This window comes from Streptomyces sp. DvalAA-43, from assembly GCF_900091725.1.
Classification (GTDB): Bacteria; Actinomycetota; Actinomycetes; order Streptomycetales; family Streptomycetaceae; genus Streptomyces; species Streptomyces pulveraceus.
On sequence record NZ_FMBW01000012.1, the window covers coordinates 1 to 115343 of the forward strand.

Sequence of the window (115343 nt, forward strand, 5' to 3'; positions counted from 1 at the left end):
CATGGCAGAGGCGGGGACGCCGTCGGGGGTACCCGCCGTCACCGTGAGCTGAAACAGAACCAGAGAGGGGGCCCGAGCGTGACGATTCTGGAGAGCATCCGGGGGCCGCACGATCTCAAGGCGCTGAACGAAGCACAGCTCGGCGAACTCGCCGAGGACATCAGGCAGTTCCTCATCCGCGCGGTGGCCAGGACCGGCGGCCATCTGGGACCCAACCTCGGAGTGGTGGAGCTCTCCATCGCCCTGCACCGGACCTTCGACTCGCCCGTCGACCGCATCCTCTGGGACACCGGCCACCAGAGCTATGTGCACAAACTGCTCACCGGTCGGCAGGACTTCTCCAAGCTGCGCGGCAAAGGGGGCCTGTCGGGCTACCCGTCCCGGGAGGAGTCCGCGCACGACGTCATCGAGAACTCGCACGCCTCGACCGTCCTCGGCTGGGCCGACGGCATCGCCAAGGCGCATCAGGTACGGGGACGGAGCGACCACGTCGTGGCCGTCATCGGCGACGGCGCCCTCACCGGCGGGATGGCCTGGGAGGCGCTGAACAACATCGCGGCCGCCCGCGACCGGCCGCTGATCATCGTGGTGAACGACAACGAGCGCTCCTACGGCCCCACGATCGGAGGCCTCGCCGACCACCTCGCCACCCTCCGCACCACCGACGGATACGAACGCTTCCTCTCCTGGGGCAAGGACGTGCTCCGGCAGACGCCGGTCATCGGACAGCCGCTGTACGAGTCGCTGCACGGCGCGAAGAAGGGGTTCAAGGACGCCTTCGCCCCGCAGGGCTTGTTCGAGGACCTCGGGCTCAAGTACCTGGGGCCGATCGACGGCCACGACATCGCGGCCGTCGAATCCGCCCTGCACCGGGCGAAACGCTTCCACGGCCCGGTGCTGGTGCACTGCCTCACCGAGAAGGGCCGCGGCTACCCTCCCGCGCTCCTGGACGAGGCCGACCGCTTCCACACCGTCGGGGCGATGGACCCGCTGACCTGCGCCCCGCTCGTCCCGGCCGGCGGGCCCTCCTGGACCTCGGTGTTCGGGGACGAGATCGCCATGATCGGCGCGGAGCGGCCGGACGTCGTGGCCATCACGGCGGCGATGCTGCACCCCGTCGGGCTGACGAAGTTCGCCGAGGCCTTCCCCGACCGGGTCTGGGACGTCGGCATCGCCGAGCAGCACGCCGCCGTCTCCGCGGCCGGACTGGCCACCGGCGGCCTGCACCCGGTCGTCGCCGTCTACGCCACCTTCCTCAACCGGGCCTTCGACCAACTGCTGATGGATGTCGCGCTGCACCGGTGCGGGGTGACCTTCGTCCTCGACCGGGCCGGGGTCACCGGACCCGACGGGGCCTCGCACAACGGCATGTGGGACATGTCCGTGCTCCAGGTCGTCCCCGGGCTGCGGCTGGCCGCCCCGCGGGACGCCGACGAACTCCGGGCCCAGCTCCGGGAGGCCGTCGCCGTCGACGACGCGCCCACCGTGATCCGGTTCCCCAAGGAGTCGGTGGGGGAGCCGGTCCCGGCGGTCGGCCGGATAGGTGGCATGGACGTGCTGCACCGGGCGGACGAACCCGATGTGCTGCTCGTGGCCGTCGGCGTGCTCGCCCCGGTCTGTCTGAGCGCCGCCGATCTGCTGGCCGGGGCCGGAATCCGCTGCACGGTGGTCGACCCGCGCTGGGTCAAGCCGGTCGACGAGGAACTGCCCCCGCTCGCCGCACGGCACCGGCTGGTCGCCGTCGTGGAGGACAACAGCCGGGCGGGAGGCGTCGGTTCGGCGGTCGGACAGGCGCTGCGGGACGCCTCGGTCGACGTACCGCTGCGGACGTTCGGCATCCCCGAGCAGTTCCTCGCGCACGGCAAGCGCGCCGAGGTGCTGGCCGACATCGGGCTCACCCCGGTCGAGATCGCCGGCCGGATCAGCGCCGCACTGGCCGCCAGGGCGGCGACGAGGACCGAGGAGAGCGGGGCATGAACGACGACCGGCCCAAGGGCTTCGACCTGGCGCGGCTCCTCGCGGAGCGCGGCGCCGAACGCTACGAGCTGCACACGAAACACCTCAACCACCAACTGCCCCGGATGCTCCACACGATCGGTTTCGACAAGGTCTACGAACGGGCCGAGGGCGCGCACTTCTGGGACGCCGACGGCAACGACTACCTCGACATGCTCGCCGGATTCGGCGTGATGGGCCTCGGCCGGCACCACCCCGTCGTACGCAAGGCCCTGCACGACGTCCTGGACGCCTCGCTCGCCGACCTCACCCGCTTCGACTGCCAGCCGCTGCCCGGACTGCTGGCCGAGAAGCTGCTCGCGCACAGCCCGCACCTGGACCGGGTGTTCTTCGGCAACAGCGGCACGGAGGCGGTCGAGACGGCCCTGAAGTTCGCCCGCTACGCCACCGGCAGGCCCAGGATCCTCTACTGCACCCACGCCTTCCACGGGCTGACGACCGGCTCCCTGTCGGTCAACGGGGAGGACGGTTTCCGGGACGGCTTCGCACCCTTGCTGCCGGACACCGCCATCGGGCTCGGCGATCTCGACGCCCTGCGGCGCGAGCTGAAACGCGGCGATGTGGCGGCACTGGTCGTCGAACCGATCCAGGGCAAGGGCGTCCACGCGGCGCCCCCCGGCTTCCTGCGCGCGGCGCAGGAGCTGCTGCACCGGCACAAGGCCCTGCTCATCGCCGACGAGGTGCAGACCGGCCTCGGCCGGACCGGCGACTTCTACGCGTACCAGCACGAGGAGGGTGTCGAGCCCGATCTGGTCTGTGTCGCCAAGGCGCTCTCCGGCGGCTATGTGCCGGTCGGGGCGACCCTGGGCAAGGACTGGATCTTCCGGCGTGTCTACTCGTCGATGGACCGGGTCCTGGTCCACTCCGCGAGCTTCGGCTCCAATGCCCAGGCGATGGCGGCCGGGCTCGCGGTCCTCGCGGTGATGGAGGACGAGGAGACCGTCGCCCATGCGCGCCGGACCGGTGAGCTGCTGCGGGAGCGGCTGACCGCACTGGTCGACCGCTATGAGCTGCTGCACGAGGTGCGTGGACGCGGACTGATGATCGGCATCGAGTTCGGCAGGCCCTCGTCGCTCAAGCTGCGCAGCCGCTGGACCATGTTGCAGGCGGCCCGCAAGGGACTCTTCGCGCAGATGGTGGTGGTGCCACTGCTCCAGAAGCACCGCATCCTCACCCAGGTCTCGGGCGACCATCTGGAAGTGATCAAGCTGATTCCGCCCCTGGTGATCGATGAGGCGGACGTCGACCGGTTCGTCACGGCGTTCACCGCTGTGATGGATGACGCACACAGCGGTGGTGGGCTGATGTGGGACTTCGGCAGGACACTGGTGAAGCAGGCCGTGGCCAACCGCTGAGCCTTTTTGCCTGAGAGGCAAGATATTTGCCTCTCAGGCAGGATCCTGGCCCAATGGGTACATGAATCCTCCCGACGGAGGGGCGGCCGACGAGCTGCCCGGAGTCGCGCCACGCCTGCGCGATCTGCGCCGGAGCCGTGGTCTCACCCTGGAGACCGCCGCTCAGCGGGCGGGGCTCTCGCCCGCCCATCTCTCCCGGCTCGAAACGGGACGTCGCCAGCCCTCGCTGCCGATGCTCCTCGGTCTTGCCAGGATCTACGGTACGACGGTCTCCGAGCTGCTCGGCGAGACGCCCCCGGAACGTGACGCGATCATCCGCGGCGGGACGTTCGAGGGGGCCGAGGCGGACGGCTGGATGTACCGGCAGGCCGGCGGCTCCGGCCGGGCCATGCAGGCGCTCCGCGTCCGCGTTCCGCACGGCGCGCAGGGCGATCTCGTGCGCGTCCATCCCGGCGAGGAATGGCTCTATGTGCTGGCCGGGCACCTCCGGGTCTGGCTCGGGGAGACCGTGCACGACCTCGCCCCCGGCGACAGCGCGCACTTCGACTCGCTCACCCCGCACCGGATCACGGCCGTCGACCGCGACGGCGCCGAGCTGCTCTTCGTCCACACCCTGCTGCAGAGCCCCGCCGCCGAGCTGTGCCTCGGCAGCGGGATCCACCGTCGCTGAGACCGGTTGCCCCGGTCGCCAGAGAGGACCGTCATGTCCGATTCAGAGAACTTCGACCCGCTCGGATCCAGGAAGAACTACGAGGCCCAGGAGCGGAAGTTCCCGCGCGGCGTCGTGATCAGGCTGTTCGCCTACCTCATCGCCGGACACATCTTCGCGGCCTTCCTCTACCTGCTCTTCGCGGTGGCCGGCAAGGGCTGACCACCACCGCCGGGCGGCCCCGGCTACGCCTCGTCGATGAGCCGGCCGCGCAGCCGCTCGCGGGTCTCGGGGGCGAGCCCCAGGCCCTCGGAGAAGTAGCGCTCCGCACTGCCCCAGATCTCGTCGATGGTGGCGAACGCCGCGGTCAGATACTCGGCATGGGCGCCGAAGAGCGGGTTCAGCAGTGCCATCACCTCGGGCGACAGGCCCTCCTCCGAGGAGTCGCCGCGGCGCACCTTGTAACGGCGGTGCGCGTCGTTGGACTTCAGGTAGTCGGCCTCGATGGCATCGCGCTCGACGCCCACGGCGAGCAGTGACACCGCGATCGACAGGCCGGCCCGGTCCTTGCCCGCCGCGCAGTGCATCAGGGCGGGCACGCTGTCCTCGGCCAGGGCGTGCAGGACCCGGCTGTGCTCGGCGGTGCGGTCCCGGATGATCGAGCGGTACGAGGCGATCATCCGGTTCGCCCCCTTGCCGTCGCCCAGGACCGCGTGCAGCTGCTCGACGTCGCCGTGGCGGACCATGTGCCAGAACTCCGCGCCGTCGGCCGGGTCGGAGAGCGGGATGTTGATGTTGCGTACGCCGGGCAGCTCCACGTCCAGGCCGTCGAGCCGGCGGTCGGCGGCGCTGCGGAAGTCGAAGACCGTGTGCAGACCGAGGCCGCCGAGGAACGAGGCGTCCTCGGCCGTGGCACGCGCGAGGTGGCCGCTGCGGAAGAGCCGCCCGTACCGCACCCGCCGACCGTCCACGGTGGGCAGCCCGCCCACGTCGCGGAAGTTGAGGACACCCGCCAGCGCGGGTTCCGTCGACGGGACCTGCGGCACGTGCTGCGTCACGGTGACTCCTGGAGTGTCTGGTGCCGGCGTGAGCCGCCGGCGAGGGCACTCCGGCGACGATACGACATTGATTCCTCAGGCAATCATCTCGGTTCCGCCCTGTCGATACCCCTGCGAACTCCGGTTCTCCCGCCGCGAATCCACCTGGTGAATTCCGTCCGGGCCCGTTGCCCACGCCCCACATATGGTCGATGATGTGCGGAACTGTTGGAATGTGGGGATGCGATGATCGAGACGGGCACCACCGGCCGTAACTGGCTGCTCACCGGGGCGAGCAGTAGCTACGCACTGCGACTCACCGACCAGGACGAACTGGTCCATCTGCACTGGGGGCCGAGGATCTCCCTGGCGGCGGCCGAGGCTCTGGCCGCGGCACCGGAGCTGCCCTTCCGGGCCTTCGAGTCCCACCTCGACGGCCGGGAGGAGTATCCGGTGGAGGGCGGCCCCCGGTTCGTCCGCCCGGCACTCTCGGTACGCACCCCGCAGGTCCGCGGCACCGAGTGGGCCTTCGGCGCCGCCGTGGTGGACGGGGACGAGCTGCGGCTCGGCTTCACCGACTCCGTGCACCGGCTCGCCCTCACCCTGCACTACCGGATGCGGGACGACTCCGATGTCGTGGAGCGCTGGGCCACCGTCGCCCACGCCGGGCCGGACGGCCCGCCGCTGGAGCTGCTGCGCGCCGACGCGGCCGCCTGGTCGCTGCCCGCCCGCGACGGCTGGCGGCTCAGCCGGCTGCACGGACGCTGGGCGGCGGAGTCGCGGCTGGAGCGGGCGGAGCTGATGCATGGCGAGAGCGTCATCTCCAGCCGGCGCGGCCACACCGGGCACCAGTACCTGCCGTGGGTCGCGCTGGACGCCGACGGCGCGGCGACCGAGGAGAGCGGCGAGGTGTACGGCTGTGCCCTGGGCTGGTCCGGGTCGTGGCGGATCTCCGTGCAACGGCTGCCCGACGGGCTCGTACAGATCACCGGCGGCGCCGGATACGACGACTCCGGGCTGATGCGGCTCGCGCCGGGGGAGTCGTACACCACACCCGTGTTCGCCGGGCTGTGGAGCGGCCAGGGGTTCGGCGGGGCGAGCCGCGCCTGGCACGCCTGGCAGCTGGCCCATGTGATCCCCGACGCCGACGAGCCGCGGCCGGTGCTCTACAACTCCTGGGAGGCGACGGGCTTCGACATCTCGCTGGACCAGCAGCGCGTCCTGGCCCGGCACGCCGCGGCGATGGGTGTCGAGCTGTTCGTCGTGGACGACGCGTGGTTCGGGCAGCGGACCAGCGATCACGCCGGTCTGGGCGACTGGACGCCCAATCCGGACCGGTTCCCCGGCGGGCTGAAGCCGCTCGCCGACGAGGTGCACGGGCTCGGGATGCAGTTCGGTATCTGGGTCGAACCGGAAATGGTCAATGCCGACAGCGATCTCTATCGGGCGCACCCCGACTGGGTGCAGCACTTCCCCGGGCGGGCGCGCACCGAGTACCGCAACCAGCTGGTGCTCAATCTGGCCCGCCCCGATGTGCAGGCATATCTCTGGGAGCAGCTGGACACACTGCTCTCCGGCACGCCCGTCGACTATGTGAAATGGGATTTCAACCGCTGCTTCACCGACGCGGGCTGGCCGGGCGAGGAGTACCCGCAGAAGCTCTGGATCGAGCACGTGAACGGCCTGTACGCGCTGATCGACCGGCTCAGGGCCGCGCATCCCACGGTCGCGTTCGAGTCCTGCTCGGGCGGCGGCGGCCGGGTCGACCTGGGGATCCTGTCCCGTACGGACCAGGTGTGGACCTCCGACAACACCGATCCGCTCGACCGTCTCGCCATCCAGGAGGGCTTCGGGCACATCCATCCGGCGAGGGTGATGGCCGCCTGGGTCACCGACAGCCCGAACCACCAGCTCAACGGGAGGGCCAGCTCGCTGCGCTTCCGCTTCGTGAGCGCCATGGCCGGTGTGCTCGGGGTCGGCGGGGACCTCACCGAATGGAGCGGGGAGGAGCTGGCCGAGGCGCGGACCTGGGTGGAGCTCTACAAGGAGATCCGGCCGGTCGTGCAGTACGGCGCGCTGTACCGGCTGCGCGAGCCGCGCGGCGGCCTCAGCGCGGTCCAGTACGTCCACGGGGAGGAGACCGTGGTCCTGATGTGGCTGGAGGCGCAGCGCTACGGGGAGCGGCCCCCGGCCCTGCGGCTGCGCGGGCTCGACCCCGGGGCGACGTACACCTGCCTGGACTCGGGGGCGGTGCACCACGGTTCGGCACTGCTGCACCAAGGGCTGCACACCGGACTCCGGGGAGATCTCGACGCGCGGGTGCTGAGGCTCCGGCGGGCGTGAGGGACGCGGGGTGTCCGTAATGCAGGCTTTTGCCTGAACATAGCCTGATTATGCGGGAGATGATCACCGCCTCGTGAGCGGGATCATATCCGTGACGGTGTGTGGTGACGGGCGAGTTGGGCGTTCCGTGCGCGGCGCGGAATGCCAAGATCCTTAATCCACGGAGTGTGACCGGAATTCCGCGCCGATTTCCCGGCGCGGAATCCGGCGTGGAACCGGTGGCTTGTTCTCGTCGTCCCGACTCGCTTACGGTCACCGTCAATCCGGACGGACCGCCTAATCCTGCCGCCGTCCGGAATTCACATCCACTCATCGCGTGGCAGGAGCGGGGGAACCAGGTAAGCCGCCGACCGGAGAATTCCGGTCGGCTAGGGGTGAAGTCGCGCTCAGCGCGGCAGGGCATCTCCAGCCCGAACCCGACAGCTCACCTCGCAGGCGCCGGAGAGGAAAAACGCCATGCCCATATCGGGTAAGCACCGCCGTCCGAAGTTCGGCCCCATCGCCCGTGGCGTCGCCGCGGCAGGCGCCGGTGGCGCCGTCCTCGCGCTGCCGCTGCTCGGTGCCACGGGCGCCCACGCCGCGGAGCAGGCCGCCCCGGCCGTCGCGCCGCAGTCGGCCGCCGCCACGCACGCCGAGCCGGTCGCCCAGAAGCAGGCCGCCCCCACGACGTACTCCGTCGTCTCCGGCGACTACCTGTCCAAGATCGCCGCCGAGCACAAGATCAAGGGCGGCTGGCAGCAGCTCTACCAGGACAACCGCAAGGTCGTCGGCGAGAACCCCAGCCTGATCCTCCCGGGCATGAAGCTGACCCTCGGTGCCGAGGCGACCGCCGCCGCGCCCACCGGCGCCGGCACCGGCTCCGCCCTCCCGTCGAAGGCGCCCTCGGTCACCGCCGAGAAGTCCGCCCCGGCCCAGTCCGCGCCCGCCGCGGAGTCCAAGGCCCCCGCCGCCGCCCCGGCCACCCAGAGCACCGGCTCCGGCTACGTCCACCCGGTCCCCGGCAACCACACCACCAACTACCGCGCCTCCGGCTCCAACTGGTCCAGCGGCAGCCACACCGGGATCGACTTCCCCGTCTCCACGGGCACCAGCGTGAAGTCCATCACCTCCGGCACAGTCGTCGCGGCCGGCTGGGGCGGCGCGTACGGCAACCAGGTCGTCGTCAAGCACGCCGACGGCCACTACTCGCAGTACGGCCACCTGTCCTCCGTCTCCGTCTCGACGGGCCAGACCGTGGGCGCCGGCCAGCAGATCGGCCTCTCCGGCGCCACCGGCAACGCCACCGGCCCGCACCTGCACTTCGAGGTCCGCACGGGCCCGGCGTACGGCTCGGACATCGACCCGATCGCCTTCCTGGCCTCGCACGGCATCTACGTCTGAGCCCAAGGGCCGGGCAGCTGAACGACAGAGCATGACCTGAGTGACATGGAAGGGGCGGTGCGCGGCGGCGCACCGCCCCTTCTACTTATTCCCCCTTTACCAAAAACTGACCGGGTGGTCTATCTCACCACCCGTCAACCCCATATTACGGTCGCGTAGGTCACATTCGGCGGTGCAGGATAAGCGTTTGTGGCAGACGATTCGAGAAAAAACCAACGTGGCGTCATCAACCGACAGGGCGTCATCGGGTCGTACGCGGCGATTGGCGACAGCTTCACCGAGGGGGTCGGTGACCCCGGCCCGGACGGGACCTTCGTCGGCTGGGCCGACCGATTCGCAGTACTCCTCGCGGACCAGCTCCCGGACCCCGACGCGGCGACGGGCGCCGAAGGTTCGGCGCACGGGAATTTCAGGTACGCCAATCTCGCCGTACGCGGACGCCTCCTCGACCAGATCGTCGAGGAGCAGGTGCCGCGCGCCAAGGAGCTCGCACCCGACCTGGTGAGCTTCTGCGCGGGCGGCAATGACATCATCCGGCCGGGCACCGACCCCGACGACGTGGCCGAGCGCTTCGAGCGCGCGGTCGCGGAACTGACCGAAGCGGTCGGCACGGTCATGGTCACCACCGGCTTCGACACCCGTGGCATTCCCGTGCTGCGCCATCTGCGCGGCAAGATCGCCACGTACACCGCCCATGTACGGGCCATCGCCGACCGCTACGACTGCCCGGTCCTGGACCTGTGGTCGCTGCGGTCCGTCCAGGACCGGCGTGCCTGGGACGACGACCGGCTCCACCTTTCGCCCGAGGGACACACCAGGGTCGCGCTCCGCGCCGCCCAGGTCCTCGGCCTCGACGTGCCGGCCGACCCCGACCAGGAGTGGCCCCCGCAGGCACAGCGCGGCACCCTCGAAGTGCGGCGCGACGACATCCACTGGGCCCGGGAGTACCTGGTGCCGTGGATCGGCCGACGGCTGCGCGGCGAATCCTCCGGCGACCACGTCGAGGCGAAGCGGCCGGACCTCCTGCCGCTGTGACGTGCGAAGCCCCGCCGGACGTGTCCGAACCTCAGGCACGTCCGGCGGGCAGCGGCGGCGACGCCGGTATCCGCTCCAGCACACCGCCCGCGAAGACGTCGTACAGCGGCAGCGTCTCCAGATGCACATAGCCGATGTGGCAGTCGCAGACCGCCAGCGGACAGGCGCGCGGACCGAGAGCCAGCCGATAGCTCCCGTCGTAGAGATTGCCCAGCTCCGCCGGTACGAAATGACAGCGCCGCACGGTGCCGTCGCCGTCCACCGAGATGACCGACTCACCGGTCCGGCAGGGCAGCCCGGCCGACCGGTGCGGATGCCGGCTGTACGGGAAGAGCGGGTCGACGGCCGTCCAGCGGTCCGCCTCCTCGTCCGTGTAGGTGTGGCCCTCCGCCGCGTTCACCCAGAGATAGACCTCCCCCGGGAGCGCGGCGCGCAGCCGCCGTGCCTCGTCGAGGTGGTCGTCGAGCCCGACGACACCGACACTGTGCCGGATGCCGAGTGCGGTCAGCTCCCGGCACTTGGCGAGGAACCGCTCGTACGGCGTCTGCCCCGGGTGGTACGTGCACCACAGCGCGATCTTCTCGCGGCCCGCCGCACCGGCCTCGGCCAGCCAGCCCGTACGGCTGCTGATGTTGGTCTGGATCGCGACCCGGCGGATGTGCGGCAGCTGCGCCAGCTCGACCAGCGCACGGCGGTACCAGGAGCGGACCAGACCCTCGCCCCAGGGCGTGAACAGGACCGAGATCCGGTCCCCGGTCTGCGCCGCGGCCCACGCCGTGAACCGCTCCAGCGCGGCCCGGTCCGCACGCAACTGCTCCCGGCTGTCGCGCCGCTTGGCGAACGGGCAGTACGGACAGTCGTAGTCGCACGACGCGAGCGGGCCCCGGTAGAGGATCGTCAGCTCCATGGGCGCGCTCACTTCAGCTCGTACGCGGCCATCGCGGCGCGCACACCGGGGGAGAAGAGCTCCGGGCCCAGGGCGTCGGAGTGGGCCAGGCCCTCCGGGGAGAGCCGCAGCAGCCCGGAGGTCCCGGCCGGCGCGTCGAGCCAGCCGCGCTCCTCGAACCGGGCCAGCTCACCGGGGAAGTCGTCGGCCGGGGAGGTGCCGAACCGCTCCCGGTAATCGGCCAGACGCAGCCCCTCGGCCTGGAGGACCGACTGCAGGAGGTGGCGCCGGCGCGCCTCGTCGCCGTCGACGTACCGTCCGACCTGCGCGCGGGAGAAGTCCTCGGTGGCCGCGTAGCCGTCGATGATCGCCCGCACCTCCCGCATCTCCACCGCGTAGTCGAAGGAGTAGTGCAGCCGGGTGGTGTACGAGCGGGCGCCGCACCCCAGGCCGATCATGCCGTCGGTCTGGCAGGCGTAGTCGTCGGGGCCGTCCGTGCGCGGGGCGTCGGCGCGGCGGAACATCCGCATCGAGACCTGCTCGTAGCCGTGGGTCAGAAGGTGGTCCCGGCCCGCGCGGTACAGCCGCAGCCGCTGTTCGTCCCAGGCCGCGTCCGCCGCCGCCCCGGCCTCCGTATCGAGCCGCCCCAGACCGGTCAGCGGGCGCACGTACAACGGGTAGAGGTACAGCTCCTCCGGCCGCCAGCCCAGCGCCGCGTCCAGCGAGGCGCGCCAGCTGTCCTCGGTCTGCCCGTCGATGCCGTAGATCAGGTCGATGTTGAGGACCGGGATCCGGGCGTCACGTATCCGGTCCAGCGCCGCCTCCACATCCGCACGCCGCTGCGGGCGCGCGGCGGCCCGCGCCTCCGCCTCCACGAAGCTCTGCACCCCGATGCTGATCCTGGTCGTACCGCGCTCGGCGAGGACGGCCAGCCGGTCGGCCGTGGCGGTCGACGGCGAGGTCTCGACCGACAGCGGGACGGACCGCAGATCGGCGCCCATCCGCTTCTCCGCGATGTCGCAGAGCCGCTCCAGCTCCGCCGCGGTCAGGAAGGTGGGGGTGCCCCCGCCGAACGCGGCCGCGGCGAAACGCACCGGCCCGTCGTCGCCCAGCGCCTCCCGGACCGCGGTGGCCTGCCGGTCCAGCGCGTCGAGATACCGGGTCGTCAGCTCGTCCGGAGCACCGATCCGGGTGAAGAGATTGCAGAAGCCGCAGCGGACCTCGCAGAACGGTATGTGGAGGTAGAGCGAGAGCGCGTCCTTGCGCTCGGCCGCCCACAGCTCGCGCAGCCCCGGCCGGTCGGCGAGCGGCCGGTAGGCGGTCTTGTGCGGGTAGGCGTAGACATAGCTCTGGTACGGCCGGACGGCCGGCGCGGCGGTCGTGGTAAGGCTCATGGTGCGGTGGCCCCCGGCTCCAGGAAGAAGTGCGCGTACGGAACGGTCCAGACGGACTCGTGACCGAGCCGGTGACCGGTGTAGCCGTCGTCCCCGTACGCCGTGCCGTGGTCCGAGCAGACGATGGCGAAACAGCGGCGGCGGCTGCTCGCGGCGGCGAAGAGCCTGCCGATATGGGCGTCGACGTACTCCAGGGCCGCGGCATGGGTGGCGCGGGAGTCGCCCGCCTCGCGGGTGGCCCCCGGGGTGTGGAACCAGTTGGGCTGGTGCAGGGCGGACACATTGACGAAGAGGAACAGCCGCTGCTCCGCGGGGAGTTTGGCCACGACCTGCTCGGCACGGGCCACCTGCGCCTCGAAGGAGGTGGGCGACGCCACGCCGAACTCCGGCTCCCAGTGGCTCTCCTGGAACATGCCGGGCAGCACGGAGCCGAGCGGCGCCCGCTTGTTGAAGAACCCGACACCGCCGATGCACACCGTGCGGTAGCCCACGCCCTCCAGGCCGGAGAGCAGATCCGGTGTGTCGAAGACGAAGGTGCCCGGGGCGGTGGACTCACTGCCCGCGAACCGGGCCGCGAACAGCCGGGGGTGCGGACCCTGACCGGCCGGTGTCGGCAGGAACCCCGCGAAGATCGCCTGGTGGGAGGCGTAGGTGAAGCTTCCCGGCGCGTGCCGCTTCTCCCAGACACCGCCCGGCAGATGGCGGGCCAGATGCGGAATGCGCCCCGCGGCGGCGAGCTCCGCCGCCACGTCGTGGCGCAGCGTGTCGAGGGTGACGAGCAGCAGGTCATGGCTGCCCACGACCTCGCTCATGTCCGGGGTGCGAGCGCCCTCGGGGGCGCCCGTGGTGTCAGGCGGTGGCGGTTGCACGGTGGTTCCTTGCTCTGTTCATGGTGGCGGCGACCTGCGCCGCATAGGTGTCCAGGCCCTCGGCGCCGCTGCCCGGAAGGCCGGTCAGCCGTGGCAGGAGATCGCCGAAGGCATTGACCTCGCCGACGGCGAAGCGCCGCCAGCCGGTCGAGGGCAGCAGATCGACGCCCACACACAGGGTGTCCGGGAAGCACCCCGCGGCCCGCTCGCACACGGCCAGGGCCTCGTCCCAGCCGCTGCCCGCCGCCTCGACGGCCGCGCGGACGTCGTCGAGATCGCCGCGCTCCCCGCCGAGGTGAAGGTTGGTCATGGGGGAGTGGCTGGTGCGCACGACGGCATGGGTGGCCCGGCCCGCCACCACCACGACCCGCAGATCCGTCGCCCGGCCGCGGTGGGTGGCCTTGGGCAGCCAGCGTTCGATGTGCAGCCCGTCCGGTGCGAGCGCGTCGACGATCGCCGCGACCTCCCGCTCCGTCGTGACCCGGCGCACCCGCAGGGAGTTGAAGAGCCGGCCCGACGCGTCGCGCTCCACCGAGGTGGTGGCCCTGACCCGGCCGGGCCCGGCGGTCTCCACGGCCAGGACCCCCGAGGCGGACGAGCCGTGCGCGGGCTTCACGAAGACCCTGGGCATGCCGTGGTCCGCCATCCGCTCCCGCACATCCGCCCAGTCCCGGACCTCGGGCGCCACGGCCCCCGAGGTCGGTGACGCAGGGACCGGCACCCCGGCGCCTTCCAGCACGGCATGGCAGAGCCGCTTGTCGAACAGCACCGCGATGTCCCCGGGATCGTCGAGCAGCACGGCACCGGCTGCGGCAGCCGCCCGTGCCACCGTCCGCACGGCCGAGGTGAACCCGGCGTACCAGACGGCGCTCCCCTCGACCCTGGTCGGATCGTCGACCCTCCGCAGCAGCCGTTCGACCTCGGCGTCCTCACCGGGGGAGTCCATCCGTACGGTCTCGCCGGGCAGGAACTCGGCCCCGCCGCGCAGCACCTCCAGCCAGGGCACGACGCGCGCCGCCGGCAGCCCGGAGGCGCGCACGGCGTCCTGGAAGAGCGTGACCCGGCGATTGCCGGGCACACCCACGACGGCGAAGCGCGGCGCCGGGCCGGTCGTACTACTCGTTGACGGCGACATAGCGGTCGTCGTCCTCTTCCGGATCCCAGTACTCGACGTCATCGATCTCGCCGTTCACCCGGTCCGGACCGAGGAGGTCCCTCAGGCGGTCCATCAACGGGTCGCTGATGTAGTGATGGTGCAGATCAAGCGAGGTCAGGTGGGAGAGCGGCTGGCCCGAGAGCAGCGCCTCGGCGCCCTCGTCGCCGAGGGTGCCCATCGCGAGGGAGAGCGACTCCAGCCGGGCGACCACCGGGGCGGAGGCCACGGCGGCCGCTATCTCGTCCTGGATCTCGCTGTTCTGCAGCCCGAGATGGCGCAGGGCGGGAAGCGCCGCACCGGAAAGCAGCGGGGCCAGGTCCTCGACCGTGGCGTCCCCGCCGTACCAGGAGACGCCGAGCCAGAGTTCGAGGTGCTCCAGCGCGGGCAGCTCGGAGGCGCCGACCGCCCGCACGACGCCGGACGGGAGCCCGCCGGACTCGAACCGCAGCGATGTGAGTGACGTGTGCCGCACCGGCCGGAGACCGAGCGACGGCCGGTCCTCGACCTGCCGGCCGCAGCCGCGTACCGTCAACTCCTCCAGCTCTCCGAATGCCTCGACCACCGGGGTTATGTCGCACATTTCGAGCCATGAGACCTCGCACTCCTCGCTGACCACGTCGGCGAGGAAGAGACCGCGCAGGGCCGGGAAGCGGTCGGCGTGCCCGGCCAGCAGATCGACGACCGGTGCGAAGGACGTGTACTCCTCCTGCCACCAGGGCCCGATCAGCAGGGCCCGCACCCCCGTCGTGTCGACGGTGTCGATGAAGTGCTGCCACAGCGCGCCGAATGTCAGATCGCCCTGCCAGGCGCTCTCCAGCCGCCATGCGACCGAACCGGCGTCCGGGAGCGGGGCGGTGGAGGCCGCACCGGGTCCGGGCAGGGTGTGGACGGGCAGGCCGTGAAAGGAATCGGGGTGTCCGATGTCAGTCATCGCGCCTCACTCCGAGACCGAGGTGTAGCGGCCCTCGATACCGCGGTCGCCCCAGGGCTTCTCGCGCTCCGACACATCGACCCGGACGCCGTGCGGCTTCAGCGCCGCCACGACCCGGCGCTCCATCGGTTCGGTCATGAAGTGGTGGTGCAGATCGAGCCGTTCGAGATGGGTCAGCGGCTGGCCGTCCAGCAGCGCCGCCGCGCCCTCGTCGCCCATGGTGCCGTTCGACAGGTCGAGGACGCGCAGCTGCGCGACGACCGGGGCGCTCGCGACGGCCGTCGCGATCTCGTTCTGCAACTCGCTGTTGCGCAGGCCGAGGTGGGTGAGCCGGGGGAAGCGGGTGCCGGAGAGCAGCGGGGCCAGGTCGGCCACATCGGCATCGCCCCCGTACGCGGAGACGCCGAGCCAGAGATCGAGCCGCTCCAGGGCGGGCAGCTCGCTGTCCAGGATGCCCCGGATCACCCCGACGGGCAGTCCGCCGGTCTCGATGGCCAGCGCACGCAGCCGCTCGTGCTTCGCGGGGGAGAAGACCAGGTCCGTGCCGCCGCGTACACCCAGTTCGAGCAGACCGGGGAAGGCGTTCAGCAGCGCCGTGACATCCGACTGCTCGATCCAGGAGATCTCGTTCTCCTCCATGGTCATGTCGCCCACGAAGACGGCCTCCAGCGAGGTCAGCCGGTCCGCGGCGGCGATGATCAGATCGATCGGGTAGGACGACGTCACCTCGTACGACTCGCCCCACTGACCGACGATCAGCGCGCGCACCCCGGCCGGGTCGACCGCCTTCAGGAATGCCTGGAAGGCTTCCTCCCAGGTCATCTCGGACTCGTCGTCGTACGGATCGACCGAGATACGCCAGGCTGCCGCATCGGCGGCCTGCACGGGCGCCTCACCTGTCGCGTGCTGGAAGTCGACAGCGGGAAGGCCGAGAAACTCGTGCAGATGGTCCACACCGGACATGATCCTGGGCTCCTGGTACTGGGGGACGGCTGATGTCCACAAGGTCTATCAAGCCGCACTGACAACGGCGCGGCCGGGACCGCCGCGACGGACCCGACCGACGCGACGGGGCGGTCGGCCACCGGTCGACTGTCAGACCCTCCCCTTAGCGTTTTCTCCGTGGCCGGCACAGCGGGTGCCGCCTTCGAAGGGAGACGTCTGTGTACCGGCAGGGCGATGTACTGATCGTGTCGTTGGAGGAGTCGGCGGTTCCCGCGCATCTCGTGGACGCGCCGGGTGAGCCGAGGGACGGCCGGGGCCGCATGGTCCTCGCGCTCGGCGAGGTCACCGGCCATGCCCATGCGGTCCAGGGGCCGGGCCGGCTGATGCGCGAGGCGGGGGCGTTCGGGCCGATGCTGCTCCATCTTCCCGAAGGCGGCCGGGTGGTGCACGAGGAGCACGCGGCGATACCGCTGTCGAAGGGCTGGTACCGCGTGGTGCGCCAGCGGGAGTACACACCCGGGGCGATCCGCATCGTCGCGGACTGACGGCGCGCGCACGGCGCACCGCGAACGACACGCACAGCAGACAGCACACAGAACGCAGCACGAGGAACACAGGGGACGGGGAAGACCGATGCAGTACGTGGACTCATGGCGGGCCGTGGCAGCGGCGACCGGAGCGGCCGACCGGTCCGCGGCCGAGGACGGGCTGCGGCTCGCCTACCGCAGCGCAGGACTCGCCGAGCCGGAGCGGATCGTCTGGGTCGATTCGCCGAGGGCCGCGGTGGCGGCCGTCGAGAAGCTCGTCGACGCCGGACGCTCGGTACGCGACGAGATACGGACCCGGCCGTGGGCACAGGAGCGGCGCCGGATGTACGACGAACTGGGCCCGGCAGGCTGGTCCGCGCTGTGGTCCGCCACTGGCGCACAGCTCTGGGAGACCACCGCGGCACTCGCCGAGCGGATCAGGGCCGGTGTGGTCGCGGACCTCTCGGAGCGCCCCGAGGACGCCTCCGATGTCCGGCTGGTGCTGCTCGACGCGGTCCTGGGCCAGCACGACGCGGCCTGGCTCGCCGCCTTCGACGGCCGGGGCGACCGGCTCGACGGACTGGCGGAGGTGGCCAGGCACGCGGGCTGGTGGTGGCCCTACGAGCGCGCCGTGGTGATCAGCGAGCGGCCGGAGGCGCTGCACCGGGACGAGGCGGGCCGGCTCGACCGCGGGGACGGCCCGGCCCTGGCCTACCGCGACGGTTTCGCCCTCCACGCCTGGCGGGGCATGCCTGTGCCCGCCGCGTTCCTGGAGGAGCTGAACTCCCTCACCCCGAAGCGGATACGCGAGGAGGAGAACGCGGAACTGCGCCGGGTGATGCTGGAGTTCTACGGCTACGACCGCTATCTCACCGAATCCGGCGCGGAGCCGGTCCACCGTGACGAGACGGGCGTCCTCTGGCGGATCGCGCTGGACGGCGACGAGGACGTGGTGATGGTCGAGGTGGTCAACTCCACCCCCGAGCCGGACGGCACGCACCGTGTCTACTGGCTGCGGGTGCCGCCCGGGACGAGGACCGCGAAGGACGGTGTGGCGTGGACCTTCGGACTCCAGGGCGAGGCGTACGCACCCGTGCGCCAGACCTGACCGCCACCGGCCGCCCGGATCACACCGCCGGACCACCGCCCGGACCGCCGACGGGGCGGGCGGGGTCAGGCCGTCAGCGCCTCGTGGTCGATGCCGAGTTCACGGGCGAGCGCCTCGTCGGTCCAGGCCAGCATCGTGGCCCGGGAGAGCGGACCGGCGTACGACGTCGTCTGCACGGCCAGGCCGTCCAGCAGGGCGGTCAGCCGCCAGGCCGCGGACATCGGGTCGTCGCAGTGGAACTCACCGGCTGCGGCCCCCTCTTCGATGACCTCGGCCAGCTCCGCCTTCCACTGCTGGTCGAGATCGCCGGCCACATTGCGCAGCGCCGGATCGCGCAGCGAGGCGGCCCAGGCCTCGATCCACAGCCGCCAGCCCTTGGCCTGCCCCGTCGGGGCATACCAGCGGACGGCGGCGCGCAGCCGCCGTACCGCACTGGTGCGGCGGCCGAGGACCTTGCGCAGCTGGGCGAGGTCGGCCTCGGCGGCATGGGCGAAAGCCGCCGCGACGAGCTTCTCCTTGGTCGAGAAGTGGTACAGCACGAGCGCGTTGCTCACTCCGAGCACGGAGGCCACATCGGCGATCCGTACCGCCGCGACTCCCCGCACCTCGATCTGTTCGACGGCAGCACGCAGGAGCTCTTCGCGTCGTTCCGCCACGCTCAACCGCACTCTCGCCACGGCGTCACCCTAACGAATATGCCACGCACGGGAAGACGCGGGGCGGAGCCGCGTACGGCCCCGCCCCGGTACGGCCGGCGCCCGGGGCCGGCGTATCCCGCCCGTCGCACCGGCGCGAGAACCACGGCGCAAGCGCCCGCCGTCTGCGCGGATCAGCGCTCGGCGGGGCGTTCCACCTCGCACCGGTCCTTGAAGCCCTGGCTGGTCAGACCGAGAGCGGAATTCGTCCGGGAGCGCATGTTCTCCACCGCGACCATCGTCGTGAGCTCGACGAGTGCCGCCTCGCCGAGCGCGGCCCGCAGCCGCTCCGCCAGCTCGTCCCCGACCTCCGGCGGGGTGACGCTCATCGCCTCGGCGTACTCCATGACGTCACGCTCCAGCGGGGTGTACACCTCGCTCTCCCGCCACATCGGCACATCGCGCAGCTTGCGCGGGTCCATACCGTGGCGGTGGTTCTCCCAGTAGCCGAAGTCCATGCACCAGCCGCAGCCGATGGTGGTCGCGGACGCCATCACGGCCAGCGCCTTGAGCTGCGCGTCCAGCTTCTTCCACCGGCCCACCGACAGCTCGAAGCGGGCTCCGGCCCACAGCACCCCGGTGTGGTGGGCACTGGCCCGCAGCGGATCGATGACCTTGCCGTACGCACGCTTCGAGTACCACGACACGGCGCGGAAGAGGAGGGTACGGGGCGGGTCGAGCGGGATTCGGGCGGTCATGGCCGGTCTCCTTCGGTACGGCTCGGGTGCCGTCCGGCGGCTCGTGGGACACCGCCGGAGGCTGCTTCCACGGGTGTGACGGATGGACCTCCCCCGGATGTGACATGGAGATACGGCCGGATACGGAATCCTCCGGCGGGCGCGGACGTTGGATCCGGCATGACGGGATTCGACGCACAGCAGGAAGCCCTGCTCGGGCTGCTCGCCGAGGAGAACGGCGGAGTGCTCGTGACACTCAGGCGCGACGGCAGACCCCAGCTGTCCAATGTCAGTCACTTCTACTACCCCCAGGAGCGCATCGTCCGCGTCTCGATCACCGACGACCGGGCGAAGACGAAGAACCTCCGCCGCGACCCCCGGGCGAGCTACCACGTCACCAGCGCGGACCGCTGGGCGTGGACGGTCGTCGACGCCACCGCCGAGCTGTCCCCGGTCGCCGCCGATCCGCACGACGCGACGGTGGAGGAGCTCATCGCGCTCTACCGTGACGTCCAGGGCGAACACCCCGACTGGGACGACTACCGCAGGGCGATGGTCCGGGACCGGCGCATCGTGCTGCGGCTCCCCATCGAGCACGTGTACGGGCAGCCGCGTGGCTGACGCGGCCCGGTCCGGACTCCGGCCCCGCGGATCCTCCGCACTCGCACTGTCCTGCCCCCCGTCCATAATGAGACGACACCGACTCCCCCAGGAGATGATGTGACCGGCGCCGACCCCTTGCCTCCGCTCCGTACCCGGCTGCGTTCGCTGCGCCCCGCCGCATTCGGCGCGGATCCGGACGGGGCCCGCCTGGAGCGCATCCGCCGGTCGCCCAACTTCGCCGACGGTGTCTTCCAGAATCCGGTGGGGGCACGGACCAGGCCGTCCGGGTCCACACTGGAGTTCGCGAAGGTCTACTTCCGCAAGGAGGAGCGGGCACGCAGGGCGCCGGTCGGCACCGTGCCCGTTCACGCCACCACCTACGCCGATCTCGCCGAGCCGCCCGCCACCGGGCTGCGGCTCACCTGGATGGGCCATTCCAGCGTGCTCGCCGAGATCGACGGCCGACGGGTGCTCTTCGACCCGGTCTGGGGCGAGCGCTGTTCGCCCTTCGCCTTCGCCGGGCCCAAGCGGCTGCACCCCGTACCGCTGCCGCTGGCCGCGCTCGGACCGGTGGACGCGGTGGTGATCTCGCACGACCACTACGACCACCTCGATCTGCCGACGATCAAGGCCCTCGCCGGTACGGACACGGTGTTCGCCGTCCCGCTCGGAGTCGGCGCCCACCTGGAGCGGTGGGGCGTGTCCGCCGACCGGTTGCGCGAGCTGGACTGGAACGAGACCACGAAGATCGCCGGGATCGGTCTGACCGCCACCCCGGCGCGGCATTTCTGCGGCCGCGGCCTGCGCAACCAGCAGCACACGCTGTGGGCGTCCTGGGCCGTCGCCGGGCCCGAGCACCGGATCTACCACAGCGGCGACACCGGCTATTTCCCCGGCTTCAAGGACATCGGTGCCGAGCACGGCCCGTTCGACGCCACGATGATCCAGATCGGTGCCTATTCCGAGTACTGGCCCGACATCCACATGACACCGGCCGAGGGAATGCGGGCCCATCTGGACCTCCAGGGCGGCGAGCCGCTCGGGGCGATGCTGCCGATCCACTGGGCCACCTTCAATCTCGCCCCGCACCCGTGGGCCGAGCCCGGCGAGGGCACCCTCGCCGCCGCCCAGGACGCGGGCGCCCGGGTCGCGCTGCCGCGGCCCGGCGAGCCCTTCGAGCCCACGGCGCGGTCCCTTCCCTCCGAGCCCTGGTGGCGGGCGGTGGCGCCGCAGCCGCTGGAGCACCGGCCCGCCGGGGCGGCCAGGATCGCGGACCTGTCGGCCGATCCGGGCCGGGCGCCCGAGGACGCGGCGGCGGAGGCGGACCACGCCGAGGTGGCGCCGACCGCGTAGCGGCGTACGGAGCACCCGGGGAGCTTTCAGACGGCGAGGGGCTCGGCCCGTCCGGCATGACCGGACGGGCCGAGCCCCTCTCTGTGTTCAGGGGTTCGCATCCGTAGGCCGTTCGGGTGCCCGCCGACCAGGTGTCAATGCGACGTAATCGGTCGACCGTGCGAAAGCTCATACCAGAGCGGGACGGATGGCGGGCAAGTTCGACAACTCGCCGCCACGCCCGCGCGATGGACGACTACCGTGTGTGGCCGGTGATCAACGGTGGGCTCATGACGTTCGAGCCCGCCCGACCGCTGAACCGAGCCTGACCGACCACCGTAGGTGCCACCGCATGAACGCCGATTCCAGGTGCGCCACGTACCGAGGACACTGATGTCTCAACTTCGCGCACCCGAAGCGCGACCGGAACGCCGAGAGGGCGGACGGCACGGCCGACCGGGCGCCCGCTCCCACTCGGCCACGGGCAGACCGCGCGCCGCCCAGCCGTCCCCCGAGGCGCGTATACGCCCTCAACTCCTGCGCACCGCGGTGCTGCCGACCGTGGTGGCGGTACTGAGCGGAGCGGCAGCGGTCATCTTCACCGTCCGCGCCACCGGAGCCCGGTTCTCCACCGAACTCCTGATCGCGCTGGGCGCGGCCGGTGCGCTGGCGCTCGCCGCGGTGCTGGCCGCGTACCTCGCCGCCAACCGCGTCGCCACCACCGTCTTCGGTCGCTGTCTGGCACTCCGCCGCGCCAGCGCGCAGGGCCAGGCCGAGCTGCAACGCGTCCTGGAACAGCTCCGCAACGGCGAACCGGTGCCTGCCCGCAGGCCCGCCGAACCCGCCGCTCCGGGCAGTGACGCCTTCGAGCTGCTCGCCCAGGAACTCGGCCGCCAGCAGGAGGTCGCCGTGGCCGCGGTCGTCCAGGCGTCCCAGCTCTTCGACCACTCCGGCGAGGAGCAGAAGGTCGAGGTCTTCGTCAACCTCGCCCGTCGGCTGCAGTCGCTCGTGCACCGCGAGATCCAGCTGCTCGACGAGCTGGAGCACGAGGTCGAGGACCCCGATCTGCTCAAGGGCCTCTTCCACGTCGACCATCTCGCCACCCGCATCCGCAGGCACGCCGAGAACCTCGCCGTCCTCGGCGGTGCGGTGTCGCGGCGGCAGTGGAGCAACCCCGTCACCATGACCGAGGTGCTGCGCTCGGCGATCGCCGAGGTCGAGCAGTATCCACGAGTCAAGCTCGTGCCGCCGATCGACGGCACGCTGCGCGGTCACGCCGTGGCGGACGTGATCCATCTGCTGGCCGAACTGGTGGAGAACGCCACCGTGTTCTCCGCGCCGCACACCCAGGTGCTGCTGCGTGCCCAGCAGGTCACCGCCGGACTGGCCCTCGAAGTGGAGGACCGGGGACTCGGCATGCCGGGCAACGAGCAGAAGCGGATGAACGCCCTGCTCGCCGACCCCGACCGGGTCAATGTGGCCCATCTGCTGCAGGACGGCCGGATCGGACTGTTCGTCGTCGCGTCACTGGCCCGCCGGCACGGCATCGCGGTCCGGTTGCAGAGCAACATCTACGGAGGCACTCAGGCCGTACTCGTCCTCCCGCAGTCCCTGCTGGGCCTGGACGGGGACGCTCCGGCCGAGGGCGGCGCGGCTCCGGCCCCGCCCCCCGGCCCCGCGCACCGTCCACCGGCCGAGGGCGGAAGGGGCAGCCGCTCCACCCCGCACCCGAACCCGAGCCTGACTCCGGGGCCGGGCGCCGCACCGGGTCCGCAGGCGAACACCGGCCGTCAGCCGTACGTTCCCAGCCAGCCGCTGCGTCTGCACCAACCACCCCAGCAGGCACAGGGACAGGACGGGGCCCCACCGCTCCCGCTCCGGGCCGAGCGACCGGACCGTCCAGACCCGGCCGGGACCCGCCCCGGAAACCGGCCCACGGACGACGTCCCGGGCGCGCTCCACTCCGAGCCCGGAGCCGTCCGCGGCACCATGGGGCGGCCCCAACTGCCCAGGCGCGCCCACCAGGAGCACCTCGTCCCGCAGCTCAGGGAGGCCCCGGCCCCGCGCACCGAGGACGAACAGGCCCTGCACGACCCGGGACTCGTGGCGGCCTTCCGGCGGGGCATCGAACTCGCCGAGGCCCGCAGCGAATCCGAGGACGGCACCGCCCCCGAATCGGACACCGGCCCCGAAGCGGCGGGGACCGCGCAGTCCTGGCAGCCCGCCGCCCCGCTCGCACCGCTGCCGGTGCGCGGCCTCACCGCGACCGTCGCGCCGTACCCCTCGGGCACGGTCCCGGGCCCGGCCGACGACACCCTCGATACGAACACCTCCAAGGAGTAGATGCACCATGACGACCGATATGCCGTCCGGTCAGGTCTCGGACCTCGACTGGCTGCTGAGCGGGCTGGTCCAGCGTGTCCCGTACACACGCAGCGCGGTCCTCCTCTCCGCCGACGGGCTGGTGAAATCCCTTCATGGCATGGACGCCGACAGCGCCGACCACATGGCGGCGCTGGCCGCCGGCCTGTACTCGCTCGGCCGCAGCGCGGGTGCGCGGTTCGGCGACAGCGGCGAGGTCCGGCAGGTGGTGGTCGAGCTCGATTCGACCCTGCTGTTCGTCTCCACCGCCGGCTCCGGCACCTGCCTCGCGGTCCTCGCCGGACGCGAGGCGGACGCGGCGGTGCTCGGCTACGAGATGACCATGCTGGTGAAGAGCGTCCGGCCCTATCTGATGACGCCCGTGAGACAAGCGGCCGGGGCCCCCGGCACCACGGGGCTGTGAGGGTGTCGGTCCCACAGGACGGGCCGCTGCTCGACGACGCGGCCGGCCGGCTCATCCGCCCGTACACCGTGAGCAACGGCCGTACCCGTCCCACGGCCGTGCTCGATCTGCTCTCGCTGGTCATGGCCACGGGGACCGAGCCACAGACCCATCTCGGTCCCGAGCACTCCGTCGCACTGGGGCTGTGCGGCGGCCCCACCTCCGTGGCCGAGATCGCCGCCCATCTGCGGTTGCCCGCAGTCGTCACCAAGGTGCTCGTCTCCGACCTGGTCGACTGCGGGGCAGTGACCGCGCATCCGCCCGCCTTCCATGACATGCCCACCGACCGATCTCTGCTGGAGGCAGTGCTCGATGGCTTACGACGACAGCTCTGACGGCTTCGGCAGCTCTGCCGTGTACGAGAACAACGCAAGCTCCGAGGGCTTCGCAGGCCATGGAAGCCATGGCCGTCCGGAGGGCTACGGGGGCCCGGAGAGCTACGGACACCCGGGAAACCACGGAAACGGGCGGAGCTACGGTGACGCACCGGGTTACGGGGACGCGCGGAGCTATGGGGACGCGCGGGGCTACGGGGAAGGCCATGGCGACGCGCAGAAACACGGAGACGCACGGGGCTTCGGAGACGCGCAGGGTTTCGGAGACACACGAGTCTACGGGGAGAGCCGCGGTGACCCGCAAAATCACGCGGATACGTTGAGCTACGCGGCCGGGCCCGGCCACGTGGACCCCGGCGCCACCCAGGACGTCTCCGGGGCCGACGGCCCCACGGGCTCCGAGGGCTTTCCCGTCGCGCTCAAGGTGCTGGTGGCAGGCGGGTTCGGCGTCGGCAAGACGACCTTCGTCGGCGCGGTCAGCGAGATCGCACCGCTGAGCACGGAGGAGCTGCTGACCCAGGTCAGCGCAGCCACCGACAGCCTCGACGGCATCGAGTCCAAGTCCTCCACCACCGTCGCGATGGACTTCGGCCGCATCACCCTCGACGAACAGCACGTCCTCTATCTGTTCGGAACCCCCGGCCAGGAACGTTTCTGGTTCATGTGGGACGAACTCTCCCAGGGAGCACTGGGAGCGGTCGTCGTCGCGGACACCCGCCGGCTCGCCGAGTGCTTCGCCGCCGTCGACTTCTTCGAGCGGCGCGGCATCGGATTCATCGTCGCGGTCAACGAGTTCGACGGCGCCTACCGCTACGCACCCGAGGAGATCCGGGCCGCACTCGACCTGGGGCCTGACGTACCGGTGGTGCTCTGCGACGCCCGGATCGCCAGCTCGGGCACCGGGGCGCTGGTCACCCTGGTCCAGCACCTGATCAACGCCACCTCCGCCCCGGCCCCGCTGACCGGCTTCGGAGCCCGCCCGTGACCCGGGACGCCACCGGCCGCATGCTGCTCACACCCGTCGACCACGATGCCGTCGTGCGCACCCGGCGGCTGAGAGCGCTCGGGCTCGGGGAACGTGCCGACGCGTCGTTCGACAACTTCGACGCCTTCGCCGACCGGGTGGCCGAGGTGACCGAAGTGCCCTTCTCGATGGTCAACTTCATCGACGGCAACCGGCAGTTCTTCGCCGGGCTGCACACCCCGGCCGGCACGCACAACGGCTCCGACCTGGGCGCCGCCGCCGCGGGCAGCAGCCGCAGCGGCCGGTACGTCGCGCTCGACCGCGGCTACTGCCCGCATGTCGTCGTCCGGCGCAAGGCGCTCGTCCTGGAGGACGTCTGCGACTATCCGCGGTTCGCGGGCAATCCGGTGGTCGACGAAATAGGCATCCGCTCCTATCTCGGCGCACCCCTCATCGACCGCACGGGCGTCGCCCTCGGCGCCGTCTGCGCGGTCGACACCGTGCCCCGCCCCTGGGGCAGGGCGGGGCTCGACACGATCAAGTCCCTGGCCCTGGAGCTCGTCGGGCACATCGATCAGCGGGAGGGGAACGGCCTCGGAATCTGAGGTCGACCGTGGTCGGACCCCGAACGTGTTCAGACGTCGACCGTCGTCCCGTCCAGGAAGGTCAGCACCACCGAGTCCGCACCCACTCGCACCCGCACCGCGTCGCGCAGCGCCTCCGGATGCAGGGTGTCCCGGGAGAGGGCGACCAGCGAGACATGGACGCTCCGCCCGCCCGGGTGCGGCCCGCTGCGCAGATACGGGATCGCCGAATGCGGCCCGTACGCATTGGACTGGACATCACGTGCCACCGCGGCCGTCTCCGTACCGCCGTCCCAGCCGTGCAGCGCGACCAGGGCGCTGCTCAGGCCGTCGGCCGTGCGGGCGAGTGCCCAGTCGGGACCCGACAGGGCGAACGGGCTTCTCGCATGGGAGACCGCGTGACCGCCCTCCCGCACCACTACGCCCTCCGGCGCCTCGACCCGGTGCACCCGGATCTCCCACGGACCGTGCAGCACGCTCGTCGTCTCGATCCGGTACGGATGGTCGTCACCGGGCAGCCGGGCCGCGTACCAGGAGGCCGCGACGCGGTCCTCGCAGCGCAGCGGATGGATCCGGCGGCGCGGCGACGGAGTGCCGTCGGGTGCCACGAGCGCCAGATGATTGTCGATGGAGCGTGCCACGGCGTGCGGGGCGGCCTCGGGCGCCGTCGCCGTCGAGTAGGCGAACCTGGCGTAGTGCGGATCGTCCGTGCCCTCGGACGGGTCGGCCGACTCGTCGAACGGCGGATTGTGGTCGCTGCCGTGGTTGATCAGCCGGACGATGCCGTCATCGCGGGTGCCGTGCAGCAGCCAGCCGGGGGCCGGCAGCGCGGTGTACCGGTCGGACTCCTCGATGGGCAGCGGGAGTTCGCGTGCCGTCCACACCGCATGGTCGGCCGGCAGCAGCAGCCCGAGGAAGCCCTTGCTCGCCCAGTACGGCGAGGCGGGGCCGGAGTACGGCTGGGTGCTCGGCAGGAACGTGTCGTACCAGCCGAGCGTCAGCAGCCCCCGTTCGTCCGGTACACCGCGCTCCGCGAAGTGCCGCATCGTGCCCGAGGCGAGCCGGCGGGTGAGCCCCGGCGCCAGCGGGGTGCAGTCAGCCAGCGCCCCCATCCACACCGGCGCCAGGGCGGCGAACCGGTACGTCAGCGAACGGCCCTGGTGGACCGGCGCGCCGTCGGAGCCGAAGAAGTGCGGATAGTCCTCCAGGAAGCGGCTGAGCCGCTGCCGGTAGACCTCCGTCCTGCCGCCGTCGTCGCCGCCCGCGATCCGCGACCACAGCAGCGGGTACAGATGCATGGCCCAGCCGATGTAGTAGTCGAAGTTCCGGCCGTCCCCGTCGGTGTACCAGCCGTCACCGACGTACCAGTCCTCGATCCTGTCCAGGTTCGACTCGATGTCCGAGCGGCTGTACGGCGCCCCGACCGAGGCGAGGAACTGCTCGGACACCACCTGGAACAGCCGCCAGTTGTTGTCCCAGGTGCGCCCGCCGACGAACCCGGAGAACCAGTCGACGACCCGCTCCTGCACCCGGGCGTCCAGCCGGTCCCAGATCCACGGCCGGGTCTCGTGCAGCGCCACCGCGACCGACGCCGCCTCCACCATCTGCTGCGAACAGTCGGTCAGCTTCGGCCACGCCTCCCCGCTGCCGGGGTCCGTGCCCGCGGCCAGCCCCACCGCGTACCGCTCGATCAGCGCGGGGTCCACCGCCCCGCCCGCGCCTGCGATCCGGAAGGCGGCGAGCAGGAACGACCGGGCGAACCCTTCGAGACCGTCCGAGACGACCCCCGACCAGCTGCCGCGGCCGGGTAGCCGGTACTGGGCGAAGCCGGGGGTCGCGTACGGCATCAGCGCATCCAGCATCCGGTCGGCCGTCGCCTCCCAGTGGGCCCGGGTCCAGCCGGTGCGTGAGGACAGGAGCCGGTCGGGCGGCGGCAGGTGCAGATGCGGTGCGACGGACATGGTGGTGCTGCTCCTCGGGTGGTGCGGAGTGGGTTACCGGTTGAGTTCGGCCCGGTGGGTGTGGCCGCGCGAGCCGCCGACGGCGACGGTGAGTACGGGCCTGCGGCCCGGGACGAGGCTCACCGAGTCATCGGCCGTCACCACCGACCGTACGGGGAACGGCAGCTCGACCGAGAGGGTGGTGAGCGTCCGTCCCGGGTCGGCGACCGCGACGCGGATGTGCGCGCCGCGGCGCTGCACGAGGACCGACGCCGGGCCCGACGAGGTGATCCCGGCCGCCGTACCGGCGCGCCAGAAGTTCACCGCTGTCAGCCCTTCCCGGCGTGCCTCCACGGCCTGTGCGGTGGAGTCGTTGGCGACGATCCGGACCGGCCGGGACCGTGACCAGACCGCCGTCGCCGCGGCCGACGCGCCGGGCAGCAGCACATAGGCGTAGTGGGCGTCGGCGGGGGAGGGGCCGTGGTCCGTCCAGAGCGTCAGATAGCGGCGGGTGACCGGGTCGGTGCTGCCGCCCGTGTCCGCCCCGGTGTCGATGGCCCGCCAGGTGCCGGTGCGCTGCTCGCGCAGGGCCCGCAGGGCGGTTGTGCCGGGGAAGACATAGCCGCCCACCCGGTCTACATGGGCCCATCGGGCCCGGCCGAACGCGTCGCTCCAGCCCTGATCGGCCGGCTGGCGGACGCCGTCGACCATCAGCCGGTGGCGTCCGTCCGTGCCCAGGTTGCGGTTCTCGACGATCGTCTCGACCGTCCGGCCGTCGCTCGCCGTGATGCCCGCGCCGAGCGCGATCACCGCGTTGTCGAGCAGGAACCACGACTTCCTGGCCCGCAGGGTGGTGCCCTCGGCGCCGATCAGCTCCATCGCGGCGGCGCCGTAGCGGCCGTCCAGCACGGCACCGCCCGCGACGGCGTTGGCGGGACGGTAGGTGGACGTGCCCGCGCCGGTGCCGAGATCGGTCCGCGGACGGGTGTCGACCGTGGTGCCGGGGAGGCGGTAGGGATCGACGGTCGGCCAGAAGCCGTCGTTGAACTGCCCGAGGTCGTCGCCGTCGTACAGATACGTCATGCCGTCGCCGGTGTACCAGCCGTGCAGATTCTCGCCGTTGCCCGCCTCGTACGCCGAGATCCGCTTCGACGACAGGGACAGCGCGCAGGCCCAGCCGGGGCGGCGGTGCACGACGCGGTCCATGTCGGCGAAGACATGGCTGCCCGTGTCGCGCGGTCCGGCCGGCACGCCCGTGTCGTCCAGGACGGCCTTGGCCAGGGCGAGTTGGGGCAGTGTCGCGAGCGTCGCGAAGGGGGTGGTGCGGTTGCGGGTCAGCCAGCCCTTGACCAGGGCGCGCCAGCGCTCCGCGTACGCGGCGGGCGCGCCGGAGGCCAGCAGCAGGATCGCCGCCAGGGCCGTGGCGCCGTCGCGGTGGTCACCGGTGCGCTCCCGGGAGACGGCCCGGCCGCGCACCGAGTCCATCATCAGCCCGTCGAAGACCACCGGGGCGAAGGTCCGCTCGACGGCGTCGTACATCACCGACACCTTCGGGTCGGTCACCGCCCACTCCGAGCCCGCCAGCAGGGCCAGCAGATACGCCGTGCCGCCGAGCAGCACGATGCCGTACGACCCGGTGTAGGCCACCACGTCGTGCTGGACGAACGAGCCGTCCTCGTAGAAGCCGTCCCCCGAACTCGTGTACCGGAAAAGGCTGTTGCGTCCCGAGTCGCGTACGTCGGACAGCGCGTCGCGGGCCGAGACGAGCTTGGCCGCGTCCCGTCCCAGCAGCCCGCGCAGCGCCACGATGACGGCCTTGTCGGTGCGGTTCGCCCCGGTCTCGGAGAGCGTGGGGGAGTTGGTACGGCGGTCCGCGTCCGGGCAGAACCGGTCGACGACCGCCAGATAGTCCGCCAGGTCGGCGGCGGGAAGCCGGTCGCGCAGGACGACGGAACAGTCCATCAGCGCACGCGGGGCGCCGATCTCCCAGAACCACCAGTTGCCGGTCTCCCGCTTGGCCGGGTTGTACGCGGTGTCGTGGGTGAAGCGCAGCGCGGCGACGAGGGCGTCCGCCACCTGCGGTGATCCCGCGAGGGAGGTGCCCTCGGTGGCCCAGGCGGTCGCGAGGGTGCGCAGCCGGGTATAGCTCTGGCCGAAGTTGCCCGGGTCGGTGAGTGGCGCGAGGTCCGGCCAGAGCGCGGTGCGGGCGGCGCCGCGGTCGAGGGTGTCCCACAGCTCCTCGGCCGTGGTGTCCAGGGCCTCGACCGCGGTGGTGAAATCGGGGTCGGCCGGGTCGAACCCGCCGCCGGTGAGCAGTGATTCGGCCCGCTTGAGCAGGGTGTCGACATCTGCGGTGGCCGGGGCCCCGGCGGTGGTGTCCGCGGCGGGGGAGGCGTGCGCCGTGCCGGTCGATGTCATGAGAGCGGTCGCGGCGGTGGCACTGCCCGCCGCGAGCAGGGTGCGTCTGCTGAGATTCACGGTGAACTCCCTCGGTGCCGCGCTCAGTCGGCCAGCGTGGCCGGGTCGACGGGCGGCTTCGGCAGGTTCAGCGCGGCAAGCTCGGCCCTGCCTGTGGCGTCGATCGGGAACGCCCAGGTGTTCACGAAGAAGTCCGTGAGGTCGTAGCCCGCGACCCGGCTGGAGCAGGTGGCGAGGGCCCGGTAGCGCTTGTCGTTCTCGGTGTAGTCGGACTGCGGGTTCTCCTCGCGGACCAGCTTGTGCAGCCGGGGCCAGAAGTCGTCGCCGAACGCCAGCTCCAGCTGGCGCAGCGGGACGAGCTTCTCGTACGCGCCGAAGGACTTCTCGTAGGTCAGCCCGGCCGTGCCGAACTTCAGCCGTGCCGACTGGAAGTAGGTGAGCCCCGTCTTCGGGTCGACGGTGAGCAGGTTGGACGGCTGCTTCAGGGTGCGCTGCGCCGCCAGCGAGTAGATGTTGACCGTGACCTCGGTCAGACCGCCGGGCTTGTACGCCATCTGCTGGTGGAGATGGCCGAGTTCGTGGTAGAGCCCCCAGCCCCGCGTCCGCAGCCCCTCCACGGTCGTGGCCCGGTCCAGGTAGGCGCGAGGAAAACCGTTGTAGCCGTGTGTGGCGTAGGCGCCGACACCGCTGGGCACCTTGCTGACCTCGGTGAAGTGGTACGGACCGGCCTTGCGCCGGTGCACCGGCCTGGAGCCGTCCAGGCCGCTGATCCGGGCGTGGGAGTCGATGATCGTCTCGACCAGTCCGAGCAGCGCGGCATGGTCCTCGCCCCGGTACAGCAGCGCACCCTCACGGGTCAGCGTCATGATCGTGTGCGGGGCGTGCAGTTCGACGTAGGGCGATGCGGTGAGTGTGTCCAGCTGCCGCTGGTAGTCGGCCTCCGAGGTGCGGCCCAGGGTGAAGACCGGCATGGGCAGGGCACCGGAGCGGATCAGCACACCGGCCCGCTCGCCGTGGCCGGTCAGGGTGAGGTAGGCCGGGCCGCCGTGCGGGTCCGTGACCGTGTTCGCCCCCTTGGTCAGCGGATAGCTGCGGGGCTCGGTGACCTCGCCGTAGTAGTCCCAGGCGCCGATCCAGAGAGTGGGCAGCAGACCGTCGTGGGGCTGGACGGTGAGGGAGAGCGGGGTGCCGGCCGGGACGTACAGGCCGGTGGGCTGGAACTCCGAGCCGCGCAGGGCCTGTCCGAGCCGCAGCCGTTCGGCCTCGGCGGCGGGCCGGGCGGTCACGGTCAGCTTGACCGGGCGGCCGGCCCGGCGGTCCGGTCCGGCGCCGGGTGCGTCGGCGGCGTGGGCTGTTCCGGCCGTGGCGCCCAGGGCGATGGCCGCTCCGGCACCGGCGGCCGCGGCGAGAACGGAACGCCGGCCGATGGGGGAGGTGGCGGGGGTGGGAACGGTGGACGAGCCGGCGGAGTCTGTGGGCATGCGCATGCGGAACTCTCCCTGCGAAAACGAGTGAGGGGCGGAAGCGTGCGGAACGGTGCTGCTCGGCGCCAGCATGTAAGCGGTTGCTATCCAGGGGCAAGAGGGGGTACGAAGTTACTGTGATTTTCTATGGCCAACTGTGGACAGGCGGGAAGTAACCGGTCACATACCGGTGGAACGGCCGGGCCCCGGCGCGACGGAATCGCGTACCACGATGTGGGTACCGAGCCGCAGCGCCCCCGTGGTCGGCTCGCGCCAGTCGTCCTCGTCCCCGCCGCTGACGGCCAGCCGCACTGCCTGGCGCCCCATCTCCTCCAGCGGGACATGGACGGTGGTCAGCCGGGGCCGCAGCTCCTGGGCCACCGGAATGTCGTCGTACCCCACCAGGGACACGTCCTTCGGCACCCGGATCCCGGCCTCCTCCAGCGCCTGCGCCGCGCCCGCGGCCACCATGTCGTTGGCGGCGAAGACCGCGGTGAAGTCCGTTCCTTCCCGCAGCACTTCGGCCATCATCCGGTAGCCGAAGCTGCGGCTGAAGGCACCGGGCCGGACCAGCTCGGGGTCCGCCGCGATGCCGCGCAGCAGCAGTGCCCGCTGGTGTCCGGCCAGCCGGTCGCGGGTGGTGGAGAGCTTGGGCGGGCCGCCGAGGTAGAGGATCCGCTCGTGGCCCTGCATCAGCAGATGGTCGGTGATGGCGAAGGCGCCGCCCTCGTTGTCGTACTCGACCGCGACGGTCGGGGCCTGCTCGCCCAACGGCGGCCTGCCGCACAGCACCAGCTTCGATCCGCCCGCGTCCAGCTCCCGTGCCCGGCGGGCCAGTTCGGTGGTGTAGCCGCGGTCCGCGATGGAGCCGCCGACCACGACCACCGCGTCCGCCCTGCGCTCGTGCATCAGATCGATGAAGGCCAGCTCCCGCTGCGGGTCGCCCTGGGTGCAGCAGACCAGACAGAGCCGCCCGCCCAGTGCCGCCTCCCGCTCCACACCGCGCGCGATGTACGCGTAGAACGGATCGATGACCTCGTTGACGATGATGCCGACGGTGCGGTTGGAGACACCGGCCAGGGCGCGGGCGTGGGCGTTGACGACATAGCCGAGCTCACGCATCGCGGACTCGACCCGCTCCCGGGTCGCCTCGGCGACCGGGTAGTTGCGGTTCAGCACGCGGGAGACCGTGGCCGTCGATACGCCCGCGCGCCGCGCGACGTCGGTGACCGTCGCGCGCCGTTGTCCGTCCGCGGCTGTGCTCTGCCGGCGCATCCGGCTCACCCCCAGTTGGCTGTTGTGTGACGCCGAGCCTAGAGCCTGCGGGGGCCGGGGAGTCACGCGATCCTCCCCAGGTCGGCCCGGTGCACCGGGTGGTCGAACGGTGTGCCGCGCGCGTACCGCGCCAGCTCGTCGACGGCCAGTGCGCCGAGCCGCCCCACCTCGTTGCCCTGGGCACCCGCAAGATGCGGGGTGAGGAAGACGTTCGGCAGGTCCCACAGGGGGTGGCCGTGCGGCAGCGGTTCGGGCGACGTCACATCGAGGACCGCGTCCAGCCGCCCGCTGACCAGGTGTTCGGTCAGCGCCTCGGTGTCCACCAGGGGGCCGCGGGCGGTGTTGACGAGCAGGGTGCCGGGGCGCATCAGGCCGATCCGGCGGGCGTCGACGAGCCCGCGGGTCTCCGGTGTGTCGGGGGCGTGCACGGTCACCACGTCGCTGGTGGCCATCAGGGTGTCGAGGTCGGTCGGGGTGACGCCGAGCAGCTCCGCCTCGGCCGCGGTGACGTACGGGTCGTGGAGCAGCACCTCCGCGTCGAGGACCTGGAGGAGTTCGATGACCCGGCGGCCGATCCGGGAGGCCCCGATCACCCCGATGGTCAGCCCGTGCGTGCCCAGCCAGTGCTGCCGGTCGAGGTCGGCGCCGGTGCGGTGGGTGCGCCGGGTGCGGAAGAGCCCGGCCAGCGGGAACACCCGCTTGGCGCCCATGATGATCGCCGCCAGGGTGAACTCGGCGACCGGTACGGCGTTGGCGGCGGCGGCCGACGAGACGACGATCCCGCGATCGAACGCAACCGGGGACAGAAACGTTTTCACCGTGCCGGCCGCATGGATCACGGCACGCACCGAGGGCGCCCGGTCCAGCAGCTCGGTGTCGACGGGCGGGCAGCCCCAGCCGGTGAGCAGGACCTCGGCCCCGCTCAGTGCCGCGGTGGCCTCCGGGGAGTCGAACTCGCTGATCACGGACGGGTCGAGAAGGTCCGCGGTCTCTTCCAGAAGGGCCCGTACGGGTGGCGGGAATACGTCGTCGAGCAGTCCGGGGCTCATGACCAGGAGCGTGCGCGGCCGTCGCGGGGACGGTGCCGCAGCCTCGCTACCGGAATGAGCCGGTGCCTCTTCGGTGGTTCGCACCCTGCCTCCGGACAGTAATCGCGTTCTATGGGATGACCGGCACGCTAGGGAGCGTGATGGCCGACCGTCAAGCTCTCACCCCTCTGAACTGTCCATTTCTATGGCATATTTGCCGGTACGGGGTACTGGATTCGGCCGCCTGATCATCGCGACTCAACGACTTTTGCCTGGATCTCTTGACGCTTGGGTTAACCGCTTACTAACTTGCGGCCCCAGAAGGCCCACCACGCGCCACCCAGCCGAACAGGACGCACCATGGCTGAAACAGCACCCCCGTTGCCGCGGGAAAAGCGGCGGCAGAAGGCTGAAACACCCTCCCCGCCAGCCGCCGGGGCCGTTGTCGCACAGCGCAGGCTGAGCCTCTGGCAGCGGATCAAGCGGGACCGGGTGATGCTGCTGCTCACCCTGCCCGGTCTGCTGTACTTCGTCGTCTTCCACTACATACCGCTGCTCGGCTACGTCGTGGCGTTCCAGGACTACCAGCCGTACCTCGGCTACATGCACAGCGTCTGGGTGGGGTTCGCCAACTTCTCCGCGGCGTTCAGCGAGCCGGCCTTCTGGTCCGCGACGTTCAACACCCTGGAGATCGCCCTCGTCCAGCTGGTGTTCTTCTTCCCGATCCCGATCGCCCTGGCCCTGCTGCTCAACAGCATCGCCAGCGACCGGATCCGGCGCTTCGTGCAGAGCGTCGTCTATCTGCCGCACTTCATCGGCTGGGTCATCATCGTCTCGATCTTCCAGCAGATCCTGGGCGGCGCCGGGCTCCTGCCCGACGTCCTCGGCGGTCTGGGGCTGCCGCGGTACGACATGATGAGCGACCCCGACGCCTTCCCCTGGCTGCTGACCCTCCAGGTCGCCTGGAAGGACGCAGGCTGGGGCACGATCATCATCCTCGCCGCGCTGCTGAACATCGACAAACAGCAGTACGAGGCCGCCGCGATCGACGGCGCGGGACCCCGGCGCCGCCTGTGGCACGTGACCCTGCCGGGCATCGCCCCGGTGCTCATCCTGCTGCTGATCCTCAACCTCGGGCAGATCCTCTCCGTCGGCTTCGAGCAGATCCTGCTCCAGCGCGACGCGGTCGGCCCGGACGCCGGTGAAGTCCTCGACACCTACGTCTACTACCACGGCATCAAGGACAACGACTGGGGCGTCGCCGCCGCCGTCGGACTCGTCAAGGCGGTCATCGGAACCGCACTCGTCCTGGGCGCGAACAAATTCGCCCACCGACTCGGCCACGAAGGGGTGTACCGCGGTGCTGACCGCTGAGAAGAAGCGCGCCACGACGGAATCCACCGTACCGGCGCCCCGCCCCGCCCCCGCCCGGAAGTCCGACGGCCGTCCGCCGTGGATGGAGCGGCCCACCCGCATCGGACAGACCGCGAAGGCGGTCGCCATCGTGGTGGTCGTACTCGCCGTCGCCTACCCGCTGGTCGGTGTCATCGGCACGAGCTTCGCCTCGCAGACCGACATCATCAAGAGCTCCGGCCTCGTCCTGTGGCCGGACCACCCCACCCTGGACGCCTACCGCACCATCTTCACCGGCGGGGTCGTCACCCGGGCGCTCATCGTCTCCGTCGGCATCACCGTGCTCGGCACCCTCGCCAGCCTCCTGGTCACCGTGGGCATGGCGTACGGACTCTCCCGGCGCGATGTCACGGGCTCCCGCCTCATCCTGATGACGGCCCTGTTCACGATGCTCTTCAACGCGGGCATCATCCCGAACTTCCTGCTGGTCAAGGGCCTCGGCCTGTACGACACCTACGCGGCGCTCGTCATGCCCACCCTGGTCAGCGCCTTCAACCTGGTCGTCCTGCGGTCCTTCTTCATGAGCCTGCCGGAGGAGCTGTACGACGCCGCGAAGGTCGACGGGGCCGGAGACTTCCGCGTCCTGGTACGGATCGTGCTGCCGCTGTCCAAGGCAGTCCTCGCCGTGATCAGCCTCTTCTACGCGGTGACGTACTGGAACGCCTTCTTCAACTCGCTCCTGTACCTCAACGACTCCGACAAGTGGCCGCTGCCGATGGTGCTGCGCACCTATGTGCTCCAGGGCCAGAGCCTGAACGCCGCCTCGGCCGGCGAGGTGCTCGCCCCGCAGCAGGCCGTACAGATGGCGGTGCTGGTGATCGCCGTCGTACCGATCCTCTGCGTCTACCCGTTCCTCCAGCGCTACTTCACCAAGGGCGTGCTCACCGGCGCCGTCAAGGGCTGAGAGGCCGTCGGGCCGACCTCCGGTCGCACGATCGGAGGCCACCGACCGTCTCTGGCCGCAGCCACCGCCCCCCACTCCTTCCTTCCCCTCTCTTCCAAGGAGATTCAGGTGTCGAGCTCCACCCCCATCAATCGCAGAGCACTGTTCCGTATGGGTGCGGGCGTCGGTCTGGGACTGGCCGCCGCCCCGCTGCTCGCCGCCTGCGGCGACGGCGGCACGACCGCGAAGGCGGAGGCCAAGAGCGCCTCGCTGCTGCCCGACAGCGCGGTCCGCAACATCGGCCTCAAGCCCGACCTGGCGGGCACCGCGGCCGGCGTTCCGCAGGGCTTCTTCAGCTATCCGGCCAAGCCGCTGCGCGCCACGAAGAACACCCCGCTCAAGGGGGCCCAGCCGATCAGCGCGACCATGGAGACCTTCTCCCCGCCGCCGCCCGCGCGCGGCGGCAACGCCGCCTGGCAGGAGATCGAGAAGCTCCTCGGCGGCCAGGTGAACATCACCGCCGTCCCTGCCGACGACTACGGCACCAAGTTCTCCACCATGGTCGCCAGCGACAGCCTGCCCGACCTCTTCATGTACCCGGAGAGCGGCGGCGTCGACAACAAGGCCGCCTTCCTCCAGGCCAAGTGCGCCGACCTGACCCCGTACCTCGCCGGGGACAAGATCAAGGACTACCCGAACCTGGCCGCGATCCCGAAGGGCGCCTGGCAGTCCGCCATCTTCGGCGGGAAGCTCTACGGCATCCCGATCGCCAGGACCGGCACCGGCGGCGCGGGCTTCTACCGGCACGACCTGTTCGAGGAGGTCGGTGTCACGAGCCTGGACCAGATCACCGACCTCGACCGCTTCGTCGAGGTCTGCAAGGAGCTGACCCGGCCCAAGAAGGACCAGTACGCCATCATCGCGGGCGCCACCAGCATGCTCGCCATGTCCGCGGGCGCGCCCAACTTCTGGCGGCTGGACGAGAAGACCGGCAAGTTCACCGCCGACCTGGAGACCCCGGAGTACCGCAAGGCGGTGGAGACCGCCCGGCTGCTGTACAAGGCCGGCTGCTACTACCCGGGCACCCTCCAGATGTCCGGGGCGCAGAAGGCCCAGTACACGGACATGTTCAAGAACGGCAAGGGCGCCTACGTCTACGACGGCATGCCCACCTACCTGGCACCCGGCGTCGGCTACATCGCCGCGATGAAGGCGATCGACAAGAAGTACGACCCGCGCCCGTTCGTGCCGGTCGGCAAGGACGCCGTCGCCTGGATGGACAACGTCGCGCTGCAGAACACCCACATCAAGAAGGCGGCCGGGGACCGCGTCAAGGAGATCCTGGCCCTCGCCGACTTCGCCGCCTCCCCGTTCGGCAGCCAGGAGTACACGCTCATCAACTACGGTGTGGAGGGCAAGGACTTCACCCGGGACGCCAAGGGCAACCCGGCGCTCACCAAGCAGGGCACCCAGGACGTCACCGTGCCCTGGAAGTTCATGGCCTCCGCCGTCCCGGCCATCTTCAGCGCCGACTCGGAGCAGGGCGTCCGCCACGTCCACGACACCTTCACCAGGATGATCCCGATGATGGTGCCGGACCCCACCCTCCAGTACTCCTCGCCCACCTGGGACTCCAAGGGCTCCGGCAGCCTCAACACGCTCAAGGGCGACGCGCTGAAGGACATCATCGCGGGCCGCAAGCCCATGTCCGCCTACGACCAGCTCGTCAAGGACTACCTGGCCAAGGGCGGCGAGCAGGCCCGCGGCGAGTTCGAGGAAGCCTTCCAGAAGGGGAAGAAGTGACGACCCGACGCTCGGCCCTGAAGCTCGGCGGCGCGGCGGTGGCCGCGGCCGTCGCCGTACCCGCACTCGGCTCGCCCGCCTCCGCCCGGTCGCACGGCTTCGACCCGAAGCCGGGCTCGAACGGCGTCGGCGACCCGCTCTTCCCGACCCTCGGCAACGGTGGCTACCAGGTCGTCCACTACGACCTGACCTTCGACTTCACCCCGGTCACCTACGACTTCACCGCCGCAGTACGGATCGACGCCAAGGCGACCCAGGACCTCTCCGCGTTCAACCTGGACACCGACGGCCACACCATCGACTCCGTGACCGTCGCCGGCCGCCCCGCCGCCTGGGAGCTCACGCCGGGCCAGAGCGGCCAGGAGCTCACCATCACCCCCGCCCGACCGCTCCACCACGGGCAGGCGTTCACCATCGAGGTCCGCTACCGGGGCAACGGCAAGGCACCCCGACTCGGCCTGACCGGATGGAAGTTCGGCTCCGACGGCGGCTTCGCCTCCGCCGCCCAGTCCTCGCGCGCCGACACCTTCCTGCCCTGCAACGACACCCCGTCCGACAAGGCGACCTGGACCTTCCACATCAGCGCCCCGCAGGGCTATGTCGCCGCCGCCAACGGCGAACTGCTCCACAGGACACCGCGCGCCGACGGCTCCACGGTCTGGCACTTCGCCCTGCGCGAGCGCATGGCGACCGAACTCATCGGCATCGCCGTCGTCAAGGGCACCTATCTCTACGGGACCGGCCCCCGCGGACTCCCCCTGCGCCACATCGTCCCCCAGGGCCAGGAGGACAAGTACGGCCCGATCGTCGCCCGTACCGCCGACCATCTGGCCTGGCTGGAGGCGAAGTTCGGCCGCTACCCGTTCTCCGTCTACGGCGTCCACATCTACGACGGCTACACCGACGCCCTGGAGAACCAGACCCTCTCCCTGTTCTCCACCAACTGGTTCAAGCCCGACGCCAACGGCCGGCCCGGCTACGAGACCACCATGGTCCACGAGCTCGTCCACCAGTGGTTCGGCGACTCCGTCACCCCGAACGACTGGCAACAGGCCTGGCTCAACGAGGGGCCCGCCGTGTACTACGCCGGTCTGTACGGCGAGGAGCGCGGCTGGTCGGTCCTCGAGGACAAGATGAAGGCGACGTACGAGAAGCTCGACGCGGTCCGCGCCGCCGACGGCCCGCCGGGACTGCCCAAGGCGCTCGGCGGCACCAATATCTACGACGGTGGCGCCCTCGTCCTGTACGCCCTGAGCCTCCGGATCGGTCAGCGGAAGTTCGACAAGGTCATGCGCGAGTGGGTGAAGCGCTTCAAGGACTCCACGTACACCAGCGAGGCCTTCATCCGGCACACCGTCGACGTCACCGGCGACCGGTCCCTCGATCCGTTCCTGCGCGACTGGCTCTTCGGAGCCGTGAACCCGCCCATGCCCGGCCACCCCGACTGGAAGGCCTCCGCGTGAACCGCCGCTCCCTGAACGTCGTACGAGGAACCGCCGCTGCCGCCTCCGCCGCCGTCCTGGCCGCCCTCCTCGCGGCCCCGGCCGCCCAGGCCGCCCCGGGTGCCCGCACCCTGTACGCGGCCCCGGACGGACACGGCACCTCCTGCACGGTCGCCCGCCCCTGCACCCCGGAAGGCGCCCGCGACCGGGCCCGCACCGAGACCGGCCGCGACGTACGCGTACTGCTGAAGAGCGGCACGTACGAGCTCGACCGGCCCCTGGAGCTCGGCGCCGCCGACTCCGGGAAGAACGGCCACACCGTCACCTGGACCGCGGCCCCCGGCGCCCGCCCCGTCCTCTCCGGCGGACAGGACATCACCGGCTGGCGGCGGAACGCCGACGGCACCTGGACCGCCGCGGTCCCCGCCGGCGTCGTCCCCCGCCAGCTCTTCGTCGACGGCCACCGCGCGACCCGCGCTCGCGGCGAGGCCTGCGCGGCGAGCACCTGCGACGCCACGAAGACCGGGATGACCGGCGCGGTCGCCACGGGCATCGCCCAGTGGCAGCGCCCCACCGACGCCGAGGCCGTCATCCGGGTCCGCTGGCGCAACTACCACTGCCGGATCACGGGCGTGAACGGCGATGTGATGACCTTCGCCCAGCCCTGCTGGACCAACTCGGCGAGCGGCACCGACCGCACCGGACCCGCCTGGGACTCCACCACGGTCGACTCCACCCGCTACAGCGGCGTCGCCTTCTTCGAGAACGCCCCCGAACTCCTCGACCAGCCGGGCGAGTTCGTCTGGAACTCCGAGGGCCGCACCGTCACGTACCTGCCGCGCAAGGGCGAGAACATGCGCCACGCGCGGGCCGTCACCCCGCACACCGAACAGCTGCTGGTCGTCGACGGCGCCCATGACATCACCGTCAGCGGAATCGGCTTCGCGTACGCGGCGTACCGTCAGCCCGGCACCGACGAGGGCTACGCGGGCATGCAGGCCGGTCTCACCCTGACCGGAGCCACCGGCCCCGTCGACCACGCGGGCCGCTTCTACACCAAGCCCACCGCCGCGGTGACCGTCCGCGGCGGACAGCGCGTCAGCATCGAGAACGCCCGGTTCGGCCGCCTCGGCGGGGCGGGCGCGATCCTCGAAGCGGGCACCAAGGACAGCTCGGTGACCCGCTCGACCTTCACCGACCTGTCCTCGGGCGCCGTCTACGTGGGCGACACCGAACCGATGCCGTCGGCGGCGCTCGCGGGGGAGCGGAACACCGTCGCGTACAACACCATCACCCGCTCCGGCGTCGAGTACACCGACTCGGTGGGCATCTGGGCCGGGTACGAGGCCGGGCTCACCGTCGACCACAACAGCCTGGACCACCTCCCGTACTCCGGGATCTCCGTCGGCTGGGGCTGGAACCAGCCCGAGTCCCAGAAGTCCGTCCTGCGCGACAACAAGGTGACCGGCAACCGGATCACCGACGTCATGGAGGTCGCCCAGGAACAGCACGACGGCGGCGCGATCTACACCCAGGGCGCCCAGCCGGGCACGGTCGTCTCCGGCAACTACATCAACCGCTCCGCCTTCGGCAACACCGAGCGCGACGGCAACGGCATCTACCTCGACGAACAGTCCTCGCACATCGTCGTGGAGAAGAACGTCATCACCCGCATCGGCTACAAGTGGGTCTCGAACTGGGCGGACTACGGCATCCGGAACACCGCCCGGGGCAACTGGACCGACACCGCCGCGCCCGCCCTCGGCGGCACCGGCTCGGTCATGACGGACAACCTCACCGGCCTGGACCGGCTGCCGGCCGAGGCCCTCGCCGTCGCACGCCGGGCCGGTGCCCACGGCGGCCCGGTCGAGCAACTGCGCACCGACCTGGCCCGCACCGGCACGGCCACCCAGTCCTCCACCGAGGGCACGGCGGGCGCGGAGCTCGCCCTGGACGGCGACACCAACACGGACACCCGCACGCTCTCCGAGGCGGGCGCCTGGTGGCAGGCCGACCTGGGCGGCAAGCAGCGCGTCCGCCAGATCGAGATCTGGAACAACGCCTCCGCCACGACCGCCGACTTCGACGTGGTCACGGACGACACAACGGTCCATGTCAGCGGGAAGGCGCTGCGTCCGACGGTCCTGAACCTGGACAGCCGCACCCGCACGGTGAAGATCGTGACCTCCGGCACCGGACGCGTGGCACTGTCCCAGGTGCTCGTCCACCCGTAGTGGCTGTTTCTTCCCGCCGGGCGGCATCGGGCCTGCCCGGCGGGAGGAGTCCGGTCAACGGCGGAGGAAGGCGCCGATCCGTTCCCGCAGCCCCCGTGCGTCCAGGCCGTGCGCGGCCAGGTGCTCCTCCATCTCCCCGTACTTGCGCAGCTCCGCCCGCCCCACCCCGAGACCCAGCACGCGGTGCGGCAGCTCGGCGAGCGCGTCATTGGCGGCGGCCGTGGAGGTGCCCGCCAGATACGGTTCGACGACCACCACGTCGGCGACCCCGTGAGCCCCGACCGCCCGCCGCAGCCCGGCGCCGTCGAACGGGCGCACCGTCGTCGCGTACAGCACCGTCGCATCGAGCCCGTCGGTCGCGGCGAGCACGTTGTCGAGCATCGGCCCGACCGCGATCACCACCCCGTCGGCCCCCTCCCGCACCACGGTGAACCCGGTCCCCGCGCCGACCGGCCGGGCCCGGTCGTTGGACTGCAGCGACAGGCGCACATACACCCGGCCCTCCCCTGCCGCGGCCTCCCGCAGCAGAGCCTCGGCCTCGTCCGGGTGGCCCGGCACATGAACCGTCCAGTCGTCCAGGGTGTCCAGGAGCGCGACATCGCCCGGCGACATATGGGTGAACCCGCCGGCCGGCCAGTCGTACGAGGCTCCGGCGCTCACCAGCACCCCGCCCACTCCCTGGTGGCCGAAGTCCAGCTTGACCTGCTCGAACGGCCGTTCCACCAGAAAACTGGCGAAGGTGTGCACGATCGGCCGCAGCCCGGTGAGCGCCATCCCGGCGCCCGCTCCGACCAGCAGCTGCTCCCTGATCCCCACGTTGACGACCCGGTCCGGATGGGCCCGCTCGGCCGGCCCGAAGCCGTCCCGGCTGATCTCGGCCAGGACCAGGGCGAGGCGGGGGTCCTCGTCCAGCAGCTGTGACGTGGTGGCGATGAAGCGGTCACGCATCGTGTCCATGTGAAGTTTCCCTCTCGTGTTCTCTTCGGTCTGCTCGGCGGCACGTATCCGCGCGGCGGTACGTACGCGTCCTTCGGCTCAGCTCTTCGGGGCGACGCGCGCGACCACGGCCCTCGGCTGTCCGGGGTGCGGTGCGGTGAAGGCCGCGTACAGCGCCTCGTGGTCCCGCCCGTCGACGGAGGCGACCGACCAGCCCGCCGCCTCGAACCGGGCCGCGATCCCTCCGGGCCGGGCGTGCGAGGCCGAGGCGTTGTCGATCACCACGGTGTGCAGCTGCTCCAGCCCGGCCGGGCCCGCGTAGGCGAGCGCCTCGTGGTTGCTGCCCTCGTCCAGCTCGGCGTCGCCGATCAGCACCCAGACCCGCGGATCGGTGAGCCCCTGCGCCCGCAGGCCGAGCACGCTCCCCACGGCCAGCGGCAGCCCGTGTCCCAGGGACCCGCTGCCGATCTCGACCCCCGGCACCAGCGTCCGGTCCGGATGGTGCCCGAGCGATGAGTCGTACGCCCCGAACCCGGACAGCAGCTCCTCGCCGAAGAAGCCGTGCGCGGCCAGGACCGCGTAGTACGCCATCGGCCCGTGCCCCTTGGACAGCAGGAACCGGTCACGGCCGGGGGCGTCGGCCGTCCCGGGCGTCACCCGCAGCACCCGGTCGTACAGCACCCACAGGGCGTCCAGGGTGGAGGTCGCCGCGGGACCATGCTTCTCGTCCCCGGTCATCAGGCTCATCAGGCGGTTCATGTCGCGGTAGTCGCGCGATGCGGTGGCGGTGGAGTTCGTCATGGGACAAGCGTTGAACATCAAGCTTGGTTGAGGTCAAGAGGGAAAGGTGTTCGTGACCACCCGCCGGAGTGCGGTATTGTTCTCATGCGCGTTCGGCCAGGGGAAACCCCAGGTCAGGCGGGCATCGGGACGTGGCGCAGCTTGGTAGCGCACTTGACTGGGGGTCAAGGGGTCGCAGGTTCAAATCCTGTCGTCCCGACTGTGCGGAAACGCAGGTCGGAGGCCGTTCTCTCATTCATGAGAGGGCGGCCTTTCGTGCGTCCGGGGGCGTGGTGGTCGCAGTGTGGTCGCAGGCCCGAGCCGGGGCTGCTGGACGTGTGCGCCCTGGTGCGGGACCGCCGCCGGACCCGGAGCGGGGCCTCGCAGGAGCCCGGCACCAGGATCCGGCGGAGTGCTCAGCCGCGCCCGACCCGGCGCCGGCGTACGGCGTGGGCCAGCTCGCCGATCAAGGTCTCGGTCTGTTCCCAGCCAATGCACGCGTCGGTCACGCTCTTCCCGTAGGTGAGCGTCGAGAGGGGACCCGGCTCCTGGCGGCCCTCGTGCAGGAAGCTCTCCACCATCAGGCCGGCGATTCCGGTCTCGCCCTCCGCGATCCTCTCGGCGACCTCGCGGACCACACCCGACTGGCGCGTGTGGTCCTTGCCGCTGTTCGCATGGCTTGCGTCGATGACAAGGCGTTCGGGCATACCGGCCTTGGCCAGCAGCGCCAGTGCGTCGCGCATGTCTTCGGGACCGTAGTTGGGGCCGCCCCGGCCACCGCGCAGGATGATGTGGCAGTCCGGGTTGCCCTTCGTGGACACGACCGATCCCTGCCCCTGTCCGTCGATGCCGAAGAAGACATGGCTCCCCGCGGCCGCACGGCAGCCGTCCACGGCAGCCTGCACGTCCCCGTCCGTGGCGTTCTTGAAGCCCACCGGCATGGAGAGTCCCGAGGCGAGCTGGCGGTGCACCTGGCTCTCCGGGGTACGCGCCCCGATCGCGCCCCACGTCACCGCGTCGGAAATGTACTGCGGGCTTGTCGGCTCCAGGAACTCGCACCCGACCGGCAGGCCGGTGTCGAGCACGCCGAGCAGCATCTGACGCGCGATACGCAGCCCGTACTGGACGTCGTGCGAGCCGTCCATGTGCGGGTCGTTGACGAGCCCCTTCCAGCCGACCGTCGTACGCGGCTTCTCGAAGTACGCCCGCATGACGACGCACAGCTCGTCCCGGAACGGAGCGGCCGCGGCCGCCAGGCGCTCCGCGTATTCCTGCGCCGCCCGCGGGTCATGGATGGAGCACGGTCCCACGATCAGCAGGAGGCGGTCGTCCTCACCGGTCAGTACCCGGTTGGCTGCATCGCGGCTGCTCTCCACCAGGGCTGCGTGGGACGGGGTCAGGGGAAGTTCGGCGCGCAGCGTGGCGGGCGCGATCAGTGGCTGGAAGCCGGTGACGCGGAGATCGTTGGTCTGCGTAGGGGTGTGGGGCAGTGTTGTCATGGGGTGTTCCCGTCTCTGGCGAGGCGGCCCCGGACCTGTCCCAGGTGTGTCTCCTGTACCAGCCGCCTCAAACGACGAAAGGCAGAGACGAATCGTCTCTGCCTTGCTGGCTCCGGATGTCCGATCGACGGTCAGCGCAAACGACCGCCGGCTCCACCCAGAGCCAGCGTAAAGCGCTGATACCAACCGAACCTCGTAGACATGCGCCAGAGCCTACCGCATGGCGGTGAGTGCTCTTCGCGGGCGGCATCACAAGAACTTGTCGGCCTGCCCCGCCAGTTCACACCACCATCCGAACTCCTCCGCGCCGGCCCCGGTCTCCGCGTCGAGCGCCTTTCGCCAGCCTCGCAGCAACAATCCGGACAGGGCCGTCATGGCATCGTGCAGGTGCTGCGGACCGGCCTCGAACGCGCCTGTGTCGGCGTAGAGCTCGAGCACGTGCTGAGGGCTGGGTTCCAAGCGGCTCGCATTGGCCGCTATGAACCATCCGAGCTCCACGCATGCAGGGCCCCGCACGGCGAGTGCCCAGTCGATCAGCCACAGCACTCCCGCACGGCCCAGTCCCATGTTGTCCAGCTTGAGATCTCCGTGCAGAGACGCCGTCGGCAGCTTGTCGAGAGCGGTGAGCAGGAAACTCGCATCGTCCTGGACGGCGCGCAGCAGGTGTCGTACGCGCCTCGGGGCGCGCCTGTCGAACACCTCCCATCCGGTCGCGACCTCCTGCCTCAGCCCATGTACATCGTGCCCGTTCGCCAGTTCGGCGGTTCCACGGGTCAGCAGCAGCAGCCGGTCGTCGAGACGACACCAGGGCAGCTCGGGAGCTGCGGGCGAAACCGAGTGCAGCTCCGCCATGGCGACGAGAATCGACTCGGCGGAGGACCGGTCCACTCTGCCTCGGATGCGGTAGCCGGAAATGTCGTGCATCAGTGTGTAGAAGGTCGCACCGGCCCGGGCCGAATCGACAGCTGCCGACCTGACTCTGGCCGATCCGACAGGCATCCTTCCGGCGAACGCTGCCTCGCGGCCGTGCACATCCGCTGTTGCACGCATGATCCAGTCGTCTTCCCAGCGGGTCCGCTTCAGTACCCAGGAACCACCGGCCGGCCCCCTGCTCACGAGAAGCTCTGCTCCGGAGAAGCCGTTGTGCGACAGCGGGCGCCAGCCGACTCCCACCAGTCCGTGCCGCGAAAGCATCGCCGCGACGGGCTCCGGGAACCGCATCAGGCGGTGATGCCGCGGCTGCGCAGGTCTGCGATGACGCCATCCAGCGCCTCACGCGTCAGCCGTTTCGCACGGATACGCTCCTCGCCCTCATCGCGACGGCCGAAGCGCCAGTAGACTCCGCCCTCGTCCAGGTTGGCCACGAAAGCGACATCCTTCTCCGCAGGACCTCGAAGTATGAGGGAGACCGTCTGTGCGGAGACGAGCGTGGCATGGAGGGCGTCGTGGTGCAGCGTGTAGCTGTCGCCCGCCTTCATCTCGTACTCCAGGACCGGCTGGATTCTCGAGAGGTCGGCGTCCGGCACCCGGTCCGCGTGGTCGGGGTCCATGTGCCTGCGTGCGTCCTTCGGAGGTTCCGGCACGTTTCCGGCACCGGCCCTGTCGTACAGCACGTGGTGGTACTGGCCCTGCAGCATGTGTGCCGTGAACGAGAACCGGTGCTGGTGTGCGCGCTCGAACTCCGTGGCGCGCCACACGTGGAGCCGGACCCGGAAGTTCCGTTCGTCGCCGTTGTAGAGCACGATCTTGTCGAATGGCCTGTGGCTCTCGCACATCGAGAGGAGGGTCTCGTCCTCACCGACACGCTTCAGGAGCCTTCCCAGCCGCGCCGCGTCCCCGGCCAGCTCTTCCAGAATCCTCGTCGCCCGCTCCCCGCTCGTGCGCAGATCCTGCCAGTCGAACGGCTCCTGGCCATCGAGCAGAGCGACGTCGCCGGGATCGGCCAGGACGTTCTCCTCCCTGAGTCCGTCCCCCACCGCGATGGCGGATCCACGTCCTCCCTGACCGCCGTCTGCAGAGTTCATCCCGTTCCTCCAAGATCCACCCGTGACCGGGCCATGAACGTTTCGTACGCCGATACCAGTTCCGCCACGCACTGGGGCACCTCCGCACCGCCTGGCGCTGCCTTGGGCGCGCCGAGCACGTAGGCATGGGAACGGCGGACACCGTCGAGTGAGCCCGCGGCCCGGAACACCTCCGGTTCCGCCTCCCGGATGATCGACGTATCGAGCGCCTCGGCCCGGCCGTCGCTCCATTCGGCGGCGCCGTCGGTGTACCGCAGACCGTGGCGAGCGAACAGCGCGGCGAGCACAGAGGCCGGCGTGCGGTCCGCCAGCGCGTCGGTGGCGAACGCGGTCACGAGGAGCCCGCTGTCGTATGCCTGGTGGTGGACCTTCAGTCCTTGCCGGAACGCGGTGACGAACAGGTGGCTGTCCACGACGTCGACGTGCGCGTTCGCTTCGTAGAGCCTCTTCCAGGAGTGGTAGAGATCAACAGGATGGCGCAGCGTGACGATGAGGCTCAGCTTGGAATCCGGGTAGCCGCGGCTGCGGAGTATGGCGACGGGATCGAACTCGGTTTCGCCCGCCACGAACGGGCCGAACGTCTCCTTCAGTACAACCGGACTCGCTCCGGGCCGTAGCCGGAACCGGCTTTCCTCGCCCGTCATGGCGTTTCGGATCAGGCGCTTCAGCGGTTGAAAGTACGCCGGGTGACCGGTGGCCGCCGCGGCGCGCAGCAAGGCCGTCGTCCCGGATCGACAAGGTCCTGCCACGACGGTCAGTGGTGGCAGCCGGTCCGGCTCCGCCAGCTCGATACGGTCCGCCGTCTCCGCGTCCGGAACTCGTTCGCGCAGGAGGGCTGCCTGCGCGGCGAACGTCTGCCTCATGCCGTCTCCCACCGGGCGACTGTGGTGAGCCAGTCGGTATAGGCGGCGTAGGTGCCGCTGAAGGCCAGGAGGCGGCACTGTCGGGTCAGCCGGTCGAGCATCGTGTCGACGGACACGCCCGCCTGCCGGGAAGCGCCGGCCGTCACAAGCCCGAGCCATGGCTGGTGGGTGTTTCCCGGGACATCACCCTCCAGCAGATTCCGCCGGATGAGTTCTCGGCCTCGGGTGCCGTCTTCGATCACCTCTGTTCGCGGTGCGACAGCGGTGGGGTCGATTTGCGGCAGGAGGATCAGGGCCGGCTCGGCTCGCGCTACCGCACGGGCCCCGAAATGCGCGGTGAGCGCCTGGACGTCCACCAGTACCTTTCCTTCGACGGCACCTTCCCAGTCCACGCCGTCGGTCAGTCCGTGAAGCGGCTGACCGGGCGCGAAGGCGATTTCGTGCACGTTGGCGCGGGCCGGGACGCCCTCCATCACGATCCGCCCGTGCTCATCGGGCACCAGGCTCAGCCGGTCCGCCGTGACGAAGTCGTACGTTCCCGCACCGAGCAGGCTCAGGAGAGCCGTTGTCTTGCCGCAGTTCCGGTCGCCCATCACCACCAGTCCATGTCCGCCGCGCGCGGCGGCGGCCGCGTGGAAGACCCGTGAGCCGGCGGCGTGCTCGACACGCTGGAGGATCTGGTCGCGCAACAGCACTCTGGCCTGGAGATGGACTTCGTCCGCCGACGAACCGAGGATCGTCACGTCCCGGCGGTCGTCGTCTACGGCGATGACGATGTCGGCGTCGTCGCGCGCCATCAGCCGCCACTCGCCGGCGGACGTGTGCGCATCCGGCCTGCGGCGAAAGATCCGCATGTCGGTAAACGGGACGGGCGCCGGGTTACGGCCGTTGCCGACCAGTAGCGTCAACGTGATGTCGGGCTCGCGCGGGGGCCGGCCCTGTGCGAACGAGTAGTACGGGTGGTAGAAGTCGGCGAGCGAGCCGAGCACCTTCTCGTTCTCACTGCGCACGCCAATGAGGACACCCGAGTGGGACAGCCACCGGGTCGACGCCGACCACTCGTCACGGCGGGGACGACTCAGGTGCAGGCGGGCGGCAGCATCCGTCGCCCAGGTGCCGGTCGCAGTCGCGCCGTGCATGCCGGTGGGCGGCCGGCCTCCGGTCTCTCGCTCAGCCACGGAGCATCTCAGCAAGGCAGAAGGCGAGTTCGAGTGCCTGCTCGTTGTTGAGCCGCGGGTCACAGGCTGTCTCGTAGCGGCTCTTCAGATCGGATTCCGCGATACCGCGAGCGCCTCCCAGACATTCGGTCACCTGCTCGCCGGTCAGTTCGATGTGGACGCCCCCGGCGTAGGTGCCTTCTTGCTGATGGATGGCGAAGAAGGAGCGGACCTCCGCCATGATGTCGTCCCACCGGCGGGTCTTGAGCCCTGTCGACGACGTGAACGTATTGCCGTGCATGGGGTCGCAGGACCAGATCACGCGGTGGCCCTTGTTGCGAACGTGCTGCACGAGGGGAGGCAGCCGGTCGGCGATCAACTGGTGTCCCATACGGGTGATGAAGGTCAGTCGCCCGGGGACGTTGTCCGGGTTGAGCCTCTCGGCCAATGCGTCGATCTCCGCGGGAGTGGTCTCCGGGCCGATCTTGCAGCCGACCGGATTGCCGATTCCCGAGAAGTAGTGGACATGTGCGCCATCGGGATTCCGGGTCCGCTCGCCGATCCACGGGAAGTGGGTGGAGACGTTGTAGTGGGCTCCCGTGAGCGAGTCGACGCGGGTGAACGCTTCCTCGTAGCCCAGGAAGAGCGCGTCGTGCGACGTGAAGATCTCGGCCTCGGACGTGGCCGGCGACGTTTCGATCCCGCATGCCCTCGCAAAGGCGAGTGCATGATCGATCTCCGTCGCCACTTGTTCGTAGCGATGACCTTGGGGGCTGGCGCGCACAAAGTCCTGGTTCCAGGAGTGAACTTGCCGAAGATTGGCGAAGCCGCCGCGGGTGAAGGCCCGCATCAGGTTGAGAGTGGAAGCCGACTGCTCGCACACGCGCAGCAGCCTGCTCGGGTCGGGGGTGCGCGCGCCCGCTTCGAACGGGAGAGCGTTGGCCGCCGGTCCGCGATACGACTCGAGTGTGACGCCGCCCACGGTCTCGGTCTCACTGGAGCGCGGTTTGGCGAACTGCCCCGCGATCCGGCCCACTTTGAGCACCGGCTTCCGGGAGCCGTAGGTGAGCACGATGGCCATCTGTAGCAGCACTTTGAGTTTGTCGCGGATGTTGTCCGCAGTAAACGTTTCAAAGGTCTCGACGCAGTCGCCTCCTTGCAGAAGGAAGCTCTCTCCGGAACAGACCTCCGCGAGCCGGTCGCGCAGCGTGCGGATCTCTCCTGCGAATACGAGTGGAGGCCGGCCCGAGAGCTCCTTGAGGACCGCTTCGTGAGCTGCGGGGTCGGGCCAGTTGGGCTGCTGCTGGACCGGATACGTACGCCAGGATGCGGGAGTCCAGGAGGGAGTCCCGAAGGCATGGTCAGAGCTCATCACTGTCTCCGTGGTCGAAATGCGAGTGGTGCGGTCTCAGGGAAGCTTCTGACGGATGGGTTCAGTCCGAGGAATGGACCGGACGGTCCGTCGCCGTGTAACCGCCGTCGAGGGGAATGGCTGCGCCCGTGACGAAGTCCGATGCATGGGAGGCGAGATAGACGGCGAGGCCGCCGATATCGGCATCCGAGCCCCACCGCCCGAGCGGAGTGCGGCGCCGGATCTCCTCGCCCCTCGGCAGGTTCGGCAGATCTCCGTTGATGGCGGTGGGGAACCAGCCCGGGAGGATCGCGTTCGCCTGGATGTTGTGCGGGCCCAGTTCGGCGGCCAGCGAACACGTCAGCCCGATGATCCCGGCTTTGGTCGCCGCGTATCCGGCGGATCGGGGATGCCCGAAGGAGGAGTAGACGGATCCGATGTTGATGATCTTTCCGGCTCCGGCCCGGCGCATCTGCGGTGCTGCGTGGCGGGCGCATCTGAGAGTGCCCGTGAGATTGACGGCGACCATCTGATCCCAGGCGGATTGGTCATCCTCCAGGACCGGGGAGTCCAGGTAGACCCCCGCGTTGTTGATGAGGATGTCGGTGCCGCCGTGGTCGCGCTCGATTTCTCGGAAGAACCGACCGACACCGGATTCATCGGTCACGTCGAGGGGGAGGACAGCGAACTCGGATGCGGCGACCTCGTTCTTCGCACGGTCACGACCGGTGACCACGACGGTGGCTCCGGCTGCGTACAGGGCGCGGGCCATCGCAAGGCCGAGTCCCCCGTTGCCTCCGGTGACCACGGCGACCTGCCCGTCCAGAGCGAAGGCGGCACCGAGCGTACGGGGGGTCAAGACGTGACCCCCGCAGTCCGCATGTGGCGCGCGACGACTTCGACGGCGGCGACCACGTCACGGCAGTCCTGGGTCGTCATCGATGCGGACAGCGGAATGTCGACCGTGCGACCGACATGGACGGCGGACGCGGCCAGTGACTCCTCGTCCACCGACCTGTCGAGGAATCGCCAGTTCCAGAACGCACGGACATTGCGATCGACCAGATCTCCGAATGCACGTGCGTCGATCCCCTCTGCCCGCAGCGCCTTCGCGAACCAGGTGGCCTCGGCGCTGTCCTGCCCGCCGACGTGCAGCAGCAGCGCGTCCCCGAGCACCGCGGAGTCGACGGACTGCCGGACCGTGATGCCTTCGACCTCGCGCAACGCCGCGCTGATCCAAGCGTAGTGGGAGGACATCCTCGCCAGCTTGACAGGCAAGGTCTCCAGTTGTGCCGCTGCTATCGCACCCCGGATCTCGTCCATTCTGAAGCTGAACAGCGGCAGGCTCAGATCGTCTAGCGGGAGCTCCCCGAAGTGCCGGCGCACCCTGCCTTCATAGGCACCCGACAGCACCGTGGCGCGGGCCATGAGATCGCGGTCGTCGCTGACGAGGATGCCTCCCTCGCCGCTGTTGATGCTCTTGTCGGACTGGGTGCTGAAGGCGCCGGCGGGGCCGTACGTCCCCAGGAACCTACCCCGCAGCTGCAACCCCATGGCCGGAACCGCATCCTCGAAGACCGGAACGCCGGCCTCGGCGGCGAGGGAGAGGATGGCGTCCACGTCCTCGGCGAAGCCGCGCATATGGACGACCATGACGGCGTCGACCCCCGGAAGTGCCTGCCGCAGCGCGTCAAGATCGATGTGCAGGTTCTCGTCCACCGGCACCAGGACCGGTTCGGCGCCTGCCAGGACGATCGCGCTCGGTGTGGCAGCGAAGGTGAAGACCGGGCAGGCGACCCGGGAGCCGGCCCCGATTCCCGCGGCCATCAGACTCAGGGCGAGTGCGGTGGTCCCGCTGGACACGGCCAGTGCGTGCGAGCTTCCGAAGTAGCTCTGTGCCAGGTCTTCGAGCCTGCCCACTTCGGTCTCGGCGTGTGACCGTGTGTCGTAGCGGAACAGCCTTCTGCTGCGGATCACACGGAGGGCGGCTACCTCGTCGGCAGGCCCGATGAAGGCATCGCCCTTGTCGTAGGTGGGCCACGGAGCCGTGCGGATGGGTGTCCCGCCGTACATGGCCAGAGATCGATCGGGCGCCACCGTCACGGCGTCGGCCGTCCAGGCTGTCATGTCACATCCCAGTGATCTGTTCGTAGGTGTGGGCCGCGCGGATGCGCGGAGCATTGCTGTGCGGAGGTACGGGGTACAGGAGGCGGTCACTCCCGCAGGATGCGCAGAGGGACCAGGGTCGAGGCGTTGGCCGCTGTACCGGGGACGGGCCGGCGCACACCGAGAATCACGTGGCACGCGGCAGGCGGTCCGTCCGCAACGGCATCGCCCAGACTCCGGGCCGAGAAGGCCGCCACCAGGGTCATGGCCCCGGACGGAGTCGAGCGCAGGGTCTCGCACCGCGGCCCGTCGACGGTCTCCCGCCCGAGCGTGCAGTCCATCGTCGACACCTCACCGCCGGGCTTCAGGCCCACTTCGTAGACGGGTACTCCGAAGTTGAACAGGAATCGCGTCTCCACGGATCCGTCCTCCGGCTGCGCCGGAGTGATACGGAAGATGACGGCGTCGTCCGTCCAGCACACGCTCACTGAGGCGCGGACGGGGTACAGCTCCCGCCTGTGGGTGAACTCCCCGGAACCGCCCGCACCGAGGGCGAATGACCGCGCGGTGTCCGGATCGGCTCCCGCGCGAAGCTCGACGGCGCCCAGCCGCGATACGTAGCTGTCGATGCCGAGGTGCCGGAGGACGAGGTTGTCGAAGTCCTCGAGCGGCGTGGGCCAGTCGATCGCGGTGGGGTGCGCGTAGTCGGCCCACAGCACTCGCGTATTCCGCAGAGGGAGGCTCATGGCCCATTCGAGTCCGGGAAAACGGAGATCCAGCAGTCGGTGGGCCGCGTGCGCAACGAATGTGACGGCCTCTCGGGCCTGGTATGTGTCGGCCAGCCGACGGAACTCGTCGGTGTCGAAGTCCTCCTCACGGATCACGTCGACGGTGTCGGCGAGCTCTCCCAGCGGCAGATTCGCCAAGCGGTAGCGCCATGCCCGGTTGGAACAGTTCTTGTACAGGTGGGCGCAGGCGATGATCGCGGCAACTTCGGGGCGGAGTACCGCCACACGCCCCTGGGGCAGTTCGATCCAGCGCCACTGTCCGGACAGGTCCTCGTAGTCGATCAGCGCCGCGATCGCGGAAGGCGCATCTCCCCGGGGATCCAGGTCGAACGAATCGGCACCGGCCTGTGCCGGCTGGCTTTCCGCACCGTACGAGAACACGGGGAAACCTCGGTGGATGTCGAGAAGCACCCGCCCGTCCCGGTCCTCGGGATCTCCGAGGACCAGGTATCCGACTTCGTGGAAGCCCGTGTAGCGCGTGAACGGGTGGTACCCGTGCTCCTGGGCGCGCGCGATGAACTCCTGTGGGTCCTGAGGCAGGAGGTCGATGTCGCTGGACCGGTGATGCGGCACCCGGCCACGGGTGTTGACGTGGGGAGTGAACCCCTTGATCAGAAGGGGCGGCGCATCCACGGCGCCGAGGCTCTGGAGGAGCACCACATGGGCGATGTGCTGCTCGGCACGCTCGGCGATCACCCGGTTCAACGACTCCACGGACGCCAGTACTTCCGAGTGGGCGTGCAGGCACTGACAGTCCGCCGGTCAACCTGCCCTCTCCACCCTGCAGTGACCAGAGACGCCAGAGCGATCCTCACCGCCAGGACAGCGATCCTGGGGACCAGTTGGGGACCACACGGTACGCGCGGTGGTGCACGATGCATGCCTGCACGCACAACTCGCGCCCGGATTAGATCCGCTATATCCAGAAAATACCCTTGACCCTTACTCCTGGGGGTCAAGGGGTCGCAGGTTCAAATCCTGTCGTCCCGACTTGTGTTTTCGCAGGTCACAGGCGGTATCGGAGAAATCCGGTACCGCCTTTCCGTGTTCTTGGGGGCCGGTCGGGGGCCACGGGCTCCAGCGGCGCCGTCCTGGTGCCGGCTGGACGGCGAGGGGGAGGGGGTGCGGATGGGGTTGAGGCGTGCGGTGAGGGCGTGGCCGACGTTGGTGGTCCGGGCCATGTCGGGGTGGAGGTGGAGCTGGGTGGTGAGGAGGGAGCCGTGTCCGGCCATTCTGTGGAGGGCGTGGGCGCGGACGTCGGCCTGGATGCGTTCGGCGATCATCGGGCGGATTTCCTCGATGAGGGGGACGTGCGAGCGCTCTGCTGCCATACGGTGAAATAAGCCACCCTAACGGAGTAATGGCAGACAGATGCTGGACTAGTACATTAAGTCTTGTAACGAAGACGGTAAGTGACTGTGCCTGAGATTGCCCATGTCCGAGCGCCCCACGCGGTTTGCCCAGCAGCAGACTCTCGAAGAGGGGTCGACATGGCCGCTTCTGTTTCCCACCTCAACGGCGTGACCAGCTGAGGGAAAACGTAGCTGGTTGACGACCGACGTCATATCAGCCACGGCCCGGTGAGTGATCCGGTAGACGGCCGTCTTCCTCTGCCCGGTTGCGACCGGCTCCGGGGCCGCCGGTATCCCTCAACGGGCCTGCGTCGGCGCGACTTTCGTTCGCTGCGGCCGACGAGCCAGCACACCACCCCCGGGCGCAACGGCGCCGAAGAGGCCTGGCGCACGCCGTCGCTGTCACCACCCCAACCCTCCACCTCACACCAGGAGTTGAACCATGAGTGGATGCGGCTGCAGGCAGTCCCCGATCGTCATCGGCGGCTGTCAGCCCACCGGAGCGGCCTGTCTCCCCGTCGGCGTCCCCTGCCCCGGCTCCAAGCCGTGCCAGCACTGCGAGACGACCCCACTGTGCGATTCCGCACCGTACCGGGTCGCAGTGACCGCCGACAGCACCGACCCGACGCCCTACTACACCCTCGCCAACACCCATGCCGCACTGGACCCTGTCGTCGCCCAGACCATCCTGAACGGCGGTACGGGCACGTTCCCGGCTGACAACGGCACACACGACGGCCAGCACACCTGGCTCGCCGGTGTCCTGCACATCGACCCCGCGTCACTGCGCGGCAACCCCACCAGCCTCACGGTCAGTGCCTCGGTCCAGGTCCACAACGACGGCCCGAACGCGGCCTGCCGGCTCTACGGTCGCTTCGCCCTGTGGAACGGCACGTCCCCGATCCGCACCGATCTCCTCGGCCCACCCAATCTGCCGGCGGGTGGTGACGACAACGGCGTCATCCCACCGACCACCGTGTCCCTCGCGGACGTCCTCGCGGGAAGGATCGTCGTCGAGCTCAACCTCGAAACAGGCAACGACGACACCTGCCGAGTCGGCCCCAAGCAGTGGACCGTCGACAGCTTCGTCCTCACCGTCCAGGCATCCGCCCCGGGCTGCGGCAGGTCGTTCCTCCGTACCACCTGCCGCAACTGCGACGGCGTGATCACATGCACGACCGACACCCTCGACGGCTCGACCCCCTACACCCCGGTCCCGCCGGTCATCCCGGTCGCCTCCTGCCAGGAAGGATGCTCCACCGCCCGGCCCCCGTGCATCTCCACCGACCTGGGCAACGCCATCATCCGGGGCAGCGACGGGTGTCTGTACGCGCCCGACACGCCCGCTCTGGACCCGTCCCCGTGCAACGCCGCGCGGAACACGGCCGGCGGGCTGCTCGTGCCGCGGGTCGACCTGATGGGCATCGCGCCGGGCGGCAACAGCAGCCTCGAACGGTCGGTGGACATCGACATCGCCGAGATGCCCGGCTGCCCCGAAGGGTGGAGGATCGGCGCCCGCCTCACGCCGGTGAGCGCGTTCCTCAACGCCGAGCGGCAGCATGCCGACCTCCTGGCCGAGACCGGTACCGATGTGCCGATCCCCGAGTCCGACATCGTGCTCCCGGAGGCCGGGGTGTACCACATCGACAGCGATGTACGGTACGCGCTCGGTACCGCCACCGGCGGCAGCGGCTACATCATCGGCTGGCTCAGGGACGAGACGACAGGCACCCTCCTGACGAGCTTCACCCAGATCGCGGCGATCAACGCGGCAGGGCAGGAGCAGCAGGGCGGAACCACACACATCATGACCGAGTACACCGTCACGTCCGGCCCCCGGACGGTCCGCCTGCACCTGATGTTCGTCCTCACCGGCGGCAGGATCACGGACGCCGAGGCCGGCGGTACCGACAGCAACGGGGCGACCCGGATGCGTTTCCTCAAAGTCAGGGATTAGGACAGCCCGAGGCTTGGACAAGGACGCGTCACGCCATATCCACGACCTCTCCCGATCAGTCGGCTCTCCTTGGCCAGGACCGTTGCTCGACAACCAGCGAAATCGATGGCACGTCCGGCGGACGAGGCAGTCGACCCCGCGCAGCGTGAACCGCGCGCCGGTACGGCCTCCGCGCAACGAGAACGTCGTCAACGCCCGGCCGTCCTCGGTGAACTCGTACTCCTGGGCCGGGAGATGGATCCTCTTCGCGTGCACCATGTCTTCACTGCGGCATCGGCCCGCCGGTCGGGCCCATGCCATGTGTCATGGATGACCGGATGACAACCCGGACGGGGGCGCCGGTCATGGGTGGGCCATGCTTGCTGCATGACCCACGCACCACTCACCGGGCCGCTGTTCGGGTGTCCCCGCGGCAGCCGGGCGTAGCATGCTCGACGTGGGCGCACGCGATCCGGACGAGTTCTCCGCCGACCGGTGGCCGGACTGGAGTTTCTGGAAGGGCCAGCCGGACAGCCCCGGGGCGCGCGGCCGGGGCCGCGTGGTCGTCGCCACGGCGACGGCGCCGGCTTCCCTCACCTTGATCGCACGTGCCGTGGACATCGCGCACAGCACCAGACCTCCGCTGCTCACCTCGCTCGCCATCGGCCTCGTCGCCTGCTAGGGCATCGGCTGCATGCTGGCGCCCTGGTACGGGCCGATGGCGCTGCGCCGGGGGCGCGTCGCCACCGTGGCGGTGATGTTCCTGCTCGGGGCGGCGCCGACCGTGCTTCTCGCGGCGCCGTACTACCTGACCGATCTGACCTACGCCCTCTCGATCGGGCTCATGCTGCTGCCGCTGCGCCATGCCCTGCTCCTCGGCCTCGGCACGGTGCTGGGGCAGATCGTCTGGATGCGTCTCGCCCAGGGCGAGGTGGCCTGGGCGCAGGCGGCCATCCTCGTCGGCGTGACCGCGGCACTCGGCACCGTCTTCGCGCTCAACTTCACGATCGGTCACCTGCGGACCGCGGGCGAGCAGTTCAGGAGGCTGGCCGTGAACAAGGAACGAGAACAGGTCGCCCGGGACATGCACGATGTTCTCGGTCACAGCCTCTCCACGCTGGCCTGCGCTTCGTGGATCCGGCCCTCGCCGCGGAGGCGCTGGCCGGCGGCGCGAGCCCGCTGACCGGACGCGAGGCGGACGTGCTGCGCGCCGCCTCCGCGGGCGGCACCGTGGCCGACATCGCCAGGGCGCTCCGGCTGTCCCAGGGCACCGTGCGCAACCACCTGTCGTCGGCGATCGGCAAGACGCGGGCCCGTACCCGCGCCGAGGCGGCCCGGCTCGCGGAGACACAACGGCTGGCTGTGATCGCCGCGCCGGTGGAGCGACTCGCACAGGTGTCGCAGGCGTCCCGGGGATCGGAGGCGGCTGACGTTGCCGGTGAGCCGGCGTGCGGGCTCCGCTGGAGATCGGCCCGGCGTTCGTAGCGCGGATGCGCTGGCGCTTCCAGCAAGGGCGGGCGCCGTGTGGCGTCGTTGTCGTCCCCGCCGTATCGAGGTTCCGGCAGTCGTGCCTGCCGCTGTGCCCGACGGGATCGAGCCCGGCGGTGCCGTGTGCGTAGCCACCCAAAGCATGTGATGTTCAAATGTCTGATGTTTGTGTACGGTGTCTCCATGAAACGCATCAGTGCACCGCGGCGGACGGCCAGCCTGTCCGCTCAGCTCGTGGACAGTCTCCGCTCGCACATCGAGTCGGGCGGGTGGCCGGTGGGGACGCGGATCCCGCCGGAGCAGGCCCTCATAGAGGAGCTCGGGGTCGGGCGCAGCACGCTGCGGGAGGCGATCGGTGCGCTGGTGCACCTGGGTCTGTTGGAGCCCCGGGCCGGGGACGGCACCTATGTCCGTTCATCGAGTGAGCTCCAGTCGGTCATGGTGCGGCGGGCGAGTTCCGCGCAGCGGGACAACGTGCTGGAGCTGCGGACCGTTCTGGAGGAGTACGCCTCGGGAGCCGCGGCCCTGCGCCGCAGCGAGAGCCAGTTGCAGCAGTTGCAGCAGCTGCTGGCCGACGCCGACGCGGCCTGCGCCGGTGAGGACACGTCCGCGGCCACGAGCGTCGACGCGCTGTTCCACCGGGCCGTGGTCCGGGCGAGCGGGAACGACCTGCTGATCGAGGTGTACGACCACCTCGGTACGGCGCTCACCTCGTCCCCGGGGGGTCTGCCGTGGGACGCCGTCCACGCCGAGGAGCACGCCCGTCTGCACCGGCGGCTCGTGGACGCGATCGAGGCCCGGGACCAGGGTGGCGCCCGCGACGCGGCTGCCGCGATCGTCCAGCTCACCCGCGACCACGAGACCCGTACGCCACGAGCAGCGGAGGACCGGTGAGTTCGAGGCCGGCTTCGATGTCCCGTCAGCATTCCGCCTCCGGATCACCCGCCGCCGAGCCCGCCCGGCCCGCCGTGTCGGTCGGGCTCGTCATCGCCATCTGTCTCGTGGCGGCGAACCTGCGCACCACCCTCACCGGTGTCGGCGCACTGCTGCCGGAGATCGAGCACGGCAGCGGTCTGACATCGAGCTGGGGCGGGCTGCTGAGCACCCTCCCGCTGCTGACGTTCGCCGCGACATCGCCCCTGGTCGCCCGCGCCTCCCACCGGTTGGGCAGCGCACGCCTGCTGGTGGCGGCGCTCGGTGTGCTGGCCGTCGGGACGGTGGTCCGCTCCCTTCCCTCCGTCATCTGCCTGTTCGCCGGAACGGTGATCCTCTCCGCGGCCATCGCGTTCGGCAACGTGCTGCTGCCCGCTCTGATCAGGCGGAGCGTGCCCGCACACCGCATCCAGGCCGTCAGCGCTCTCTACGTGACCGTCATGGGCCTCATGGCCGCGGTCTCCTCCGGGGTCTCCGCGCCGCTGGCCCACACCGTGCCGGGCTCCTGGCGCACCGCGCTGGCCTGGGGCATCGCCTTCACCGTCGCGGCCTTCCTCGCCTGGCTGCCCCGGATACGGGGCGACAAGCCACAGGAGTCCACCGGCGCGGCCCACAGCCCGGTGCCCTGGCGGTCGCGGCTCGCCTGGCAGGTCACCTTCTTCATGGGCCTGCAGTCCCTGGCCTTCTACACCGCCGTCGCGTGGCTGCCCAGCATCCTGATCGACCGCGGCACGAGCAGCACCACGGCCGGATGGATGCTCTTCTACTACCAGGTGGTGTCCCTGGCGGCCAGCAGCCTCCTGCCCGTGCTCACCCGGGGCCGGCACGACCAGCGCTGGACCGCGGCCGGGGCCTCGGTCCTCGTGGCAGGCGGCTTCACCGTACTGGTCGCCGCCCCCGCGCTGTCCGTCCTGGCATGCACCCTGCTCGGACTCGGCGGCGGCGCGTGCCTCGTCCTCGCGCTGACCTTCCAGAGCCAGCGCGCCGGCAGCTCCGGCGAAGCCGCCGCACTGGCGGGCATGGCACAGTCCATCGGCTACCTCGTGGCGGCGGCCGGGCCCCTCGTCCTGGGCATCCTGCACGACACCACGCACAGCTGGACGCTTCCGCTCACCGTCCTGGCCGTCCTCGGCATCGCCACGGCGGTCGCCGGACACGGTGCCGGACAGGACCGCCACATACATCAGCCCTCCCGCTGACACGACCGCCCTGCCCGCACGGCAACACCGTCCACCTGAACACGTCTGCACGGCCGCGAAGAAGATCACACATGCCCCGCTCCCGACTCCTAACCGACGAGTTCGACGCACGTACCGGCCGACGAAGCGTCCATCTGTACGCGACCGACGCCCAGTTCCCTGACACCGCGCCCCTGGACGCCGTCACCGAGGCGATCCGGCGGCCCGGACCGCCGCTCGTCGCCCTGGTGGCCACGGTGATGGAGGGGTACGCGGATCGTCCCGCCCTCGGCGAGCGTGCCACGGAGCCGGTCACCGACCCGGACACGGGCCGCACCACGCTGCGCCTCCTGGAGCGGTTCGACACGCTCATCTACGGCGAATTCCGGGAACGGGTCGGTGCTGTGGCCTCCGAGTGGCGCCACCATCCCGAACATGCCCTGGAACCGGGCGACTTCGTCGCCGTCATCGGTCCCACGAGCGCCGAATACACCGTGGTGGATCTGGCCTGCGTCCGCTCCGGCGCGGTGTCCGTCCCACTCCAGGCCGGTGCCTCGGCGGAACACCTGGCCCCTATGGTCGAGCAGACCGGACCGCGCCTGCTCGTGGTGCACATCGACCACCTGGAGGTCGCGGTCGAGCCGGCGGCGAACGCCCCCCTCACTGGGCAGGATCATCGTCATCGGCCACCGCGCCGAAGTCACGACCCACCAGGAGGAATGGGACTCCGCACGCGCCCGGCTCGCGGCGCGGGACCGGGGCATGACGCTGGACACGCTGGCGTCGGTCATCGACCGAGGAAAGGACACTGCCGTCGCTCCCGCAGGTCCCCGACGGGTCGGCGCCCGACGCGCTCAGCGCACTGATCTACACCTCGGGCAGTACCGGCCTCCTCAAGGGCGCCGTGTACACCGAACGTCTGGTCAGGCAGTTCTGGGTCGACCTCGTACCCGGTCAAGGGGTTCGGCCCTCCATCGCGCTGAACTACCTGACCCTGAGTCACATGATGGGCAGGGGCATGTTGTTCGGCACGCCCGCCAAGGGGGGCCTCGCCTGCTTCGCGGCGTCCAGCGATCTGCCGACGCTCTTCGAGGACCTCTCCCTGGTCCGTGCCACCGAGTTCCTCATGGTTCCCCGCATCTCCGACGTGCTCTTCCAGCACTACCGCGCCGAGTTGTCCCGACGGACCGGGACGGATGGCGGTGCGGCCGGGCCGGCGGAGCAGCTCATGGAGGAGCTGCGGGAGAAGGTCATGGGCGGCCGCCTCCTGTGGGCCGTCAGCGCCTCGGCCCCGCCGAGCGCCGAGACGACGGCATTCGTCGAGGACTGCCTCCGCGTCAGGCTGCTCGACGGCTACGGGTCGACGGAAGGAGGGATCATCTCCCTCGACGGCCGGGTGCTGCGCCCGCCGGTGACCGACCACAAGCCGGCCGACGTACCCGAGCTGGGATACTTCGGCACCGACTCGCCGTACCCCAGGGGCGAACTGCTGATCAAGTCGGACCTGCTCGTCCCCGGTTACTTCCGTCGCCCGGACGCCACCACCGAGGTCCTCGACGAGGACGGCTTCTACCGTACGGGCGACATCATGGCCCGCGTCGGCCCCGACGAACTGAGGTACGTCGACCGCCGCTTCAACGTCGTCAAGCTGTCCCAGGGCGAATTCGTCACCGTCTCCCGCCTGGAGGCGCTCTTCAACGGCACTCCGGCCGTCCGGCAGACCTTCCTGTACGGCAACAGCGCCCGCGCCTCTCTGCTCGCGGTCGTCGTGCCGACGGAGGTCGCCCTCGACGGTGCCGCCGGGGACGCCAGGCGCCTCAGGGCGATCCTGCGGGAGTCCCTGCGAGAACTCGCCGCCGAGGCGGGACTGAACTCGTGCGAGATCCCACGGGATCTCCTCGTCGAGAGCGAGCCGTTCACTCAGGAGAACGGGTTGCTCTCCTGAGTGCGCAAGCCGTTGCGACCCGCCCTGACGAGGCGATACGGCGAGCGTCTCGAAGCGCTGTACGCCGAGTTGTCCGACCGGGAGGCCGACGAACCGCGGGCACTGCGTGAGGCCGGCACCGACCAGCCGGTAGCGGCGACCGTGCTCCGGGCCGCGCAAGCACTTCTCGGGCAGGAAGAGGGTGAGGTGGAGCCCGGCACACGCTTCACCGAACTCGGCGGTGACAGCCTCACGGCGCTGTCGTTCTCCCAGTTGCTGAAGGAGATCCACCACGTCGACGTCCCTGTCGACGTGGTCATCAACCCGGTCAACTCGCTGCGCCAGGTGGCCGATCACATCGAGCGGGCCCGGCGCCTGCTGTGACATGAGCGGTGCGTACGTCGGGGGAGCCTGGCCCGTCCGTGCCGGCCGGTGCGGACCTCGCTCCGGACCTTGGAAGTCATCGCATTTGGCGAGTCGGCGGTAGTAGTAGCCCTTGCCGGAGTGGAGCTTGCCCGCCCCGCGCCGGCGAGGGCCGCGGCGGGACCGGATGGGCGGGATGCCCAGTCGCTCCCGACGGGCCGAACGACGCGGAAGGCAACTGCTGCCACAGGCAGCCCGACGTGGCCACGAACACGATCGCGGCCAGCACCTCACGGTCGCCGTGCCGACGCCGCCCACCATCCTGAGGCCGCGACGGCGCCTGCGGCGCCACCCGCTGGAACAACTCCCACCACTCATCCGGCACCAGCCGCTCAACGATTCCCATGACCAACGGACTTCCGAGTCAGCCAGACGAGATGACCTCCAGGTCCGTTTCCAGTAGTGGCCTCGTCCGGGTCGGGCGAGGAAGCCTTGGCGGGCGAGGCGGCTGTGGGTGACGTTCATGTCCGGGGCGTCGGTGGGCAGGCCGAGTGCCGTGCCGTGCACGATCTGCTGGTAGGCGGTGCCTTGGTCGTGAGGACCGAACCGAGATCGGATATTCGGTGTTCTGCCCGCCCCGCGAGGACACAGGATGGTGCCATGACTTTGGCCACCCCCGTACTGCACACCGCTCGCCTGCGGCTGCGCCCCCTCACCGACGCCGACGCGGACCGTCTCTTCGCGATGCACAGCAACACCTACGTGATGCGCTACTGGGACTCCCCGCCGTGGAACGAACGGGCCCGCGCCGAGCGCTTCATCGCGATGTGCCGGACGATGGCGGACGAAGGCACCGGGGCGCGGGCGGCCATCGACCGTGCTTCTGACGGGGCCTTCGTCGGCTGGTGCGGTCTCACCGGCTGGAACCCGGACTACCGCAGCGCGTCGTTGGGCTATGTCCTCGACGAAGCGATGTGGGGCCACGGCTACGCGACGGAGGCCGCGCACGCCTTGCTGCGGTGGGCATTCGACACACTGGATCTGAATCGAGTTCAGGCCGAGACCGATACGCGCAACGTGGCATCTGCCCGGGTCCTGGAGAAGATCGGATTCATGCGTGAAGGGACGTTGCGGGAAGACTGCGTCGTGAACGGCGAGGTATCCGACTCGTGGGTGTTCGGATTGATCAGGCGGGAGTGGCGTCGGCGGCCGTGCCGATCCCAGCCCGCGAAGAGCGGCTTTGAGTCCGTTTCCGGCAGCGGCCGCGTCCGGGTTGAGTGAGGAAGCCTTGACGGGTGAGGCGTCCAAGGCGGCTGCGGGTGACATTCATGGCCGGGTCTTGGGCGGGCATGCCAAGGAGTGTTGCTTGTACGGCCGTGAACGGCACACCCGTTGCGGTCACAGGCGGCGCGGACGGGACAGTGCGCATCTGGCAACTCCATACAGGCCGTTCCACCACCCTCTCGGGACCCGCTGTCGGGTCACTCGCCCTCTCCGGCCAAGGGCACCTACTCCTGGGAATGCGCAAGGACCTGGCCGTCTACTTCGGGACAGGTCCGTGCTCTTCGGAAAGGACTGCCGCAGCAACCCATTCGTACTCACTTTCGTGCCGCGTTGCCACGGGCTGTGCGCGTACACGAGGTAGATCTCAAGGCCGGTTTCGACGCGGAGCCGGGCATGCTGTGTCTTGTTGGCGACCATCCGCTGCCGGCGTCGCTCGCGCTGCCCTCGACCGCCACTGTCGCCGTCGAAATCGCCCCGAAGCCCGCCCTCCCGTCCACCGAGCCGCCCGCGCCGCTCCCCAATCCGGTGCCGTGCGGGGCATGCGGCGTTTCATGTCCGCCGTGGCCACGGGAAAAAGGGGAGCTGATCGCTGTATTCGGCGTACCTGTGATCAGTGAAACCCGCCCGTTCCGTTAGCATGTTCGAGCTCGCAACGATCACATTGAAATATGACAAAGCAGCTGAAATTGATATCTACGGTAACGCGAATGGTTTCGCGAATAGACGGCAGAACCAGGTTCGCTGCATGGCGTCAACCACGCGTCATGCTGTGGGTCGCGGTGAGTGTGACGGCCCTCGGATTCCTCATTGCACTGGAGGTCGCCGCTCGTCGGTACGGCGAGCCGGGGCCGATCACCGACCAGGCGCGAGAGGTGCTTTTCGCCCCCAAATCGGGGACGGTGCTGTACGTCAGTATGGCGTTGATGATGGTGGTGCTCACCTGGCGGCAGCGGTTCATCGCGGTCGGCGCCGCGATCGGCATCGACATCGTCTTCTGGCTCGTGCGGTGGGCGGTCGACGCCGAGATGATGTTCGGCAACGGCGCGTTGTGGGTGACTTTGGCCTGTGCCGTCATCGCTGTCACGCGCCGCACCGGCCGGGACCGTGTCCTGCTGCTGAAAGGCGTCGGACTGGCCCTGCTGCTGGTGGCCGGCCGCAAGACCGGCTACACCTGGCTGCTGATCACGTCGAAGACCCGCCCGGCGGTGCTCGACCAGTACGTGGCGACCGCCGATCATGCGTTGGGCAACCCGTCGTGGGTGGTGGGCCGGATGGTCGCGGCGACCGGCACGGTCGGCGCCCACGTTCTCGAATGGGTCTACATCCAGCTCGCGGTGGCCGCGGTCGTCGTCACGCTGTACCAGCTGCGCAACGTGGCGGTCGAGCGTCGCTTCCCGGGCCACCATCTGGTGCGTACCTTTCTGGTCATCGGCCTGCTCGGGCCGGCCATCTACATGATCTTCCCGGTGGTCGGACCGATCTTCGCCTACGGCGCGGACGGGGGGCACTGGGCGGTGGCGGACCTGTGGCCGGACACGCCGCCGCCGGTCGGTGCCCCGCACTCGATGCTCTTCGACGAGATCACCCCGCGCAATTGCATGCCCAGTCTGCACACGGCGTGGGCCACCGCGATCTTCGTTCATTCCCGCAAGGGGCCGCTGATCCTGCGAATCGCGGGCGCGTTCTGGCTGATCGCCACACTCGGTGCAACGCTGGGCTTCGGCTACCACTACGGCGCGGACATCGTCGCCGGTGTGGTGTTCACGCTCACGATCGAGACGGCGCTGCGCTCGCTCGACCGCGGCTGGGACTGGTCGGGAATCCAGCTGGTCGTCTACGGCGCCGCGGTCTTCGCCGGGCTCTTGGCGTCGTATCGCTATCTGTCGGTGGAGATGGCCGGACATCCGTGGGTGTTCGGGCCGCTGCTCATTCTGGCGATGACCTCAGTGATCTACGGCTACGTACGGACCACCAAGCTGTGGGACCGGAAGGCCGCGTCGGCGTATCTCCCGGAACCGCGACGCGAACCGCAGCCCGAACCGCAGCCCGAACCGGCTTGAGTCATGTTGCAGCGGGTCATGGGCTGAGCGCCTCCCGGGTGGGGCCGGGAGCGTGGCCGAGCGCTGTGGCCGGCGACTGTCCGCTGTCGACGTCGCTCGCGCTGCCTTCGGCATCGCCGCGGTCGCCGTCCATGGAGGCCCGGACGCATGGGGCATGGGGCCGGTGAAGGACTTCATCTCGAAGATGAAGTCCCCCGATGTCCGCGCCGGGTACTTGTCGCCCGACCAGTACCGACCTCCAGGGGCGACCGTGAGAGGCGGCCTTTCGTGCGTTCGGGGCCCGGTGGCCGAGCGGGGCCCAGGCCGGGAGACGGTCAATACGCGGCGCGGTCCGAGCGCGGCGCGGCCCCGTGTCGGCGGGTGATGTTCCAGAATTGCCGTGATGTCCCATATCGATGTGTGGCAGGCCCTCGGGACGGAACGGAGCACACCCCATGGCGACGCACCCCCCGACCCCACCCGCATCGATGCCCGACCGGGCGCTCTGCCTGGTGACCGGTGCCAGCGGCTACATCGGCGGCAGGCTCGTCCCCGAGCTGCTCGACGCCGGCCACCGGGTGCGCTGCCTCGCCCGCACCCCGGCGAACCTCCGGGGCCATCCCTGGGCGGACCGCGTCGAGGTGGTCAAGGGGGACGTCACCGACGCGGCGAGCCTGCGACAGGCGTTCCGCGACGTGGACGTGGCGTACTACCTCGTGCACTCCCTGGGCTCCGGGCACGGTTTCGAGGAGACCGACCGGCGGGCCGCCCGGACCTTCGCCGAACAGGCCCGCGCCGCCGGGGTGCGCCGCATCGTCTACCTCGGCGGCCTCACCCCGGCGGACGTCCCCGAGCGGGAGCTCTCCCCGCATCTGCGCTCACGGGCCGAGGTCGGCCGGATCCTGCTCGACTCCGCGGTCCCCGCCACCGTCCTGCGGGCCGCCGTCGTGATCGGCTCCGGCTCCGCCTCCTTCGAGATGCTCCGCTACCTCACCGAACGGCTGCCCGTGATGGTGACGCCGAGCTGGGTCGGGACCCGCGTCCAGCCCATCGCCGTACGCGACGTGCTGCGCTACCTCGTCGGCAGCGCGACCATGCCGCCGGACGTCAACCGGAGATTCGACATCGGCGGCCCGGACACCCTCACCTACCGGGACATGATGGTCCGTTACGCGGCGGTCGCCGGACTGCCCCGGCGGCTCATCCTGCCGGTCCCCATGCTCACCCCGCGCCTGTCCAGCCACTGGATCGGCCTCGTCACCCCCGTGCCCGCCGCCCTCGCCCGCCCGCTCGCCGAGTCCCTGCGGTACGAGGTCGTCTGCGCCGAGCACGACATCGCCGCGTACGTACCCGACCCGCCCGGCGCCCCGGTCTCCTTCGACAGGGCCCTGGCCCTCGCCCTTCAACGGGTCCAGGAGGCCCGGGTCACCACCCGCTGGTCCTCCGCCTCGCTGCCCGGCGCCCCCAGTGATCCGCTGCCCACCGACCCCGACTGGGCGGGCGGCAGCCTCTACACCGATGAACGCGAACGGGCCGTCGACGCCGACCCGCACGCCCTGTGGCAGGTCATCGAGGGCATCGGCGGGGAGAACGGCTGGTACTCCTTCCCACTGGCCTGGGCCGTACGCGGCTGGCTCGACCGGCTCGTCGGCGGAGTGGGGCTGCGCCGTGGCCGACGCGACGCACAACGGCTCCGGGTCGGCGACGCGCTCGACTTCTGGCGGGTCGAGGAGATCGAGCGGGGGAGCCTGCTCCGGCTGCGCGCCGAGATGCGACTGCCCGGTCTCGCCTGGCTGGAGATGCGCACCGAGCAGGACGGCGCCGGGCGGACCCGCTACCGCCAGCGCGCCCTCTTCCACCCGCGGGGTCTCGCGGGGCAGTTGTACTGGTGGAGCGTGGCGCCGTTCCACGCCGTCGTCTTCGGCGGCATGGCGCGGAACATCGCACGGACCGCCGAAAGGACCGCCGAGGCGAAGGGCGGCGCACCGGGTGCGAGGCCCCCGCGTTCCGCCCGGTGACCGATCCCCGGAGTGACACCATGACCGTCTCCGTCGTCCTCTTCACCTCCGACCTCCGCCTGCACGACCATCCGGCGCTGCGCGCCGCCGTGGAAGCGGCGGACGAGGTCGTGCCGCTGTTCGTCCGGGACCCCGCCATCGACCGGGCCGGATTCGCCTCGCCCAACCGGCTGGCCTTCCTCGCCGACTGCCTGACCGACCTGGACTCCGGTCTGAGGGAGCGCGGCGGGCGGCTGATCGTGCGCGGCGGCGACACCGTGACCGAGGTGTGCGGCGTGGCACGGCAGGCAGGGGCCGACGAGGTGCACATGGCCGTCGGCCACTCGGCGTTCGCCCGCGCCCGGGAAGCGAGGCTGCGGCGTGCCCTGGCGGCCGACGGGCGCCGCCTCCGGACGCATGACGCCGTGACCACTGTGGTGCCGCCCGGCGACATCGTCCCGCAGGGCTCCGACCACTACGCCGTCTTCACCCCGTACTTCAGGCGCTGGTCCGGCGAACCGCTCCGGACGCCCCTCCCGGCCCCCCGGAAGGTGCGGGTGCCGCACGGGCTGCGCTCCGAGGGGCCGCCGGCGCGCACCTCGGTGGCGGGCGTCTCCGAAGGCCTGGCCACCGGCGGGGAGACCGTGGGACGCCGAAGGCTCGGGGCCTGGCTGTCCCGGCACGCCGACGCCTACGGGACGGGCCATGACGACCTCGGCGGCGATGAGACCTCGCGCCTCTCCCCGTACCTCCACTTCGGCGCGGTCTCGGCGACCGACGCCGTCCACCGGGCGCGGTCCCGGGGCGGCCTGGGCGCCGAGGCCTTCGTACGGCAGCTGTGCTGGCGGGACTTCCACCACCAGGTGCTCGCCGCGCGGCCGGAGACGGCCACCGAGGACTACCGGTCCAGGGCCGACCACTGGCGGCGGGGCGAGGAGGCCGACGCGGACCTGCGGGCGTGGCGGGAGGGCCGGACCGGCTACCCCGTGGTGGACGCCGCGATGCGTCAACTCGCCCACGAGGGCTGGATGCACAACCGGGGCCGGCTGCTCGCGGCCTCCTTCCTCACCAAGACGCTCTACATCGACTGGCGGGAGGGCGCCCGGCACTTCCTCGACCTCCTGGTGGACGGCGACATCGCCAACAACCAGCTCAACTGGCAGTGGGCGGCCGGGACGGGCACCGACACCCGGCCCCACCGGGTCCTCAACCCCGTCCTCCAGGGCAAGCGGTACGACCCCGACGGGTCCTACGTCCGCCGCTGGGTCCCGGAGCTCGCGGAGCTGCCCGGCGCCAGGATCCACGAACCCTGGAGGCTGAAGGGACGGGACCGGGCCGCGTACGACTACCCCGAGCCCGTCGTGGACCTCGCCGACGGGCTCGCCCGCTTCCGGCACGCCCGGGGCCGGGACTGAGCCACGGCGCGAACGGCCGGCGCGGAGCTGTTCCACAACGGCTGCCGTATGTCCAACTTCCGTCTTGATCTGCCTACTTGACACTATAGTGATCGCCGATTCGCCCTCCGACGACTCGGGAGTACGGATGGGGCTGGACGATGTCCTCGCGTATTTGACCTTCAGGGAACGCTTCGCCCGCAAGCGGGTGCGTTTCGAGCGCAGATCCGGTGCGCTCATCCTCCAGGTCGAGGGGTCGCCCGCCCCTGTCAGGCAGTGGCTCGGTGCCCTGCTCAGGAGCTATCGCGGCATCGTGCCGGTCAACAATCCGAGCGATGTCCCGGCAGGGCACGACGAAGAGGGCCTGGTCGTCGAGCAGTTGCAGGCGATGACCGAGGGATGCGGCTACGGCGGCCGAGTCGCCCACGGCCTCCCCATCGTCTTCCCGCGCTTCGCGGCCGCGCGCACGGCGCTCTACGAATGGCAGCCCGTCCCCACGCAGTCCCACCCGCGACAGATCGGCGACCTGAAGCGGCAGATCAGGGAGGCGATCACCGAGGAACGCCGACAGACCCTGCCCGAGCTGCGCCCCCGGCTGAATCCCCTCCTGGACGACCCGTACGTCAACGAGCGCATGGGCGGCGGACTCGTCGGCCTCATCCTGAAGGTGATCAACGCCTGCAGATTTCCGCACCACCGGACGGTCCGCTGGTACGGCACCCGGCGGTTTCCCCGGCAGCGCACCTTCGAGGCGGTCTGCGAGGAGCTGGAACGGCGGCGGAGCGAGCCCGCGGCGGCGAAGCAGCTCCTGCTGGTCGAGGCGCTGCTCGCCGACATCGACGCGCACTACGGTGTCCTGCGCCGGCTGAACAGGGCCCGCCGCCCCGTACTCCTGCTGCCCGACGTGGACACCGTGCCCGCCCGGCGGACCATCAGGGACCGGCTCATCGAGGCATACGACGGAGAGTCCCGCGCCCTGCGCGTGTACCCCGTGGTCATCACCACCTCGCAGCCCGGCGGGGCCCCGCCCACCTCGGGCGCGAAGCCTCCCGTGCCCGTGGACGGTCTCGCGGAGGCGATCGGCGGGCGCTTCGCCGAGCGGGCGCGCGTCGCGGAGGACCGCAGCCGCGGCCTCCCCACGCCGCTGCCCAGCCGTCTGATCCAGGTCGTCCTGGACGACGCCCCCGACCCGCGGCCCGGACTCCGGCCGGGCCGCCGCATCCTGGGGCCGGTGACCGCCGTGGTCACGGCGCTGGCGCTCGCCGCGGCCGGACTCGGCACCTACTACGGCTTCTTCCGCGAGCCGGAGAGCTGCGGGACCGGACTCCAGGTGCACGGCGCGGAGTGCCTGGGCGTCTCCGACGGCAGGGGCGTGTTCATGCCCGCCGTCAGAGGCATGTCCGAAGTGTTCGCACGTATCGCCGAACAGAACAAGGCGGTCGCCGGGGCGAAGCACGCGACCGTCGCCCTGTTGATCCCGATGGAGTCGGACAACCCGGCGGTCCAGCGCCAGATCCTCAGCGAGGTCCAGGGCGCCTATCTGGCGCAGGCGGCGGCGAACGGCGTGGACTCCTCGAAGCCGCCCATCCGCCTCGTCCTCGCGAACCCGGGCCAGGCATACGGGAAGTGGCGGGAGGCGGTCGATCAACTCCAGCGCCAGGAACCCGACTTGAGAGTCGTCACCGGATTCAACCTCAGCCTGGCGAGCACCCGGGAGGCGCTCACGTACGTGACCAATACGCTGAAGCTCCCGGCCGTCGCGAGCGTGGTGACGGCCGACGACTTCTCCAACCCCGAGGACAAGGAGACCGTCCCCTTCCCCGGCCTCGCCAGAGCGGTCTCCACCACCAGGGAACAGGCCCGCGCGCTCCTCGCCTTCGACCCGGGCCTGGCCGGGGCGGAAACGGCACTGGTCGCCGACGACCGGCCGGGCGACGACTACAACCGCTCCTTGCGGGACGCCTTCGCCGAGGCCAGGGCGAAGAAGGGGCAGGGCGGAGTCCAGGACATGCGCTTCGAATCGCCGGGCGTCGAGGAGGCGGGCGTCACCCCGAACGAGTTCGAGGACTTCGCGGGAAACATCTGCCGCTCCAACGCCCACGTCATCTACTTCGCCGGCCGTGCCCTCCACCTGAAGCTCTTCGTCAGCAAACTGGCCACCACCTACTGCCGGGAGAAGAAGTCGTACACGGTGATCACCGGCTCCGACGCCACGACGCTCGACCAGCGCCTCGACGACCGCCACCGCGCCCTGCTCCGGGGCGATCCGGGATCCGGGAAGCCGTCCGTCACCATTCGCTACGCCGCCCCGGCACACCCCGACGAGTGGAGCACCGAACTGCGGAGGTGGCAGCAGGACCCCACGCACAAGGGGCAGTCCCCGCCGCTGTATCTCAGGGAGGCCCAGGACGCGATGGACACCCTGCGGCAGGGCATCACGGAACAGGGCGGCTCCATCGGTGATGTGTACCTCGACGACGGACGCACCATCGTCACGTACGACGTCGTCCTGACCGCGTCCAGGGCGTTGGCGCGGGCGGTCCACACCAGTGGGGAGGAAGTGCCGTCCGCCGACCGGATCCGCAAGGACCTCGGGAAGCTGAACGCCGATCTCCGGGTGCGCGGGGCCAGCGGCTGGATATGCCTCACCAACGCGGGCAACCCGTACAACAAGGCCCTGTCCGTGGTCCATCTCGAACCCGGCTCGAAACGGCTGACGTTCGAGGGGGTGGCCTGGCCGACCGGGCGGGCCCCCGCACGGGAGGACGACTGCGTGATCCCGGCGCACCCGTAAGGCCGTTCGTCTGGGATCAGGCCGGGCCTCATCCAGACGAACGGACCTGGCCGAGCGGCGGTACCGCCGTACCGGCCCCGCCGGCGAACGGGAGGGGCCGGTACGGTCGCTACCGGGCCGGGGAGACCGGGTCCGGCGCGGGGGCGTAGCCGGTGGGCCGGGTGGTGAAGGTGCCCCGGCCGTGGGTCCGGCTGCGCAGCCGGGTCGCGTAGCCGAACAGCTCCGCCAGCGGCACGGTCGCCGTGATCACCGCCGTGCCGGCCCGCGCGGTCGAGCCCGAGACCCGGCCGCGCCGTGCCGCCAGATCGCCGAGGACCCCGCCCACGGCGTCGTCGGGCACGGTGACGGTGACCTCCGCCACCGGTTCCAGCAGCACCATCGCGCTCGCGCGCAGCGCTTCACGGAGCGCGAACCGGGCGGCCGCGCGGAACGCCATCTCCGAGGAGTCCTTGGAGTGGGTGGCCCCGTCGGTCAGCGTGACCCGCACCCCGGTCACCGGGTGTCCGCCGAGGGGGCCCTCGGCCAGCGCGTCCCGGCAGCCGGCCTCCACCGCCCGGACGTACTCCTGCGGCACCCGTCCACCGACGACGGTCGAGCGGAACACGAAACCGGCATCGCCGCCGCTGCCAGTGCCGGTGTCGCCGGTGGCCTCCAACGGCTCGGTGTCGAGGACGACATGGGCGAACTGGCCCGCGCCGCCGTCCTGCTTCACATGCCGGTACACCAGCCCGGACACCCCGCGGGCGACCGTCTCCCGGTAGGCCACCTGCGGTCTGCCGACGCCGATGTCCAGCTCATGAGCGCGCCGGATCTTCTCCACCGCCACCTCCAGATGCAGTTCCCCCATTCCGGAAAGCACCGTCTGTCCGGTCTCGGGGTCGGTCCGGACCGTCAGCGAGGGGTCCTCCTCGACGAGCCGCGCCAGCGCCGTCACCAGCCGTTCGGTGTCGGTGCTCCGCCGGGCCTCGACCGCCACGGAGACGACCGGATCGGCCGGGGCGGGCGGTTCGAGGACCAATGGAGCCGCGGGCGTGCACAGCGTGGCCCCGGCGCGGGCCGATTTCAGCCCGATCACCGCGACGATGTCCCCGGCCACCGCCGTGTCCACGTCCGAGTGCCGGCCGGCCTGCACCCGCAGGATCCGCCCGATGCGTTCGCGGCGCCGCGCGCCCGCGTCCAGCACCGTGTCCCCCTTCCGGATGGTTCCCGAATAAACCCGCAGGCAGGTCAGCCGCCCCGTGGCCGTGGAGTTGACCTTGAACACCAGAGCGGCGAACGGCGCCGCCGGATCGGCGGGCCGCTCCTGCACCGCGTCGTCCAGCGTGCCGCGTACCGGTGGCACGTCCAGCGGCGAGGGCAGATAGGCCACGACGGCGTCCAGCAGCGGCTCGATCCCGCGATTGCGGTAGGCGGAGCCGCACAGCACCACGACACCCTCACCGGTACGGGTCAGGTCGCGCAGCGCGGCCGTCAGCGTCGGCTCGGAGACCGTCGACCGCGCGCAGAACTCCTCCAGCGCTGCCGGATGGAGTTCCGCCACCGCTTCGTCGAGCAGCCGTCTGCGCCGCCGTGCCTCGTCACGCAGGCCGTCCGGCACCTCTTCCTCCTCGAACGTGTCGTGGCCGTCGGCCCAGACCAGCGCCCGCATGCGCAGCAGATCGACCACCCCGGTGAATCCTTCCTCGGCTCCGATCGGCAGCTGGACCACCAGCGGAACCGTGTGCAGCCGGTCCCTGATCGACGCGACGGCCGCGTCCAGATCGGCCCCGGCACGGTCCAGCTTGTTGACGAAAGCGATCCGCGGCACGCCGTGCCGGTCGGCCTGCCGCCACACCGATTCGCTCTGCGGTTCGACGCCCGCGACGGCGTCGAACACCGCGATCGCACCGTCGAGTACCCGGAGTGAACGCTCCACCTCGTCGGAGAAATCGACATGGCCCGGGGTGTCGATCAGGTTGATCCGGTGACCGTCCCAGGCACAGCTCACCGCGGCGGCGAAGATGGTGATCCCGCGGTCGCGTTCCTGCGGGTCGAAGTCGGTGACGGTGGTCCCGTCGTGGACCTCGCCCCGCTTGTGGACGGCGCCGGTGAGGTAGAGGATCCGCTCGGTGACGGTGGTCTTGCCCGCGTCGACATGGGCGAGGATGCCCAGATTGCGCACGTGGTTCAGCGGGTTGGTGGGTCGACGGTGCAGTTCGGTACGCACGGCCATGGCCTTTCGGAATGATCCGGAACAGGAAGGCGCGCGATCTCCCGGACGGACCGGCCCGCGACCGGGCCCGGCGAAGACCTCCGAAGCGGTGCGTCGCACCGGCGTCGCTGCCGCCCGGCGGCTGTGCCGTCGGGCCGTGCGAGGTCAGTCGTCCGTCACGGGGTCCGGTGCGGGCCGCGCAGCCCGCACCGGGCGCACGAAGACACCAGGAACACCTCGTACCGTGACCGGGGAACGACGACAGCGGCGCGGTGGCGCACGGCTCGTCTCCCCTCACTCGTCACGGTGCGCGCCGCGGAACAGGCGCGGCGTGCGGTTCGTGGCGAGTGTAGTGATCCGGATTCCGGCGGGGAACCGGATTTCCGGGCCGTCGCCGTAGGCGGGGCGGCCCGCATCGAACCCCCGTTCCTCCCGGCCGTGCACCGGCCCATCGAATCCCATGTACCGGGCCAGGGTGGGGCGTTGAAGGTGGCGGTGAATGATGAAACGATCCGGGAGACCGCAGGGGGCAAGGGAAGGAACCGCATCGATGGACGAGGGAGACGGCCGCGCCGCCGCCACGGTGTTCGACGCGCTGGGTGCCGACTACGAGCGGGCATTCGGCAGATCGGCTGCCCACCGGGCCTCACTCCACCGGCTGCTGGGCGATCTCGCGCCGCACAGCCGGATCCTGGACATCGGCAGCGGAACGGGGCGGCCGACCGCACTGACCCTGACCGGAGCCGGTCATGAGGTGCTGGGGGTCGATGTCTCGCCCGTCATGGTGGACCTTGCTGCCCGGAACGTTCCCGGCGCGTCCTTCCAATGCGCCGACATCCGCGAACTCCCTTTGGAGGACGGCGGTTTCGACGCGGTCTGCGCGTACTTCTCCTTGCTCCAGATGTCCCGTGAGGAGCAGTTCCGGCTCCTGCGCACATGCGCCCGGCTGCTGGTTCCCGGAGGCCATCTGGTCGTGGCGACGGTGCCGCTGGACGTCGAGGACGTCGACGTCGTCTTCATGGGGCACCGGGTGCGGGCCACGAGCTTCGGCCCGGAGGAGTTCACCGAGCTGGTCACCGCGGCGGGCTTCTCGGTGCTGTGGGAGCAGAGCACCCTGTTCACCCCGGAGTGCGAAGCGGGGGTGGCCGAGCCCCAGTTGTTCCTGCACTGCCGACGGGCCTGACACCCGGCCCCGGGTGCCGGGCCCGTCGCTGCCTCAGCGCTCGGCCGGCAGCGGCTCCGGGCGGCGCGGGCGCCGGACCCCGGGACACCGCCGCACCAGTGCGCCGGGACGCCGGCCGGCGCGCAGCGGATCCTTCCAGTTGCGCAGTGCCTGCCTGCCGCACCCGCGCCACTGCGCGGGCGAGACGGGCAGGGCCTGCCCGCCCCGTGTGGCCAGTGCGTTCACCGGAGTCATCGGGTCCGTCGCCATGGTCTTGGCGAACAGCACCCCGATCACCAACGGTGCCAGGGCCAGCGCCAGGGTCGTACCGGCCGAGGTGACGTGCTGCATACGGGGGCGGAGCGGTGCGTCAGGAAGCATGGTGGCCATTCGACCAGCGACCGTCGGTCGGCGGATCGGCCCACGTACTCAGTCGGCCCGCCTCATGTACTCACGCCGGTGCGCGAGGCGCCGCCGCCCCTAAGCGGTGGTGCCGGGGCCGGAGTTCGCTCCCGAGGCCGCCTTGATGCCCTTCGTGATGTCGTCCATGACGGAGAGCGCGGGCGCCTTGGAGTCGATGTCGAAGCCGGACCGGACCACGATCAGCATGTCCTTGGCGTGGGGGGACGGAAAGGCCAGCGACTGGACGTACCCGTCGTCGCCGTTCTTCGTCACCACCTTCCAGCGCACCAGATAGCCCTGTTCACCGGCCACGGTGACCGGCCCGGACTTGAGTTCCTGGTGCGAGGTGATGCCGCCGTAGATCTTCTCGCCGTACGACTCCGTGGCATTGGCGGAGATGTCCTTCAGCGCCGTGGCCTTCGCCGTCGTGGTGTCGAGCTTCAGGCCCTTCGCGGGCATGGAGAACACCCCACCGCGCACGCACTTCTCGGACGTGTCGCCGGGACAGGGGTAGTCGCCCGTGGTCACGCCCGCGCCGGCGATCCCGGAGCTGCCCTGCCAGCCATCGGGCACCGGAAGGCTGATCCCGCTGGTCAGGTCCGTGGCATAGCCGTCCTCGGCCTGTGGCGTCTGCTGCTGGGGCCCCCTGTTCCCGCCGTCGCCCCCGCCCGATCCGCCAGGCCCGCGGCGGGGAGCGTCCGAGGGCGCGGTGGACGGGGTCGTGGCCGCGTGCTCCTTCGTGTCGCCGGACTTGTCCGACAGCAGGAAGAGGCCGCCCCCGACGGCGGCGAGGATCACCACAGCGGCGGTGACCCCCACTCCGACACGGGTCCGGCGGCGCCGGACCACGGCGGGCGGCACACGGAGCTGGTCGGTCCACTGGTCGCCGTCCCACCAGCGCTCGTGGCGGGGGCCGATTCCTGTATACCCGGGGTCTGGGTGCCAGCCGGGCGGGCTCATCTGGGTCACGCGCCCCACCGTAGAACGGTTGCGTGAGAATCGCATGAATCAGCTCTGTCGGCGGGGTTCCCCGCCGTCCCGCGCAGTCCTCTGTGGGAGGCCGAACGATGAGTGGACGACCAGCCGTACGGATCGAGCGCGAGGGCGCCGTGTTCACGGTGATCCTGGACCGGCCCGAGGTCCGCAACGCCGTGGACGGACCGACAGCGATCCAACTGGCCGACGCCTTCCGTGAGTTCGACGCCGATCCGGACGCGTCCGTCGCCGTGCTGTGGGGCGAGGGCGGTACGTTCTGTGCGGGCGCCGATCTGAAGGGCATCGGTACGGAGCGGGGCAACAAGGTCCTGGCCGACGGCGACGGGCCGATGGGGCCGACCCGGATGCGGCTGAGCAAGCCCGTCATCGCGGCGGTCTCCGGTCATGCGGTGGCCGGGGGCCTGGAGCTGGCCCTCTGGTGCGACCTCCGGGTGGCCGAGGAGGACGCGGTGTTCGGGGTGTTCTGCCGCCGCTGGGGCGTGCCGCTGGTGGACGGCGGCACGGTACGGCTGCCGCGTCTGATCGGTGAGAGCCGGGCCATGGACATGATCCTCACCGGGCGGTCCGTACCCGCCGCCGAGGCGTACGCCATGGGGCTCGCCAACCGGATCGTCCCGCCGGGTGCGGCGCGCGGCGCGGCGGAGCGGCTGGCCCGGGAGATCGCCGCGTTCCCGCAGCTGTGCCTGCGCCACGACCGGCTGTCGGTGCGCGAGCAGCACGGCCTGAGTGAACCGGAGGCGCTGGCGGCGGAGTTCCGGCACGGTCTGGTGCCGCTGACCGCGGGGGAGACCCGGGCCGGGGCCGAGCGGTTCGGGCGTGGTGCGGGCCGCCATGGATCCTTCGAGGAGTAGCCGGCGGACCGGTGGCAGGGGCCCCGGCCCCGCCGCCATCGGCCGGACGGGAAATCCGACGACGCGGCCTCGCGAGCCGCCTACGCTCATCGGATGTCGACCAACCAGTACCCCGCCAAGCCCCGGCCCGGCGACCGCGTCGCCGTGCTGTCCCCCTCCTCCGGCCTCCCCGGACTCCTGCCCCTGCCCCATGAGCTGGGACTGCGCAGGCTCCGTGAGGAATTCGGGCTCGAACCCGTGGAGTACCCGACGACGCGGAAGATGGGCTCCACCCCTCAGGAGCGGGCCGCCGACATCCACGCGGCCTTCGCCGACCCCGACATCAAGGCCGTGATCTCCAGCATCGGCGGCGACGACCAGATCACCGTGCTGCCGCACCTGGACCGCGAACTGCTGCGCGCCCACCCCAAGCCCTTCTTCGGGTACAGCGACAACACCAATCTGCTGGTCTTCCTCGAGAACCTGGGCGTCGTCGGCTACCACGGCGGCACCGTGATGGTCGAGATGGGCCGTCCCGGCGCGATCCACCCGCTGACCGCCGAATCCCTGCGGGCCGCACTCTTCACGCACGGTGCCTTCGAGCTGACCCCGTCCAAGGAGACCAACGGGGCGAACGGCCGGTGGGAGGAGCCGAGCACCTTCGAGACCGAACCCGAGATGCGGCCCTGCGGGGGCTGGATCTGGCACAACGCCGACGGCCGGACGGTGAAGGGCGCGAGCTGGGGCGGAAGCCTGGAGATCCTGGCCTGGATGCTGATGGCGGACCGCGAGATACGGCCGGTGGACAGTTACGCGGGACGGGTGCTGTTCCTCGAAACATGCGAGGAGATGCCTGCGGCGGAGGAGGTCTACCGCATTCTGCGGAACATGGGGGAACGGGGTCTGCTCGCGCAGTTCCCGGCTCTCCTCATGGGCCGGGCCAAGAACTGGTCGTTCGAGAAGCCGCTCGGCGTCGAGGCGGGGGAGCGGTTCCGTGAGGAGCAACGGCAGGCGGTGCTACGGGCGTTGGGCGAGTACGCCCCCGACGCCATGGCCGTCCTCGATGTCGACCTCGGCCACACCGACCCCCAGCTGGTCATTCCGTACGGCGGACAGATCGAGGTGGACGGAGTGGGCCGCCGCATCGTCGTCACCTACTGAACCGCGTAGGGGCGGGGAAGCGGGAGCGGGGGCGTACGCCCGAGCGGCGCCCGCTCCCGCTCCCGGGTGGACGCCCGAGCGGCCCCCGGTCTTTGGTCCGACCATACGTGGTGTGTGACATAGTTGAAGATCGGGCAGCAGAAGCGATGGCAACCGGACGATTCCGGCCGAGGCAGGGGGTGACGGATGCCTGTCGAGTGGCAACCCGTACGGCAGTCCCGTACGCATGAGCTCGTGCTCCAGAGCATCGAGGAGCGGGTGTTCGCCGGTGAGCTCAGGGCGGGCGACCGGCTGCCGCCCGAGCGTGAGCTCGCGCCGGTGCTCGGGGTCAGCCGCTCCGCGCTGCGCGAGGCGCTGAGAGTGCTGGAGACCATCGGTGTGCTGGTCGCGCAGCCGGGCCGGGGGCCGGACGCCGGGGCGCGGATCGTGCGCAACCCCGACGACGCGCTCGGACGGCTGCTGCGTCTCCACTTCGCGCTGGGCAGCTACAGCCTGGAGGACGTCCTGGAGGCGCGCGTCGTGCTGGAGCGGTCCAGCTTCGAGGCGGCCGCGCGGCATGCCTCCCCGGAGGACCTCGATGAGACTGAGGCGCTGGTCGTACGCATGGGGGAGCCGGATGTCGGGGTGCCGGAGTTCAACGACCTGGACACCCGGTTCCATGTGCACATCGCCCGCAGCTCCGGCAACGAATTGACCTCCACGCTCACCTCCGCCGTCCGTGAATCGGTGCGACCGCTGATCCTGCGGGCCCTGGAGCTGGCCGAGGACTGGCCGGCCACGGCCGCCGCGCTCAACGCGGAGCACACCGAGCTGCTGCGGCTGGTGCGCGCCGGTGAGGGTGCGAAGGCCGCCGACCTCGTCGAGCGGCACATCCGGAATCTCCACGGCACGTTGGTCGACGAGAACTCCGACCAGGCGCGCGAGGATTCCTGACCCGCTCGGGCACGGGCTCCGGCGGGTGGGCCTGGAACCCCCTGTTGCATGGGTTAGGTGATTGTCAGGTCCATGTAAATAAAGGTGGCGTCGCAGGCGTGGCGTCGCAGTCTTCGCGTTCCGGACCGAGGCTAGTATGGTCGGACCATATAAATGGAGAAGCGATCGGAGAGACCCATGCGCATCGGACTCTTCGCCACCTGTCTGGGAGACACGCTCTTCCCCGAGGCGGTGAAGTCGACCGCGGTCCTGCTCGCCCGTCTGGGCCACGACGTGGTGTTCCCGCCGGAGCAGACCTGCTGCGGTCAGATGCACGTCAACACCGGCTATCAGCGCGAACCCGTGCCCCTGGTCCGGAACTTCGCCGACCAGTTCGGCGACGCCTCGATCGAAGCCGTCGTCATGCCGTCCGGATCGTGCGCGGGCTCGGTCCGCCACCAGCACGAGATCGTCGCCGAACGGTACGGGGACGCGGCGCTTCGCGCGGGCGTCGCCACCGTCAAGGCCAAGACGTACGAGCTGTCGGAACTCCTCGTGGACGTCCTTGACGTCGAGGACGTGGGCGCGTACTTCCCGCACCGGGTGACGTACCACCCCACCTGTCACTCCCTGCGCATGCTCCGCGTCGGTGACAAGCCCCTGAAGCTGCTCCGTGCCGTCGACTCCATCGATCTCGTCGAGCTTCCCGAAGCCGAATCCTGCTGTGGATTCGGCGGCACCTTCGCCGTCAAGAACGCCGAGACGTCGACCGCGATACTCCAGGACAAGATGCGCAACATCGCCTCCACCGGCGCCGATGTCTGCACCGCGGGCGACTCCTCCTGCCTGATGCACATCGGCGGCGGGCTCTCCCGGATCAGATCGGGCACCCGCACCCTGCACCTCGCCCAGATCCTTTCCGCCACCCGCACCTCGCCGTACGCCCCCACGGAGGCCGTCCGATGAGCAGCACCTTCCTCGGCATGCCCGCGACCCCGCCCCGTTCCCCGTACGGGACCGGCAATCTGCGCGGCGACCGGAAGTTCCCCAAGGCCGCCCACGACGAACTGCGCAACGAACAACTGCGCCGCAACCTCGGCCGGGCCACCCGCACCATCCGCGCCAAGCGCCTCGCCGTCACCGCCGAGCTGCCCGACTGGGAAGCGCTGCGCGACGCCGGTTCGGCCATCAAGACCGAGACCATGAACCGGCTCCCCGAACTCCTGGAGCAGCTGGAGCGGAACGTCACCGAGCGCGGCGGCACCGTCCACTGGGCGCGCGACGGCGTCGAGGCCAACGAGATCGTCACCCGGCTGGTCAAGGCGACGGGCAGCAGCGACGTCATCAAGGTCAAGTCGATGGCCACCCAGGAGATCGGCCTCAACGAACACCTCGAATCGGCCGGCATCACCCCGTACGAGACGGACCTCGCCGAGCTGATCGTCCAGCTCGCGCACGACAAGCCGTCGCACATCCTGGTCCCCGCGATCCACCGCAACCGCGACGAGATCCGGCAGATCTTCCTCAAGGAGATCCCGGGCGTCGACCCGCGACTGGACAATGTGCCCGCGCATCTGGCCGCCGCCGCCCGCGCCTATCTGCGCGAGAAGTTCATGACGACCAAGGTGGCGGTCTCCGGCGCCAACTTCGGCATCGCCGAGACCGGGACCCTCGCCGTCGTGGAGTCCGAGGGCAACGGCCGCATGTGTCTCACGATGCCCGACACCCTGATCACCGTCATGGGCATCGAGAAGGTGCTGCCGCGCTACCAGGACCTCGAAGTCTTCCTCCAGCTGCTGCCGCGCTCCTCCACCGGCGAGCGGATGAACCCGTACACCTCGATGTGGACCGGCGTGACACCGGGCGACGGGCCGCAGGACTTCCATCTGGTCCTGCTCGACAACGGACGCACCGCTGCGCTCGCCGACCGGATCGGACGCGAGGCCCTCAACTGCATCCGCTGTTCGGCCTGTCTCAATGTCTGCCCGGTGTACGAACGAGCCGGCGGCCATGCGTACGGATCGACGTACCCCGGGCCGATCGGCGCGGTCCTCACCCCCCAGCTGGCCGGGATGCACGCGGCCAAGAACGACCCCAACAGCTCGCTGCCGTACGCCTCCAGCCTCTGCGGCGCCTGTTTCGACGCCTGCCCGGTCAAGATCGACATTCCGTCGCTGCTGGTCGAACTGCGCCACCAGAACACCGAACAGTCCGGTGCGACGGCGGAGAAGCTGGCCATGAAGGCAGCGGCCACCGTCATGAGGCACCCGAAGTTCTTCACGGCCGCGCAGAAGGGCGCGGGGATCGGCCGTGTCATCGGCGGGCGGGACGGCACGATCTCGCATCTGCCCCCGCCGTTCGAAGGCTGGAGCGCGAGCCGGGACACCGCCGTGCCGCCGAAGCAGACCTTCCGCTCCTGGCTGGCATCGGACGAGGGCACCGCGACGATGCGCGCCGCCGCGGACGAGCACGCGAAGAACCGGAAGACGACGGAGGAGGAGAAGTGACGACCGCCCGCGCAACGGTGCTGGGAAGGATCAGGGACGCCCTCGCCCTCGCCCCCGCACCCGACACCGCCGTGCCGCGCGCCTACCGCACCGGCCGCACCCTCCCCGACGACGCACGCCTGGCCCTCTTCACCGACCGGCTCGTCGACTACAAGGCCACGGTGCACACCTGCACCGCCGACCGCACGGCCCAGGTCGTCGCCGAGGTGCTGCGGGAGCGCGGGGCACGCCGGATCGGTGTGCCGGCCGGGCTCGACCCGCGGTGGCTCGACGCGTACGACGGCGAGGTCCAGCAGGACTCCGGCGACATTCCGGCGCCCCGGCTCGACGCCCTGGACGGGGTGCTCACCGCCTCGGCCGTCAGCTGCGCCGAGACCGGCACGATCTTCCTGGACGGCTCGCCGGACCAGGGACGGCGCGCGCTCTCCCTCGTGCCCGATCTGCATGTGTGCGTCGTCGATCTGTCGACCGTCGAGGCCGGGGTGCCGGAGGCGGTGGCCCGGCTGGTGCCGCAGCGGCCGACGACGCTGATCAGCGGCCCCTCGGCCACGTCCGACATCGAGCTGGAGCGGGTGGAGGGCGTGCACGGTCCGCGCACCCTGGCCGTGGTCATCAGGACGGACGTGTAGGGCCGTGCCGCCGGACGGGGTGCGCGGCGTGCGGGCCGCGCACCCCGGCGCTCAGCCGTGCGTGACCGTCATCGGCGCGAAGCCGATACGGGTCGTCGCCGCACCGTCCGCCCAGCGGACCTCCACCGTGTCCCCGTCCACCGTCACCCCGCTCACCACCGCGTCGAGCGGCTCCGCGTCGGGCTGCGCGGTCAGCGAGGCCAGTGCCACCAGCACCACCGTGCCCTCGGCGGGCGCGGACAGCCGCGGCACCACCGCCCAGGGCGTGTACGCGGTGCCCTGCGGAGCGCGTACCTCGTCCCGTGACTCCCAGCCGTGCAGGCCGTGCAGGGCGGAGGTCAGGGCGTCGTCGCGGCCGGTCGCCCAGCCCGTCTGCTCCACCCGGGCCCCGTCCGGCGCGCCCAGCACCCGGTGCACCCGCAGCTCGTACCGGCCGTGCACCACGGTGACGCTCTCCACCCGAAGCCCCGGCACCATCGGCGAGCCCGAGGTGAAGACCGGACGGTGCCAGGAGGCGGCCCAGCCCCAGCCGTAGCCCCCTCCGGCGCCCAGCGCGCGGATGACGCGGCGACCACTGCGAGCACCGGCGACGACCACCGCCAGATGGTTGTCCGCCGCGTTCGCCCCGGACGTGGGACCGGTCACCGTGGAGTACGACTGGCGGCTGTACAGCGGCTCGTCCGGCACCCCCGACTCGCCCTCGTGCGGGCGGACATGATCGCTGCCGTGGTTGTGCAGCCGCACGATCCCGTCCGCGCGGGTGGACTGGACGAGCAGCCCCGGCGCCGGCAGCGCGAGCACCCGGTCGGGCCCCTCGCTGGGCGCGGGCTCCTCGGTCGCGGCCCACAGCGGATGGCCGTCCGGGGCGAGCAGCGAGACGAAGGCCTTGGACGCCCAGTACGGTGACGCGGGTGCCGAGTAGTTCTGCAGCGAGGCCTCGTGCGGGCCGTGCCAGCCCAGGTTCAGCAACCCGTCCGTACCGGTCGCGCCGCGCTCCAGGAAGTAGCGCAGCGATCCGCTGATCAACCGCCGCGAGGCGCCGGGCGTGAGAGGGGTGTGCCCGCTGATGGCACCGAGCGCGACGGAGGAGGCGGCCGCGAAACGGTAGGTCAGCGAGCGGCCGAAGTGGATCGGCGCACCGTCGCCGCCGAACAGCAGCGAGAAGCCCTGCAGATGCTCGCGCAGCCGGGCGCCGTAGCGCGCGGACAGCTCCGTGTCGCCCGACAGATGCGCGTCCAGCACCGGGTAGAGGTGCAGCGCCCAGCCGTTGTAGTGGTCGAAGGCGCGGCCGTCGCCGTCCGCGTACCAGCCGTCTCCCCGGTACCAGCCCTCCAGCAGATCGAGGGCCCGCTGCTTCGCCCGCGCCGTCTCGGCGTCGCCGCGGCCCACGGACTCCAGGAACCCGGCCACGGAGTAGGGGAACAGATACCAGTTGTTGGGGGAGGGCACGTGCCGCAGCGCGTCGCGCAGCCACTCCTCGGTCCGGTCCTGCACCCCTGAGTCCAGCCGGTCCCAGAGCCACGGCCGGGTCAGCCGAAGGCCGATGGCGACCGAGGCGGACTCGACCATGGGCTGGCCGAAGACGGTGTGGTCACGGATCAGCGGCCAGGACTCGGCATCCTCTCGGCCGGGCGTGAGGGTGCCGGCAGCGAGACCGTCCGCGTACCGGTCGAGCCAGCCGTACGGGTCCTTGCCGTCCGCCCCCGCGACCCGGAAGGCGGCGGCGAGGAAGGTGCGCGCGTACCCCTCCAGACCGTCCGAGCGCACCCCGGACGCGGACGGCCTGCCCGGCAGGTCCAGCAGGGCGCCTCCCGGGGTGGCCCACTGCCAGGCGGCCCGGACCAGCCCGTCGGCGGCGGCCTCCCAGTGCGCCCGGGTGTAGCCGGTGTGCGGGCTCGACACCCGGTCCTCGGCGGGGAGTTGGATGGGGGAGGTCGGATGGGGAGCGGTCATGCGAGAAACGCCAGCCTTTCGCGTCGTACGGGATGGGCGAAACCGTCGCCCGCGGCCCAGCGGCCGGCCTCGCCCGCCGCCAGATCGACCAGCCGCCGCCACTCGTTGCCCTGCGAGCCGGCGAGATGCGGGGTGATCAGGGCGTTGCCGCACTCCCAGAGGGGGTGTGCGGCGGGCAGTGTGTCGGGGTCCGTGACGTCGAGAACGGCCCGGATCCGGTGCTGCCGCAGTACGTCGGTGAGCGCGTCCTGGTCGACGACGGCGCCCCGCGCGGTGTTGATGAGCACGGCGTCCGGGCGCATCGAGGTGAGCAGCTCACGGCTGACGAGCCCGCGGGTGGCCGGCAGCAGCGGGGTGTGGACGCTCACCACGTCGCTCTCTGCGAACAGTTCGGCGGCGCCGACCGGCCGGACGCCGAGTTCGGCGGCCTCCGCGTCGGAGACGTACGGATCGTGCAGCAGGACGGGCAGGTCGTACGGCCGCAGCAGTTCGATGACGCGTCGGCCGATCATCGAGGCGGACAGGATGCCCACGGTGCGGCCGTAGTTCCCGACCCGGTCGGGGGTGGCGAGCCAGTTGTCGCGGCGGCGTTCCGCCCGGTAGTCGCGGGCCCGTTCCAGGACCCGCTTGCCGGAGAGCAGGATCATCGCGACCGTGTACTCGGCCACCGGCAGGGCGTTGGCGGCGGCCGCCGACGACACCTCGATGCCGCGTTCCCAGCAGGCCTCGGTGATGTGCCCGCGGACGCTGCCCGCGGTGTGGACCACGGCGCGCAGCCGCGGCGCCGCCTCCAGGGCGGCAGCGTCGAGCGGCGGACAGCCCCAGCCGGTGAGCAGGATCTCGGCGTCGGCCAGTACGGCGCGGGCCCGGTCGGTGCCGAAGTCGTCGAGAACGGGCAGGGGAGCGAGGTCGCACACCTCGTCGAGCGTGGCCAGGGACCGGGCGTCGAGGAGCGCGGTCGCGGCGGCGGGATTCATGGCGGCAGCGGCGCGCGGCCGGTTGCGGGGGACCGGGGTGCCAGGGGTGGTGGGCATCTTTCTCCTGGTAGGGGGGGGGGCGGGGTGACGACCGGGTCTCTGCACGGCGCCCACGGTGGGCCCTGCCCTCCGGCAGCGCTGGAGCGGGGCGAGGGCGAGGATCAACGGCGGCGGGTGGCCCCTGGGGTACGTCGTTGCCGCAGCAGGCACCGAGGGCGCGCGTCGGAGGCAGGGCGGCGACTGTGGCGAGCACGGATCGACGGCTCTGTCGGACCGGGCATGTGTGCCTCCCGCTGCTTCTGAATCGGCTCACGGGAAATCCTGATCGGCTGATCGGTACGGGTCAATAGATCGATCAGAAGAAAATAGAAGCGGTCAAACGATCACTTCATGAGGTGTGGCGGCTCCTGCGCCGATCCACGCACCTCCAGCGTGGGCAGCAGCTCCGTCCGGCGCACCGGTCCGTCCGCCCCGACGGCCCCGGACAGCCGGTGGAGAAGCAGCTCGGCGGCGGCCCGGCCGATCTCCGCCTTCGGTGGTGCCACCGCGGTCAGCGGCGGGCTGCCGAGGGCCGCGACCCCGTCGTCGTACGCCACCACCGAACAGTCGCGCGGCACCTGGACACCGCTCTCCGCGAGCCGCTGCACCAGCATCAGCGCGTCCACGTCCCCGTGCAGCACGGCCCCCGTGGCGCCCCGCTCCCGCAGCAGCGCGGCCAGGTCGAGAGCGGCCCGGCCGTCGGCCGGAGAGGACGGCGGCACGGCGGCTGCCGCGACGGGGGAGTCCGGGCCGGGACCGGGCACGGCTTCCGGGGAGCTCAGCACCACCGTCCAGTCCTCCACCTCCGGACGCGCCGCCGCGATCTCGGCGAACGCCGCACGGACGCTGCGCGCCGTCGGACTGTCGTCACGGGCGGCCAGCACGATACGGCGATGCCCCAGCGACACCAGATGCTCGACGGCGAGATGAATCCCGTACCAGTGATCGGTACAGACGGAGTCCAGGGCATGCAGCGCACTGCCGGGCCGGGGCCGCCGCTCCATCAGCACGGTCGGCACCCCCACGTCCGCGAGCCAGCCGTGGTCCCGCTCCTCCGAACGGGCGCCGGGCCAGCGCGGCGCGATCAGCAGCCCGCGCGCCCCGTCCGTCAGCGCCCGCCCCACCAGCGGGCGTTCGGCACCGGCCGAGGGCGGCGCGATGTGCAGGGCGATCCGTATCCCCGACTCCTCCAGGACGGACCGGGCGCCGTGCAAGGTCTCGTACAGGTACGAATGCCGCTCCGGGACGACCAGGGCGACCGCCCCGGCATCCCCGGCTCGCTCCTCGCCCCGGACCGCCGGCATCCGGACCGTCCGCACCGGCTCCCGCATCGGACGGGCCACCCCGTGCCCGCGGCGCAGCCGGCCGGCCCGGCTCAGCTCCTCGACGTCCCGCCGGACCGTGACCACCGAGACGTCCAGTTCGGCCGCGAGCACGCTGACCTTGACGGCGCCGCGCGATTCCACCACCGACAGGATTCGCTGACGCCTGAGTTCCACCGGCTCCCGCATGCTGCTGGCCCCTTCGCCGTACCGCCGCGCATTGTTCGTTTGAACGCTTTCGGTGAGCGTTCGGGTCGCAGCATAGCGATCGCCTCTCGGCGGTCCGGGGCCGCCGATCGCCCCGTACGCCCCACCGGCCCCAGGGAGCACTCTTGCGGCGCTCGCACAACGCCGCCTAACGTCAACGGACTTGGGAGCGAACGTGGAGGGGAGGGGCACATGGAGATCAAGAAGGTCGTGGTCCGCGAGGAAGAGGCGAAGAACCGCGAACGGCAGACGATCGAGAAACGCCCGACACGCTGAGCCGGTGTGTTCCGGTGCAGCCGGTCCAGGACGTCCGCGACCCCATCGGGTCGACGCGCCGGGGCCGGACCGTGACGAAGAGGGCGGACGCCGGGCGGGACCGGGCGTCCGCCCCCGTGCCGTGGGAGACGCAGTGCGCATACATCTGGTGACCATGCCGTGGCAGCCGATCGAGCTCCCCTCGCTCCAGGTGGGGCTGCTGCACTCGCTGCTGGACCGCACCCGGCCGGACGACGAGGTGCGCGAGTTCCACGGCTCCCTGCGCTGGGCGGAGTTCCTGCTGGACCGCTCGCGAGGGGCGCTGCGCCCCGGCGACCATGTCGCGGTCGGCAGCGAATCGATCTTCGACGGCCTCGGGGACTGGGTGTTCTCCGGCGTCCTGTACAACGATCCCGAGTGGGGCGTGGCGCGGCTCAAGGAGTACGCCACCCGGCGCGGCACCGACATATCCACCGCGACCGCGATGCGGGTCCACGCGGAGGAGTTCATCGACGAGAGCGCCGGCGCGATACTCGACGACGCACCCGATGTCGTGGGATTCACCTCCACGTTCATGCAGAACGTCTCCTCGCTGGCGCTCGCGGCGGAGCTCAAACGGCGCCGTCCCGGACTGACCGTGGTGTTCGGCGGCAGCAACTGCGACGGCCCGATGGGCCACGCCCTGCACCGCAATCACCGCTTCGTCGACCATGTGGTGCGCGGCGAGGGGGAGTACGCCCTGCCCGCCCTGCTCGCCCACATCGACGCGGGCACCGCACCGGCCGACGTGCCCGGACTCTGCTGGTGGGACGGGCCCGAGTCGCGTGCCAACGAGGAGCCCCGGCGCACCGTCGCGCCCGGCGACATCCCCTCTCCCGACTACGACCTCTGGCAGGCGGCCATCGACGCCTCCCCGCTCGTGGAGTACGTCCACCCGAAACTGGTGGTGGAAGGGGCCCGCGGCTGCTGGTGGGGCGAGAAGCACCACTGCACCTTCTGCGGACTCAACGGATCGGCGATGACCTTCCGGGCCAAGCCCGGAACCCGGCTCTGGGACGAGGTCGACCGCCTGGTCCGGCGCCACCGCATCCTGGACGTCGTCACCGTCGACAACATCATCGACATGGCGTACTTCAAGGACTTCCTCCCGCTCGCCGCCGACAGCGACTGGGACCTGCGCATGCACTACGAGGTCAAGTCCAACCTCACCCCGGAACAGCTGGCACTGCTCGCCCGCGCCGGAGCGGTCCACATCCAGCCCGGTATCGAGAGCCTCGCCAACAGGACCCTGGACCTGATGGACAAGGGCGTCGGCGCGGCCCGCAACATCCGAACGCTCCGCGAGTGCGAGAACCACGCGCTCACCTGCTCCTGGAACTACCTCTACGGCTTCCCGGGGGAGACCGCCGAGGACTACGCCTCCGTCATCGACCAGATGCCGGCGCTCGTCCACCTCCAGCCACCCGGCGGCGCCCACCGCATCCAACTGGAGCGGTTCAGCCCCCACTTCGCCGACCCCGCCCTGGGATTCCACCGGCGGCGGCCCGCCGAGATGTACCGGCATGTCTACGACCTGCCCGAGGAACAACTGGCCGACCTGGTCTATCTCTTCGACACCCCGCCCGCCGGGATCGGCGGCGACACCGAGGCGCGGCTGAAAGCGGCGGCCCGCGACTGGTACACCGGCCACCCCGCATCGACCCTGGTCCTGGAACAGCCCGACGGGGCGGACGGCGAAGAGGTGCTCCTCGTCCACGACCGACGGCACGGCTGGTCGCACCGCACCCACCGGCTGACCGGCTGGCGGGCCGCCGCCCTGCGCCATCTGGAGGCGGGCCGCACCCGACCGGCCCTGCTCCGGCTGCTCTCGGCCGACGGGAACCCGCCGTCCGCCGGGGAACTCGACGCCTGGCTCGGCGACGCGGTAGCCCTGGGGCTCCTCTTCGACGACGGGCGGTCGTACGTGTCGCTGCCCACCTGGCACGTGCCGGTCCGGTCGGTCGAGCGCACCCGGGGACCGGATGGGGCGGCCGACGGACCGTCGGTGCCGGACAACGGAGAGAAGGCCGCCGTATGAGCCCCCTGCCCGCACCCCCGGGCCGAACCGCGCCAGCCCTGCCGACCGGGCAGGTGCACCGGATCCGGGGACGGCTGGTGACGGTGGACCAACCCCTGCGGCTGGGCGCGGGCGGCCGACGAGCGGCGGCGGCGGTCCAGTTCCTGCGCGAGTGCCAGAGCCACGATCTCGTCGTGCGCTGGATTCCGGCGACTGACGACCCCCTGTTCACCGGGCCCGCGCACGAGGTGTCCGCGATCGCCGGACTGCTGCGCCACCTGCCCGCCCCCGGCCCGCTGCCCGGCGAACCGCCGGAACTCGCCGTCTGGCGGGACCGCCACGCCTACGGACAGCTCCACCATCGGCGCGGACCGGACTTCGTCACCGTCATGGACCGCAGGGAGCCGTCGGCCGCGGCCCGCTTCACGATCGACGACCCCGATCTGCTCGCCACGTTCCGCACCGTCCAGGTCCCCACCGCCGTGGCCGGACTGAGCGCCCTCGGCCGGGAGGCTGTGGGCCTGCTGGCGGCCGAACGTCTCGCGTGGGTGACCGGCGGCTGGGTGGTGGCCCTGCCACCGCGCATCCGCCGGTGGCCCGTCCCCTGCACCGACATCTGAGCCGGATGGAGCAGCTGCCCGAACCACCGCCGCCCACCGCCCGCACCCGCCCCGCCGGCACCGACCGCCCCGGGCGCCTGCTGCTGCGCCACCGGCCGTTCGCGCTGCTGTGCGGGGAACAGATCGCCAGCTCCGTCGGGCGTCAGGTCACCACCCTGGCCCTCGCGCTGCTCGCCGTGACCCGGCTGGACGCGGGACCGTTCGGCGCCTCCGCGCTGATGGCGCTCAGTTACCTCCCGGGCGCACTGCTCAGCCCGTTCGCCGGTGTGCTGGTCGACCGGGCGCGGCTGCGGGACCTGACCGTGCTCCTCACCGTCCTGCAGATGCTCGTCGTCGGCTCCGTGCCGCTGGCGGCCGCGCTGGACGGGCTCGGGCTGCCCCAGCTCTACCTGGTGGCCACCGTGTCCGGCGCGCTGACCTCCATGCTCGCGGTCGCCCTGCAGGCGGCCCTGCCCCGGGTCGTGCACTCCGGGCAGCTGCTGTCCGCCAACTCGGCGCTGACCGGCGCCCGGACCACCGGACAGATCGGCGGCCCCGCGCTCGGCGGCGTGCTGGTGGGACTGACCGGCGCCCCGACCGCACTGCTCGCCGCCTGCGTGGCGTACGGCATCGAGGCACTGCTGCTGTTCGCGCTCCCCACCACGCTCAACACCCCGGCTCAGCAGAGGAGTCGCGCGCCGGAATCCCGGACGGACGCACTGCGCGCGGGACTCGACGTCGTGCGCGGCCAACGGCTGCTGCGACGGCAGGTGCTCGCGGGGGCCGGATTCAATCTCGGCGGCGGAGCCGCCGACGCACTCTTCGTGCTCTATGCCACCCGTGATCTCGGGCTGCCGGCCTGGCAGTTGGGCGCGGTCTACGCCGCGTACAGCGTCGCCACCGTCCTCGGAGTGCTGCTGGCGGGCCGGTTCGCCGCCACCATCGGGCTGGCCAGGGCCACCCGGATCTGCGCCGTGGTGGCCGCCCTCGCGATCTTCCTGATCCCGGGCGCCTCACTGGTCCCCGGCTTCCCGGCGCTGCTCGCGTACCAGTTCCTCTTCGGCCTCGCGGCCACGGTCTGGGCCATCTCCATGACCACCACCCAGCAACTGATCACACCGCCCGAGCTCCAGGGCCGGGTCGCCGGGGTCCTGCAGGCCGCACTCATCGGCACGGTGCCGGTCGGTGCTCTCGGCGGCGGGGCGCTCGCCGCCTGGCTGGGCAACGTCCCGGTCCTCACGGGCGCGGCGACGGTGGCGCTCCTGGCCGCCGTCTGCCTCTGGCTGCCGTAGGCGGGGCCCGTCATGCACGCGGCCCTCCCGGGGGCGCCCCTGCGGTCGGGGCTGTTCCGGGAGGGCCGAAAGCGGGAACCGGCTCAGACGATGCCTTCCTCGATCTCCGCCTGCTCGCGGGCGTTCCCGTACGCCGACGGCGTGCTGTACGAACCGCGGGCCACGAACCACCACACGGTGGCCAGGACCAGCACCGCGATCAGTGCGATCGACGCGTAGTTCATCGAGTCGACCGTCACCGGTGAGGACTGCGGGAGCAGGAACAGCACGGTCACGATGGCGACCCAGACGACGGCGATCCAGCCGATCGGCTTGCTCCAGCGGCCCAGGTGCCACGGACCGCGCTCGAACCGGCTGCCGGAGCGCAGCTTCAGGAAGATCGGGATCGCGTAGGCGGGCGTGATGCCGATGACATTGATCGCGGTCACCGCACCGTACGCCGTGGCGGAGTACAGCGACGGCAGCGCGAGCACCCCGGCGACGACGACCGACAGCCACACCGCGTTGACGGGCGTCTGCGTGCGCGCGCTCACCTTGTGCCACAGCGCCGAGCCCGGCAGGGCGTTGTCACGGCTGAACGCGAAGACCATCCGGCTCGCCGCGGCGACCTCGGCGTTGCCGCAGAACAGCTGCGCCGCGATCACGATCAGCAGCATGGCGGTGGCCCCGGAGGTGCCGAGCGCGTCGATCAGGATCTGGGCGGGCGGCACGCCGGTGGCGCTTTTCTGGGTGCCCGCGTAGTCCTGGATGGCGAAGGTCAGCCCGGCGAGCAGCACGAAACCGGCGATCCAGGAGACCCAGATCGCGCGGACGATGCCCTTGGCCGCCGTCACCGAGGCGTTCGACGTCTCCTCCGACAGGTGGGCCGAGGCGTCGTAGCCGCAGAAGGTGTACTGGGCGAGCAGCAGGCCGATCGCCGCCACGTACAGGGGGTTGTGCCAGCCCGTGTCATTGACGAACTCGGTGAAGACGAACGACGGCGACTGGTGGTGCGAGGGCACGATCGCGAGCACGGTGACGATCACCGCGACACCCGCGAGATGCCACCACACACTGATGGAGTTGAGCACACTGACCAGGCGGACGCCGAAGAGGTTCAGCACGGCGTGCAACAGCAGGATGCAGACAAAGATGATCATTGTCTTGCCCGGAGTGGGGGTGAATCCCCACTGCAGGTTCATCAGCGCACCGGTGAACAGCGCCGCACCATAGTCGATGCCCGCGATCGCGCCCAGCAGACCCAGCAGATTCAGCCAGCCGGTGTACCAGCCCCACTTGCGGCCGCCGAGCCGGTCGGCCATGTAGTACAACGCCCCCGAGGTCGGGTAGGCGCTGGTGACCTCGGCGAGCGCCATGCCGACGCAGAGCACGAAGAGTCCCACCCCGGCCCAGCCCCAGAGCATCACGGCCGGACCACCGGTCGACATGCCGAAGCCGTACAGCGTCATGCAGCCGGAGAGGATCGAGATGACGGAGAAGCTGATGGCGAAGTTGCCGAAGCCTCCCATGCGGCGGGCGAGCACCGGCTGGTAGCCGAGTTCGCGCAGCCGCTCCTCCTCGTCCTTCGGCGGCATTGCCTCCGCACCCGACTGGGTCGGGGTGGATATGGACATCGGGAAAACCTCCATGAGCGGGATGGGAAAAACGGGACGGGAAAAGGGACGGAAAGGATCGGTTCGGGACGGGGAGGGAGCACCGCGAGGGCGCATGCGCTCAGTGGTGCGGCCCCCGTCCGGGGGTGCGGGGTGACGCGAGGCAGCGGCTGCGGGCGCGCAGGAAGACATCCTCGGCGTCTCCCGGGCCCTTGCGGCCACGCGTGCGGTACACCCAGGGAACCGAGGTGAAATAGGGGCCGAGTTCCTCGAACACCAGGGCGGCCTCGGCGAACTGGAGGGCCCCCCACAGGGCGTGCGCCAGGTGGTTGAGGTCGAGCAGGGAGTGGGAGATCGGGGTCGTGCGACGGAACCAGAGCTCCAGCGCACGGGCCGCGTCCCGTTCCGCGTCCTCGGTGACCCAGTGCAGGTCCAGGGCCTTCTCGTGGCCCTGCTCGCGGCGGTAGCGCTCGACCCGCACATACAGGGGAAGCGCGTGCAGCGCGGAGCCGTCGGGTGCCGAAGAGGCCGCCCACTGGACGAAGTTGACCGCCTCGGAGAGGGACCCGCCGGCCTTGCGCGCGTAGACGAACTGGAGCATCCGGTGGTAGGCCTCGCGGTTGCACGGATCGCGCTTGTCAGCCTCCGCCAGCAGCCCCCACGGGCCGGGGAAGAGCATCGGCCCCGGCGGATGCAGCCGGTGTTCCTCCAGCTGCTGCCGCTCGTCCAGCTGGGACAGGGCCAGCAGGCACACCCAGGGCACCGGATCCGCGGGCGAGGCGTTCGCGGCGGTCCGGCAGGCCTGCCAGGCCTCCTGCCACAACTCCCGTGCCCGGTGGTGGCCCTCGCGGTGGGCGCGTACGGCCCGCTCGACGACGACCCGTGCCTGCATCACCGTGGCGGCGACGCTCCGGGGGTCCTCGGCCAGCCAGGCCTGTACCGCGTCCGAACCGGCGGCGACCGCTCCGAGCACCTGGGTGCGCTGGGTCCACAGGGTCCAGTCCGGCGTGCTCTCCAGGAGGCTCCGCATGGACATCCAGCGCCCGGTGCGCAGATCCTGTAACGCGACGCGCAGGTCGTTGTCATGGCCGGCCGGGTGGTAGACCGGCCGGAAATCACTGTTGGCCATGGACTCGCCCTGCCCCCGTACGACAGGCCGGCATGCGACGGTCGGTAGATCTTCTCAGCACGTCACGCAACCCGGCGGTGGCATGGAACCCGTGCAGCTGCGGAAGGCCCGGGAACCGGTGAATCGGGGCTTGGGACAGGGTGTCGGTCTCATCAATCCTCAAGGATGTGGGGGGTGAAGCAGTTGTCGGGAAACGAACTGCTCGAAAGCGTCCGGTTGTTGCTCGGCGGTGAGTGTAAGGCCAGTCACACCGAACTCCGGGCCGATTCGCGGATCTTACTCAAGTCGGTTGATTCACCAAGACGTTGAAAGATGTACCGGTTGCTCCGGTCGGGAATTCGGACGGCCCTTGACGTACGCGGTGGTCTGCACCACTCTGGGCGGCGAGTTCAGTGATCACGATTCCGTTCAAGCCGCAGAGCTTCCGCACAGCTGGAGAGTCGATGACAGGCCCGGTACTCGCCGTGGACCAGGGCACGTCGGGAACGAAGGCTCTGGTGATCTGTCCTGAGCGCGGCGTGATCGGTTCCGCTTCCGTTCCGGTGAAGAACCGTCATGACGCCGGGGGAGTGGTCGAGGCGGACCCCGCCGAGCTGCTCGGCTCGGTCGTCGAAGCCGGGCGCCGGGCGCTGCGGGAGGCCGCCGAACCGGTCTCCGCGATCGGTCTCGCCAACCAGGGCGAGACGGTGCTCGCCTGGGACCCGGACACCGGGCGGCCGCTCACCGACGCGATCGTCTGGCAGGACCGCCGCGCCTCCTCGATCTGCGCCGAACTCGCCCCGTATGGCGACGAGTTGACGCACCTCACCGGGCTCCCCCTCGATCCGTACTTCGCCGCGCCGAAGATGGCCTGGATCCGCCGGGAGCTGACCCGCGAAGGTGTCGTCACCACCACCGACGCCTGGCTCGTCCACCAGCTGACCGGTGCGTTCGTCACGGACGCGACCACGGCCGGACGCACCCAGCTGCTCGACCTCGACCGGGCCGCCTGGTCCTCCCGCGCCCTGGAGGTCTTCGGCCTCGGCGACGAACGGCTGCCGGAGGTCGTCGACTGCGACAGCACGGTCGGCACGACCACCGCCTTCGGCGGTGAACTCCCGCTGACCGGCCTGCTCGTCGACCAGCAGGCCGCCCTGCTCGCCCAGAACGCCCTGGACCCGGGCAATGCCAAATGCACCTACGGGACGGGTGCCTTCCTGCTCGCCCAGACCGGGCCCGCCCCGCGCCGCGGCTCCACCGGCCTGGTCAGCTGTGTCGCCTGGCGGCTCGGCGGCCGTACCGACTACTGCCTCGACGGGCAGGTCTACACCGCCGCGTCCGCCGTCGACTGGCTCGCCGCCCTCGGGGTGATCTCCGGCGCGGCCGACCTCGACCCCGTCGGCGGGGCCGTCCCCGACTCCGGCGGCGTCACCTTCGTACCGGCGCTCGCCGGGCTCGCCGCCCCCTGGTGGCGCGGTGACCTGCGCGGATCGGTGACTGGCCTCGGCCTCGGCACCACCGCCGGCCATCTGGTGCGCGCCCTGTGCGAAGGCATCGCGGCCCAGGTCGTCGAACTCACCGAGGCGGCCGCGACCGACCTCGGCTCACCGCTCACCTCGCTCCGCGTCGACGGCGGCCTGACCCGCTCCGCACTGCTCATGCAGACCCAGGCCGACCTGCTGCAACGGCCCGTAGAGGTGTCCGCCCTGCCCGATGTCACCGCACTCGGCGTCGGAGCGGTCGCCCGGCTCGGCCTCGACCCGCGGCTCCCTGTACGCCAGGCCGTACCCGACTGGAAACCCGCCGCCGTGTACGAACCGCGGATCGGCGCCGACGAGGCGGCCGAACGGCTCGCCGGGTTCCGGAGCGCCGTGCAGGCCCTGCTGGACCATGCCTGAGACGTACGAGAGCCGCGCGATGAACCCCACGATCACCACCTCCGGAGCGCTGACGGCCGACGAGCCGCCCGGCGCCCCCGCCTATGACGTGACCGTCGTCGGCGCGGGCGTCGTCGGCACCGCCATCGCCCGCGAACTGGCCCGTTACCGGCTGCGCACCGCACTCCTCGACGCCTCCGACGACATCGGCAACGGAACGTCGAAGGCCAACACCGCCATCCTGCACACCGGTTTCGACGCCGTGCCCGGCTCCCTGGAGGCCCGGCTCGTCCGCGAGGGGCAGCGCGAACTGCGCGCCTACGCGGCCGAGACCGGCATCCCCGTCGAACGCGTCGGAGCCCTGCTCGTCGCCTGGGACGAGGAGCAACTGGCCGCACTTCCCGCCCTGTCGGCCAAGGCCGAGCGGAACGAATACCACGCGGCCCGTCTGCTGGACGCCGATGAACTGCGCGCCCGTGAACCCCGTCTGGGCCCCGGCGCCCTCGGCGCACTCGAAATCCCGGACGAGAGCATCATCTGTCCCTGGACGACCCCGCTCGCCTACGCCACCCAGGCCGTGCGCGCCGGAGTCCACCTGCACCTCAACTGCCGGGTGCGGCACATCGACAGCGGCGACGACGTCCACACCCTCACCACCACCCGGGGGACGCTGCACACCCGCCATCTCATCAACGCCGCCGGACTGTACGCCGACGAGATCGACCGGGAACTCGGCCACGACGACTTCACCGTCACTCCGCGCAGGGGCCAGCTCATCGTCTTCGACAAGCTCGCCCGCGACCTGGTGAACCACATCCTGCTCCCGGTCCCCACCGCCGCGGGCAAGGGCGTGCTGGTCGCACCGACCGTCTTCGGCAATGTGCTGCTCGGGCCCACCGCCGAGGACCTCGACGACAAGACCGCCACCGGATCGACCGCCGACGCCATCGCCCTGCTGCGGGAGAAGGGGCGCCGCATCCTGCCGGAGCTGCTCGACGAGGAAGTCACCGCCGTCTACGCCGGACTGCGCGCGGCGACCGGCCAGGAGGACTACCGCATCCGCTCCCGGCCGGACCGGCGCACCATCACCGTCGGCGGCATCCGCTCCACCGGACTCACCGCCTCCATGGCCATCGCCACCCATGTCACGGAGCTGCTCGGCGAGTCGGGACTCGCTCTCGGCACACCGTCCGAACTGCCGCCCGTCACCCTGCCCAACCTCGGCGAGGCATTCCCGCGCCCGTACCAGGACGCCGGACTCATCGCCGCGGACCCGGCGTACGGCACGCTGGTCTGCCACTGCGAACGGGTCTCCGCGGGCGAGATCAGGGACGCCCTGGCCGGCCCGGTGCCCCCGCACTCCCCGGACGGCCTGCGGCGCCGGACGCGAGCCGGGAACGGCCGGTGCCAGGGGTTCTACTGCGGGGCCGCGGTCCGCGCACTGTTCGAGGAGGCCCGGTCATGACCCGGCGCGAGCGGACCGTCGACGTACTGATCGTCGGGGGCGGCCCGGCCGGCCTCGGCGCCGGGGCCGAACTCGCCGCGTCCGGCGCCGGCCGGGTCGAGATCCTGGAACGCGAACAGACCGCGGGCGGCATCCCCCGCCACTGCCACCACGGCGGATTCGGCGGCCGGACCATCGGCGGCGCGGGGACGACCGGACCGGCGTACGCCCGCGGGTGCGTGGCAGCCGCCCTGCGCGCCGGGGCCACCCTGCGCACCGGCGTCACCGTCACCGGCTGGGCCGGACCGCTGACCGTGGACACCACCGCACCCACCGGCCTGGAGCGGATCACCGCCCGCGCGGTCGTCCTCGCCACCGGCGCCCGCGAACGCTCCCGCAGCGCCCGCCTCGTTCCCGGCAGCCGCCCGCCCGGCGTCTACACCACCGGCGAACTCCAGCAGGCCGTCCATCTGTACCGGCAGCGGATCGGCAGCCGCGCGGTCGTCATCGGCGACGAACCCATCAGCCACGCCGCGGCCGACACCCTGCGCGTCGCCGGCCTGGAGGTCGTCGCCATGGTCACCGACCGGGCACCCGCCCGGCTCGCCGTCCTGACCCGCGGCGGCGACCGCGCCCCGGTCCTCGGCCGCACCACCGTCACCGCGCTGACCGGCCGGGAACGGCTCACCGGTGTCTCGGTGCGCCACCACGACGGCCGCACCGCGACCCTGCGCTGCGACACCGTCGTCTTCACCGGTGACTGGATCCCCGAACACGAGCTGGCGCGGCGCGCCGGGGTCGCCCTCGACCCCGGCACCCGCGGCCCCGCCCACGACGCCGCCCACCGCACGAGCGGGGCCGGGGTCTTCGCCGTCGGCAATCTGCTGCACGGCGTGGAGAGCGCGGGCTTCGCCCTCGCCGAGGGCCGGGCCGTCGCCGCCCCCGTGCTGCGTCATCTGGCCACGGGCGAGTGGCCCACCGGACGGCCGTCCGTCGCCGTCGACCCCCCGCTGCGATGGATCGCGCCGAATCTCGTCGGCCCCGACGGCGAACTCCCGCTCGACGGCCGCTTCACCCTGCGCACCACCCGCAGGCTCGCCTCGCCGCTGCTCGTCGTCCGCCAGGACGGCCGGGAGCTCCACCGGCAGCGGCTGCTGCTGCCGGTCGTGCCGGACCGCCCGTTCCGACTGCGCGCCGGCTGGCTCGACCGGGTCGATCCGTACGGCGGGCCCGTACGGATCTCCGTGTGCTGACCCCGGGTCAGGGAATCAGCAGCCAGTCCGATCCGATCGCCGCCACCAGGCCGAGGGCCAGCAGCCAACTTCCCAGCCTGGTGCGGCCGTTGCGGCTGAGCTCGATGACGATCCCGCACAGGATCAACGCGAGTCCGTACACCCCGACCACCAGCACGGACGACCGGCTGGCGATCCGCAGCGCGAGGACCACCGCCATCGCGGCCATGCCGACCGACGACAGGGCCATGCGCAGGCGTCTCGCCTGGCGTGGTGTGAGCTTCCGGTCCCCGGTCTCGTCGGCCGCCTCGGGGTCCGTCTCCTCGACGGCCTCGGGTTCGTCGCCGGGGGCGGGTATCGGGGTGTCGGCGGCCTGGTCCTGGTCAGAAGTGCTCATGACGCGCGATGGTAATGGCTGCGGGCGGCCCTGTTCGCCGCTCCGGGCGACCAGCGGCGAATGTGACGCGGGTCCGACGCGTACCCGGCCGCATTCCGCCCCCTCTGCGGCACGCCCCGGACTACCGGACCGGGGGCCGCAGACACGGGGCCTCGGCGGCCGCGTCGACCGGCCCGGCGCCCGAGGCCGCCCCCACCACCACCCGCCCCGCCAGCTCCTCGGCCCAGCCGATCAGCCCGTCGACACCGATCCCGTACGGCCGGACCGCGGCGAATTCCGCGAGCGCCGCCGCGCCGCGCCGCAACAGCCGGGCACCACCCGTCGCGTTGCCCCGGGCCGCGTGGGTCAGCCCCACGGCCAGCTGCGCGAGCCCGCGCCACAGCTCCCGCTCCGCCACCGGGCCCGACTTCCACGCGTCCTCGAACACCTCGTGCGCATGGAACGGCATCCCCGCGTCCAGCAGCCGCTGGGCCTCCCGCACGGTCTCCTCGGGGGTGCGGACCACCCCCTCCGGCTGCCGTTCGACCCCCGGCACCCCGTACGGGAGCGGGCGCCCCAGCCCGTCACGCGGGCGTGCGTTGCGTGCCCTGCCCTCGGTGTCGCGGTCCCTGCGCGTCTCGTCCACTCCACGATTGTGCCCCGCACCTGCGGCGAAGTGTACGAACCACTGTCCGTGGACCCCTGAACACGACTAGTGTCGAAAGTCATCCGCACCACCCTGGGGAGGGTAGGCATGAAGCCGTCCCGGCCGCTGTACGAGCGCGAACCGGAACTCGCCACCGCCGCACAGGCCGTGGACGCCCTTTGCGGCGCCCAGGCCGTCGGCGGGCTGCTGATCTTCAGCGGCGAGGCAGGCATCGGCAAGACAGCACTGCTCGGCGAGATCCAGAAGATCGCCGCCGACCGCTGCACGGTCTGGTCCGCGCGAGGCGGCGAAACGGTCACGTCCGTGCCGTTCCACGTCGTACGCCAACTGCTGCAGCCCGCGCTCGACCGGTTCCCGCCCGACGAGGTGCGGGCCCTGTTCGGATCCTGGTACGAGATCGCCGCACCGGCCCTCGGACTGGCCGAACCGACCGGACCGCAGCCGGATCCGCAAGGTGTGCGCGACGGCCTCGACTTCGTCGTCGCCAGGCTCGCGTCCCGCCTGAGCCACCACCCGCTCCTGCTCATCATCGACGACGCGCACTGGGCGGACGGTGAATCCCTCGCCTGGCTGGCCTCGTTCACCGCCCGCCTCGGCGAACTCCCCGTCCTGGTCGTCCAGGCCCACCGGCCGGAGGAGCTGGCCGCGCGCCAGAAGGAGAGCGGGCCGGGCAGCGCCCACCCGTCCCAGGTCCGGGTCGCGCTGCGCGCGCTCACCCCGGACGCCACCGCCGAGCTGGTCCGCGCGGCCCTCGGTGAGCACGCCGACGACCCGTTCTGCCGTGAGGTGTGGGCCGTCACCGGCGGCAACCCCTACGAGGCGGTCGAGCTCGTCGCCAAGGTGCAGGACCGCGAACTGGCGCCGCTGGAGGAGTCGGCCGGGCTGCTGCGCGAACTCGGCGCATCGGCACGCGGCAGCGGACTCGTCGCCCGGCTCGAGCGGCTCGGCACCAACGCCAACCGGTTCGCCTGGGCCGCAGCCGTCCTCGGCACGGACATCTCCCAGGATCTCGCCGCCACCCTGGCCGGAATGAGCCCGGCCGAAGCCGCCGACTGCACCGCACGACTGCGCGAGGCCCGTATCGTCACCGGCTTCGACCCACTGGAGTTCGTCCACCCGCTCATCGCGAGCGCGGTCTACCGGTCCATCCCACCGGCCACCCGCACCGCGATGCACGGCCGGGCCGCCTGGGCGATCACCCGGGCCGGGCTCGGCCCCGCCGCGGCCTCCCGGCACCTGCTCGAAGTCCACCCGGACGACGACCAGGAACTGGTCGAACAACTCCGCGAAGCGGCCAAGCAGCACCTCGCCGTCGGCGCCCCGGAAGCCGCCCGCCGCTGTCTCGAACGCGCCCTCCAGGAACCACCGCGCCAGCGCGTGAAGGCCACCCTGCTGTACGAACTGGGCTGCGCCACACTGCTCAGTTCCCCGGCCACCACCGTCCAGCACCTGCGCGCCGCCCTCGACATGCCCGGACTCGACGACGACCAGCGGGTCGACGCCACCTACCGGCTCGCGGCCGCGCATTCGCACAACAACCAGCTCAAGGAAGCGGCCGGCTCCCTCGCCGCGGAGGCGGCGCGCACCGCACCCGGCCCCGGCCTGATGCGACTCCAGGCCGCCCACTTCCTCTGGGAGGGCATGCAGGCCAGCGAGGAGGACGGTCCGGGCCGCTCCGGCCGGCTCGCCCGGAACGCCGACCATCTGCACGGCCGCGACAACGCCGAACGGGCCCTGCTCACACTCCGCGCCTTCGACGCCATGCTGCGCGGCGAGAACTCCCAGCTCATCGTCGACCTCTGCGAACGCGCCCTGGTCGACGGCCACCCCGCCCGCGGACTCGGCTGGACCGACACGGAGTGGGGCTTCGAGCTGCCGACCCTCGTCGGCATCACCTACGCCTTCACCGACCAGCTCGACCGGGCCGAGCAACTCTTCGGCGAGGCCGTCCGCGCCTTCGAGATCTCCGGCTGGAGCGGCGCGCACCTCGCGTTCGCGCACACCCTGCTGGGGCTGGTGCACCGCCGTCGCGGCAGACTGGCCGAGGCCGAGGGCTTCCTGCGCGAAGGGCTGCGCCTCGCCGACCGTGTCGGCAGCGGACTCCCGGTCCACTGGGACGCGGCCTGCCTGCTCATCGACACCCTGGTCGCCCGCGGCCGGGTCACCGAGGCCCGCGAGATCGCCGACCGCTACGCCTTCGGCGCGCCCTATCCGAGCGCGATGGTGCTGCCCGACGGCCCGTGCGTACGCGGTCGGCTGCTGCTGGCCGAAGGCCGTACGAAGGAAGCGATCGCCGAACTCGAAGCGGCCGGTCAGGCACTCGAACCGCGCGGCAGGTTCAACGGGGTGTGGGCTCCCTGGGCCGGCGACCTCGCCCGCGCCCTGGCCGAGGAGGACCCGGCCCGCGCCGCCCAACTCGCCACCACGGCGCGGACGCACGCCGAACGCTTCGGCACGGACACCGCGATCGGTGAGGCCCTGCGCTGTGTCTCCCTCTTCGCCGGTCCCGAGGACGCCACCCACCTGCTGGCCGAGTCGGTCCGCCACCTGGAGGCGTCCCCGTCCGCGTACGAACACGCGCTGGCCCTCGTCGACTACGGCATCGCGATCCGCTCGCCGCGCGAACTCGCCCGAGCCCACAAACTGGCCACCGCGTGCGGCGCGGAATCCCTGGCGAACCGCGCCCACCAGGCACGGGCGTCGATCCGGGCCTCGGAGTGAGGTAATGTTTGTCCTGCGAGGCCACCCGGCAAGACCGGGGGGAAGCGCATCGGGACGTGGCGCAGCTTGGTAGCGCACTTGACTGGGGGTCAAGGGGTCGCAGGTTCAAATCCTGTCGTCCCGACTGGAGACAGTCGCAGGTCAGGGCCGGTTTCGGAGCAATCCGAAACCGGCCCTTGATCGTTCTTGGGGACCAGCTGGGGACCAGCGGCCTTGACCCGGTCAGCGGGTCATGACGATGGGGCTCGGTAGCGAGCGCGGTGCGCGCAGCGCGGTGAAGTGAGCCGAGAGTGCCGCCCCGGCCGCGGTGATCTTGTGGACATCCGGGTGCAGGTAGCGCTGGGTGGTGGTCAGTGATCCGTGGCCGGCGATCCTGCGAAGGACGTGTACTTGGACCCCGGCGTCGGCGAACCAGGTCAATCCGGTGTGCCGGAGGTCATGGCGGCGCAGATGCTCGTAGCCGAGCTTGGTGACCACGTCGTCCCAGTGGGTCGCGTCGCGCAGGACGGCGGTGGAGATGCGCCCGCCTCGCGGGCCCGTGAACAGGCGGGCGTCGGGATTGGGGCCGGCGGACAGGATGTGTTGCGCGACGAGGGGGCGGATCTCCTCGACGATAGGAACCTTGCGAGCCCGCTTGCCCTTGGTGCCCTTGTCGGTCAGCCCGCCGGGGGCGGGTGTGGTCTGACGCCGCACGGTCCAGATCCACTGGGTGGTGTCGATGTCTCCGACGCGGCATCCTGAGATCTCTCCGATCCGTGCGGCGGTGCACGCGGCGAAGATGACCACGTCTCCCCAGCCGCGGTACTGGTCGTGGGAGGCGGCCACGAGTGAGTCGGCCAGTGCGACGAGCGTCTCCCAGTCGGGCAGGGCCAGCGCGCGCGGGTCGAGGAGTTCGTCTTCGGCCTGCTTGTAGAGTTTCTGCCAGCCGGTCACCCGGGCGGGGTTCACCTTGATGATGCCGTCGCGGACTGCCTGCTCCATGACGCGGACCAGGACGGCGATGGTGTTCTTCACTGTTGAGCGGCTGTGCTCATCAGCGATCCAGTTCTGCACGGTGCGGTCGACAGCACCGTTGGTGATCATTCGGACCGCGAGATGGCCCAGGGCGGGGACGACACGCATCCGCCAGCCCGCGAGATACGGGTCGAGTGTTTTCAATTCCAGGCCCCGCAGGGCAAGATCCATGTTCGCGTCACCGTATTCGGCGAGTTTCATGGTGGCGAGCGACGGGGACAATCCTGCCTGCGCGGCCTCGATGACGGACTGAAGCCACTCCTGTGCTTCGTCCTCGTCTGCCTTTCCTTCCGACAGGGACAGGCGGCGTTTCGTAGCCGGATCGAACCAGCGGACTCGCGCGCGGTAGGGGTTGACGCGATCAGGCCGGTACTCGATGTCGGTGGAGAGCCGGACACCGACCGGAACAACGGCTTTCTCGGCCATCAGGCTTCTCGACGCGGGACGGTCCGGTGGCTGTGCAACCATTTCTCAACGTCGAGCGCGCTGTACATGATGATGCGTTCCGAAACGGCGACGAACGGCGGGCCTTGGGGAGGCCGAGCAGTGCGCCAACGGCGCAGGGTCGAGGAATCCACACGCAGGCAGGCGGCGAGGTCGCTCGTCGAATACCAGGCGCTAGCCAGGAGAAGCGACCGGCTGTCATCTTGGACGAAAGGGGCACCGTCCGCACTATTCGTGCGCGGCTTACGGTCTGGGTAGGCTGCTATCGGTTCGGTGGGCAAGTGCGGTGAATCTCCGGGTGGTATGGAGCACCAAAGTAATTCCGGGGAAAGCCGTTGACGGCAGCTGTCGCTGCTCGCAGATGGATCGATCCGCCGTGGTACTCGGAGTAAACGGTGGACAACAATCGTCCGCGCAAACGCCGGTTTGGCCAACCGGCGATGTGCGGCTATGTTCCCCTCGCTTGCCACGAGAGATCCGGAGAATGGCTACCGTTGGCGATGGGATTCGTCGTATCTGGCAGCGGTCGCGTACGCGACTGGGGTATCAGGGCATGTGCCGTTTTCATGTTTTCCCTATGACGCATCATGTGGAGTGCGTCGCGATCCTCGAACCGGCCGCAAAGGGTTCCTGACCTGCGTGAATGACCTTTCAGCTGTTTCACGTTCGTGCCGGTTGATCGGGCCGGAACTCTCAGAGAGGTCCCATAGGACTCCCACTCCTGATGGACGTCCTTTCGGCTCTATACGCCGATGCGGGCTCGTCGAACGCCCTGTTGTCGACGAGGGTGCTGGAACCTTGATGTCAGGTGACTGGTGTTCGGTGGATGCCTTGTTCTGGAGCCGGTGAAGTAAGGGTTTCGGCCTGCGGTTTCGCGCCCCCGCGCTCGCTCGGCGGTTCGCCGCCTCCGCCGCCTCCCTCCGGCCTGCCGAGGTGCCGACGGGCATCGCGTCATCGTCCCCCTACTGGTCACCGGGCATGACGAGGCAGGGGTGCGCCTTACCGTGTGCCGCGCGCGTGGCGGTGTTGGGGTGCCACAACGACAAGGGGGCCGCACGCCGTGCCGCGGCACCGGGGAGGGTGGTTCGTGGCGGCCGGTGGGGTCGGTAGTTCGTGGGGTGGGCGGGCGGATCTTCTCCTGGGGGCACGGAGGCGGGCGGGCCACCCACCGTGCGTACGCCCCTGAGCCTCCGCTGATGTGTGCCTGACGGTCGTGACTGTTCGGGCGGCCTGCGGAGAACGTCAGTCCTCGATCAGGAACACATCAGGACGCGCTGTTTCTATCGGGTGGCACAGCGGGCGGTGCGGGATGCGCACCCCCGCTTCTACGCGAAGGGGCGGAACGGAGATGGCCGATTCCCTGCATGCAGGTGGACGCCCGAGCGGACTGTCGGGAGCCGAGCGGCGCGAGGCGCTGGAAGAGCTCGTCGTCACGCAGTTCAAGGAGGCCCTGCTGATGGGGGCGGACGAGGAACTGGAGTTGGACACGAGCTTCTTCGACCTGGGCCTCACCTCGCTCCGGCTCAACGTGCTGAGGCAGCAGCTCGAAAAGCGGCTGGGGACGGCAATCGATGCGACCGCGCTGTTCAACCAGCCGACGGACGGTCAGCTCGTGGATCACCTGACCGAGTCAACCGACCAGGACAAGGACAGGAGGCACACGGATGCCGTGTGAGTCCGAAGCGGCGGCCGCCGGGAACACCGTCGAGAGCCTGTTGCGCGAGAAGTACGAGCCGATCGCCATCGTCGGAGTGGGACTGCGATTTCCCGGCGGGAACGAGTCGCCCGAACAATTCGACGAGTTCCTGAGGGACGGGCGGTCGGGAATCCGCCCGCTTCCCGAGGACCGCTGGGACGCATCCGCGTTCTCCCCTGCGAACCCCGAGGAGAAGGGCAAGATCCAGACGGCGGGCGGGGGGTTCCTCGACCGGATCGACCTGTTCGACGCGCCCTTCTTCAACATCTCGCCCAAGGAGGCGCAGTACATCGACCCCCAGCAGCGCCTCGTCCTGGAGACGGCCTGGCACGCGCTGGAGAACGCGAACATCGACCCCACCCCGCTCCGCCGCGGAAGCGGCGGGGTGTACATAGGGGCGAGCTCCATCGACTACGCGCTGGAGATCGACGCGCTGCCCTACGAGGACCTGGACGGCCACCTCGCGTCCGGCATCACGATGTTCCCGCTGTCCGGCCGTCTCTCCTACTTCCTCGGGTGGCGAGGCCCCAGCGTCAGTGTGGACACCGCGTGCTCCTCGTCCCTGAGCGCGCTGCACATGGCGGTCCAGGGATTGCGCCGGGGCGAGTGCGACATCGCCCTGTGCGGCGGGGTCAACGCCCTGCACCACCCCCGCATCATGGTGATGTTCTCGCACGGCCAGATGCTCGCCCCGGACGGACAGTGCAAGACCTTCGACGACGCGGCCGACGGCTACGTACGGGCCGAGGGATGCGGAATGGTGGTGCTCAAGCGGCTGTGCGACGCCGAGCGCGACGGTGACCAGGTGCTCGCCCTGGTCCGGGGCACCGCGATCGGGCAGGACGGCGACAGCGCTGGGCTGACCGTGCCCAACGGCCCCGCCCAGGAACTGGTGATCCGCAGAGCCCTGGAAGCGGCACGCCTCGAACCCCGCGACATTCAGTACGTGGAGGCACACGGCACCGGAACCCCGATCGGCGACCCCATCGAACTGGGCGCCATCAATGACGTCTTCAGCCGGTCCCACACCCCCGAACAGCCCCTGCTCGTCGGTTCGGCGAAGACCAACCTCGGACACATGGAACCCGCGTCCGGCATCGTGGGTGTGATCAAGACCGTGCTGCAACTGCGTTCCGCCACGGTGTACCCGCACCTGAACATGAACACCCCCTCCACCCGCATTCCCTGGGACACCTATCCGGTCCGGATTCCCACCGAGTGCACCCCGTGGCCCGGCGAGCCCCGCCGCGCGGTCGTGAACAGCTTCGGCTTCGCGGGCACCATCGCGGCCGTCGTCCTGGAACAGGCGCCCCCGACGCCCGCCGCACCGGAGAGGGCCGCGGCCGACAAGCCCGCGGTGATCTTCACGGTGTCCGGCAAGAGCGCCGCGGCACTGCGGGAACAACTGGTGCGATACCTCGATTTCCTGACGGACCGGCCGGACATCGACATCGCACGCCTCTGCCACACGGCCAACGTCGGCCGGGCGCACTTCTCCCATCGCTTCTCCGTCGTGGTCAGGGACCTGGACGGACTGAACAGTGTCTGCGTTTCCCACTCGGACAAGCGAGGTACGAAAATGCTCGATGCGCAAGAGGACGTCCTCGACTGGCCTTTCGCCCGTACTCCCTCCGGGTGCCCCGCGGAGGTTCTGGCCGATCTGCGGGAACGGCCTCCCACCGTGCCATCCGGATTCCGGCCGGCACGGTGGGATCCCAGCTCGCCTGGTTGGTGACCCGCTATCCCGATGTGCACCAGGCGCTCAAGGACCCGCGGCTGAGCGCCGACGAGCTCGCGCCGGGCGCCCCCGTACGACTCCAAGTCCCCCAGGAGGGCCGGCCCAGCTCCTTCCTCCGCATGGACGATCCGGAGCACAGTCGGCTGCGCGGCATGATCGTGCCGGAGTTCACCGCCCGCAGGGTGCGCGGCATGGAGCCGGCGATCCAGCGGCTCGTGGACGAACTGCTGGACGAACTCGGCGCGTTGCCCCGGCCCGCGGATCTGCACGACGTGTTCTCGATGCGGCTGCCGACGCTCGTCATCGCCCGACTGCTCGGCGTCCCGGACGAGGACTCGGAGTTCTTCACCGCCAAGACGCGAGGAGCGCTCTCCCAGGGTGACCCCGAGGCCTCGTACGCGGCGTTCCTCGACATGTCGCGGTACCTGGAGGACATGGTCGACCGCAGTGTTCGCGCGCCGGGTGACGATCTGATCGGCCGACTGGCCACCCGACAGGTCGCGGGGGAGATCACCCGGGACGAGATCGTGGGCATCGCGAGGCTGGTGCTCGTGGCCGGTCACGAGACCACCACCAACCAGATCGCCCTGAGCACCCTCAGCCTGCTCCAGGACCGGGAGCTGCGTGCCCGGGTCCTGGCCGACCCCGCCGGACTGATCCCGCGGTACATCGAGGAGTCGATGCGGTTCTGGTCGCTGTCCCAGGACGCCATCCTGCGCGTCGCGCTGGAGGACATGGACCTCGGTGGAGTCACCGTGCACAAGGGAGAGGCGGTGGTCATCTCCATACCGGCCGCCAATCACGACGAGTCGGTCTTCCCCGACGCGGGCCGCATCGACGTCCACCGGGACACGAGCCCCCACCTCCAGTGGGGTCTCGGCCCGCACTACTGCCTGGGAGCCCCGTTGGCCAGGCTGGAGATGGAGCTCGCGCTCACGTCGCTCTTCCGTCGTTTCCCCGGCCTGGAACTGGCCACCGACGACGCCAACAGTCTTTTTCGGAGGGAGACGGTCTTCCACGGGCTGACCTCGCTGCCGGTCAGCTGGTAAGGGCGTCCGACAGAAACACGCCGGGCTTCGCCACCGGATCGCAGGTGGTGAAGCCCGGCTGTCTTCGCGCGGAATGCTGGAATCAGTGCACCCGCTGTTCCACCGCGCCGGTCTCTTCACCCTCCTCCTGGCCCGTGCCCGCCGTGGCCGTAGCCGGCTTGGGCAGTGCCTGGACGAGCAGCGTGACGACGAGGGGGAACGCCACGATGACTGCGATGCTGAGGTAGAACGCCTTGGGGTAGCTATCCAGGACCGGCGGGTTTCCGAGCGTGCCGAAGAAGACCAGGCCGACGAGCGAGACACCGAGCGCCGCCCCGCCCTCCATCGCGGTGGACAGCACGCCGGAGGCCGAGGAGGCGTGCTTCGGGTCGACGCCCGCCATGGCCGCCGCGGGCAGCGGCGCCGCGACCAGGCCCATGCCGAAACCGGCCACCAGCAGTCCAGGTGCCACCCAGCCGGCCGTGCCGTCCGTGCCGAGCTGCGAGACGATCACGCCCACCGTTCCGTATCCGACGGCCACCAGCCCGGCGCCCAGGGCGATGACCTGGTTCCCGATGCGCGCGGCGATCCTCCCCGCGAGGAAGGACGAGCCGAAGAAGCCGGCACTCATCGTGGTGAAGAGCAGGCCGGACGCCAGGGGTGCCCAGCCGCGGCCTTCCTGCATGTAGATCGCGAACAGCAGGAAGAAGGACCCCATCGACATGAAGTACACGAAGTACGCGGTGATGCCGATGGTGAATCCCCGCGAACGGAACAGCTCCGGGTCGATCAGCGGCGCCCCGCCCCGCGCGGCCAGTCGTCGCTGGTAGGTGATGAAAAGGGCGACCAGCGGCACGGCCACGACCAGCGACAGCCACGCCCACAGCGGCCAGCCCTGCTCCCTGCCCTCCAGCAGCGGCAGCACCACCGCGGCGAGGCCCACCGTGGCCAGGGCGGCGCCCACCAGGTCCAGTTTGGCGCCGGCCCCGGTGCGGATGTCGGGCACGGTTCGCGGCGTCAGGGCCAGGATCACCAGACCGATCGGGATGTTGACCAGGAAGACGCTCCGCCAGCCGAGCCCGGCGACGTCGAGAGCGATCAGCACGCCGCCGATGAGCTGCCCGCACAGCCCGGACAGCCCCAGCATCAGCCCGTAGGCGCTGAAGGCACGGCCCCGCGCCTCACCGGTGTAGACGTGGCTCACGATGGCGAGCACCTGCGGGGCCAGCATCGCCGAGGAGAGACCCTGGACGATGCGGGCGACGATCAGGAACCAGATGTTCGGCGCGAGGCCGCAGGCCGCCGACGAGACGGTGAAGAGCGCGAGACCGATCAGGAACATCCGCCGGGGGCCGAAGATGTCGCCCATCCGTCCACCGGTGATGAGCCCCACGCACAGGGACGCGCCGTAACCCACCATGACGAGCTGCGTCTCGGGCGCGCTGGCGTGCAGGTCGCTCTGGATCGAGGGGATGGCCACATTGGCGATGAAGAAGTCCAGGAAGGCGATGAACCCGCCGATCAGAACGATGGCTACGGGTGCCCAGGACGGGCGATCGGCTGCGCGGCCGGCAGTCTGCGGACTGGTCATGACGTGGTTTTCCATCCTTCGTTGGGTGAACGGGACGAGGCTAGGCCCGGATCACTGACATCTATTGTCAGTGATCCGGGTACTCTTTTTCCGTGCGAGCGAGTCGGTTGGTGAGCGCCCTGTTGCTCTTGCAGACGCGCGGCCGGATGACCGCGCAGGAACTGGCGGACACCCTGGAGGTTTCGGTACGCACCGTCTACCGGGACATGGAGTCGCTCTGCGCCTCCGGCATCCCGCTGTACGGCGAATCCGGACCGGATGGCGGATACCAGCTGCTGGAGGGATACCGGACCCGGCTCACCGGGCTCACCGCGGACGAGGCCGGGGCCCTGTTCCTGACCGGACTGCCCGGCGCGGCTGCCGACCTCGGCCTCGGCGCCGTGGCGGCGGAGGCACGGTTGAAACTGTCCGCGGCACTGCCGCCCGAACTGCGCGAGCGTGCCGAACGGTCCCGGCAGCGGATATACGTCGACATCCCCGGCTGGTACCAGGGCTCCGAGGAGACCCCTCGGCTGGCCGAGGTGGCGAGCGCGGTGTGGGGACAACAGCGCGTGCGGATCCGGTACGAACGCTGGGCCACCCCGCACGAAGTGGTCAGGACCGTGGACCCCTACGGAGTGGTCCTCAAGGCCGGCCGCTGGTACCTGGTGGCCGGGTCCGCACGCGGTGTGCGGACCTACCGGGTGTCCCGGATCAACGAACTGGAGTCCCTGACCGAGACGTTCACCCGGCCTGCCGGATTCGACCTGGCGGCCCACTGGCACGAGTACCTGGCAACCTTCGACGCGCGCCGCTTCCTGGACGAGGCGGTGCTGCGTCTGTCGGCCGAGGCGTTCGAGGGCATCGGGCAGGTGCTCGAACCGGCGGCGGCCCGGGCTGCCACGGAGTCGGCGGCGGAACCCGACGCGGACGGCTGGACACAGGTGGTCGTCCCCGTCGAATCCGCCGAACGGGCGCTCCCCACGCTGCTGTCGCTGGGCGTGGGGGCGGAGGTGGTGGGGCCGCCGTCGCTGCGGGAGAAGATGCGGCGCACGCTGGCCGAGATGCTTGCCCGGTACGAGGACGGAGGCCAGGCGCAGGAGTGAGGAAAGCCTGCCCCGGCCCTCGCCGCCGGGAGTAGGCGGACCGTCCTCGTCGCCCTGGTGCCCGATCAGTGGTTCCGGCTCCCGGGAGTGAAGCGGACGGGCAGGTTCTGCAGTCCGCGCATGAAGCGGTGGCCAGGCCGGCCCACGAGGAACACGGGAGCTGACCTGCCGGTGACGGTATCTGGGACCTAAGCGTCGCCACCCGTCTTCTGTCGGCCCTCCCTAACTCTCGATCTGCCGACCGGACATCAGCCGTCATTCTCTTTCAGCGAAGCCGCTCCACTTGCTCAGACTTCATATCTGCAATGTGTTCCGCACCAGACATGAATGCCAGACGTGACGAAGTGCTGCTCGGTTCACTCCAGTCAGTTCCTCTCGTCCGTCTCAGCGTCGTCGGTTCGGGCTTAGGCGGCCCGTCGCGAAGCGAGACGATAGATTGTCTGGCGTGACGCTCGTTTGACGCTCCGAGTTCTCGTACGCCGGACAACGGGCGGACAGACTGCCTCTGACCTGGGATTTTTCGTGACCCGTCCAGGCCGACACCTTTCCGATGACGCATCATGTGGAGTGCGTGGCGATCCTCGAACCGGCCGCGAAGGGATCCTGACCTGCGGTTTTGTCTGTGCGCATTATGTGCGGTGTGGGCGTTACGGGCGATATCTTGACGCTGAAACGACGCTCGTGACGCTCATTTGACGCTCGTTCTGATGGGTCGTCAGCCGTCCTGTGGCACTGGTCAGACGCCCTGCCGCTACTTGAGTGTGGCAGGGTGTGGGGTCCTGTGACGCTGGGCGGTGCCGCTGATCCATGTGACCTCAGCTGGCGGTTCAAGGCGGCTGGTGGCCTCCCGTAGGCGCCACCGCTCGGCGAGGATGTGATCCGCGGTTGACCTGGGCACGGTGGCCGCCGACGCCGACGGGGCGCCTACTTCCGCTTCCGCGTCCGCTTTGACTTTCGCTCAACGATCACCGTCTGAGGTGCAACAGGCACTTCGGCATCCGACAACGGCTCAAATTGCCCTGGAGCGCTCCTGCGCATCGCCGCGACGTACGGCGGGAGCACGAAGGTCCGTTGATCTCGATCGATCGGAATCTCTCCAAGGTGTCCCGAGGCATCCCTGGCGCCGCGCGCGCCCCCTCTCCGGGCGAGCACGTCGAGCGTGCCGTGGACGCGATCGACCCAGTCGCTGCGATCCAGCCTAGGATGCCAGCGTTCCTCTCCTCGCTTGCGGTCCCACGGCGGGAAGCCGAAGGCATATGACCAGGGAAGGGCTTCCGACAGGTACCTCTGCACGTGATATCTGCCAGCGGCTTCATCGTCGCTGAGCTTCTTGACGTCGTGGGTGGAGATGATGGCGCAGCCATAGTGGCGAGGCTCGGCGTGCTTGCAGTCCTTGTACGAACTAAGCCCGGGGCAGGCATTCCACTGAGCTGGCGGGGCCCAGTACGTTCCGTCTTCGAAGGTGCCCTCGGGCCAGCCGTTGTAGAAGACATGAAACGCATAGCGGGCCTGATCGGGGTCGCAACCTTTGATCAACGTGTCGTACTGGAACGCATCTTCGCCGGCTCCGGGATGCTTCAGCATCCGGTAGGTATTGTCTTCGTAGGCGCGCTTGGCCTGGATGCGTAGGCAGACCCATCCTGCCTGGTCATCACCGATCCACCATTCCCAGTCGGCTCCGGAATCCCGCTCCTGCACTTGGTTGGTCTGGTAGGTCAGTAGCCCAGGGACTTGGCTCTGGAGGGTGAAGAGCAAGTTGTCTGTCACGGATGCCTCGTCGAACCTGCGCCCTGGAAGGCGCCCGAACTCGATGCGTCGCCAGGTCTCTATCGCTGCCGTGTCCATGGCCGTGCACAGGTCACGGAGACTCTCTATCGCCACGGCCGCACTCTCTCATAGCTGGGCGAACAGTGCGTGAGAGCACCGTTAGTTGACCCGCGCGCGGCCGGCCCTCACGTCTGACCGGTGCGTCGGTGCGGCCGAACAGGGGAGTGTCTGACGGCCACGGCGTTCGGGTGCGCCCTCTCCGCGGCCGATGGGGCGTGAAGTGGACTTTTTACTTGAGACGGGCACTGCCTGTTGAATGGCTCCGGGCCTGTCAGTGGCACCCTCTACATTTTGGTGTGCGGTCTAGAGCGGTCACTGGGCAGTCGCTCAGCAGGGGCTCCGCCGCATCTGTGCCAGGAAGGACAACGCAAGTGGTCGACCTAGAGAAGGACGTCTGGGCTGTTGCCGACACCCTGCGTGGTGTCTATGCCCGCAACAAGGCTGGTGACGTCATCTTGCCTATGACGATCCTCCGTCGCCTGGAGTGCGTCATGGCACCCCACCGAGATCAGGTTGCCGCGATCGTCGCTCAGGAGCCGAGCGAGGTGTTGCGAGTCAAGGCAATCAAGTCGGTCACCGGCGGTGTGAAGTTCTACAACACGACGAAGCACACCCTGGCCTCCGTGTACGACTCCGGTGACGACATGGCCGACAACCTGCTGGAGTATGTCCGAGGGTTCAGCAGCGACATTGACGTCTTCGCGAACTTTCACTTCCCCCAGCACATCGAGCGTATGAGGAAGGGAGGCATCCTCACAACTATCGTCCGCCAGTTCCGTGACCTCGACCTGTCACCCGAGGCCGTACCGAACTCCAAGATGGGTGAGCTGTTCGAGCATCTCATCTACATGGACTTCGAGTCATCGAACGCCGAATCAGGCGATCACTACACCCCCCGCGATGCGATCAACCTGCTGGTCGACCTGCTGTTTGCCGAGGACGACAACGCGCTGTCCCGCGAAGCCATCCGTAGCATCTACGACCCTACCGTCGGCACTGGCGGCATGCTCAGCGTGGCAGAAGAGCACCTGCACCGCATGAACCCGGACGCTGAGCTCCTCCTGTACGGGCAAGAACTGCGATCTGAGTCCTATGCCATGTGCCGCTCCGACATGCTTGCCAAGGGCCAGAATCCCCAGAACATCGCGCTGGGTAATACCTTGACCAGCGACATGTTCCCGGACGATAGGTTCAACTACATTCTCTCCAACCCGCCTTACGGTGTGGACTGGAAGAACATCGCCGAGACCGTAGAGAACGAGCACAAGAAGGGCTCCGTCGGCCGCTTTGCAGCGGGACTGCCATCCACCTCTGACGGCGCCCTGCTGTTCGTCCAGCACGCCATCGCGAAGATGAACCCCGCAGAGAGTCAGGACGGTGGCGCTCGCGCTGGCATCGTCCTGAACGGCTCCCCACTGTTCTCTGGCGGCGCAGGCAGCGGTCCCAGCAACATCCGGGGATGGCTGCTGGAGAGCGATTTGATCGAGGCCATCGTCGCGCTGCCGAGCGATATGTTCTACAACACGGGCATTCCCACCTACCTGTGGATCTTCGACAATGACAAGCGCCCGGATCGCGAAGGGAAGGTGCAGCTCATTGATGCCACGGCCCTCGGCGTAAAGATGCGGAAATCCCTGGGATCGAAGCGCGTTGAGATCGATGAGGGGGCCCGAAAGTGCGTACTGAAGCAATACGCTGAAATGGAGTCTTCGGACACATCCAAGGTCTTCGATAACCTCGACTTCGCTTTCTGGCAGATCACCGTTGAACGGCCTTGGCGCCTGAACTTCGAGACCACACCTGAGAGGGTCGCCCGCGTCGCCGAACACAAGACACTTGGCAATGTCGGCGGCCTGGTGGAGGGGCTGAACTCCTTCAACGGGGGGCAGTACCTCAATCGGGAAAATTTCCTCAGTGACCTAGGAAAGCATCTTGCTTCCCGCGCTATCACCCTCACCGCCGCGCAACGCAAGGCTCTGTGGCAGACCTTGGGCGAACGTGACAAGAATGCTGATATCTGCCGCGTTCAGTCAGGCAAGAATAAGGGTGATGCGGAGCCCGATCCCTACCTGCGGGAGACCGAGAACGTCCCCTTCGGGTGGGAGGGACATGCCAAACTCCATGACGCGAAGGACGCCACCATCGAGGCGTACTTTGACGCGAAGGTCCGCCCGCACCGCGAGGACGCCTGGCTCGACCACACCAAGACCAGGGTGGGTTACGAGATCCCATTCACCCGCCACTTCTACAAGTACGTACCCCCGCGCTCGCTAGCTGAAATCGACGCCGACCTCGAGGAGTCCTTGCAGGAGATCCTCGGGCTGCTGCACAAGGTGGAGGCCAAGAAATGAGCGCTCCACGCCCCTGGGGGGATACCCAGCTGCCGTGGACGATGGGTCAGGTCAAACACCTGGGGCGCGTCACTCTCGGCAAGATGCTTCAGAGCAAAGACACTGGCGACGACGTGCTTGCTCCGTACATGCGAGCGGCCAATGTCCAGCCGGACGGCGTCCTGGCGCTCGATGATGTCAAGGGAATGTGGTTCTCGTCCCGCGAGTTGGACGATCTCGACCTCCGACAGAGCGACGTCGTTGTTGTCGAGGGCGGGCAGGGCGGCTTCGGACGTGCGGCGTACATCAGCGGCGACCTCGACGGTTGGGGATTCCAGAACTCGATCAACCGG

92 protein-coding genes, 2 tRNA genes, 4 pseudogenes and 1 riboswitch (1 of these 99 running past the window's edge) are annotated in these 115343 nt (G+C 70.5%); of the genes and pseudogenes, 57 read left to right on the forward strand and 41 right to left on the reverse strand.

Annotated elements, in window-relative coordinates; translation table 11 throughout:
• Positions 1 to 78: 78 nt before the first annotated feature.
• From dxs to GA0115234_RS42150, 4 genes are all read left to right on the forward strand, one after another.
• Positions 79 to 1977 carry a 1-deoxy-D-xylulose-5-phosphate synthase gene (gene dxs, locus GA0115234_RS02110; protein WP_093539096.1) on the forward strand — a complete coding sequence of 633 codons (1899 nt, stop codon included), beginning with the start codon at positions 79 to 81 and terminating at the stop codon, positions 1975 to 1977.
• Positions 1974 to 3371, forward strand: coding sequence for an aspartate aminotransferase family protein (locus GA0115234_RS02115; RefSeq protein ID WP_093539097.1), 1398 nt, complete (start codon positions 1974 to 1976; stop codon positions 3369 to 3371). The genes dxs and GA0115234_RS02115 overlap by 4 nt, the downstream gene beginning before the upstream one ends.
• 61 nt (positions 3372 to 3432) lie before the next feature.
• Positions 3433 to 4041, forward strand: coding sequence for a helix-turn-helix domain-containing protein (locus GA0115234_RS02120; protein ID WP_093539098.1), 609 nt, complete (start codon positions 3433 to 3435; stop codon positions 4039 to 4041).
• A gap of 33 nt (positions 4042 to 4074) precedes the next feature.
• Positions 4075 to 4242 (forward strand): DUF6126 family protein, encoded by a 168-nt coding sequence (locus GA0115234_RS42150; protein ID WP_176729046.1) that lies wholly within the window; start codon positions 4075 to 4077, stop codon positions 4240 to 4242.
• Between the two features lie 23 nt (positions 4243 to 4265).
• Here GA0115234_RS42150 and GA0115234_RS02125 read toward each other — a convergent pair whose 3' ends face one another.
• Complete coding sequence (locus GA0115234_RS02125) at positions 4266 to 5078, reverse strand: tyrosine-protein phosphatase (protein ID WP_093539099.1); 813 nt, start codon at positions 5076 to 5078, stop codon at positions 4266 to 4268.
• A gap of 225 nt (positions 5079 to 5303) precedes the next feature.
• Between GA0115234_RS02125 and GA0115234_RS02130 the strand changes: the two genes are divergently transcribed.
• The 3 genes from GA0115234_RS02130 to GA0115234_RS02140 all read left to right on the forward strand — a co-directional run bounded on the left by GA0115234_RS02130 (position 5304) and on the right by GA0115234_RS02140 (position 9815).
• The gene (locus tag GA0115234_RS02130) at positions 5304 to 7400 is read left to right on the forward strand and encodes an alpha-galactosidase (protein WP_093539100.1); all 2097 of its coding nucleotides are present in this window, start codon (positions 5304 to 5306) and stop codon (positions 7398 to 7400) included.
• A 296-nt stretch (positions 7401 to 7696) separates the two neighbouring features.
• Positions 7697 to 7853, forward strand: a riboswitch (cyclic di-AMP (ydaO/yuaA leader).
• A 3-nt stretch (positions 7854 to 7856) separates the two neighbouring features.
• Complete coding sequence (locus GA0115234_RS02135; RefSeq protein WP_093539101.1) at positions 7857 to 8780, forward strand: M23 family metallopeptidase; 924 nt, start codon at positions 7857 to 7859, stop codon at positions 8778 to 8780.
• Positions 8781 to 8969: 189 nt separating this feature from the next.
• Positions 8970 to 9815: an SGNH/GDSL hydrolase family protein gene (locus GA0115234_RS02140; RefSeq protein WP_093539102.1), complete on the forward strand. Its 846-nt coding sequence runs from the start codon at positions 8970 to 8972 to the stop codon at positions 9813 to 9815.
• A 31-nt stretch (positions 9816 to 9846) separates the two neighbouring features.
• Here the strand turns inward: GA0115234_RS02140 and GA0115234_RS02145 are convergent, their stop codons facing one another.
• From GA0115234_RS02145 to GA0115234_RS02170, 6 genes are read right to left on the reverse strand one after another with little or no spacing between them, the layout of a single operon-like run.
• Entirely contained in the window at positions 9847 to 10722 is an 876-nt protein-coding gene (locus GA0115234_RS02145) for an STM4011 family radical SAM protein (protein ID WP_093539103.1), read from the reverse strand.
• 8 nt (positions 10723 to 10730) lie between these two features.
• Positions 10731 to 12095, reverse strand: a complete 1365-nt coding sequence (locus GA0115234_RS02150) for an STM4012 family radical SAM protein (RefSeq protein ID WP_093539104.1) — start codon at positions 12093 to 12095, stop codon at positions 10731 to 10733.
• Positions 12092 to 12907, reverse strand: coding sequence for an STM4013/SEN3800 family hydrolase (locus GA0115234_RS02155; protein ID WP_093539256.1), 816 nt, complete (start codon positions 12905 to 12907; stop codon positions 12092 to 12094). The genes GA0115234_RS02150 and GA0115234_RS02155 overlap by 4 nt, the downstream gene beginning before the upstream one ends.
• 37 nt (positions 12908 to 12944) lie before the next feature.
• Positions 12945 to 14099, reverse strand: a complete 1155-nt coding sequence (locus GA0115234_RS02160; protein WP_093539105.1) for an STM4014 family protein — start codon at positions 14097 to 14099, stop codon at positions 12945 to 12947.
• Positions 14080 to 15051 (reverse strand): STM4015 family protein, encoded by a 972-nt coding sequence (locus GA0115234_RS02165; protein ID WP_093539106.1) that lies wholly within the window; start codon positions 15049 to 15051, stop codon positions 14080 to 14082. The genes GA0115234_RS02160 and GA0115234_RS02165 overlap by 20 nt, the downstream gene beginning before the upstream one ends.
• A 6-nt stretch (positions 15052 to 15057) precedes the next feature.
• Positions 15058 to 16014 carry an STM4015 family protein gene (locus tag GA0115234_RS02170; RefSeq protein ID WP_093539107.1) on the reverse strand — a complete coding sequence of 319 codons (957 nt, stop codon included), beginning with the start codon at positions 16012 to 16014 and terminating at the stop codon, positions 15058 to 15060.
• Between the two features lie 200 nt (positions 16015 to 16214).
• Between GA0115234_RS02170 and GA0115234_RS02175 the strand changes: the two genes are divergently transcribed.
• A complete protein-coding gene (locus GA0115234_RS02175) occupies positions 16215 to 16541 on the forward strand; it encodes a hypothetical protein (protein ID WP_093539108.1) in 327 nt (108 codons plus the stop codon).
• A gap of 88 nt (positions 16542 to 16629) precedes the next feature.
• On the forward strand, positions 16630 to 17631 hold the full coding sequence (locus GA0115234_RS02180; RefSeq protein WP_093539109.1) for a DUF6745 domain-containing protein: 1002 nt from the start codon (positions 16630 to 16632) through the stop codon (positions 17629 to 17631).
• 65 nt (positions 17632 to 17696) lie between these two features.
• On the opposite strand, the gene GA0115234_RS02185 is transcribed toward GA0115234_RS02180, so the two are convergent.
• Together GA0115234_RS02185 and GA0115234_RS02190 are read right to left on the reverse strand one after the other, a co-directional pair.
• A complete protein-coding gene (locus GA0115234_RS02185) occupies positions 17697 to 18287 on the reverse strand; it encodes a TetR/AcrR family transcriptional regulator (protein WP_093539110.1) in 591 nt (196 codons plus the stop codon).
• A gap of 173 nt (positions 18288 to 18460) precedes the next feature.
• Complete coding sequence (locus GA0115234_RS02190; protein WP_093539111.1) at positions 18461 to 19024, reverse strand: carboxymuconolactone decarboxylase family protein; 564 nt, start codon at positions 19022 to 19024, stop codon at positions 18461 to 18463.
• Between the two features lie 159 nt (positions 19025 to 19183).
• Between GA0115234_RS02190 and GA0115234_RS02195 the strand changes: the two genes are divergently transcribed.
• From GA0115234_RS02195 to GA0115234_RS02225, 7 genes are all read left to right on the forward strand, one after another.
• On the forward strand, positions 19184 to 19624 hold the full coding sequence (locus GA0115234_RS02195) for a PPOX class F420-dependent oxidoreductase (protein ID WP_093539112.1): 441 nt from the start codon (positions 19184 to 19186) through the stop codon (positions 19622 to 19624).
• 99 nt (positions 19625 to 19723) lie between these two features.
• Complete coding sequence (locus tag GA0115234_RS02200; RefSeq protein WP_093539113.1) at positions 19724 to 20959, forward strand: MBL fold metallo-hydrolase; 1236 nt, start codon at positions 19724 to 19726, stop codon at positions 20957 to 20959.
• A gap of 372 nt (positions 20960 to 21331) precedes the next feature.
• Positions 21332 to 23281, forward strand: a complete 1950-nt coding sequence (locus GA0115234_RS02205; RefSeq protein WP_176729047.1) for a sensor histidine kinase — start codon at positions 21332 to 21334, stop codon at positions 23279 to 23281.
• A gap of 7 nt (positions 23282 to 23288) precedes the next feature.
• Positions 23289 to 23723 carry a roadblock/LC7 domain-containing protein gene (locus GA0115234_RS02210; protein ID WP_093539115.1) on the forward strand — a complete coding sequence of 145 codons (435 nt, stop codon included), beginning with the start codon at positions 23289 to 23291 and terminating at the stop codon, positions 23721 to 23723.
• 2 nt (positions 23724 to 23725) lie between these two features.
• A complete protein-coding gene (locus tag GA0115234_RS02215; protein ID WP_093539257.1) occupies positions 23726 to 24097 on the forward strand; it encodes a DUF742 domain-containing protein in 372 nt (123 codons plus the stop codon).
• Positions 24098 to 24443: 346 nt separating this feature from the next.
• Positions 24444 to 25082, forward strand: a complete 639-nt coding sequence (locus GA0115234_RS02220; RefSeq protein ID WP_093539116.1) for a GTP-binding protein — start codon at positions 24444 to 24446, stop codon at positions 25080 to 25082.
• Positions 25079 to 25666 carry a GAF domain-containing protein gene (locus GA0115234_RS02225; protein WP_176729048.1) on the forward strand — a complete coding sequence of 196 codons (588 nt, stop codon included), beginning with the start codon at positions 25079 to 25081 and terminating at the stop codon, positions 25664 to 25666. Before GA0115234_RS02220 ends, GA0115234_RS02225 begins: the two co-directional genes overlap by 4 nt.
• A gap of 29 nt (positions 25667 to 25695) precedes the next feature.
• Here the strand turns inward: GA0115234_RS02225 and GA0115234_RS02230 are convergent, their stop codons facing one another.
• From GA0115234_RS02230 to GA0115234_RS02250, 5 genes are all read right to left on the reverse strand, one after another.
• On the reverse strand, positions 25696 to 27606 hold the full coding sequence (locus GA0115234_RS02230) for a DUF2264 domain-containing protein (RefSeq protein WP_093539117.1): 1911 nt from the start codon (positions 27604 to 27606) through the stop codon (positions 25696 to 25698).
• A gap of 33 nt (positions 27607 to 27639) precedes the next feature.
• A complete protein-coding gene (locus GA0115234_RS02235) occupies positions 27640 to 30003 on the reverse strand; it encodes a polysaccharide lyase 8 family protein (protein ID WP_093539259.1) in 2364 nt (787 codons plus the stop codon).
• A gap of 83 nt (positions 30004 to 30086) precedes the next feature.
• On the reverse strand, positions 30087 to 31490 hold the full coding sequence (locus tag GA0115234_RS02240) for a M60 family metallopeptidase (protein ID WP_093539118.1): 1404 nt from the start codon (positions 31488 to 31490) through the stop codon (positions 30087 to 30089).
• A 156-nt stretch (positions 31491 to 31646) separates the two neighbouring features.
• Positions 31647 to 32741, reverse strand: a complete 1095-nt coding sequence (locus GA0115234_RS02245) for a LacI family DNA-binding transcriptional regulator (protein WP_093539119.1) — start codon at positions 32739 to 32741, stop codon at positions 31647 to 31649.
• A 62-nt stretch (positions 32742 to 32803) separates the two neighbouring features.
• Entirely contained in the window at positions 32804 to 33790 is a 987-nt protein-coding gene (locus tag GA0115234_RS02250; protein WP_176729050.1) for a hydroxyacid dehydrogenase, read from the reverse strand.
• A gap of 339 nt (positions 33791 to 34129) precedes the next feature.
• Here GA0115234_RS02250 and GA0115234_RS02255 point away from each other — a divergent pair, with 339 nt between their 5' ends.
• From GA0115234_RS02255 to GA0115234_RS02275, 5 genes are all read left to right on the forward strand, one after another.
• On the forward strand, positions 34130 to 35143 hold the full coding sequence (locus tag GA0115234_RS02255) for an ABC transporter permease (RefSeq protein WP_093539121.1): 1014 nt from the start codon (positions 34130 to 34132) through the stop codon (positions 35141 to 35143).
• Positions 35144 to 35225: 82 nt separating this feature from the next.
• Entirely contained in the window at positions 35226 to 36086 is an 861-nt protein-coding gene (locus GA0115234_RS02260) for a carbohydrate ABC transporter permease (RefSeq protein ID WP_093539260.1), read from the forward strand.
• Between the two features lie 108 nt (positions 36087 to 36194).
• Positions 36195 to 37868 (forward strand): extracellular solute-binding protein, encoded by a 1674-nt coding sequence (locus tag GA0115234_RS02265; protein WP_093539122.1) that lies wholly within the window; start codon positions 36195 to 36197, stop codon positions 37866 to 37868.
• Positions 37865 to 39331, forward strand: a complete 1467-nt coding sequence (locus GA0115234_RS02270; protein ID WP_093539123.1) for a M1 family metallopeptidase — start codon at positions 37865 to 37867, stop codon at positions 39329 to 39331. The genes GA0115234_RS02265 and GA0115234_RS02270 overlap by 4 nt, the downstream gene beginning before the upstream one ends.
• On the forward strand, positions 39328 to 41544 hold the full coding sequence (locus GA0115234_RS02275; protein WP_093539124.1) for a right-handed parallel beta-helix repeat-containing protein: 2217 nt from the start codon (positions 39328 to 39330) through the stop codon (positions 41542 to 41544). The genes GA0115234_RS02270 and GA0115234_RS02275 overlap by 4 nt, the downstream gene beginning before the upstream one ends.
• Positions 41545 to 41598: 54 nt before the next feature.
• Here the strand turns inward: GA0115234_RS02275 and GA0115234_RS02280 are convergent, their stop codons facing one another.
• Both GA0115234_RS02280 and GA0115234_RS02285 read right to left on the reverse strand, forming a co-directional pair.
• Positions 41599 to 42501, reverse strand: a complete 903-nt coding sequence (locus GA0115234_RS02280; RefSeq protein ID WP_093539125.1) for a transketolase family protein — start codon at positions 42499 to 42501, stop codon at positions 41599 to 41601.
• Between the two features lie 78 nt (positions 42502 to 42579).
• Positions 42580 to 43281 carry a transketolase gene (locus GA0115234_RS02285; protein WP_093539126.1) on the reverse strand — a complete coding sequence of 234 codons (702 nt, stop codon included), beginning with the start codon at positions 43279 to 43281 and terminating at the stop codon, positions 42580 to 42582.
• Positions 43282 to 43406: 125 nt separating this feature from the next.
• Here GA0115234_RS02285 and GA0115234_RS02290 point away from each other — a divergent pair.
• Positions 43407 to 43480, forward strand: a tRNA-Pro gene (locus GA0115234_RS02290).
• Between the two features lie 196 nt (positions 43481 to 43676).
• Here the strand turns inward: GA0115234_RS02290 and GA0115234_RS02295 are convergent.
• From GA0115234_RS02295 to GA0115234_RS02340, 10 genes are all read right to left on the reverse strand, one after another.
• On the reverse strand, positions 43677 to 44759 hold the full coding sequence (locus GA0115234_RS02295; RefSeq protein WP_093539127.1) for a 3-deoxy-7-phosphoheptulonate synthase: 1083 nt from the start codon (positions 44757 to 44759) through the stop codon (positions 43677 to 43679).
• A 249-nt stretch (positions 44760 to 45008) separates the two neighbouring features.
• Positions 45009 to 45980 (reverse strand): phosphotransferase family protein, encoded by a 972-nt coding sequence (locus GA0115234_RS02300; protein WP_093539128.1) that lies wholly within the window; start codon positions 45978 to 45980, stop codon positions 45009 to 45011.
• Entirely contained in the window at positions 45980 to 46783 is an 804-nt protein-coding gene (locus GA0115234_RS02305) for a hypothetical protein (protein ID WP_141718372.1), read from the reverse strand. The genes GA0115234_RS02300 and GA0115234_RS02305 overlap by 1 nt, the downstream gene beginning before the upstream one ends.
• Positions 46780 to 47646, reverse strand: a complete 867-nt coding sequence (locus tag GA0115234_RS02310) for a hypothetical protein (RefSeq protein ID WP_141718373.1) — start codon at positions 47644 to 47646, stop codon at positions 46780 to 46782. The genes GA0115234_RS02305 and GA0115234_RS02310 overlap by 4 nt, the downstream gene beginning before the upstream one ends.
• Positions 47643 to 48785, reverse strand: coding sequence for a hypothetical protein (locus GA0115234_RS02315; protein ID WP_093539131.1), 1143 nt, complete (start codon positions 48783 to 48785; stop codon positions 47643 to 47645). The genes GA0115234_RS02310 and GA0115234_RS02315 overlap by 4 nt, the downstream gene beginning before the upstream one ends.
• A gap of 31 nt (positions 48786 to 48816) precedes the next feature.
• Positions 48817 to 50175 (reverse strand): class II 3-deoxy-7-phosphoheptulonate synthase, encoded by a 1359-nt coding sequence (locus GA0115234_RS02320; protein WP_093539132.1) that lies wholly within the window; start codon positions 50173 to 50175, stop codon positions 48817 to 48819.
• A gap of 61 nt (positions 50176 to 50236) precedes the next feature.
• Entirely contained in the window at positions 50237 to 51013 is a 777-nt protein-coding gene (locus tag GA0115234_RS02325; RefSeq protein ID WP_202553281.1) for an SDR family NAD(P)-dependent oxidoreductase, read from the reverse strand.
• Positions 51010 to 52281, reverse strand: a complete 1272-nt coding sequence (locus GA0115234_RS02330) for a DegT/DnrJ/EryC1/StrS family aminotransferase (protein WP_093539133.1) — start codon at positions 52279 to 52281, stop codon at positions 51010 to 51012. The genes GA0115234_RS02325 and GA0115234_RS02330 overlap by 4 nt, the downstream gene beginning before the upstream one ends.
• 86 nt (positions 52282 to 52367) lie before the next feature.
• On the reverse strand, positions 52368 to 53792 hold the full coding sequence (locus tag GA0115234_RS02335) for a nucleotidyltransferase family protein (RefSeq protein WP_093539134.1): 1425 nt from the start codon (positions 53790 to 53792) through the stop codon (positions 52368 to 52370).
• Positions 53793 to 54019: 227 nt separating this feature from the next.
• A complete protein-coding gene (locus GA0115234_RS02340) occupies positions 54020 to 54379 on the reverse strand; it encodes a hypothetical protein (RefSeq protein WP_141718374.1) in 360 nt (119 codons plus the stop codon).
• A 622-nt stretch (positions 54380 to 55001) separates the two neighbouring features.
• Between GA0115234_RS02340 and GA0115234_RS02345 the strand changes: the two genes are divergently transcribed.
• The 9 genes and pseudogenes from GA0115234_RS02345 to GA0115234_RS02380 all read left to right on the forward strand — a co-directional run bounded on the left by GA0115234_RS02345 (position 55002) and on the right by GA0115234_RS02380 (position 62243).
• Positions 55002 to 56357 (forward strand): hypothetical protein, encoded by a 1356-nt coding sequence (locus tag GA0115234_RS02345; protein WP_256088560.1) that lies wholly within the window; start codon positions 55002 to 55004, stop codon positions 56355 to 56357.
• Positions 56358 to 56793: 436 nt separating this feature from the next.
• The gene (locus GA0115234_RS43125; RefSeq protein ID WP_237541024.1) at positions 56794 to 57018 is read left to right on the forward strand and encodes a hypothetical protein; all 225 of its coding nucleotides are present in this window, start codon (positions 56794 to 56796) and stop codon (positions 57016 to 57018) included.
• 228 nt (positions 57019 to 57246) lie between these two features.
• Positions 57247 to 57519: a histidine kinase gene (locus GA0115234_RS44240; protein WP_343335929.1), complete on the forward strand. Its 273-nt coding sequence runs from the start codon at positions 57247 to 57249 to the stop codon at positions 57517 to 57519.
• Positions 57447 to 57702 (forward strand): annotated as a pseudogene (locus tag GA0115234_RS02355) (helix-turn-helix transcriptional regulator); the annotation flags it as partial. The gene GA0115234_RS44240 and the pseudogene GA0115234_RS02355, both read left to right, overlap by 73 nt.
• Before the next feature lie 305 nt (positions 57703 to 58007).
• Positions 58008 to 58718, forward strand: coding sequence for a FadR/GntR family transcriptional regulator (locus tag GA0115234_RS02360; RefSeq protein ID WP_093539262.1), 711 nt, complete (start codon positions 58008 to 58010; stop codon positions 58716 to 58718).
• Positions 58719 to 58735: 17 nt separating this feature from the next.
• Positions 58736 to 59956, forward strand: a complete 1221-nt coding sequence (locus tag GA0115234_RS02365) for a CynX/NimT family MFS transporter (RefSeq protein WP_202553282.1) — start codon at positions 58736 to 58738, stop codon at positions 59954 to 59956.
• A 239-nt stretch (positions 59957 to 60195) separates the two neighbouring features.
• Positions 60196 to 60801 carry an AMP-binding protein gene (locus tag GA0115234_RS02370; protein ID WP_237541038.1) on the forward strand — a complete coding sequence of 202 codons (606 nt, stop codon included), beginning with the start codon at positions 60196 to 60198 and terminating at the stop codon, positions 60799 to 60801.
• Complete coding sequence (locus GA0115234_RS02375) at positions 60801 to 61880, forward strand: AMP-binding protein (RefSeq protein WP_256088580.1); 1080 nt, start codon at positions 60801 to 60803, stop codon at positions 61878 to 61880. Before GA0115234_RS02370 ends, GA0115234_RS02375 begins: the two co-directional genes overlap by 1 nt.
• The gene (locus GA0115234_RS02380) at positions 61881 to 62243 is read left to right on the forward strand and encodes an acyl carrier protein (protein WP_093539140.1); all 363 of its coding nucleotides are present in this window, start codon (positions 61881 to 61883) and stop codon (positions 62241 to 62243) included.
• Positions 62244 to 62424: 181 nt separating this feature from the next.
• Here GA0115234_RS02380 and GA0115234_RS02385 read toward each other — a convergent pair.
• A pseudogene (locus tag GA0115234_RS02385) lies at positions 62425 to 62634 on the reverse strand (transposase); the annotation flags it as partial.
• A 248-nt stretch (positions 62635 to 62882) separates the two neighbouring features.
• On the opposite strand from GA0115234_RS02385, the gene GA0115234_RS02390 reads away from it, so the two are divergent.
• Positions 62883 to 63503, forward strand: coding sequence for a GNAT family N-acetyltransferase (locus GA0115234_RS02390; RefSeq protein ID WP_093539141.1), 621 nt, complete (start codon positions 62883 to 62885; stop codon positions 63501 to 63503).
• A gap of 267 nt (positions 63504 to 63770) precedes the next feature.
• Here GA0115234_RS02390 and GA0115234_RS44245 read toward each other — a convergent pair.
• Positions 63771 to 63905, reverse strand: a pseudogene (locus GA0115234_RS44245) (IS30 family transposase); the annotation flags it as partial.
• Between the two features lie 365 nt (positions 63906 to 64270).
• Between GA0115234_RS44245 and GA0115234_RS02400 the strand changes: the two are divergent.
• From GA0115234_RS02400 to GA0115234_RS02415, 4 genes are all read left to right on the forward strand, one after another.
• On the forward strand, positions 64271 to 65566 hold the full coding sequence (locus tag GA0115234_RS02400) for a phosphatase PAP2 family protein (RefSeq protein WP_093539143.1): 1296 nt from the start codon (positions 64271 to 64273) through the stop codon (positions 65564 to 65566).
• A gap of 434 nt (positions 65567 to 66000) precedes the next feature.
• Entirely contained in the window at positions 66001 to 67563 is a 1563-nt protein-coding gene (locus GA0115234_RS02405) for an SDR family oxidoreductase (protein ID WP_093539144.1), read from the forward strand.
• Between the two features lie 20 nt (positions 67564 to 67583).
• Positions 67584 to 68957: a cryptochrome/photolyase family protein gene (locus GA0115234_RS02410; RefSeq protein ID WP_093539145.1), complete on the forward strand. Its 1374-nt coding sequence runs from the start codon at positions 67584 to 67586 to the stop codon at positions 68955 to 68957.
• Between the two features lie 127 nt (positions 68958 to 69084).
• Positions 69085 to 71730, forward strand: coding sequence for a hypothetical protein (locus GA0115234_RS02415; protein ID WP_093539146.1), 2646 nt, complete (start codon positions 69085 to 69087; stop codon positions 71728 to 71730).
• A gap of 109 nt (positions 71731 to 71839) precedes the next feature.
• Here the strand turns inward: GA0115234_RS02415 and fusA are convergent, their stop codons facing one another.
• Positions 71840 to 73942, reverse strand: coding sequence for an elongation factor G (fusA, locus tag GA0115234_RS02420; protein WP_093539147.1), 2103 nt, complete (start codon positions 73940 to 73942; stop codon positions 71840 to 71842).
• Between the two features lie 529 nt (positions 73943 to 74471).
• Between fusA and GA0115234_RS02425 the strand changes: the two genes are divergently transcribed.
• Complete coding sequence (locus GA0115234_RS02425; RefSeq protein WP_093539148.1) at positions 74472 to 75104, forward strand: class I SAM-dependent methyltransferase; 633 nt, start codon at positions 74472 to 74474, stop codon at positions 75102 to 75104.
• A 33-nt stretch (positions 75105 to 75137) separates the two neighbouring features.
• Here GA0115234_RS02425 and GA0115234_RS02430 read toward each other — a convergent pair whose 3' ends face one another.
• Both GA0115234_RS02430 and GA0115234_RS02435 read right to left on the reverse strand, forming a co-directional pair.
• A complete protein-coding gene (locus GA0115234_RS02430) occupies positions 75138 to 75464 on the reverse strand; it encodes a hypothetical protein (protein WP_237541025.1) in 327 nt (108 codons plus the stop codon).
• A gap of 99 nt (positions 75465 to 75563) precedes the next feature.
• Positions 75564 to 76445 carry a DUF2510 domain-containing protein gene (locus tag GA0115234_RS02435; protein ID WP_093539263.1) on the reverse strand — a complete coding sequence of 294 codons (882 nt, stop codon included), beginning with the start codon at positions 76443 to 76445 and terminating at the stop codon, positions 75564 to 75566.
• A 107-nt stretch (positions 76446 to 76552) separates the two neighbouring features.
• Between GA0115234_RS02435 and GA0115234_RS02440 the strand changes: the two genes are divergently transcribed.
• The 6 genes from GA0115234_RS02440 to GA0115234_RS02465 all read left to right on the forward strand — a co-directional run bounded on the left by GA0115234_RS02440 (position 76553) and on the right by GA0115234_RS02465 (position 82520).
• Entirely contained in the window at positions 76553 to 77332 is a 780-nt protein-coding gene (locus GA0115234_RS02440; protein ID WP_093539149.1) for a crotonase/enoyl-CoA hydratase family protein, read from the forward strand.
• 93 nt (positions 77333 to 77425) lie between these two features.
• Positions 77426 to 78472, forward strand: coding sequence for a S66 family peptidase (locus GA0115234_RS02445; RefSeq protein WP_093539150.1), 1047 nt, complete (start codon positions 77426 to 77428; stop codon positions 78470 to 78472).
• Between the two features lie 186 nt (positions 78473 to 78658).
• A complete protein-coding gene (locus GA0115234_RS02450; RefSeq protein ID WP_093539151.1) occupies positions 78659 to 79405 on the forward strand; it encodes a FadR/GntR family transcriptional regulator in 747 nt (248 codons plus the stop codon).
• 177 nt (positions 79406 to 79582) lie between these two features.
• Positions 79583 to 80350, forward strand: coding sequence for a (Fe-S)-binding protein (locus GA0115234_RS02455; protein ID WP_093539152.1), 768 nt, complete (start codon positions 79583 to 79585; stop codon positions 80348 to 80350).
• Positions 80347 to 81891 (forward strand): lactate utilization protein B, encoded by a 1545-nt coding sequence (locus tag GA0115234_RS02460; protein WP_093539153.1) that lies wholly within the window; start codon positions 80347 to 80349, stop codon positions 81889 to 81891. Before GA0115234_RS02455 ends, GA0115234_RS02460 begins: the two co-directional genes overlap by 4 nt.
• The gene (locus GA0115234_RS02465) at positions 81888 to 82520 is read left to right on the forward strand and encodes a LutC/YkgG family protein (protein WP_093539154.1); all 633 of its coding nucleotides are present in this window, start codon (positions 81888 to 81890) and stop codon (positions 82518 to 82520) included. The genes GA0115234_RS02460 and GA0115234_RS02465 overlap by 4 nt, the downstream gene beginning before the upstream one ends.
• A gap of 51 nt (positions 82521 to 82571) precedes the next feature.
• On the opposite strand, the gene GA0115234_RS02470 is transcribed toward GA0115234_RS02465, so the two are convergent.
• The 3 genes from GA0115234_RS02470 to GA0115234_RS02480 all read right to left on the reverse strand — a co-directional run bounded on the left by GA0115234_RS02470 (position 82572) and on the right by GA0115234_RS02480 (position 87000).
• The gene (locus tag GA0115234_RS02470) at positions 82572 to 84473 is read right to left on the reverse strand and encodes a DUF2264 domain-containing protein (protein ID WP_093539155.1); all 1902 of its coding nucleotides are present in this window, start codon (positions 84471 to 84473) and stop codon (positions 82572 to 82574) included.
• On the reverse strand, positions 84470 to 85507 hold the full coding sequence (locus GA0115234_RS02475) for a hydroxyacid dehydrogenase (protein ID WP_093539156.1): 1038 nt from the start codon (positions 85505 to 85507) through the stop codon (positions 84470 to 84472). The genes GA0115234_RS02470 and GA0115234_RS02475 overlap by 4 nt, the downstream gene beginning before the upstream one ends.
• Before the next feature lie 326 nt (positions 85508 to 85833).
• Positions 85834 to 87000, reverse strand: a complete 1167-nt coding sequence (locus tag GA0115234_RS02480; protein ID WP_093539157.1) for a substrate-binding domain-containing protein — start codon at positions 86998 to 87000, stop codon at positions 85834 to 85836.
• Positions 87001 to 87427: 427 nt separating this feature from the next.
• On the opposite strand from GA0115234_RS02480, the gene GA0115234_RS02485 reads away from it, so the two are divergent.
• The 3 genes from GA0115234_RS02485 to GA0115234_RS02495 are packed head-to-tail and all read left to right on the forward strand — an operon-like array spanning position 87428 to position 91220.
• Positions 87428 to 89350: a RiPP maturation radical SAM C-methyltransferase gene (locus tag GA0115234_RS02485; protein ID WP_093539158.1), complete on the forward strand. Its 1923-nt coding sequence runs from the start codon at positions 87428 to 87430 to the stop codon at positions 89348 to 89350.
• Positions 89347 to 89949 (forward strand): DUF5825 family protein, encoded by a 603-nt coding sequence (locus GA0115234_RS02490; RefSeq protein WP_093539159.1) that lies wholly within the window; start codon positions 89347 to 89349, stop codon positions 89947 to 89949. Before GA0115234_RS02485 ends, GA0115234_RS02490 begins: the two co-directional genes overlap by 4 nt.
• The gene (locus GA0115234_RS02495; protein ID WP_256088565.1) at positions 89922 to 91220 is read left to right on the forward strand and encodes an MFS transporter; all 1299 of its coding nucleotides are present in this window, start codon (positions 89922 to 89924) and stop codon (positions 91218 to 91220) included. The genes GA0115234_RS02490 and GA0115234_RS02495 overlap by 28 nt, the downstream gene beginning before the upstream one ends.
• Positions 91221 to 91303: 83 nt before the next feature.
• Here GA0115234_RS02495 and GA0115234_RS02500 read toward each other — a convergent pair whose 3' ends face one another.
• Together GA0115234_RS02500 and GA0115234_RS02505 are read right to left on the reverse strand one after the other, a co-directional pair.
• The gene (locus GA0115234_RS02500; RefSeq protein WP_161275546.1) at positions 91304 to 92833 is read right to left on the reverse strand and encodes an amino acid permease; all 1530 of its coding nucleotides are present in this window, start codon (positions 92831 to 92833) and stop codon (positions 91304 to 91306) included.
• A gap of 100 nt (positions 92834 to 92933) precedes the next feature.
• Positions 92934 to 93941 carry a hypothetical protein gene (locus tag GA0115234_RS02505; protein ID WP_093539162.1) on the reverse strand — a complete coding sequence of 336 codons (1008 nt, stop codon included), beginning with the start codon at positions 93939 to 93941 and terminating at the stop codon, positions 92934 to 92936.
• Between the two features lie 443 nt (positions 93942 to 94384).
• Here GA0115234_RS02505 and GA0115234_RS02510 point away from each other — a divergent pair, with 443 nt between their 5' ends.
• Genes GA0115234_RS02510 through GA0115234_RS02520 form a run of 3 tightly spaced genes read left to right on the forward strand, consistent with a single transcriptional unit; the run spans position 94385 to position 98494 of the window.
• Complete coding sequence (locus GA0115234_RS02510) at positions 94385 to 95818, forward strand: FGGY family carbohydrate kinase (protein WP_093539163.1); 1434 nt, start codon at positions 94385 to 94387, stop codon at positions 95816 to 95818.
• 19 nt (positions 95819 to 95837) lie between these two features.
• Complete coding sequence (locus GA0115234_RS02515; protein WP_093539264.1) at positions 95838 to 97262, forward strand: NAD(P)/FAD-dependent oxidoreductase; 1425 nt, start codon at positions 95838 to 95840, stop codon at positions 97260 to 97262.
• Positions 97259 to 98494 (forward strand): FAD-dependent oxidoreductase, encoded by a 1236-nt coding sequence (locus GA0115234_RS02520; RefSeq protein ID WP_093539164.1) that lies wholly within the window; start codon positions 97259 to 97261, stop codon positions 98492 to 98494. The genes GA0115234_RS02515 and GA0115234_RS02520 overlap by 4 nt, the downstream gene beginning before the upstream one ends.
• A gap of 7 nt (positions 98495 to 98501) precedes the next feature.
• On the opposite strand, the gene GA0115234_RS02525 is transcribed toward GA0115234_RS02520, so the two are convergent.
• Both GA0115234_RS02525 and GA0115234_RS02530 read right to left on the reverse strand, forming a co-directional pair.
• On the reverse strand, positions 98502 to 98870 hold the full coding sequence (locus GA0115234_RS02525) for a hypothetical protein (protein ID WP_093539165.1): 369 nt from the start codon (positions 98868 to 98870) through the stop codon (positions 98502 to 98504).
• 121 nt (positions 98871 to 98991) lie between these two features.
• Complete coding sequence (locus tag GA0115234_RS02530) at positions 98992 to 99495, reverse strand: DUF309 domain-containing protein (protein WP_093539166.1); 504 nt, start codon at positions 99493 to 99495, stop codon at positions 98992 to 98994.
• 108 nt (positions 99496 to 99603) lie between these two features.
• Between GA0115234_RS02530 and GA0115234_RS02535 the strand changes: the two genes are divergently transcribed.
• Together GA0115234_RS02535 and GA0115234_RS02540 are read left to right on the forward strand one after the other, a co-directional pair.
• Complete coding sequence (locus tag GA0115234_RS02535) at positions 99604 to 102237, forward strand: ATP-binding protein (RefSeq protein ID WP_093539167.1); 2634 nt, start codon at positions 99604 to 99606, stop codon at positions 102235 to 102237.
• Positions 102238 to 102287: 50 nt separating this feature from the next.
• Positions 102288 to 102361, forward strand: a tRNA-Pro gene (locus GA0115234_RS02540).
• Positions 102362 to 102459: 98 nt separating this feature from the next.
• Here GA0115234_RS02540 and GA0115234_RS02545 read toward each other — a convergent pair.
• On the reverse strand, positions 102460 to 103677 hold the full coding sequence (locus GA0115234_RS02545) for a tyrosine-type recombinase/integrase (RefSeq protein WP_093539168.1): 1218 nt from the start codon (positions 103675 to 103677) through the stop codon (positions 102460 to 102462).
• A gap of 1366 nt (positions 103678 to 105043) precedes the next feature.
• Between GA0115234_RS02545 and GA0115234_RS02555 the strand changes: the two genes are divergently transcribed.
• The 3 genes and pseudogenes from GA0115234_RS02555 (at position 105044) to GA0115234_RS02565 (ending at position 108178) form a co-directional block, all read left to right on the forward strand.
• A complete protein-coding gene (locus GA0115234_RS02555) occupies positions 105044 to 105370 on the forward strand; it encodes an acyl carrier protein (RefSeq protein WP_093539169.1) in 327 nt (108 codons plus the stop codon).
• Positions 105360 to 106928 (forward strand): annotated as a pseudogene (locus GA0115234_RS02560) (type I polyketide synthase); the annotation flags it as partial. The gene GA0115234_RS02555 and the pseudogene GA0115234_RS02560, both read left to right, overlap by 11 nt.
• A 170-nt stretch (positions 106929 to 107098) precedes the next feature.
• Positions 107099 to 108178, forward strand: a complete 1080-nt coding sequence (locus GA0115234_RS02565; protein WP_202553284.1) for a cytochrome P450 — start codon at positions 107099 to 107101, stop codon at positions 108176 to 108178.
• Between the two features lie 82 nt (positions 108179 to 108260).
• Here the strand turns inward: GA0115234_RS02565 and GA0115234_RS02570 are convergent, their stop codons facing one another.
• The gene (locus tag GA0115234_RS02570; protein WP_237541026.1) at positions 108261 to 109748 is read right to left on the reverse strand and encodes an MFS transporter; all 1488 of its coding nucleotides are present in this window, start codon (positions 109746 to 109748) and stop codon (positions 108261 to 108263) included.
• 92 nt (positions 109749 to 109840) lie between these two features.
• Between GA0115234_RS02570 and GA0115234_RS02575 the strand changes: the two genes are divergently transcribed.
• Positions 109841 to 110833 (forward strand): helix-turn-helix transcriptional regulator, encoded by a 993-nt coding sequence (locus GA0115234_RS02575; RefSeq protein WP_093539171.1) that lies wholly within the window; start codon positions 109841 to 109843, stop codon positions 110831 to 110833.
• A 924-nt stretch (positions 110834 to 111757) separates the two neighbouring features.
• Here the strand turns inward: GA0115234_RS02575 and GA0115234_RS02580 are convergent.
• Entirely contained in the window at positions 111758 to 112678 is a 921-nt protein-coding gene (locus GA0115234_RS02580; protein WP_141718375.1) for a DUF6615 family protein, read from the reverse strand.
• Positions 112679 to 113031: 353 nt separating this feature from the next.
• Here GA0115234_RS02580 and GA0115234_RS02585 point away from each other — a divergent pair, with 353 nt between their 5' ends.
• Both GA0115234_RS02585 and GA0115234_RS02590 read left to right on the forward strand, forming a co-directional pair.
• Positions 113032 to 115011 carry a type I restriction-modification system subunit M gene (locus GA0115234_RS02585; RefSeq protein WP_093539173.1) on the forward strand — a complete coding sequence of 660 codons (1980 nt, stop codon included), beginning with the start codon at positions 113032 to 113034 and terminating at the stop codon, positions 115009 to 115011.
• Positions 115008 to 115343, forward strand: the 5' portion of a protein-coding gene (locus tag GA0115234_RS02590) for a restriction endonuclease subunit S (RefSeq protein WP_093539174.1). Its footprint extends 936 nt past the window's final position; the window shows 336 of its 1272 coding nt (coding positions 1–336); it begins with the start codon at positions 115008 to 115010; the stop codon falls past the right edge of the window. Before GA0115234_RS02585 ends, GA0115234_RS02590 begins: the two co-directional genes overlap by 4 nt.

Coding starts and splice junctions, on each gene's coding strand:
- fusA (WP_093539147.1), bottom strand. CDS start 73,942: ATGGCCGTGCGTACCGAACTGCACCGTCGACCCACCAACCCGCTGAAC.
- GA0115234_RS02505 (WP_093539162.1), bottom strand. CDS start 93,941: ATGGCCAACAGTGATTTCCGGCCGGTCTACCACCCGGCCGGCCATGAC.
- GA0115234_RS02135 (WP_093539101.1), top strand. CDS start 7,857: ATGCCCATATCGGGTAAGCACCGCCGTCCGAAGTTCGGCCCCATCGCC.
- GA0115234_RS02310 (WP_141718373.1), bottom strand. CDS start 47,646: ATGAGGCAGACGTTCGCCGCGCAGGCAGCCCTCCTGCGCGAACGAGTT.
- GA0115234_RS02475 (WP_093539156.1), bottom strand. CDS start 85,507: ATGCCCACCACCCCTGGCACCCCGGTCCCCCGCAACCGGCCGCGCGCC.
- GA0115234_RS02210 (WP_093539115.1), top strand. CDS start 23,289: ATGACGACCGATATGCCGTCCGGTCAGGTCTCGGACCTCGACTGGCTG.
- GA0115234_RS02545 (WP_093539168.1), bottom strand. CDS start 103,677: ATGGCCGAGAAAGCCGTTGTTCCGGTCGGTGTCCGGCTCTCCACCGAC.
- GA0115234_RS02470 (WP_093539155.1), bottom strand. CDS start 84,473: ATGACCGCTCCCCATCCGACCTCCCCCATCCAACTCCCCGCCGAGGAC.
- GA0115234_RS02510 (WP_093539163.1), top strand. CDS start 94,385: ATGACAGGCCCGGTACTCGCCGTGGACCAGGGCACGTCGGGAACGAAG.
- GA0115234_RS02515 (WP_093539264.1), top strand. CDS start 95,838: ATGAACCCCACGATCACCACCTCCGGAGCGCTGACGGCCGACGAGCCG.
- GA0115234_RS02535 (WP_093539167.1), top strand. CDS start 99,604: ATGAAGCCGTCCCGGCCGCTGTACGAGCGCGAACCGGAACTCGCCACC.
- GA0115234_RS02205 (WP_176729047.1), top strand. CDS start 21,332: ATGTCTCAACTTCGCGCACCCGAAGCGCGACCGGAACGCCGAGAGGGC.
- GA0115234_RS02390 (WP_093539141.1), top strand. CDS start 62,883: ATGACTTTGGCCACCCCCGTACTGCACACCGCTCGCCTGCGGCTGCGC.
- GA0115234_RS02295 (WP_093539127.1), bottom strand. CDS start 44,759: ATGACAACACTGCCCCACACCCCTACGCAGACCAACGATCTCCGCGTC.
- GA0115234_RS02285 (WP_093539126.1), bottom strand. CDS start 43,281: ATGACGAACTCCACCGCCACCGCATCGCGCGACTACCGCGACATGAAC.
- GA0115234_RS02405 (WP_093539144.1), top strand. CDS start 66,001: ATGGCGACGCACCCCCCGACCCCACCCGCATCGATGCCCGACCGGGCG.
- GA0115234_RS02365 (WP_202553282.1), top strand. CDS start 58,736: ATGTCCCGTCAGCATTCCGCCTCCGGATCACCCGCCGCCGAGCCCGCC.
- GA0115234_RS02165 (WP_093539106.1), bottom strand. CDS start 15,051: ATGACTGACATCGGACACCCCGATTCCTTTCACGGCCTGCCCGTCCAC.
- GA0115234_RS02305 (WP_141718372.1), bottom strand. CDS start 46,783: ATGAACTCTGCAGACGGCGGTCAGGGAGGACGTGGATCCGCCATCGCG.
- GA0115234_RS02430 (WP_237541025.1), bottom strand. CDS start 75,464: ATGCTTCCTGACGCACCGCTCCGCCCCCGTATGCAGCACGTCACCTCG.
- GA0115234_RS02455 (WP_093539152.1), top strand. CDS start 79,583: ATGCGCATCGGACTCTTCGCCACCTGTCTGGGAGACACGCTCTTCCCC.
- GA0115234_RS02400 (WP_093539143.1), top strand. CDS start 64,271: ATGCTGTGGGTCGCGGTGAGTGTGACGGCCCTCGGATTCCTCATTGCA.
- GA0115234_RS02255 (WP_093539121.1), top strand. CDS start 34,130: ATGGCTGAAACAGCACCCCCGTTGCCGCGGGAAAAGCGGCGGCAGAAG.
- GA0115234_RS02440 (WP_093539149.1), top strand. CDS start 76,553: ATGAGTGGACGACCAGCCGTACGGATCGAGCGCGAGGGCGCCGTGTTC.
- GA0115234_RS02180 (WP_093539109.1), top strand. CDS start 16,630: ATGCAGTACGTGGACTCATGGCGGGCCGTGGCAGCGGCGACCGGAGCG.
- GA0115234_RS02150 (WP_093539104.1), bottom strand. CDS start 12,095: ATGAGCCTTACCACGACCGCCGCGCCGGCCGTCCGGCCGTACCAGAGC.
- GA0115234_RS02500 (WP_161275546.1), bottom strand. CDS start 92,833: ATGTCCATATCCACCCCGACCCAGTCGGGTGCGGAGGCAATGCCGCCG.
- GA0115234_RS02190 (WP_093539111.1), bottom strand. CDS start 19,024: ATGACCGCCCGAATCCCGCTCGACCCGCCCCGTACCCTCCTCTTCCGC.
- GA0115234_RS02450 (WP_093539151.1), top strand. CDS start 78,659: ATGCCTGTCGAGTGGCAACCCGTACGGCAGTCCCGTACGCATGAGCTC.
- GA0115234_RS02260 (WP_093539260.1), top strand. CDS start 35,226: ATGGAGCGGCCCACCCGCATCGGACAGACCGCGAAGGCGGTCGCCATC.
- GA0115234_RS02520 (WP_093539164.1), top strand. CDS start 97,259: ATGACCCGGCGCGAGCGGACCGTCGACGTACTGATCGTCGGGGGCGGC.
- GA0115234_RS02235 (WP_093539259.1), bottom strand. CDS start 30,003: ATGACATCGACCGGCACGGCGCACGCCTCCCCCGCCGCGGACACCACC.
- GA0115234_RS02415 (WP_093539146.1), top strand. CDS start 69,085: ATGGGGCTGGACGATGTCCTCGCGTATTTGACCTTCAGGGAACGCTTC.
- GA0115234_RS02245 (WP_093539119.1), bottom strand. CDS start 32,741: ATGCGCCGGCAGAGCACAGCCGCGGACGGACAACGGCGCGCGACGGTC.
- GA0115234_RS02580 (WP_141718375.1), bottom strand. CDS start 112,678: ATGGACACGGCAGCGATAGAGACCTGGCGACGCATCGAGTTCGGGCGC.
- GA0115234_RS02170 (WP_093539107.1), bottom strand. CDS start 16,014: ATGTCCGGTGTGGACCATCTGCACGAGTTTCTCGGCCTTCCCGCTGTC.
- GA0115234_RS02570 (WP_237541026.1), bottom strand. CDS start 109,748: ATGACCAGTCCGCAGACTGCCGGCCGCGCAGCCGATCGCCCGTCCTGG.
- GA0115234_RS02300 (WP_093539128.1), bottom strand. CDS start 45,980: ATGCGGTTCCCGGAGCCCGTCGCGGCGATGCTTTCGCGGCACGGACTG.
- GA0115234_RS02435 (WP_093539263.1), bottom strand. CDS start 76,445: ATGAGCCCGCCCGGCTGGCACCCAGACCCCGGGTATACAGGAATCGGC.
- GA0115234_RS02155 (WP_093539256.1), bottom strand. CDS start 12,907: ATGAGCGAGGTCGTGGGCAGCCATGACCTGCTGCTCGTCACCCTCGAC.
- GA0115234_RS02340 (WP_141718374.1), bottom strand. CDS start 54,379: ATGGCAGCAGAGCGCTCGCACGTCCCCCTCATCGAGGAAATCCGCCCG.
- GA0115234_RS02410 (WP_093539145.1), top strand. CDS start 67,584: ATGACCGTCTCCGTCGTCCTCTTCACCTCCGACCTCCGCCTGCACGAC.
- GA0115234_RS02120 (WP_093539098.1), top strand. CDS start 3,433: ATGAATCCTCCCGACGGAGGGGCGGCCGACGAGCTGCCCGGAGTCGCG.
- GA0115234_RS02425 (WP_093539148.1), top strand. CDS start 74,472: ATGGACGAGGGAGACGGCCGCGCCGCCGCCACGGTGTTCGACGCGCTG.
- GA0115234_RS02280 (WP_093539125.1), bottom strand. CDS start 42,501: ATGGACACGATGCGTGACCGCTTCATCGCCACCACGTCACAGCTGCTG.
- GA0115234_RS02490 (WP_093539159.1), top strand. CDS start 89,347: ATGAGCCCCCTGCCCGCACCCCCGGGCCGAACCGCGCCAGCCCTGCCG.
- GA0115234_RS44240 (WP_343335929.1), top strand. CDS start 57,247: ATGCGTCTCGCCCAGGGCGAGGTGGCCTGGGCGCAGGCGGCCATCCTC.
- GA0115234_RS02130 (WP_093539100.1), top strand. CDS start 5,304: ATGATCGAGACGGGCACCACCGGCCGTAACTGGCTGCTCACCGGGGCG.
- GA0115234_RS02555 (WP_093539169.1), top strand. CDS start 105,044: ATGGCCGATTCCCTGCATGCAGGTGGACGCCCGAGCGGACTGTCGGGA.
- GA0115234_RS02525 (WP_093539165.1), bottom strand. CDS start 98,870: ATGAGCACTTCTGACCAGGACCAGGCCGCCGACACCCCGATACCCGCC.
- GA0115234_RS02115 (WP_093539097.1), top strand. CDS start 1,974: ATGAACGACGACCGGCCCAAGGGCTTCGACCTGGCGCGGCTCCTCGCG.
- GA0115234_RS02460 (WP_093539153.1), top strand. CDS start 80,347: ATGAGCAGCACCTTCCTCGGCATGCCCGCGACCCCGCCCCGTTCCCCG.
- GA0115234_RS02445 (WP_093539150.1), top strand. CDS start 77,426: ATGTCGACCAACCAGTACCCCGCCAAGCCCCGGCCCGGCGACCGCGTC.
- GA0115234_RS02330 (WP_093539133.1), bottom strand. CDS start 52,281: ATGACAGCCTGGACGGCCGACGCCGTGACGGTGGCGCCCGATCGATCT.
- GA0115234_RS02250 (WP_176729050.1), bottom strand. CDS start 33,790: ATGAGCCCCGGACTGCTCGACGACGTATTCCCGCCACCCGTACGGGCC.
- GA0115234_RS02315 (WP_093539131.1), bottom strand. CDS start 48,785: ATGCACGGCGCGACTGCGACCGGCACCTGGGCGACGGATGCTGCCGCC.
- GA0115234_RS02230 (WP_093539117.1), bottom strand. CDS start 27,606: ATGTCCGTCGCACCGCATCTGCACCTGCCGCCGCCCGACCGGCTCCTG.
- GA0115234_RS02370 (WP_237541038.1), top strand. CDS start 60,196: ATGGAGGGGTACGCGGATCGTCCCGCCCTCGGCGAGCGTGCCACGGAG.
- GA0115234_RS02360 (WP_093539262.1), top strand. CDS start 58,008: ATGAAACGCATCAGTGCACCGCGGCGGACGGCCAGCCTGTCCGCTCAG.
- GA0115234_RS02480 (WP_093539157.1), bottom strand. CDS start 87,000: ATGCGGGAGCCGGTGGAACTCAGGCGTCAGCGAATCCTGTCGGTGGTG.
- GA0115234_RS02145 (WP_093539103.1), bottom strand. CDS start 10,722: ATGGAGCTGACGATCCTCTACCGGGGCCCGCTCGCGTCGTGCGACTAC.
- GA0115234_RS02195 (WP_093539112.1), top strand. CDS start 19,184: ATGACGGGATTCGACGCACAGCAGGAAGCCCTGCTCGGGCTGCTCGCC.
- GA0115234_RS02160 (WP_093539105.1), bottom strand. CDS start 14,099: ATGTCGCCGTCAACGAGTAGTACGACCGGCCCGGCGCCGCGCTTCGCC.
- GA0115234_RS02320 (WP_093539132.1), bottom strand. CDS start 50,175: ATGAGCTCTGACCATGCCTTCGGGACTCCCTCCTGGACTCCCGCATCC.
- GA0115234_RS02240 (WP_093539118.1), bottom strand. CDS start 31,490: ATGCGCATGCCCACAGACTCCGCCGGCTCGTCCACCGTTCCCACCCCC.
- GA0115234_RS42150 (WP_176729046.1), top strand. CDS start 4,075: ATGTCCGATTCAGAGAACTTCGACCCGCTCGGATCCAGGAAGAACTAC.